This is a genomic window from Mycobacteroides sp. H001 (assembly GCF_001440005.1).
Classification (GTDB): domain Bacteria; phylum Actinomycetota; class Actinomycetes; order Mycobacteriales; family Mycobacteriaceae; genus Mycobacterium; species Mycobacterium gwanakae.
Genome location: NZ_LJYH01000024.1, coordinates 56,195 through 171,537, shown reverse-complemented (window position 1 = coordinate 171,537; position 115,343 = coordinate 56,195). Strand labels below are relative to the sequence as shown.

The following is a 115,343-nucleotide window of genomic DNA, read 5'->3' as shown; positions in this document are numbered from 1 at the left end:
CCAGCAGGCCAATGAGTCCAACCGCACAGGCCGCGGCGAGGATGGGTCCGGGCCACCTCACGATCGCCGTACCAACCCACCGCCAGCGGCGGACCATGATCTTCCTCTTGGGCTCGAATAGTCCAAAACGACTGCCGAGGGCTATGACGGCCGGTACCAACGTGACAGCCACCGCCACCGCGACGGCCATACCCACCGCGGCGGGAATGCCCATCGTCTGGAAATAGGGCAGCCGCGTGAAGCTGAGACAGAAGATCGCACCGGCGATCGTCAGTCCAGAGGCCACAACCACCTTGGCGACGCTGCTATAGGTGGTGTAGAACGCGGTCTCACGGTCCTCGCCGGACTGTCGGGCCTCCTGGTATCGCCCGGTGAAGAATATGCCGTAGTCCGTTCCCACGGCGATACCGAGAGACACCAAGAGATTCACGGAGAATGTCGAAAGCCCAATGACGGCATGGTCTCCCAGAAATGCAACGATTCCTCGGGCGGCCTGTACCTGTATTCCCACCATGATCAGCAGGAGAATGACGGTGATCAGCGAGCGGTATACAAAGAGCAGCATCGTCAGGATCACCACGAGCGTGACAACGGTGATCTTGACGATCGACGTGTTACCCGCATGGTTCATATCGGTCACCAACGGCGCCGGCCCCGTGACATAGACCTGGACCCCTATCGGCGGAGTCGACCGTGCCACAATGCCCCGGACAGCTTCCACCGATTGGTTCGCCAGGGCCTGGCCTTGGTTGCCTGCAAGGTTCACCTGGACGTAGACGCTCTTACCATCGGCACTCTCTACACCCATCGCGGTGAGTGGGTCGCCCCAATAGTCCTGGACGTGTTGCACATGGGCGGTGTCCGCTCTCAACTGGCGAATCAAGTTGTCGTAGTAGCCGTGTGCGTCATCACCGAGGGGTCGTTGTCCCTCCAGCACCACCATCGCCACGCTGTCGGAATTCGATTCTCCGAATACCTGACCCATCCGCTGCATCGCCTGGAACGACGGCGCGGCCTGGGGAACCAGGGATACCGAGCTTTCCCGCCCCACCTGTTCCAGTGACGGAACCCCAAAGGTCACCACGGCGATGACCGCCAACCAGCCAAGGACAATCGGCACCGACAGACGACGGATCAGCCCCGCCACGAAGGGTGGCCGGTTGGGCATCCGGTGAATACTCATGCGCTCTTTACCCATTGGTACACAAAAGAATTCATCGCGGTTAGCGCTCTTGCTTCTGCCACAAGAAGCTCACCAAAGGGCGTGGAGCGGTCGAGTGCCGTTGTGCTCTGGTTGGGCGGCGGAGCACTCGCTGCGGCCACCAGAACCACCTGCCCAACAGTGCGGCGATCGCTGGCGTCATGAACGCACGCACCACCAAGGTGTCGAACAACAGACCGATCGCGATCGTCGATCCCAGTTGGCCGATGGTGACAAGGTCGCTGACCACCATCGACAACATGGTGAACGCGAACACCAAACCCGCAGAGGTCACCACCTTGCCGGTGCCGCCCATGGCCCGAATAATCCCCGTGTTGATTCCCGCGCCCAGTTCCTCCTTCATTCGCGAGACCAACAACAGGTTGTAGTCAGAACCCACCGCCAGCAAGATGATCACGGACATCGCCAGCACCACCCAGTTCAACGGAATGCCGAGGATGCTCTGCCAGATGAGCACGGAGAGCCCGAATGCGGCGCCCAACGAAAGTGCCACTGTGCCAACGATTACCAGCGCCGCGACAAAGCTTCGCGTCATGATCAACATGATCCCGAAGATCAGACAAAGCGCCGCGGTTGCCGCGATCAGCAGATCGTACTTCGAACCGTCGACGATGTCCTTGACCGATGCGGCTGTACCCGTCATATAGATCTTGGCGTTTCGCAGCGGCGTGCCCTTGAGTGCCTCTGCCGCCGCCGTCTCAATCGGATCCACCAATGACATGCCCTCGCGCGTCGCGGGATCACCCCGCTGCGAAATGAGCATCCGCGCGGCCTTTCCGTCCGATGACAGGAAGATGTTCATCACACGTTTGAAGTCCTCGTTGTCGAACACTTCGGGAGGCAGATAGAAGGAGTCATCGTTCTGGGCGGCGTCGAAGGCCTTACCCATCGCAGTCGAGTTACTGGTCGACTGCTCCATCTGATCGAAGATCCCCGACATGGTGCTGTGCATGGAAAGCATCATTTTCCGTGTGGATTCCATGGTCTCGATCATCACGGGGAACTGTTCCGCCATCTGCGGAAGGAGTTCGTCCAACCGATCAAGATTGGCAACGAGGTCACCCAATTTGTCGGATACCTCGTCGACTCCGTCGAGAGTGTCGAAGACTGAACGGATGGCCTGACAAACGGGAATGTCGTAGCAGTGCTTTTCCCAGTAGAGGTAGTTACGGATCGGCCTGATGAAGTCATCGAAATCCATGACGTGGTCCCGCAACTCGTTCATGATCACTTCGAGTTCGTGCGTGGTTCCGACCATGTCGTGGGTGGTGCCCACCATCTGTTCGGTCAACGACTGCATCCGCTTCATGATGGCGATCGTCTTCAGCATGTCGTCCGCCTGGACCAGCAGATCGTCCATGCGATTTCTCTGAAACGGCATCAAATGCGATTGGCTCGCGCTGCTCATGCTGAGCATGAACGGGATGGTGGTGTGTTTGAGCGGCTCACCTCCGGGACGGGTCACCGCCTGCACCCTGGACACACCGGGCACAGCCTGGACTCCGCGGGCAAGCTTGTTCAGCACCAGAAAATCGACAGGATTGCGCATATCGTGATCGGCTTCGATCAACAGAACATCGGGTGCCATCATCAACGATTGCGGGAAATGACGTGAGGCTGCCGCGTAGCCCACATTGGCCGGAATGTCTTGTGGGATGTATTTCTGGTCGTTGTAGCTCGGCTGGTAAACGGGCAGTGTCAACAGCCCGATGAGCGCCACCGCGCACGTCGCTACCAGGATCGGCGTCGGCCAGCGCACGATCGCCGTGCCGATCTGCCGCCATCGACGGACCGTGACCTTTCGCTTGGGCTCAAACAGTCCAAAGCGGCTGCCTACCACGATAACTGCCGGAACGAGTGTGATCGCTACCGCCACTGCGACGACCATGCCCACGGCGGTGGCTACACCCAACGTCTGATAGACGGGTAACCGCGTGAAGTGCAGACAGAGGACCGCACCGGCAATCGTCAATCCCGAGCCCAGGACCACCTTGGCAACACTGCGGAAGGTGGTGTAGAACGCGCTCTCCCGATCCTCGCCGGCTTGGCGCGCCTCCTGGTATCGCCCGGTGAAGAATATGCCGTAGTCCGTACCTGCCGCGATGGCAAGTGCCACCAAAAGATTGACGACAAACGTGGTGATACCGATAAGACCGAGGTTGCCGAGTAGCGCCACGAATCCTCGTGCCACCGTCAACTCTATTCCGACGACAACGAGCATGAGAATGACGGAAACGACCGATCGATAGACCAAGAGCAGCATCGTGAAAATCACCGCGAGGCTCAGACCCGTGACCAGAAGAACAGTCCTGTTGCCGGCAGGACCCAAGTCCGCGGCGAACGCTGCCGGGCCGGTCACATAGGCCTTCACTCCCAACGGCGCCGGTGTCCGGTCCACAATGGCCCGTACCGCCTCGACGGATTGATTCGCCGACGCCCCCTCCCGGGGATCAGTAAGGGCTACTTGCACATATGTGGCCTTGCCATCAAGGCTTTGCGCAGCGGCCTGCGTCATTTGGTCGCCCCAGAAATCCTGGACGTGCTGCACATGCGCCGTGTCGGATTTCAATTGACGAATCAGTTCGTCGTAGTAGCGATGCGTATCGTCGCCCAGAGGTTGCTGCCCCTCCACGACGATCATCGCCACCACGCTGGAGTTGGACTCACCGAACAGCTGGCCCATCCGTTGCGTTGCCTGAAATGATGGCGCCACATCCGGATTCATCGCCACCGCGTGCTCCTTCTCGACCTGCTCGAGGGAGGGGACACTGATGCTCAAGATGACAGCTATCGCCAGCCAGCCGAGGATGATCGGAATCGAGAGGCGACGAATCATCCGCGCCAGGAACGGCGGGCGGTTGCTTAGCGGCAACGGCTCAGTCGGCGGGTCATTGAGGGTGCTCATGCGGCCTTCAACATGCAGAAGGTCAATGCGCTTACGCCGTATCGGATCTTCTCGTCCTTGACCTTGTCACCCACGAGAATGCGGCACCCGATGCTGTCTGCGTCGCCCTGCGCGGTGAGGTTACCCATGGCCGTCGCCTCGGTGATCGGGAATTCCACCGACCAGGGCAGCGGGGCCTCCCTGATGACCTGCGGCTCCGCGTCGGCATCGAAATAGCTGATCGTTGCCACCGCGCCCGGAGGGCCAAACACTTCGTAGATCAGGTACTTAGGGTCGTGTGGCCGCTTCTCTTCCCGCTCGGTGTTGGCGTACGCGGGACGACGCTCATTACCGAAGACACCGTGCAGCCGCGACACGGTGAATCCGCCCGCAACTCCCACCACCACGAGCACCAACGGAATCCACACACGCTTCAAGATCGTGAAAATCTCGAGTCCCTCCGACTGTCTTCCGCGCTCGGCAGCATGTCAGCTGCACAAACATGTATCTCCAGATCGGATGTGAACACAACGGATAACCGAACTTCGAATGCGGCGGCACCCAGGCTCGGTCATGTGCGAAGCACCGCCAACGTACGGCACGCCTCGTCGCGCGCGACCCGATTCCGACGAGTAAACCACGCTGACTCGCCACGAAGGACACAATCCGCGATCTCGGTCTGGAAACGTCTAATACCTTGATACCAAGCCTATTTGGGAATGAAATGCTCGTGCAGAAATCGCCGGACGTCCGAATGTGAGGCCTATCCGTAATCACATCACACGTAGATGAAAGCTTGAGATCTGCTGGGAGAGAATCGCATAGAAGGGTCCTACTGAATGCTGTGCAGCACGGCTATCCGTCAGCGTCGACAGAATCCGGGTCCATTTCCGGTTGAATCCAACGGAATCCGGACTTGCTGCGTTCCATGAACCGGCGCTCGTAGGTGCCCTCGATCCTCTTGCCCTCCACGACACCGTTGAGCAGCAGCCGGTCCCGACTGGGTTGATGCGCCTGAAGGACCAGCTGAGGTGGATCGGACTCACGCTTGCGCAACTCGAGCCGATTATCCTTGACCTGTAGCAGCCACGCCGAGGTACGTCCGTCCGGCGTCTGGGAAACGAACTTCATCACGCTGAACTCCGCCACCGTGTCGCGGTGAGAGATCGCGACGTTGGGCCAGGGCGCCGGCTGAATCTGGTTCAGCGTTGCCCCGTGCCCGTCAATGGTGAATGACGTTGCATGCCAAACGCCGTCAAGACTCGAGGTTGGTGTCTTGTACGTCGAGTACACCGCGATCGACTGCAGGATGATGAGCACGGTGAGAACCGATGCCACCCCGAACTTCAGCACGACACCGGTGGTGAGCACCCACTTCCGACTCGAGCCGAGGGCTCGCCAAAGCCGCACCGGTTGCGTGCTCACGCGATTCAAGACCACCCGGACGAGGTTTGGCCACAGGGGCGCGGTGACGACGACGGCTACCAGGAACAACTCTCCGGATACCTGCTTCACCGGAACGTCGTAGGTCATGTTGAGAAGGAACACCTGTGCCATGGCGAAGACAGACCCCAGGGCGCCCAGCACCCACGTGCGGTTCCACAGCAGCAGCAGTCCCGACACCAGTTCCACGAGCCCCGTGGCGATGGAGTAGGGCTCCGAGGCACCCATGAAACCCCAGAGCGTGTTGAACAAGCTTGTGTCACCGACTAATTGCAGCTGTCGATCGGGCAGAGCCATGAACCCCATCTGCGTGGGAATCGCTTTCGCGATTCCATACGTGATCATCGACATCGCGAGACCGAACCGAGCGAACACCCACAGCGAGGCTGCCAGGCCCCGATAGTTCGACCGGCGGCGGTCCAACACCGTCCATATCGCGGTGATCGCCACGGCGAGGACAATCCACCCCAGGTGGTAGCACCACAGCCACAGCAGGTCGCCGCCGGAGGAGACGGTGAGTTCGATACCGCGACCGCGAATAAGGAAGCTACCAATCTGGGCCGTCAGCCACAGCACCGGCTCAAACAAGCTGTAAAGACCCAGGTTGTCGTACACCGAAAGCAGGAGAATCCCGCCACCGATGGTGAACAGCAGACGGAATCCGAGCTTCCGCAACGGGGTCCACTGCGGCGCGGCACCGGCTACCTCATCTTCGGCGGTGCCAGATTGCTCGGGCGCAACGGTCGTCATGCCAGCGAGCGTAGCCGTCCGATAGTGCTCCCCGCCTCCGGGAAAACCCTGAGTCACATCCTAATTCGAGGACGCCTAATCCCCCAGTGCGCCGCGCATCCAACGCAACACGCTGGGCATCGCCCACCCCGCTGCGATCAGATGTTCGCCAGGCACGGGCAGGTAGTCCACCGTCGCTCCCTTGGACCGCCAACTCTCGATGAGCGCCTTCGCGCCTTGCTCCGGGACGAACTGATCACCGATGAACCGATCGCGTGATCCGTGGTAGAGCAGGATCGGCATCACGGGTGCCGCGGCGCCGGGCTTGTTCGCGGCGATCACATTCTGTGCAATCGTGGACTCAAAAGGCTCTGGAATTGCCGCTAATACGTCCAGATCAATACGTGCCACCCCGGCCACAGCCAGGGGCGGCTGGGGTAAGTCCTTGATCAAGGTCGTCATATAGAGAGCAAAGTCACCGAACAGCTCCAGCATATCCGGATACTCACGCGCCTGCCCGACCGTGGCCGCGGCGAAAAGCCCAGATCCCAAGGCACTGTTCATGCTGCGATACAACAGCGCGTAATCCGTCGGTGTCCCACCCGCGACGGCCCCTTTGAAACTCAGCTCCGGCGCGTAGACCGGCTGCTCCTGGGCGGCCCACACCGTTGCGATGGCACCACCGCTATACCCGTCCATCACCATGGGGGACTCGACGAGATCAGGGCATAGTCCGCGCATTCCGCGTACCGAATCTAGTACGGCGTGAGCAGCCATGACGCCCGCAGAGTAGGCCATCCGCGGGCCCTCATGATCGGGTACGAGCACCGCGTAGTTTCGTGCCAGCAGCAGCGGCGCGAACGGCGGCACGTCCACGTACATGCCGCGCTCGATCCGGTACGAGGGCGCCGCCTTGAGCCCGAGCGAGTTGATCGGCTGGTTGCGGACCACCACGGGCCGCGCACCCGGTCCCCGCCACGGGCGGTTCGGCTCGATCAGGGTCGCCGTCACGGGTACCGCATTGCCCGCCGTATCGGTGGAGCGCACCATAAATCGTTGAATGGTCAATCCCGGCAGCGGAATCCGCGGAAAGACTCGATGGGTACGAACGATTTCTCCGTTGGCACGGCTGGTCAGATCATCCGGTTCGGAATAGAAGCTGGGCCCCGGTATCGGCGTCGGCAGGATGGCGGCGAGCCGATCGGCCCGTTGCGCGTCGGTCAGCTTGCGTGCCGCCCAGTTGTTGAGCCGGCGCACCACCGCGGGACTGCGCAGTGCGGTCGCGGTGCCTGCTATCCCTGCCACCGCCGCTGCTGCCCCGGCCCATGCGGTGCCACCGAGAACAGCTTTGGGCTTCGTTGCCATGGGCGACCTCCTGTGTCCAGGACAGCGTAGACAACGCGTTTTCACAACGGACATAGTGGCTTTCACGACAGACGTAGTGGAAGGTCGACGATCCAGGCGCGCCCGGTATCGCTAGGCGCCCACATAGTCAGCGAGGTGCTTGCCTGTCAGCGTCGACCGTGCACCAACAAGATCTTCGGGCGTACCTTCGAAGACCACGCGGCCTCCGTCGTGACCGGCACCCGGGCCCAGGTCGATGATCCAGTCGGCATGTGCCATCACCGCCTGATGGTGCTCGATGACAATCACGGACTTCCCGGAATCCACCAGCCCGTCCAACAAGCCAAGGAGCTGCTCGACGTCGGCAAGATGTAGGCCCGTGGTCGGCTCGTCCAGAACATAGACACCCCCTGCCGCGCCCATGTGTGTGGCCAGCTTGAGGCGCTGCCGCTCTCCACCCGAGAGCGTGGTGAGCGGCTGACCAAGGCTGAGATAGCCCAGGCCGACCTCATTCAGGCTGGTCAAAATCTTGTGGGCTGCTGGAAGTTTGGCGTCGCCTTCCCCGAAGAACGTCTGTGCGTCCGCGACCGACAGTGCCAGCACCTGACTGATATCGCGGCCACCGAAGTGATAGTTCAGCACCGCGGTGTCAAACCGCTTGCCTTCGCACACATCGCATGTGGTCTCCACAGTCGCCATTACACCCAGATCGGTGTAGATGACACCCGCGCCGTTGCAATGGGGGCATGCCCCTTCCGAGTTCGCACTGAACAGGGCCGGCTTCACCCCGTTGGCTTTGGCGAATGCCTTACGGATCGGCTCCAGCAGGCCGGTGTAGGTCGCCGGGTTGCTGCGCCGTGAGCCCCGGATCGGTGTCTGGTCCACGGTGATCACTTCATCGAGCTTGGCCACCGATCCGTCGATCAGCGAGCTCTTGCCCGAGCCCGCGACGCCGGTGATGACCACCAGCACACCGAGAGGGATATCGAGGTCTATCTTCTGCAGGTTGTGGGTGCTGGCGCCTCGAATTTCCAAGCAGGAGTTCGGCCTCCGCACGGAGTCCTTCAGCGTGGCACGGTCATCGAGGTGTCTCCCGGTAATGGTGCCGCTGGTTCGCAGCTGCGCCACCGTGCCCTCGAAGCACACAGTCCCACCGCGGGCACCCGCACCGGGTCCCAAATCTACGACATGGTCCGCTATGTGGATGGTCTCAGGTTTATGCTCCACCACCAGCACGGTGTTGCCCTTGTCGCGCAACTGCAGCAGCAGACTGTTCATCCGCTGGATGTCATGCGGATGCAGGCCTATGGTCGGCTCGTCGAACACATAGGTGATGTCGGTAAGCGAGGAGCCGAGATGGCGAATCATCTTGGTGCGCTGAGCTTCTCCACCGGATAGCGTTCCGGCGGGCCGATCCAGGGATAGGTAGCCGAGACCGATCTGTACGAACGAGTCCAATGAATGCCTTAGTTTTTCCAGCAGCGAGGCAGCCGAAGGTTCTTCCAGAGCACTCACCCACTCGGCCAGGTCGCTGATCTGCATCGCGCACACCTCGGCGATGTTCTTGCCTTTGATCTTCGACGAGCGGGCCAGCACAGAAAGCCGGGTTCCGTCGCAGTCCGGACAGGTGGTGAAGGTGGCAATCCGCTCCACAAACGTGCGTACGTGCGGCTGCATGGACTCAATGTCCTTGGACAAGTACGACTTCTGGATCTGCGGAATCAATCCGAGATAGGTCAGGTTGACACCATCAACCTTGAGCTTGGTCGCCTCCTTGTGCAGCAGATCATGCAGTTCCTTTTTGGTGTACTTGCGAATCGGCTTGTCGGGGTCCAGGAACCCGCAACCGCGATAGATTCGCCCGTACCACCCGTCCATGCTGTAACCGGGAATGGTCAGTGCGCCCTCGTTGAGCGACTTGCTGTCGTCATAGAGTGCGGTGAGATCGATATCGTTGATCGAACCCCGCCCTTCGCATCGTGGGCACATACCTCCGGTGATGCTGAACTCTCGACGCTCCTTGGTGGGCTGTGAGCCACGTTGAACGGTTACCGCTCCCGCACCGCTTATCGAGGCAACGTTGAACGAGAATGCCTGTGCCGAACCGATATGCGGCTTGCCGAGCCGGCTGAAGAGGATACGTAGCATCGCGTTGGCATCGGTTGCGGTACCCACCGTGGATCGCGGGTCCGAGCCCATGCGTTCCTGATCGACGATGATCGCCGTCGTCAGCCCGTCGAGCACATCGACATCTGGTCGCGCGAGGGATGGCATGAATCCCTGCACGAACGCGCTGTAGGTCTCGTTGATCAGGCGTTGCGATTCGGCGGCCACGGTGCCGAATACCAACGAACTCTTCCCTGAGCCGGAGACACCGGTGAACACCGTGAGCCGGCGCTTGGGTAGCTCGACGCTGATGTCTTTCAGGTTGTTGACCCGTGCGCCGTGCACGCGGATCAGATCGTGACTATCGGCCGGATGGTGGTCGGTCGTTTTGGCGCTCTGGGCCATTCAGGGCAGCTCCTGGATGCGGACGGTGCAGCCGGCGGGATCACGGAAGGCACAGTCTCGGGAACCCCAGGGCTGATCGATGGGCTCCTGCATGACTTCGGCGCCGGTCGCCTGCACACGCTCGAAAAGCCCGGCCAGGTCATCGGTGGCCAGCATGATGCTCGCGTACGTGCCCTTGGCCATCATCTCGGAGACGGTCCGGCGCTCTTCCTCAGTGATTCCCGGGTCTGCAGCAGGGGGTGTCAACACGATGTTCATATCGGGACGCCCCACCGGACCGACGGTGATCCACCGCATGCCTTCATATCCGACGTCCTTGCGGACCTCGAACCCGAGCGCGTCACGATAGAAGGCCAGCGAGGCCTCCGGGTCGGTGTGTGGCAGGAAGCTCGCATTGATCGTGATGTCCATGCCGGTCACGCTAGCTGCGCCGCGCCGTGGTGGCTTCTTGATTCCTGATCGGTCTGGTGACGTGCTTGGCGACGCACGCCGGGATTCCTGCGACGTGCTCTGCAGAGCGCTCTCGGTACACACTGGGCGGAACCCCGACCAGTTCGGCGAAACGCGTGCTGAAAGTGCCGAGCGATGAGCCACCGACCGCGAAGCACACGTCGGTGACACTCATGTCTCCCCGCCGCAGCAGCATCATGGCCCGCTCGATCCGTCGGGTCATGAGGTAGGAGTATGGCGACTCCCCATAAGCGCTCTTGAACTGGCGGCTCAGGTGCCCTGCGGACATATGAGCATCGCGGGCCAGTTCTTCGACGTTCAGCGGCTGCGCGTACTCACGGTCGATCCGGTCGCGTACCCGGCGAAGACGCGCGAGGTCGCGCAGGCGCTGCTCCTCGCCTGCATGGGTCACAGGCGGGATTCTATCGGCTAGATCAGACCCAGCAGACTGATATCGTCGGCGTACTTGAGGATCAGCTCCTTGGTGACATGCGGGATCTCACCTGGTGTCTGGTCCAGGCCGCCGACCTTCGCCTCTCGCACTGCTCCGCTGAATTCGGCTGTCGGCAGTGCACTTCCGTCGATCGCCGACTGCGGATTCTGGTACATCTTGAGCAGCGGTAGCACGGACTGCTGGCGCTGTTGCTCGGGCAGCCCCTTGAGGGCCGTCTCGAACCGCGTCAGCCACTGGCCGTAGTCGTCAATGCGGGCGATCTTGTACCCGGCCTCGATGAGCCAATCCACGAAGGTATCCATCGAGACGCCGTCGTGGTGGGGGTTGAACACATCGAAGCTGTGGTAACCATCCGTCACATTCACACCGCCGATCGCAGTGATCGAAGCAGCCGTGAAATCACCTGGGACGCCGTCATAATGGGCGCGCTGACGATTGCCTTCGGCATCCAATTCGTAGAAGCTGCCCGGTGCGACGCCGGTGAGCAACAAACTCTGGATGGTTCGCGTGAACACGTCGGTGACATTGAGCTGACCGTGGTACTCGCTGTGGGCCAGGATCATGTCGGACCGGAACACTCGCACCGGCAGCCCCGCCAGGTCATGGGCCTCACGGAGCAGCACCTCGCCGGCCCATTTCGAATTGCCGTACCCGTTGGCGTAGCCATCGTTGATCTGCCGCTGCGCCGACATCTCCCTGACATCGGAGTCTTCCTCGAACTGCGTCACCGGGATCTGATCGGCGATGCCGACCGTCGACAGATAAGTGACCGGCTTGAGCCGTTCGGAGATCGCCAACTTGATGATCTCGGCGGTGCCCGCCACATTGGGGCCGAACAGCTGGCTGTACGGCAGCACATGGTTGACCAATGCACCGGAATGGACAATCAGATCGACATCTCCGGCCAGCTTCTGCCAAATATCCTGGGAAAGACCCAGGTTCTGGTCACCGAAGTCACCGGCGATCACTTCGAGGCCCTGCTCCGCGAGCTGACGGTAGTGCGCCGACAGCTTCGGGTCTCCCGACTCATAGACGGCATCGAGGCGCGCACGGGCGGCCGCGGCGTCGGTACCGCGGATGAGTGCGTATACCTTTCCTCCGGCGGGAACCAGCCGTTCGAGCCAGTCCAGTACCAGCCAGCGTCCTAGCCAGCCATTGCCGCCCGTCACCAATACGGTCTTCACGTCCGCAGTAGGTGGTTGAATTTCCTTGGCCGCCTTCAACACCGACTCGTCGATGAACTTTTCGAGGGTGAGTTCGGCTGCGTTGATAACCGTGGCATCTCTGCCGTGGACCGATGCGAACGTCGGCTGCGTCGCGCCGCCAGTGCGCTGTGCCTCGATGTGCCGGGCGATGGCAGCGAGATCATTGGCGACGCTGTTGATGACACCGACCGGAACGTCCACCTCGAAGATGTCGCGCAGCAATTCGGAGTACGACAGCGCCGAAAGCGAGTCACCGCCGAGGTCAATGAACCGGACATCGGGGCCCAGGTCTGCCGCTGACGCCCCCAACAGGGCCGCAGCGGCATCGGTCACGGTATCGAGCACCGGACGGCCCGCCGCCTCCCGCGCCAGCTCGCGTAGACGCTCGTTCTGACTTTCGGCCAGGTCGGCGTACAGCGCCTCCAGCCGTTCGCCGTAGTGCTCCTTCAGCTTGGGGCGCAACAGCTTGCGGGCATCCGATAGCAATCCGGACTCGACCGTGAACGGCACGGTCTCAACGATGAAGTCCCGGGGGATTTCATAGGACTGTAGCTCCGCACTCTTGGCGACCTGCTGCAGTGAATCCTGGATTAACGGCTTGAGCGCATCCGGCGAATCCGCATATCGTTCAAGGGCTTCCGGAGTGGGCACGACAACGGCCAGCAGGTACGAACGCTCGCTATTGCCGTACACGAAGATCTGCCGAACCAGCGGGCTACCGGTGTAGGCGGCCTCCAGCTTGGACACCGCGACAAACTCACCCTGAGCGAGCTTGAGCACGTTCTTGACGCGGTCGAGGTACTTGAGGTGGTCCGGCCCCAACTCGGCGACCACGTCGCCGGTCATGTAGAAGCCGTCTTCGTCGAAGACATCCGCCGTGGTTTCGGGGCGCTTGTAGTAGCCGGGGAACATGGTCTCCGACTTGATGCGCAGCTCACCCCGCGGATGCGGGGAATCCGTTGTGAAGTAACCAAGTTCGGGAACATCAACAAGCTTGTACTCGGTGACCGGAGGGCGCTGCAAGACACCGTCACGCCACACTGCGCCGGCCTCGGTGGAACCGTAGCCGTCGAGCATCGCTACCTGCAGCAGCGACTCCATGAAGTCATTCATCTCGGGAGACAGTGGCGCAGAACCAGATCCGGCGTTGAGCACACGCCCACCGAAATCTTCCTCGCGGATGCGCACCTTGATCTGTTCGGCGATTTCGGCATTGCTTTCGCCGGGTGCGAGCGAGCGATCCAGCTCGGCCTGGTACCGCTGGAAGACCATCTCCACCACCCGCGGCACAAACAGCACCTCGGTGGGACGGATGAGCGCGATGTCCTCGAAGAACGTCGACAGGTCGCTGGACGCGATGTAGTAGGCCGTACCGCCGCCGGAGAGGGTGCCCATCAGAGTAAGGCGGCCCGCGAGGTGGCTCATCGGCATGAAGTTGACACCGACGGATGGGATCACCGTTGTGGTGAGCCACTTCTTCTGCCACAGGTTGGCAACCAGCCACTGCGGGTACATCGCCCCCTTGGGGGTACCGGTGCTACCGGAGGTGTAGATAAGCAGGCGCAGCGCGTCGGGATCTTCGCTGGGCTGTGGCGCTGCGGGAAGCTCACGGCCACGGGCGATGGCATCACCCAACGAATCGATGGTGATCGTCCGCCCGGCCGTCTCCAGCCGGTCACGCACGGCGCTCAGTGCCGCACGATGGGCATCCGCCTCCGGGTGGTAGTCGAACACCGACAACAGTTGCACGGACGGCGTCGCGAGCACTGATTCCACCGCGGCTTCGAGGTACTCGACGCTGGCGGCGAACACCGTGGGCTGCGTCTCTTCGAGGATCGCGTTGCGCTGCTGCACGGATGCGCCGGTCTGCAACGGCACCGAGACGGTGCCCAGACGTAGCCCCGCGACATCCAATGAGGCGAAGTCCGTGCTGGTGAATCCGAGCTGTGCGACGAAGTCCCCGTCACGAATTCCCTGTGCGTACCAGGCGGCGGCGATGGCCTCGGCACGATTCCACAGCTCACGGTAGGAGGTCGTGACGAACTCGGTCTTCAGCGCCACGGTGGTCACACCGTGCTCGTCGGTCACCAATTCGACAGCGCGCTGCCCGAGAGCCGGGCGATCCCCATAGCCCTCCAGTAGCCGCCGGATCAGCTCGATGAGCGTCAGGCCGGGTTCGTTGACCGCGTCGGACACCGTGTCATCGGGCAGGAGGGCCTGTAGCTGCGGGTCGTTGGACACGACCTGCGCGACACGTCGTTCGAGCTCTTGCTGATCGGCGAGGTCGGGCGTCGTGGTTGCGGCGGGTGTGGAAATCGTTTCAGTCATGCCTAGACACCTCAGTAGTCGATGTAAGTACGTGGGGGCGGTTACGCCTACAGAAGAAAAGTACATACCTACGCTAACTATTCCCTGTGAGCGTGCGGCTCTCCCCTCCCGCCGAGCGGGCATTCATGCTGGTCCAGGCCGAGCGGTCCAGCACGGATGTCACCGCGGGGTGAGGAGCGTCACTCTCGCAACGCCTGTGGTGCATGCTCTCGCACCAAGGCCAGCAGCTGCCGCCGTGAGGGGTTCACCACGGCATGCCCCGCGACGTCGACAGTCGGCACCGTCTCGTTGCCGTTGGCGACGGAACGCACGTAGGCCGCCGCCTCCGCGGACTCCCAGATGTTGACCTGCGTGTAGCGAAGTCCGCTGAAGCGCAGCGCCGCCCGGAGTTTGATGCAGTAGGGGCAGCCCGGTCGCCAGTACAGGACAACCTCGTCAGAGGCTGAAATGGGCTTCGTCATGACCCATGTCTACACGCGCTTCCCCGCAGTGACACCTGGCTTGAGCGTGTAGATGTCGTCGATCGCGATGACGACGGCACAGCGCGGGTACTTCAGACCGCGCTCCTGCGCGAACGCGACGGCATCGTCGAACGCGGGCCCCGACTCGTGAACGTGGGCTGAACCGACGAACCGGTAGCCGTCCAACGCTTCGCGATCGATCACCGCGACCGAGACCTTCGATCCCGCATGAATATTGGCCAAAGTCTGCCCACCGGTGTTCTCGTTGAAAATCAGCGAATGCTCGTCCCGGACCCGCAGGGAGCGTTTGGGCCCGATGTTGGGGGTCGTGCCGTCGGTCACGGTCGCAAGAATCGCCAGCTGGGAACCGAGCATCCGCTTCATGTCATCGGTGAGCGTGGGCATAGTGGGCGTGACCTCCTGGAGTGGTTGTACTGGAACGAGATTCGGAATAGGCGGCGGTGGTGTGCAGGCCCGGGCGGTGTCGAGTAGTCGCCTCGTATCACCGACCGGAGCCGTGCGCATCAGCACCGAGAGCAGGTGCAGCAGACCCTCGGACACCACGAGCGGGCGCTGGCTGGTCCGTAAGATACCCGCCGCGGAAACCTTGTCTCCCTGAGCGATTGCTTGAGCTATCGCAACCGTCTCACACCAGGACGCGTGTCGGGGCCCCAGATCCATCTCATGGTTTCGGGTCACCTAACTATATTATTTGGAATGTCTAACTACGTCTAGTGCTCGCTTCCGCGGCGGCACCCCGCTCCGGTCGCGCCGTTCCCGTGGGGTGGTCGCTCCCCACACCCCGAAAGATTCGCCCGCCGCGATGGCGTACCTACCGCACGGGTCCCGCACCGGGCAATTCCGGCAGATCTGTTTGGCGCGTGCCTCCCGCAGGCTTCGGGCCCTTCCCCGTTCGTGATCCGGCGAGAAGAACAGATCGGTCGACATGCCACGGCAGCGCGCCCACTCAAGCCACTTCATTTCCGCTACCCCACGATCGTCTGCGCGACTTTGACACCGACCAGCACCACGGCCAGCACGAGGTAGCCACGGAGAGCCACCATTCCCGCGGTACGCAGCGGCGACCACGTTGGGCGTTCCAGCGTGTCCAGCGCTGGGGTGCGCCAGGTTTCACGCTCCTGCCGCAGGACTTCCCGCCGCAGTACCCGATCACGCGGCGCGGACTCGAGGTCCCAGATCTCCGCGGGATCCAGTCCCCCGAGATCGCTGGCCGTGACACGAGCGCCAGCACGCTCGGCCTGCTTCTGCATCGCGTAAATCACCAGTCCACCAACGACTCCGGCAGCGACTCCGGCCCCAAAGAACATCTTGAGCTGTTGGGTCGTCAGGTCCGGGAAGAATGTCACCGCGGTCAGCGACAACGACAGCAGTACCAATGACCAAACGATCACTCCCGCAACGATGTTCTGGCGCACGTTGTTGACCCACGGCCCCAGGACCGCCTTGTCGTTGCACAGCAGCACCAAGAACACCGTCGCCGAGGGCAGCAACACGCCGGCAAGTGCCTGCACCCCCTGGGTGAGGACACCCAGCACCGGATCCGGGCTGAACGACACCGCCGCGGCTACCGCGAGCAACGCGCCATAGCCTAGGTAGAAGGTGGGTGCCTCGCTGAGCTTCCAGTGCAGCGAGTGGCGCTTGCCGAAGGTATCGCCCAGCGCATAGGTGGTGGCCAAACCCACCGCGTTGGCGCCGATGAGCGAGGCATCCAGCAGCAAGAGGGCGAAGAGCGCACCCACCGTAGGGCTCACATGCTCGTGCAGCAGCCGCGCGACGGCACCCGCGTCGGTGAAATTCCCGACAGCGTCGGTACCCGCCAGGCCGAATGCGGCAGCTCCCATGATGCACATGGCGCCGACCATCACCACGACGATCCCGATCGCCAGATCGATTCGCTCGTAACGGATCCAGCGCGGTGTCAAACGCTTGTCCACGATGTTGGACTGCTGAAAGAACAGCTGCCACGGTGCCACCGTGGTACCCACGATCGCGACGATCAACATCAGCAGCTCGGCGTTCAGCCCACCCGGAAACGACGGAACGAATCCGGAGGCCGTTTCGGCCAGCGTGGGCCGAACCAAGACCACCATCGGAATCATCACCACATTGAGTGCGATGAGCGCGAACAGGAATCGCTCCCAGCGCCGGAACGATCCTCCGGCGATCACCGCGAACAACAACACGGCAGCCAGCGGCACCGAGATCCACCGGGGAAGTCCGAAGTAGCTCAACGCCATCGCCACCCCGATGAATTCGGTCACGATCGTCAGCGCGTTCACCACAAACAGGTCGCCGACGCTGAACGCACCCCAGAACCGTCCGAACCTGGTGAAGATAAGCCGCGCATGCCCCACCCCCGCGACCGCACCGAGCCGGACCACCATCTCCTGATTCACATAGAGAACGGGAATCAGCAGGGCCAACGTCCATATCAATGCCATGCCGTAGTTCTGTCCAGCCTGGGCGTACGTGGCGACGCCTCCCGCGTCGTTGTCGCCGACCATCACGATGAGGCCGGGGCCCAAGACTGCCAACAACATCCGGAATCGCTGCCGCCTACTGCGGCCCTCGGAGCTCTCATGCTGCCCGATGGTGCCCAGGGCGCCGACGATGTCGCCGACATGCGCGCTATCCATGACGGCGCTGGTGGGCGCTTGGGTGCCGTCGTCGTATCGGCGGGAAACGCCGTTGAAAAATGCCATAGCAGATGCCGCCCTTCTCAGGGTTCGGTCCACTGCGGACGATTCCCGCACACGGCAAATCAAGCCTGGCGCAGTGTTTTTCGCGACAGGTCAGGCGTGAGCGGTACCGCAGCGGAAGGCTGGGAACACGTGTATGTGCTGGTCTAGGCCAGGTTGCCGACCCGGACTGGGATACGGACTATCGCCGGACTGCATGTCGTCCCTCACCTCCTCGCTGCCAGAGCGGCTGTGCCGCAACATCTTCATGTCAACGCACGTCAAAGGCGCCCAGACAGGAGAGAGCGCCCGCCAATGAGCGGGCCGACCACCTCTCTCGTCAGAGCTTCGGCACTGCACGACGTAATCCCCAACGGGAAGCCACCTCGGATCACCCCTTAGGCCGGGGAGATCTGTCCTAACCCTGGGCGTCTCTCGACGTCGTCGGATCAGTGGCCTGTGTTCGTGCAGGAGCCTCGCCTAGCGAGGTGCTGACGCGCGTTACTGTATGCCCGAGTGCTGCTGTGCGTCAACGCAAACCCTAATACCCCACAATTTCTTGACGGTACGCGCCGCAATCAGCCGAGGTCCCCGTACTCGTCGAACCAGTACGCGAGCTTGCCGCGCCGACTCACCGCACGCAGTCGTGACTCGGTCAACGCTCGCGCCTTGCTGGTGGTAACGATCATCAATTCATCGTCCGATTCGATCCTGGTGTCCGGTAGCGGAACGAAGGTGTTGCCCTGCCTGATGATCAGGGTGACGACAGCCGGATCGGGTAATCGCAATTCGAGGATGGTGACATTGCGTAACCGGGAATCCGACTGCACCTTCATGGTGAGCAGCTCGGCGTCCAGCACATCCAAAGGTGCTGCCTCGACTTGGATTTCACGGGTGGCTTCCCGAGTGATCAGGCCGAGCAGACGCGCGACGGGCCGCAAGCTTGGCCCCTGCACCAGGGTGAAAACCACCACCAGAACGAACACGATATTCAGCAGACGGTAACTGTTCGGCACGCCCTCCACGATCGGGAAGGTGGCAAGAACGACGGGCACCGCACCGCGCAAACCTGCCCAGGACAGAAAGGCCTGCTCGCGCCAGGGGATTCCGAAACCGACAAGTGATCCCACCACAGACAGCGGCCGGGCCACCAGCAGCAGCACGAGCCCGACGACGATTGCCGGAACCAGGTCGCCCCACAACTCACTGGGATTGACCAGCAAGCCCAGCAGCACGAAAAGACCTATCTGAGCCAGCCAACCGAGCCCCTCTGCGAACGATCGGGTAGCAGACCGGTGCGGTAGACCGGAATTGGCCAGCACCACGGCGGCCAGATAGGCGGCGATGAATCCGCTGGCGTGCACGCTGCCAGAGGCCGCGAACGCGACCAGACCGATACCGAATGTCGCGATCGGGTACAAACCCGACGCGGGCAGCGCAACGCGGCGCAGTGCGATCGCCCCAACAAACCCACACACCAAACCGATCGCAGAACCGGCCAGGAGTTCATACACGATCTGAACAACGGCACTCTTCGGCTCGAATACGAAGGGCACGATGCTGAACATCAAGACCAGAATCACGGCGGGAGCGTCGTTGAATCCGGACTCCGCCTCCAGCAGACCCGCTAGCCGGCGCGGCAGCGGCAGCACCCTCAGAACGGAGAACACGGCCGCGGCATCGGTGGAGGACACGATGGCGCCCAACAGCAATGCCAACTGCCAATCCATACGCAACAACACGTGCGCACCGACGGCGGTTACCACCGTGCTGATCACCACCCCGACGGTGGCCAGCGCACCGGCGGGTGCGAGCACCTTACGAATGTCGGAAAACCGCGTGGTCAAACCACCCTCGACGAGAATGACCGCCAGTGCTGCGGTGCACACATTCCGGGCCAGTTCCACGTTGTCGAAGTCAAGCCCGAGCCCGTCTTCGCCGAGCACCACACCCACCAAAAGAAAGAACAAAAGGCTGGGGAACCCGATACGCGTAGCCACCCGAGTGCCGACAATGCTGGCGAGCAGCACAAGCCCACCGATAAGCAAGGCCAGGTACAGCTCGTGCAGGCTCACGTCATTCCCGTCGGTCGACTCTGATTAATAGGGCACGATAGCGGGATGGTGGAACGGAAGATGCGAGTCGCTGTTGCCGGCGCCGGCAAGGTCGGCCGTTCCGTTGCCCGCGAGCTGCTCGACTACGGCCACAAGATCCTGCTGATCGAACGCGAGCGCAGCAACTTCGATCCGCACGCGGTGCCCGGGGCCGACTGGCTCAACGCCGATGCCTGCGAGCTGGAGACTCTCGAAGAAGCAGGGATCGAGACCTGTGACGTGGTTGTCGCCGCCACCGGTGACGACAAGGCAAATCTGGTCGTGGGCCTGCTGGCCAAGACCGAGTTCGGTGTGCCCAGGGTCGTGGCCCGCATCAACGACATCCGCAATCAGTCGCTGTTCGGCGCGAACTGGGGCATCGATGTGGCAGTCTCCACGCCCGGCGCCATGGTGGCGAGTATCGAGGGCGCGATCGACATCGGCCATCTGGTCCGCCTCATGGGGTTGCGTGAGGGCAGCGCGGAACTGACAAAACTCACCCTGCCGGAAGACAATCCGTTGGTGGGACAGCGCGTAGCCAACCTGGACTTGCCGCCAAACACTGCACTGGTCACCGTGATTCGGAATGGAACCGTTGTTGTACCCAAACCAGAGGACATCTTGGAGGCCGGGGACGAGATGCTCTTTATCGCCAACAGTGCGGTCGAGGCCGCGGTTCGCGCAGCAATCCATGGAGCTGCGGTGTCACCCGACAGATAGGTGGCTACACGCTGAGCAGGGCCAGTTCCTCGCGCGCCCGCCGCTCCACCAGCAGTGGAACATAGTCACGCAGCGGGCTGTCATCGAAGCGGGAGTGCTCGGCCCTAACCACCGCCTCGACGATGTCGCGAGTCAGATTCGGATGCCGCCCATGAAGCTGTTCCACGAGCTCGCCGATCCCTACCTGCCTACCGAGTACCGCCACAGGGACAAAATTTGCACTACGTTTACAGTTTCGTCAACTGCCGAAATTGACGTCGACGACGGCCAGCCAAGGGCTCCGCAACCGAGTTTGTAGACTCGGATGACGGACCTTACGGAGGTGGATGTCACGGTGCAGGTCGTCTGTAATTCGTTGATCACCTGCGTATCTCGCAGTGTTTGGACCGACCTCCTGGTAGCTCGATGAGCACCGCGACCGTAGTCGGCAGCGGTCCCAATGGGCTAGCCGCAGCAATTACCCTCGCCCGCGCGGGGATCTCTGTCACTGTGTTGGAAGCCACTGATGAACCCGGGGGCGGGTGCCGCTCCTCGGAGATGCTCCACCCCGGGCTCATCCATGACCACTGTGCGGCCGTGCACCCGATGGCCATCGGGTCCCCGTTCTTAACCAGCCTGGATCTGGCTCGCCATGGTGTGCATTGGCTGCTGCCCGAGATCGACTGTGTTCACCCCCTCGATGACGGCTCGGCGGGCGTGCTGCTCCGGTCAGTCGAGGACACCGCCGCACAGATGGGGCGGGACGGCAACCGTTGGCGTGCGTTGTTCGGCTCTCCCTCGCGGCATTTCGGCACCCTCGTGGAAGACATCACCGCGCCATTGCTGCGGATGCCCAGCCACCCGGTCCAGATGGCGCGATTCGGAATACCCGCCGCCCTGCCCGCCTCAGCCATTGCACAACTGCTCCGCACTGAACCGGCTCGCGCACTGTACGGCGGCGTCGCCGCGCATGCCTTCCGGCCATTGCACTACCCCATGACTGCCGCGGTGGGTCTCGGAATCATGACGGCCGGCCACCACTACGGCTGGCCCGTCGTCTCCGGCGGCACCGGTTCTCTCGTCGACGCCATGATCACAACGCTCAGAGACCTGGGCGCACAGGTGCACACGGGCGTTCGCATCGATGACGCCGCGCAACTACCCGCCGCCGATCTCACGCTCTTCGACCTTGAACCACGCTCTGTAGCAATGATTCTCGGTGATCGGCTGCCCCGGCGAGCCGCCCGAGCGTTCACGCGTTTCCGGCACGGGCCCGGCGCCTTCAAGGTCGATTTCGCGATCGAGGGCGGCGTGCCGTGGACCGCACTCGCCGCCCGACGGGCAGGCACTGTGCACCTCGGCGGGAACTACGCCGAGGTAGCCTCAACCGAGCGGCAGATCCACGCAGGCGCCATGCCCAAGCGCCCCTTCGTCCTTGTCGGCCAACAGTATCTGGCCGACCCGCAGCGCTCCTCCGGCAATATCCACCCGTTGTGGACCTACGCGCACGTGCCATTCGGTTACACCGGAGACGCCACCGAGGCGATCATCGGGCAGATCGAACGATTCGCGCCCGGGTTTCGCGAACGGGTCGTAGGTCTGGCAGTGCGCTCCACCACGGAGATGTCGGTGTACAACGCCAACTACGTGGGCGGAGACATCATGACCGGCGCCAAGGACATTCGGCAGCTGGTATTCGGCCCCCGCGTCGGGCTCGCCCCATACAGCCTTGGCACATCGGGCATGTACCTCTGCTCGGCGGCCACACCGCCCGGCCCAGGCGCTCACGGCATGTGCGGTGTACATGCCGCGAAGACCGCGCTCAAACATCTCCCCCGATGAGGGGCGACGGCGTATGGTTGACACCGTAAACAAAATGTAGTGCGTGGGAACCCGCACGGAACGAGGTGAGCGCCATGATCGTCCTCGGGGCCATCCTGTTGGCTGCCGGTTTCTTTCTCGACATTGGATGGTTGTGGACCGGCGGGGTTGTGCTCATCGTCATCGGATTGATCCTGATGGTGGCGGGCCGCATGGGGCACGCCATCGGTGGCCGTCGCCACTACTACTAAGAGCCGCAAAGGAGTACACCATGCGGTACGCAGGATTGTTGCTCGCCGTCTGGCTGATCGTAGGGGCCATCGCCGTCGCTCAACGCGGATACTTCACCAACAGCCCGCAAACCTGTGCCAGCGCGGGAACCATCGCGCTGACTGTGCTCGCCGGTCCGCTCAACTACGCGGGACTCAATCCGACAGTCAGTCAGTGCAACATCCCGCAGCCAAGCCCGTGAACCACTCAGCCCGGCTCTGATCTGATCGCCGCACCCACCCGAACCAGCACGTCGAGCTGCGCCGGGTTGAACAGGTCCAACAGTGCCCGCGCCACCGTGCGTTCGGCAAATTGCTGCCCGCGCGGAGCGTCCGCGGTCGAATTCAGCATCCCCGGGTGATCGGCGTAGAGCTTCCGGGCATGTGAGGACATCCTGGCCGCGAGATCGGCGCGCGTCTGCTCGTCGGCGTCCGACGCCAGATTTTCCAGCTCGCGGTCGAGATCGCGGTCTTGCTGGTCCAAGAACATCCCGATGAAAGCCTGCAGCCCTTGCGGACCGAGCACCCGGGACATGACGAATGCCAGCGAGCGGTCGGTATCGGTGAGCTCCATAGCGACTGCCGCGGAGCCGAATTCGGGCGGCATGTCGGCCGGCACCTTGCTGGACAGTATTTGACCAAGCTCGTCGCGGATGCGTTGCAGCCGTTCGATGGTCGCGGCGAGTTCTGCGTCCAGTGCCCGTAACGCCTCTTGCGGATCCTCGTCGGCCTCATCCATCTCCGCGATCTGCTTCAAGGAGAGACCCAGCCCCGTAAGACGTTTGATTTGCAGCACCCTGACCAGGTGTGCGACTCCGTAGCTCTTGTAGCCGTTCGACCGACGTTTCGGCTCATCGAGCAGGCCGATGTCGTGGTAATGGCGCACAGCACGCAGGCTGGTGCCGGCGAGCTCGGCAAGCTCCCGCGTACTCCAGCCCACCGTTACTCCTTCTGCATCTGCCGACATACCGCCCACTGGACACTATGCCGCTGCGGCATGGTCAACATTCGAAACCCTCGGCTACCAGCAACTCCCGGGCCAACGCTCACGATCTGGTTTGCCACATTCTGATATTAGGGTACCCGAAGAATTCATAACGGTGCCTACTAGCTGCTAATTTTCCCATTTCAAGTGCATCACGCAGGGGTATCAATCTGTTGCTGAGCGCACGTGGCGGTGCTAACTTGGTCCCGTGCAGACCACCGCCAACGTGACCACCGTGCCCGGTGCGCTGCGCCGTCAGCTCCTGCGGTCGGTGTTCATCACGGCGTTGTTCATGGCGCCCGCACTGATCACTCGGATCGGTGGGTTGCATCCGAATCCGGTAGTAGCTCTCGTGATCTACGGCGCTGCGGTGGTAGCCGCCAGCTTCGTGTTGGCCTGGGCCGCGGAGGCCGCGCAGATCGACGTCTCCGGCGGCCTGGCCATCGCGGTACTGGCCCTGATCGCAGTACTGCCCGAATACGCCGTCGATCTCTACTACGCCTACATCTCCGGCCAGGTCCCCGAGTACGGCCAATACGCCGCGGCGAACATGACCGGCTCGAACAGGTTGTTGATGGGACTGGGCTGGCCCGTTGTCGTTCTCATCGCACTCGCGGTGGCGCGCAAGACATCCGGTCGCCCCACCAACCTGCTGTCGCTGGAGCCTTCTAACCGCATCGAGCTTGGATTCCTGCTCGTGGCCGGGGTCGTGGCGTTCGCGATACCGGCAAGCGGCCAGATTCACCTCGTGCTGGGCATCGCACTACTGGCCTGGTTCGGGTTCTACCTGTTCACGATCAGCCGCGGCGAAGCCGAGGAACCGCAGTTGGTGGGCACCGCCGCAGCCATCGGCATGCTGCCCAAACACATGCGCCGCAGCACCGTGGTCACGATGTTCATTCTTGCCGCGTCGATCATCCTGTTGTGCGCAGAACCCTTCGCCAACAGCCTGGTAAGCGCCGGAACGCAACTGGGCATCGACCAGTTCCTGCTGGTGCAGTGGTTGGCGCCGCTGGCATCCGAAGCGCCCGAGTTCATCATCGCCGCGATTTTCGCCGCGCGGGGCAAGGGAACCGCCGCCATCGCCACCTTGATCTCGTCCAAGGTCAATCAGTGGACGCTCCTGATCGGTTCGCTCCCGATCGCCCATCTGGCGGGCGGTGGCGGCTACTCCCTGGTGCTCGATGCCCGTCAGGTCGAAGAAACCCTGCTGACCGCCACACAAACCATGATGGGTGTGGCCCTGATCCTCGCGCTGCGATTCCACCGGGGCACCGCGTGGGCGCTACTGGCATTGTTCGTGATCCAGTTCCCTATCACCTCGACCCATGGCCGGCTGATCCTCTGCGGCGTGTACGCCGTCTTGGCGGTCGCCGGCTTGATCGTCAACCGCAGGCACGTCATCGCGACACTTCGCGCGCCATTCAGCAGGTCCGCGACCCCACAGTTGACTGTGCCGTAGCGGCATAGTTTCTCCTGGTGTTACTCCGCCACACCGAGAGGAACACCCACCGTGCTGCCCAAGCTCATCACCGTCGAGGAATTCTTCGATCCGCCGGTTCGCGCATCCGCATCGATCTCACCCGACGGCACCAAGATCGCGTACCTGGCACCGAGGAAGAACCGGCTCAACGTATGGGTCCAAACCCTCGATGACGACAACAACGCCGCCGCACGCTGTGTTACCTACGACGAAACACGCAGCGTCACAGGATTTCTCTGGGTCGATGACCCGCGCTGGCTGCTATATGTGCAGGACTCCGGTGGTGACGAGAACTGGCATCTATACCGGGTTGACCTGGACAGTCCCGGCACCCCGGCTCTCGATCTCACTCCGTACCCCGGCGTGCGTCTACTGGGCCTGGAGCAGCCCCACGGCCGTCCCGGAAAACTATTCGTTCAGCTGAACCACCGCAGGATCGACCAAATCGACCTGTACGAGCTCGATGTCGCATCCGGCGAACTGACCATGCTCGCTGAAAACCCCGGCAACGTCATGTCCTGGTTCTGCGGCCCTCATCATGAGGTGTTCACCCAATCGCTGACACCTGAAGGCGATATCGAGTTCTCCCGATACGAGTCCGGGGCGCTGGAGTCTCTCGTCATATACAACGGCGCGGACTACCCGGTCGGCATGCACCCGACACAGATAACCCCGGACGGTACCGGATTGTGGATGGGCTCAAGCCGCGATACCGATCGCACGCGTCTGGTCCGGCTCGACCTGGCCACCGGCGAGGAGTCGGTGATCGACAGCCACCCTTCGTTCGACCTCTCCGCTGCCCTAGGTCTGGCACCGGCGCTGATCCGGCATCGCAAGACCGGGGAGTTACTGGCCGTTCGCTATCTCGGTGAGCGGCAGGATATCCGGGTTCTGGATCCGGCCTTCGCTCCGGTGCTGGAAAAGCTTCAGGAGCTCTCCGACGGCGACCTCGCGGAGATCTCGTGCGACGAGAACGGCAACCGTTGGGTGGTCAGCTTCACCCACGACCGGGATCCCGGTGTCACCTACTTCTACGACCATGAGAAGGGCGAAAGCAGACAGCTGTTCCGTCCGTACCCGCATCTGGATCCGGCGACGCTGGCGCCCATGACGCCCGTGACGATCGCCTCGCGCGACGGCTTGAGTCTGCACTCCTACCTGACGCTGCCCGTGGGTGTGGAACCCGCAGGACTACCCCTGGTGCTGGTGGTCCACGGCGGTCCGTGGCACCGTGACAGCTGGGGATTCGATCCGTCGGTGCAGCTCCTGGCCAACCGTGGATATGCAGTGCTGCAGGTCAACTTCCGCGGATCCACCGGCTATGGAAAGGCATTCACGAAGGCGGCCATCGGCGAGTTCGCGGGCAAGATGCACGACGATCTGATCGACGCCGTTGACTGGGCGGTCAAGCAGGGCTACGCCGATCCGAGCCGGGTCGCGATCTTCGGTGGCTCGTACGGCGGTTACTCCGCACTGGTCGGAGTTACCTTCACTCCTGATGTCTTCGCGGCCGCCATCGATTACGTGGGCATCTCCAACCTGGCCAACTTCATGCGCACCCTTCCCGCGTTCGTCCGTCCGAACCTGACCAACAACTGGTATCGCTACGTCGGCGATCCCGCGGTGCCGGAGCAGGAAGCCGACATGCTCGCCCGCTCGCCCATCAGCCGGGTGGATCAGATCCGCACCCCGTTGCTGGTTGTGCAGGGCGCCAACGATGTTCGTGTGGTCCAAGCGGAGTCCGACAACATCGTGGCCGCACTGAGGGCCCGTGGCGTCGAGGTCGAATACATGGTGAAAGAGGACGAGGGGCACGGGTTCTTGAACCCTGAAAACCAGATCGACCTGTTTCTTGCGACGGAACGATTCCTGGCTCAGTACCTGGGCGGACGGCAGGTGTCGTGACCGAGGTTGTTGAGTTCTCAGACAAACCCCACAACAAGCCCACACTTCTCGAACAGGTCGGCGGACTATCCGGACTCATCTACGCCGGCCTACCGAGTGTGACTTTTGCACTGGGCAACAGTGCTTTTGGCTTGGCCGGTGCCATCTGGATATCCATGGCTACGGCGGGCACCGTCGCCGCGTGGCGGTGGTTACGCAACCAACCACTGCAGCCGGCAATCTCCGGGTTGTTGGGGGTGGCCATCTCGGTGGCCATCGCCTACCAAACCGGTTCGGCCAAGGGCTTCTTCCTGATGGGTATCTGGACCAACCTGATCGGCGCAGTCGTGTTCCTGGTCTCGGTCTTGGTGGGTTGGCCGCTAGCCGGAGTGATCTGGCACGGCTTCACCGGCACCGGGCACCGCTGGCGCAAAGACAAACCCTCGCGGTTCGCTTTCACACTGGCGACACTGACCATGGCGGCCGTTTTCGCCTCCAGATTTGTTGTGCAGGAATGGCTGTACGCCGCTGATTCGGTTGGCTGGCTGGCCATCGCACGCATCGCGATGGGCTATCCGCTCGCCGGAATAGCGCTTCTGGTGGTCATCTGGGCAGTGCGGCGTTCGAAGAGCCGTGCATCTCAGTTTGATTCAGCCAGCGCGGCAACCGATCACGACCAATGAGTTCACACTTGCTGGTCGCGGCCAGAGCCTGCGCCTGGCGGGTGAAATCCTGATTGCTGACCACCATGGTGCGGGTGCAGTCGTAATGCCGCGCCCCCGCAACGACCTCTTGAACGGCTCTGACACCCACTGTCTTCGAGTATCGCTTGCATTGGACGGCGACGACGTCACGCCGATTGGTGGCTATCAGATCTACGCCGTAGTCACTGGATGCCGACGTTGTCTCGATATGCCATCCGGCTCCGTGCATACGAGCCGCCACGAAGGTCTCGAAATCGACGCCGGACATCTCATCGATCTCGGAAAGCCCTGACATTGTCATATACCTGCGCAGCTGGGCTTCGTAACGACGCTGCGCCATGACATCGCCGAGCCCACGCAGGCCCCATCCCGCTCCACGCAGAATCAGATACACCGCATACGGCGAAGCCAGATAGCCGACCTGTGCCAGCGCGGCAAGCGCGGGGTCTGCCGTGCTCCGGTACACCAGGACACCGGGCCAGACAGCCAGCGCGATGATCGGCCCGGCAAGCACCACGATGATCAGCACGACCAGTGCACGCGAAAGACGGTGCCACCTACGAGCAGCCCTCCGTCTGAAACGCCGCAGCCTCATTGGATGGACTTTAAGCCAGCCCTCCGACACCCTGGGGGGAACTGGCGCCCGGGTACGCGGCTTCACGTCACCGCTGGCAATGGGGGCACCAATATGTCACGCGCGGCAGGGCCTGATCGCGCGTGATCCGGGTTCCGCAACGGCGGCACGGCCTTCCATGCCGACCGTAAACCCACAGTTCACGTCCGGGTCGCGGATCACCGGTCGTAGTCCTGCGATAGCTGTCCTTGTTCGCATGCAACAACGCATGGGCACGCTCGATGAATCGCTCGGGGTCGGTGAGGTCCCGTACCGGCGAGGTGGGCAGCATCCCAGCCAGAAAACACAGTTCGTTGGAATACACGTTGCCAATACCCGCCATGACTCTCTGATCGAGAAGCGTCGAACTCATCTCATCATCTGCTCGCGCCATCAATCCCTCCAAGGCGACGGACGGATCCCAATCTGCCCCAAGAAGATCCGGGCCCAGATGACCCACGATGTCGTTTTCCCGTCCCCGCTTGACCACATCCAGAACACCCAGGCTGACTCCGAGGGCCACCGAATCGTCCGTCCTCAGTAACGCTCTGATTCGATGGTCCCACGTGGGTACGGACTCCCGAGCGGACACGATTCGCCAGCTGCCATCCATTTTCAGATGCGAGTGAATGCTGGCCCAGCCGGCGCGAATGAACAGGTGCTTTCCGCGCGCAACCACGCCGTCCACGCGTTCTCCACTCAAATCGACGGTCGCGAAACGTGGGACACGGATATCGCAGCCCGTGAGCACCCGGCCGGTCAGCGCATCGCCCAGGCACCGCGCCGTTCGGAAAACCGTATCGCCTTCTGGCATTCCGAGGCCTCCTTGCGCTAGCCGTCACAGGCTACCCAACTCCGCACCGGCGTGATGGCGAAGCCGCTATACGCAAAGATCAGGCAGCAGAGACGGTCTCGTCTCCGACGGTTGCCGCATCGGAACTCTGGGCCCGTCCCCACCGTCCCGCTAGGGCCGCGCAGGTGATCAGTTGAATCTGGTGGAAGATCATCAGTGGCAGCACGATCAAGCCCACCGGGTGACCTGCGAACAACACGGTCGCCATGGGTAATCCGGTCGCCAAGCTCTTCTTGGAGCCGCAGAAGATCACGACAATGCGGTCTGCCCGATCGAACCGTAGTAGCCGTGCGGCCCCCGCTGTGACACCCAGTACCACCGCCAGCAGCACGATGCTGACCGCGAACACGGCCAACAAGCGGGAGATCTGCAGACCCTGCCACACATGCTCGACCATCCCGGCGCTGAAGGCCGCGTAGACCACCAAGTAGACAGATCCACGATCGACGACCTTGGTGAGCGTGGTGTGGGACAGGATTCGATACAGCTTGGGGCGCAGCAACTGGCCCGCGACGAAAGGCAACAGCAGTTGCACCACGATCTCCAGGATCGCGGTGGGCGAGACCGTCGCCTCCCCGGTGGTCTGCATCAGCAACATCACCAAGACCGGAGTCATGAAGACGCCCAACATATTCGACAACGAGGCGCTCACCACCGCGGCCGCGACGTTGCCGCGGGCGATGGATGTGAAGGCGATCGAGGATTGCACCGTCGAGGGCAACAGACACAGGTACAGCACACCGGTGTAGAGGTCGTTGGTCAGCACCGAGGGCACCAACAGCCGCATCGCCAGGCCCAGCAGGGGGAACAGGACATAGGTCGCGGCCAACACCGTGGTGTGCAGTTTCCAGTGCTTGAGGCCCTCGATCGCCTCGCGCGGTTCCAATCGGGTTCCGTAGAGGAAGAACAGCACCGCGATGGCGATCTTGGTTGCCCAGTCCAGGACATCGGCCGCGTCGCCGCGCGCGGGGAGCAGCAGCCCAATCCCCATGGCAGCGAACAGTCCGAGTAGGAATCCGTCAATGCGGAGTTTGGCCAGCCACGTCACTAGGCCACAGTACGAGCGCAGGAACTAATTATGAAAGCCGATAGAAGCGATATCTATGAACGCGTACCGTGATGGATGTGCTGGATCCTGAACTGCTGCGGACCTTCCTGACCGTCGAAAGAGCCGGGGGATTCACCGCTGCCGGACGTATTCTCGGGCTGCGCCAGTCGACCGTGAGCGGACATATCGCGCGGCTGGAGCAGTCCGTCGGCCGGGAGCTGTTTCGCCGCGATACCCGCAATCTGTCGTTGACCGCCGATGGTGCGGCGATGGTCGGCTTCGCCCGATCCATCCTGGACGCCCAGAGCCAGGCCGATCGCTACTTCGCGAGTTCGGAGCTGACCGGACTCATCCGGCTCGGCGCCTCCGATGACCTAGTGGCCCGTGAGCTGCCCGATGTCCTCGTCGAGTTTCAGGACTCCCACCCCGGTGTGGATCTGGAGCTGGTCGTGGGGCTCAGCGAGTACCTCAAGACACGCATGACCGCGGGCGAGCTGGATCTGATGGTGGCCAAGCGCCTGCCGGGTGAAAAGCATGGCGAATTGCTCTGGCGCGACAGGCTGGTGTGGGCTGGCCGGCCCAATACGCATGACGTGCGCGACCCGGTGCCCATCGTCACCTATCCCCCGCCGAGCCTGACGCGGCATGCGGCACTGCGCGCACTCGAGCGAGAAGGCCGCACCTGGCGCATCACCTGTGTGAGCGACAGTCAGCTGGGGCTGCGGGCAGCGGCCTTGGCAGGTATGGGTGTCATCTCACACGCCGAATCCCTTCTGCCCGAAGGCCTTGTCACGGTTCGCGATGACAGCCTGCCCGACCTTGGCGAGCTGGAGTTCGTGCTGGTGCGTCGACGCAGCGTGCTGTCCGAACCCGAACAGGCGTTGTGTGACGCGATCATCGCCAGCACGCACCGGCTACATCGGTGACCCCGCCCTCGGGCCCTAGACCGGTAGCGCGAAGTAGGCCAGCGACCCCACCGCAAGTGCCAGGAACACACCGGGGAAGGCGATATTGTGCAACACATTGCTGCGGATGTGTGCACCCACAGCGCCAATGAAGAACGCCACCAACCCGATTGCCGCGGCAAGGCCAATCGGGCGCACTCCGGCCAGCCCGATGATCAGGCCGGCCACCCCGGCTCCTTCGATCACCGCGAGATAGGGAATCCAGCGCGGGGCCAATCCCACTTCACCGGAGTTCTGCATCACGAACTGTGCCTTGGCGGCCTTGGCCACCACCTCGAATCCATTGGCGATAACGCAGATGACCGTAGTCACCCACAGCCCAGTACCGAGAACCGACATCAGCCCTCATACCTTCCCAGCACGGTGAAATGCTGGGGTGCAACAGCTTCAACCGCCCATCCGGCGACCCTGCTGCGGAAGTCGAGCGCATCCGGGATGCCCAGGAGTGGATTGTCGACCCCCTCGGCGAGCTGCAGCAGGAATACGAAGTCGGGGCCATCTCCGACTCTGCCTGCCGTGTAGGTCATGCCCGTGGGGGCCGCCGCGCTCACCGCCGTGAACAACGCCGCGATCGCATCCTCAACCTCGTGCACCCGTTCGGCATCTGTGCTGAAGCGGACCATCTGTACGCTCATCTGTGCCTCCTCTCTAGTCGGTTTCGTTGACCTCACCCCTCTTGACGACCGGCATGACGGAAAGGTGACCTCTCGTGGATCTCACGGAAAGATTCCAGGCCGCACGGCCACGGCTGCTGTCCGTGGCGCACCGGATCCTGGGTTCACACCACGATGCCGAGGACGCCGTACAGGCTGCGTGGATCCGGGCACAATCGGCCGACCTCAACGCGGTGGACAGTCTCGACGCGTGGCTCACCACGGTCACGGGCCGGCTCTGCCTCGATCAGCTACGGGTGCGCGAGCGGCATGGGGAGATTCCCCTGACTGCCGAACACCTCCCGGGCACGCAGCTCGGCGCGGACGAGGACTTCCTGAAGCGCGAGCAGGTTTCGCGTGCACTACTCGTGGTGCTCGGCGAATTGTCCCCCAAACAGCGCGTGGCCTACGTCTTACACGATCTGTTTTCCGTACCGTTCGAGGACATCGCCGCAGCGCTTGATACCACTGCCGCCTCTGCTAAGAAGCTCGCCAGCCGGGCGCGACTGCGCCTCGATAACGCGAACCCGGTGCAGACCCGCGACGTTCCAAACCAATCGGCGATCGTCGACGCCTTCCTGTCGGCCGCCCGCGGCGGCAACATCGAGCGCCTGATCACGCTGATGGCACCCGATGTGGTCCGCACGGTCGACCGCTCACTCATCCCCAGCGACGCAGCGACACTCGTGCAGGGCGCCCGAGCCGTCGCCGAGGAAACGCGCACCTTCGTCGACCGCATCGCCGTGGCGACAACGCTTTTCGTCGACGGCAGGCCGGGTGCCGTCATCGCGCCAGGCGGCCACCCCCTCGCCATCATCCGAATGGATATCCGCGACGGACTGATCACCCATATCGACATCGCGCCCTATGCGTGCAGCAGCGTTGAACTATCGATCTAATCTGGAATAGATCCAAATTAGACCAGGTTGCACCTGACATGCCGAACACAACCCGTACCCCCGAATCCGACGTCACCAACTTTCAGGCCTCCGCCACACTGAGCGCGAGTCTGCAACAGGTCCTGGTCGACCTGATCGAACTGCATCTGCAGGGTAAGCAGGCGCACTGGAACGTCGTGGGCAGCAATTTTCGCGATCTGCACCTGCAGCTCGACGAATTGGTCGACTTCGCCCGCGAATCGAGCGACACCGTCGCCGAGCGCATGCGCGCGCTCGATGCGCTGCCCGACGGCCGATCCGACACTGTCGCGGCGAGCACGACATTGCCGGAGTTTCCGCCCTATGAACGCAGCACCGGTGATGTCGTCGACCTGATCACCACCCGCATCTATGCCACGGTGAAGACGCTGCGCGCAGTACACGACGCGGTGGATGACGAGGACCCCACCACCGCCGACATCCTGCACCAGCTCATCGACGGCTTGGAGAAGCTGGCCTGGCTGATCAAGTCCGAGAACCGGAAGGTGTAGCCGGCTGAGCGATGATGGACCGATGCATGCAGTGAAGCGCTTCGCAACGATCATCGGTCTATTGACCGCGGTACTGGTCCTTGGCCCCAACGCCGGACTGGCACACGCGGCCGATGCATCGCCCGCCGGGGATGTGTTGTCCCTCGGCGACCCGGCTGCCCCGGGGCAGATCGATCTCTACCTAGACCCGTTGTGCCCGTACAGCGGGAAGATGGTTCAGAGTCAGGGCGAGGAGATCGGGCGGCGCATCGAGTCCGGCAAGCTGCACGTCAACCTCAGGTTTGTGGACTTCCTCGATAAGTACTCTGCCAGCGGCACATACGACAGCCGTGCGATCTATGCCAGCTTCGTGGTCGCCGATCAGTCCCGGTCAAGCGATATCACCTGGCGCTTCATCCGAGAGTTCTACGCCAAGGACCAGCAGCCCGAGGAGGAAGGTGACACGGACCTGAGCAACGACCAGCTGGCTGGGCTGGCCGCCCGAGTCGATGCGCCCCAGAGCGCACAGGATCTGATCAGGGTCGGGCTGCCAGTGCCCTTTGATGCCCGTGCCATCGCGTCGAACAATCTGCCGCTGCTGCGCGCCTTTCCCAAATCCGGTGTGCCCATGGTTGTCATCGACAATCAACCCGTTGATGGAGAATCGGCCTGGCTAGATCGCATCCCGCGGTAGCGGCGTCGCTCTGCGAAATACTGGTGAGGTGGCAGTGAACTCGAAGGTTTCACGCTCATGGCTTCTGGTCAATCCTTCCAGGGAGCCCGACCTCGGTGCTGCGGTCGCATCCACACATGCCGACGAGGTGATCTTGGACCTGGAGGACGCCGTCGCACCGAATGAGAAAGAGTCGGCACGCGCACGCGTGCTGGCATATCTCAACTCAGGCGGGCGCGCCTGGGTGCGCGTGAACGATGCTTCCAGTGATTTCTGGTCGGCCGACTGTCGAACACTCGCGGAGGCCCAGGGCCTCAAGGGTGTGGTGCTGGCCAAGACCGAGGGTGGCAATCACATGTGGGACACCGCCAACCGCCTCGGTGGCGAAACTCCTGTGATCGCTCTGATTGAGACCGCGCGGGGTCTGTCCCGCGTACACGACATCGCGGCGGCTCGCCCCTGCTTTCGTATCGCCTTCGGCGTCAATGACTACACGCTCGATATCGGTGTCGATCCAGACCCACTGGCCCTGGCGTACAGCAGATCCCAGCTTGTGGTGGCCTCGCGCGCCGCACACATTCCGGGACCGATCGACGGACCAACGCGCGACCCGGCCGAGCTGGCCGAGGGAGTCGCGCTGACTCGCCGCATGGGTATGACAGGAAAGCTGGCGCTGCACTCATCCGATGCCGACACCATCAACAGGGGTTTGAGCCCCTCCGATGACGACGTTTTGTGGGCTCAGGACTTCGTAGAGCAGTTCAACAGCCACGGGGGGAAGCCACAGGACGGCAGCGACCTGCCCCGGCTGAATCGCGCCCGGATCATTCTGGAGCGCGCACGGATGCTGGGCCTGATCACGCCGTAGCCGTCAACCGCGACAACGCCGCCACGGTGAGCGCCTCAACCCCGGTGCTCAGCGTCGGTTCCAGCACCGGGGCGAACTCCGGAGAATGGTTGGACGGCACAGGCTTTCCGGCCGCCGCGGCATCCTCGAAACGCTGTTGCTCGTACCCTCCCCAGAACCAGAACGCGGTGGGGACACCGGCCGCGGTACCGAAAGATCCGACATCCTCACTGCCTGCCAGCGGATTCGGAGACTCAATCACCCGTTCGGCACCGAAGTGCTCACGGAACACGGCGGCAATCGCCTGCATCGCCGCGTTGTCGACGACGGTGATCGGGAAGGTGTGCATCGACGTCACCGCCGGTTCCTTGTCGGCACCCGAAGCCGCTGACTCGGCCTGAGCGATCCGCGTGATGGACGTCAGCGTCTTGCGCCGCACCTCCTCATCGAAGGTGCGGACGTTGATACCGAGTTCGGCGTCATCGGGGATGATGTTGTCCTTCGCCCCCGCATGTAGATAGCCGACGGTGACCACGGCGGGTTCGAACGGGGACAGCTCGCGCGAGACGATGGTCTGCAGACGCTGCACCACATTCGAGGCCATCACCACCGGATCGACGGTCGATTCCGGTTGCGAGCCATGGCCGCCCCGCCCGAACAGTTGCATCTTGAGCGAATCCGAGGCGGCCAGCGCCGTGCCCGTCTTGTACGCGATCATCCCGGCAGGCAACGGACCGACGTGTTGACCGAGAACGACCTCAGGCTTGGGGAACCGATCCAGGATGCCGTCGGCGATCATCGCCTTCGCACCCCCGCCCACCTCCTCGGCGGGTTGGAAAACCGCGACCACCGTTCCCGACCACGCGGTCTTGAGTTCATTCAGCAGCCGAAGGGCGCCCACCAACGCGGTGACGTGCATATCGTGCCCGCACGCGTGCATGACAGGAACATCCCTGCCGTCCGGGTTGGTGGCGCGAACGGTGCTCGCGTAGGGAAGTCCGGTCTGCTCCTGTACCGGAAGTGCGTCGAAGTCGGCCCTGAGCCACACCACCGGACCGGATCCGTTGCGCAACACGGCCACAACTCCGGTTCCCCCGACGCCCGATGTCACCTCCAGCCCGAGTGGCGCAATCGCCTCCTGGATCTTCGCCGCGGTCCGGTGTTCCTGGAATGAGAGTTCCGGATGCTGATGCAGGTCGCGGTAAAAGGCGGCTAAGTCCCCCAAAGTGTCCGCCCAGTTGTCGGGCAGCGTGATCGTCATCCGGGCTCTCCCACTCTTTATGTTGCCACGTCTTAGACCGACCATACGGCGGTCGTGAGGACCTACCCTCGGACATGTGAGCCAGTCCACCGTTACCGAACTGTCCGTCGACACCATTGTCGTCGGAGGCGGGATGTCGGGCGCGTCGATTGCCTACGAGTTGGCCGAAAATCACACCGTCGCACTGCTGGAGCGCGAATCGACGCTGGCGTTTCACACCACCGGAAGATCTGCGGCCACCTTCATCGAGAACTACGGAAATCCCGTCATCCGGATGTTGACGGCGGCAAGCCGCGACTTCTTCACCGACCCCCGCGAGGGCTTCGATGCCCCGCTCGCCACATCGTTGCCGCTGCTGATCATCGCCGATGACGCGCATGCGGAGACGCTGCGCGAACTACATGGCCTGGCCTTGCTCCAGGGCTGTCATACGGAGCTGGTCGACGGCGCGGCGGCCGAGGAGATTAACCCGTACCTGCGCCCCGGACACACGCGACTAGCGACGATCGATCCGACTCCCATGGAGCTGGACGTCCACGGGCTGCACCAGGGCTATGTGCGCGGGCTGCGCCGCCGCGGCGGAAGCATCGTCAAGTCGGCGCCCATCGTAAGCAGCACCCGCCATCGGGGCAGGTGGGTTCTGAGGGACTCATCCGGACGGCAATTTGAAGCGGAAACCGTCGTGAACGCCGCTGGCGCCTGGTGCGATGAACTCGCGCAGGCCATGGGCGCGCAGCCGGTGGGGATCATGCCGCTTCGGCGTACCGCATTCATGGTGTCCGCGCCGCAGCAGAGGTCTGACGGCTCGATTCCTATGACACTGGACACGTCAGACACCTTCTATTTCAAACCCGACGGCACCCAGTTCCTGTGCTCGCCCGCCGACGAGACGCTCCAGGCGCCCGGCGACCCCCGACCGGACGAGCTGGAGATGGCGCGGGCGATCGGGATGATCAACGAGGCCACCACCCTCGGTATCCGGACCGTGAATTCCGCATGGGCGGGGTTGCGGTCCTTCACCCCCGATCGCACGCCGGTTGTCGGAGAAGACCCGGATATCGAGGGCTTTTTCTGGTACGCGGCTCAAGGTGGCTATGGCATCCAGATGGCCCCGGCGCTCGCGCGGGTTGGGGCCGCGCTGGCCGCACAGTGCCCGGTTCCACAAGATCTGGCCAGTCGCGGAGTGGACGCGGCCATGCTGTCGCCCGGTCGCGAGTCGCTGCGCACCAGCCGCTAGCAGCCGTCCCGCAGACCCGGACCGCGCCGAGCGAATCCTGTTATCGTCGGCGTCGATGGTGAATATGGATCGGCGCCGGATGATGGCGTTCTCAGGGCTTGGCATGTTGGCAGCAGCGGCTTCTATGCCGCAGGCGTGGGCGCAACCCGCACCACAGAACCCGCCCAACCGGCCGCCAGCGGCACCCCCCACCGGCAAGTACGTCTTCGTCGACGAGTTCGACGGCCCGGCCGGGTCGGCGCCCGACGGGTCCAAATGGGCTGTTTCGAAAGCTCGCGAGTCCATGAAGGACCCGACGTTTTGGGAGCTCCCCGAGAACGTCGGCCAGTACCGCGACGATCGCAAGAATGTCTACATCGACGGCAACTCGAATCTGGTCATCAAGGCCGCCAAGGAAGGCAACACCTACTACGGCGGCAAGATCTACAGCACCACCGAACTTGGTATCGGCTACACCTGGGAAGCGCGTATCAAGTTCAACTGCCTGACTCCGGGCGCGTGGCCCGCGTTCTGGCTCGGCAGCGACCAGGACGGTGAAATCGACATCGTCGAGTGGTACGGCAACGGCAGCTGGCCGGCCGCAACTACGGTGCACGCCAAGGCAAACGGCTCGGAATGGAAGACCCACAATCTGACCCTGGACAGCGGCTGGCACACCTGGCGCACCCAGTGGGACGACAAGGGGATTCGCTTCTGGCGGGACTACACCGATGGGGCGGCGCCGTACTTCGATGTCCCGGCCAACTCCCTGGCGGACTGGCCGTTCAACAATCCCGGACACAAGGCCTTCGCGGTGCTGAACCTGGCCGTGGCCGGATCCGGCGGTGGTGATCCGCGCGGCGGCACCTACCCCGCGGAGATGCTCGTCGACTGGATCAGGGTCTGGTAGCTCAGCTGCCGATCTCGTCTCATCATCGGCGCTCATCATGCGAGCGGCGGCGTTGCCACGGATACTCGATCCATGGCTGAGGTTACGGATCTTGCACCGATAGGCGCCGTCACCCGGACACAGGTGGGTCGCGAGGCCACCGAGCCGATGCGTGAAGACATCCGGCTACTGGGCACCATCTTGGGTCTTACGGTGCGTGAGCAGTGCGGCGACGAGGTCTTCGAGCTCGTGGAGCGAGCGCGAGTGGAGTCGTTCAGGGTGCGCCGATCGGAGATCGATCGCGCCGAACTGGCGCAGCTGTTCGACGGCGTCGACATCCACCGAGCCATCCCCGTCATCCGGGCTTTCACCCATTTCGCGCTGCTGGCCAATGTGGCCGAGGATATCCATCGAGAGCGCCGGCGGGCCGTGCACGTCGCCGCGGGCGCGCCACCACAGGACAGTAGCCTCGCCGCCACGTACCTCAAACTCGATGCCGCACAACTTACTTCGGATCGCGTAGCACACGCTCTCACCGGCGCGCTGGTGTCGCCGGTTATTACCGCTCACCCGACCGAGACCCGCCGACGTACCGTGTTCGATACCCAGCATCGCATCACCGAGCTCATGCGGCTGCGAATGCAGGGACTGTCGCAGACCGAAACCGGCCGGGATATCGAGCACGAACTTCAGCGGCACATTCTCACACTGTGGCAGACGGCATTGATCCGGTTGTCCCGGTTGAAGATTCAAGACGAAATCGCCGTGGGGCTGCGCTACTACCAGGCCTCGTTCTTCGAGGTGATACCTGAGATCAACGCCGAGATCCGCACGGCGCTACGCCGCCGGTGGCCGGATGCCGAGTTGCTCAGCGAGCCGATTCTGCGGCCCGGATCGTGGATCGGTGGTGACCGGGACGGAAATCCGAACGTCACCGCCGAGGTAGTGCATCTTGCGACAAGTAGTGCCGCACAGACGGCGATCGCCTACTACTTCGAACAATTGGTGGCACTGGAGCAGGAGTTATCCCTATCCGTCCGCCTGGTCACAGTCTCCGCCGATCTGATCGCATTGGCCGAGCAGGGCGGCGAAACCGACCGGGCAGACGAGCCCTACCGTCGAGCATTACGCGTCATCCACGCGCGCCTCACCGCGACGGCCGCGAACATCCTTGACCAGCTGCCCGAGCACGGTCTGGATCTCGACCTGATTCCGTACCGCACGCCGGACGAACTACTGCGAGATCTCGACATCGTGGACGCTTCGTTGCGCGCGCACGGCAGCGTGGTGCTGGCGGACGATCGACTGCGTACGCTGCGAGAGTCCGTTCATGTCTTCGGTTTTCATCTCAGTGGGCTGGACATGCGGCAGAATTCGGATGTCCACGAAGAGGTGGTTTCCGAGTTGCTTGCCTGGGCCGGTGTGCATTCCGACTACCGATCGCTCTCGGAGCCGCAGCGCATCGAGGTACTCGTCACCGAGCTACGTACCCGCCGCCCCTTGATCGGCGAAGGGGCCGAGCTCTCCGAGCTTGCCCGCAAAGAACTCGACATCGTCGCAGCCGCCGCGCGAGCGGTTCAGACCTATGGCCCCAGGGCGGTGCCTAACTACATCATCTCGATGTGCCAGTCGGTTTCGGACATGCTGGAAGCGGCAATCCTCCTGAAGGAAGCAGGATTGCTGGACGCGTCACGGCCACGACCGTTCTGTCCGGTGGGCATTGTGCCGCTGTTCGAGACCATTGACGACCTACAGCGTGGATCCGCCATTCTCGAAGCAGCCTTGGAGCTTCCGCTTTACCGGGCACTGGTGGCGGCTCGAGGCGAAAGCCAAGAGGTCATGCTCGGGTACTCGGACTCCAACAAGGACGGCGGCTACTTGGCTGCCAACTGGGCCCTGTACCGCGCCGAACTGGATCTGGTGGAATCTGCCCGCAGGAACGGAATCCGATTGCGGCTCTTCCACGGCCGCGGCGGCACTGTAGGACGCGGTGGCGGTCCGAGTTACGACGCCATTCTGGCCCAACCGCCCGGGGCGGTATCCGGATCACTTCGTATCACCGAGCAGGGCGAGGTGATCGCCGCCAAGTACGCCGAACCACGCGCGGCCCACCGCAACCTCGAGACGCTGTTGGCCGCAACCCTGGAGTCGACGCTGCTCGATGTCGAAGGATTGGGAGAGGCGGCGGGCGCGGCATACGAAATACTCGATGACCTTGCCGCGCGCGCCCAAAGCACCTACCGCGAGCTGGTGCACGAAACACCCGGCTTCGTCGAATATTTCAAGGCATCGACGCCGGTCAACGAAATCGGCGCGCTGAACATCGGCAGTCGCCCAACCTCCCGGAAGCCCACCACATCGATCGCCGACCTACGCGCCATCCCCTGGGTTTTGGCCTGGAGCCAGTCGCGGGTGATGCTGCCCGGCTGGTACGGCACGGGCGCGGCGATCGAACAGTGGATCGCCGAAGGCGACGGGCGGCTCGAGGTGCTGCAACAGCTCTACCGTCGGTGGCCGTTCTTTCAGACGGTCCTGTCCAATATGGCCCAGGTGCTGGCCAAGTCAGACATGGGATTAGCGGCCCGCTATGCCGAACTCGTCGACGATGAAGCACTGCGGCACCGGGTGTTCGACAAGATCGTGGCCGAGCACGACAGAACCATTGCCATGCATCAATTGATCACCGGGCATGAGGATCTGCTTGCCGACAACCCGGCGCTGGCACGTTCGGTGTTCAACCGCTTTCCCTACCTGGAGCCGCTCAACCACCTACAGGTGGAACTGCTGCGCCGGTACCGATCCGGCGATCAGGACGAGCTGGTGCAGCGCGGCATACTGCTCACGATGAGCGGCCTGGCCACCGCGCTGCGCAACAGCGGCTGAGATATCAAGCGCCGGAACATGACTCCCACATGTTGCGCCATTGCGCTTCCTCTTCTTGTTTGTCACGATGCTGACCGGCGGAAGGCTCGGTGAGGGTGATCTCCGGATGCGGCAGTGTGAAGAAGTCGCCTTTGCCTTGTGCCGCACGATGTTGCCCGGTATCGAGGTAGCAGTACCCCAGTCCCGAAAGTGCTGCGGTCCGGTCGGACCTCTCGAGATAGTGCAGCACATTTTGGGCAGCCGCTTTTGCACCGTTCTTGGCAAAGATGGCCGCCTTCGGCAGTGGCCTGCCGGAGGGGGATGTCACCGATACGGTGTCACCGATAGCCCAAATGCCCTCATAGGGCGTTTGCATGGTCTGCGCATCGACGCCGATCCATTCCGGCCCGTCGATGGTCACGGACGGCTCGTGAGGCGGTACGAACACCAACAGGTCGAAGCTCACTGTGGTGCCGTCGGCGAACACGACAACCTTTCCGTCCGGGTCAACGCGTTCTGCGGTGTGTTCACCGTGGAAGGTGATGCCGTTGTCCTTGAGTAACTGCACCAGCTGAGGTCCCGCGTAAGGGCCGGCCGAGGGCATCGGGTGCTTCTCCGGGGTGTACACGCTGATGTCGACATCCGATCGCATGTTCTTGTCGTTCAAGAAGTCCGAGGCCAGTAGGGCGCCCTCATACGGAGCCACCGGACAACGGTAAGGCTGTGAGGTCACCAGGAAGACGATCTTGCTCCCCGAGAAGCCTTCCATCGCGCGCCGGGCATCACCGGCCGCGTCGACGCCGTAGTAGTGCACCGCCTCACCTCGTGCTGCTGCTTCACTCAAGCCCGGAATCTTGTCGAGGGCGTTGCGCGCACCGGTGGCGATGATGAGCGCGTCAAAGTCCAGAGCCGATGCGTCGGAAAGGGTGACGGTGCGGGCAATGGGATCGATGCCGATGACGGAACCGGTGACCGTGGTTATCCCCGACAGCGCCTCGGAGCTGGGCCGTATCGGCACACTTGCCGCGTCGCGCCAGCCCCTCATGACCCACGGCAAGGTAAATCCCAGAAAGTGCGCGAAGTCCTCGTCCACGATGGTGATGTCGAGGTCGCCCAGTGGCACCTGCGACTGGCGGAATTCGTTGACCACGCTCAGACCGCCGATTCCCGCACCCAGGATGACAACCTTCTTCTTCATGTTCTGCGATCCCTCTTCCTGAACAGGCCCCTAAGCGGGCGCTTTGTTTTCACGGACGTAAGACGTGGCGACCACGCCTGGGCTTAATGCGCCGGGCGCGGGCGCTGCAACTGGGTGAACTCCGGCACACCCGCCAGCACGGTGACCGCGTCAAAAAGCGCACGCGCGTTGCCGTGCTCCGGCAATGCCGTCAACACAGGGCCGAAGAACGTGCGGCCGTTGATCTGCAACAGCGGGCTGCCGCCGACGTCTCCCAACGCCTGCTGCCCGGACTCATGCGAGGAACGGACCAGTGCATCGAGGGAACTGTCCGATAGCGATTCACGTGACACCCCGTGGGGTGCGACCGCCGCCAGTACCCGGTCCACCAGATATGCGTCGAAGGGCATCGACTCATCGAAATACAGTTCACCGAAGCTGAAGTACGCGGTGTGCAGGCCCTGCTGACCCAACTCACGATGGACGCCTGCCATCAGCCGACCCACCTGTCGCGAGTCCTCCATACGTGCTTGTTGTGCGGGCGGGAGCTCCCTGCCCTCATTCAAGACCGCGAGGTTCATCAGCTGCCAATCGATCGACAGGCCCGACTGGTCCGCGAGTGTGTTCAGCCATCGCGCGGTATTCCAGGAGAACGGGCACACCGGGTCGAGCCACACCCTCACGTCGAACGTGTCGGCTTGCGCAGAACCACTGCCTGTGGACATTCGGCGTCTCCCATCACGGCTCACAAACTCGTTCTCATTCCGTTATACCATACCCCCTACGGTATATAAGCCGGGATGAGATTCCGGGGGCTATATACCGTAGGGGGTATGGTATTTGTAGCGTCGACGCGAGCGAAGAGGTCACACGTTGGCGCCGAAAGCATTTGATCTACAACAGAAAGGTGGCCAGAAGGTGCGCACAGCAACAGTTGCCGTGATGCGGCGCGCGTGGGTTGCGGCGGTGGTTGCATGTGCGGTCGGTGTCGGCGCAATCGCCGTGAATCACCTGCGAGGAGCGTTCGGCTCCGAACCCATATTCTCGGCCACCGGCAGCAGCGCACAGCCACTCGCGCCCTCGGCGATCAAACACGTGCGATACGAGATCTACGGCCCCACCGACACCACGGGTGCGGTGAGCTACCTCGACAAGAACGCGCAACCACAGTCCGCCGATTTCACCACTTTGCCCTGGACCTACACAATCGAAACCACCGTGCCCGCGGTTATTGCCAGTGTTGTGGCGCAAGGCAATAGCGCCGCGATCGGGTGCCGGATCACAGTGAACGGCCGAATCGAAGACGATCAGTCTGCTGACGGGCACCACGCCCAGATCTCCTGTCTGGTGAAAGCAGCATGAACCCTCCTGCTCAAGAACTTCCTGCCTTCATGCGATTTGTTCGCAGATTCGCCATCCCCATTGTGCTGGCCTGGCTACTACTGACCGTGGCGGTGAACCTGCTTGTGCCACCCATTGAATCGGTGGCAAGAGATCACGCGGTGACGATGTCGCCGCGTGACGCGCCGGCGATGATGGCGGCTAGGCACATCGGTGAGAAGTACCACGAATCTGACTCCGACAGCATGGCCATGATCGTGCTGGAAAGCGACAATCCGCTCGACGCATCGGCACACCACTACTACGACAACCTGGTACGCGCACTGCGGACAGACACTGGCCACGTTCAGCACGTTCAGGACGTGTGGGGCGACCCGTTGACAGCTTCCGGTGTTCAGAGCCGCGACGGTCACGCCGCGTATGTACAGCTCAATCTGGCTGGCGACCAGGGCAGCACGCTCGGCAACAAGTCGGTGACAGCGGTCCGCACAATCGTGGACAGCTCCCCGCCACCGCCGGGCCTCAAGGTTTACGTCACCGGCCCGGCGGCGCTGACCACCGACATGAATGAGGCCGCCGACAAAAGCATGCTGATCATGATGGGCGTGACCGGCGCAGTCATCATGATCATGCTCCTCATCACGTACCGCTCCGTCAGCACGATGCTGCTGGTTCTGGTCATGGTTGGCTTCGAGATGGGCACCGCCAGAGGTGTTGTCGCGATTCTCGGTAACTACGACCTCCTGGGATTCTCGACATTCGTGGTGGCCATGTTGTCCTCGTTGGCGATTGCCGCGGGAACCGACTACGCCATCTTTCTCATCGGCCGCTATCAGGAAGCGCGCCAAGCCGGCCAGGATCAAGAAACCGCGTACTACACCATGTTCCGGGGAACCGCCCACATCATCCTGGGATCTGGTCTGACCATCGCCGGTGCAACGCTGTGTCTGCATCTCGCGCGACTGTCGTACTTCAAGGCCCTCGGCATCCCCTCTGCACTAGGGCTGCTGGTGGTTGTCGCAGGCGCCCTCACCGCGGCGCCCGCCGTCGTCGTCCTCGCAACCAGGTTCGGGCTGCTGGAACCCAAACGAGCCGTGAAAGTTCGGCGGTGGCGGCGTATCGGCACCGCCACCGTGCGCTGGCCCGGCGCGGTGCTCGCCGCCTCACTGGGCATAGCGATCATCGGTATCGCGATCATGCCGACCATGAAGGTCAGCTACAACGACCGGTTCTACATACCGGCCGACCTGCCTTCGAACGTCGGCTACGCGGCCGCTGAACGCCATTTCACCGCCGCCACAATGAATCCCGATATTCTGATGATCGAGAGCGATCACGATATGCGCAACTCCGGCGACATGATCATTCTTGACAAGATCGCCAAAGACGTGTTCCGTTCACCCGGAATCGCCATGGTACAAAGCATCACCCGCCCCTTGGGGGGCCCGATTGAGCACACCTCCATCCCTTTCCAGATCAGCGCCCAGTCGATTCCGATCCAGCAGAATCTTCAGTTCATGAGGGACCGCGCAGCCGACATGCTCACCATGAGTGAGGATCTCGGCTCCATGATCGGCTCCATGGAGCGCATGCGATCCCTGCTGAGCCAGATGAGCGACACAACGCACCGCATGAGCGCGGACATGACAGATGCGACAGCAACACTCAACGAGATTCGGGACCATCTGGCCGACTTCGACGACGTGATACGACCGCTGCGCAACTATCTCTACTGGGATCAGCACTGTTTCGATATCCCTGCATGCTCTGCCATACGTTCGGTGTTCGACGCCATCGATGGCGTCGACACGTTCAGCGACACGATGCGCACACTGACCGCAGACGTCGGAAACGCCGACGCAATCATTCCGCACATGGCGGCCCAATTTCCCCCGATCATCGCCGTGGCCAAGTCCATGCGCGCGAGCCTGCTGACCATGCACAGCAGCTTCTCGAACCTGGTGACACAGATGGCGCAGATGACCGACACCGCCAGCGCGATGGGACAGGCCTTCGACGCCTCCCGGAGCGGCGATTATTTCTATCTTCCACCAGAAGCATTCCAGAATAAGGACTTTCAGCGCGGGCTGAAGCTGTTCCTGTCCCCCGACGGCACAGCCGCGCGCTTCATCATCACCCACGACAAGGACCCGGCCACCCCCGCAGGAATCTCCTCAGTCATCTCCGAGCTGGAGGCCGCCCATCAAGCTGTCAAGGGAACCTCCCTGACCGGCGCCGAGTTCTACCTCACCGGCACCGCCGCGATCTACCGCGACATCCAATCTGGCTCTCGCTATGACCTATTGATCGTCGGAATCGCCGCCGTGACACTGATTTTCGCCGTGATGATGATCATCACACGGGCACTGGTCGCCTCACTGGTCATCGTCGGCACCGTACTGCTGTCGCTCGGCGCCGCGTTTGGGCTGTCGGTGCTGGTGTGGCAGCACATTTTCGGCCTCGAGCTCAACTGGATCGCGCCAGTCTTCGGATTGATCATCCTGCTAGCTGTCGGCTCCGACTACAACCTACTGCTCGTATCCCGATTCCAGGAGGAGATCGGCGCGGGACTCAAGACTGGCATCATCCGTTCAATGGGAGAAACCGGCGGAGTCGTCACGTCCGCGGGGCTGGTGTTCGCATTCACCATGATGTCCATGGCTGCAAGCGATTTGAGCTCGATCGGCCAGGCCGGAAGCACGATCGGCCTAGGCCTGCTGTTCGACACACTCATCGTGCGCTCACTGATGACCCCGTCCATAGCCGGGTTACTCGGCCCATGGTTCTGGTGGCCGCTGAGAATACGCACCTACCCTATACCCAGGAGGGTATACTGCCAGTAGCTAGGCGCCCCTGAAAGGTAGAGACATGATCGACGATCAAGACAGCATCACCGCGATCCTCAGCAGACTGCGCCGGGCACAAGGTCAGCTCAACGGCGTCATCAACATGATCGAGAACGGACGCGACTGCAAAGACGTGGTGACTCAGCTGGCTGCCGTATCGCGTGCCCTCGACCGCGCAGGATTCAAGATCGTCGCCACCGGGCTGCGAGAATGCATCACCGCCGATCGCAACGGAGACACCGCGCCCATGACCGAGGCCGAACTCGAGAAACTGTTCCTAGCCTTGGCGTGAGCGCGGCGCCTCGCGCCTACCTTTCGCGGCTCAGATATCGCCCGAGAAATCTGCGGTGAACCAGCGGTCGGGACGGATGGTGAACAGTACGTTCTCGCTGCCGTCGTAGCTGCGTACAAACTCCCGGCCGCCCTCCTCACCGAGGTAGCGGATGGCGATTTCCTCGCGCGCCGCCACCGGGGCCGGCTCAGCAGCCTCCACGACAGTGCCCTCGACGACGACGTACTGATAGGGCAGCTCTTCCTGCTGAACCGTCAGCGTCACCGCCCCGGCCTCCTGGATAAGCCGTGCCTTGCGATTTCCCGCACTCGTGCTGATACGGATGTTTCCACCGGGGACGTAGTCGTACCAGATCGGCACACTGGCCGGCGGGCGCTCGTTGGCGGCAACCGACAGCACAGCGATGTGCTTGGCCGCAAGAAAATCCTGACGCTCTACTTCGCTGAACTGACGTGACATGTTGCGTCAAACCCCCCGATCTGTCGGGCTTATTCCCGCACCTAGATTCATCTGGATTTGATCCCCCAAAGCACATTGGCGAGCAAGGCATCCACAAAGTCCGCCGTGAGCGGCTGATCCGGTACCAACAGCCGGTGGTAGCAAGCGCCCCACAGTTGGTCCACGACGACTTCCGGGTCCGTGGCCGCACCAAGCTGGCCGCGTTCCTGCGCGCGGCGCAGCGCCGCTACCGCAAGTGCGCGCCGCGGACCCGAATACCGTTGCAGAAAGGCCGCTTTCAGGTCAGGATCGAGCTGCGCCTGACCTATAAGCTCCCCGATGATTCCGCCCCCGACCGTGTCACGGATGACGCCGAGGAACGCGCGCAGCTGCACGCGGAGGTCGCGCTCGATCTCCCCGGTATCGGGGAACCCCAATTCCGGTTCAACCTTTCGGAAGTAGCCATCGAGCGCGAGGGCGCCCTTCGACGGCCACCACTTGTAGATCGTCATCTTGCTCGCACCCGAAAGAGCAGCGACTTTCTCGATGGTGAATCCGCTCATGCCATCGGCGAAGAGCAACTCACCCGCCGCCTGCAGCACTTCCTCGCGCACCTCGTCAGCCGGGCGACGCCCTCGTCGCGGCCGCCTCACCGCGTCCCGTTCCGCCTGGGCCACCATCGCCTCCGTACCCTTGCCAACTATGTGTACGTACCGTACATTATCGATATGTACGATACGTACACATAATCGATCGGAGGTCGCGCATGAAGATGACGGGCAATACCGTGTTCATCCCCGGAGCCACCAGTGGGATCGGCTTGGAACTGGCCATAGCCTTGCAGGCCAAAGGCAATACCGTGGTCGTCGGCGGCCGCCGCACCGAGCTGCTTGAGCGAATCCACGCCGAGCACCCCGGCATCTCGGCAGTGCAGATCGACATCTCCGATCCGGCGAGCATCCGCACCGCCGCCCAGCAGGTACTCACCGAGCATCCCGACGTGAACGTCCTCATTGCGATGGCGGGCATCATGCGCGTCGAGGACTGGCACCACCCTGAGTCTTTTCTTCAGTCGGCCGAGGAGATCATCACCACGAACGTGCTTGGCACGATTCGGTTGATCGCCAACTTCATCGAGCACCTACAGGCCCGACCGGAAGCCACCGTCATCACAGTGTCGTCCGGATTGGCCTTCGCACCGCTGAAGGTCACCCCCAGCTACAACGCATCCAAGGCTGCCATCCACATGCTCAGTGAGACGCTCCGGCTGCAGCTCGCGGATACCACCGTGTCGGTCAAGGAACTCCAGCCACCCGCGGTTCGCACAGATCTCATGCCGGGCCAGCAAGAGAGCGACTTCGCAATGCCCCTGAAGGACTTCGTCGACGAGGTGATCACCCTGCTGGAGACGCAGCCCGACGCCAACGAGATTCAGGTAGAGCGGGTGAAGTTCCTACGCTACGGCGAGGCACGCGGTGACTATGACCACGTCGTCGCGACGCTCAACGCCTCCGATCCACACGCTCGCCAATAGCGGGTGTCGCACACCTCACCTGGATACCTCGCTTCGCTCTTGCCAAGATTGAGTGGATGACTGACGAGGCGAGCACCGGCGCACCCGGCACCAAGATCGCGCTGGCGCTAGGCGCGGGCGGGGCCCGCGGTTACGCGCATATCGGTGTGATCCAGGAACTGCGCGAGCGTGGCTTCGAGATCTCCGGGATCTCGGGGTCATCGATGGGTGCGCTGGTCGGCGGGCTGGAAGCAGCCGGTGCGCTCGACGGATTCACCTCGTGGGCGACCTCGTTAACGCAGCGCGCGGTATTGCGGCTGTTGGATCCGACCTGGACCAGCCCCGGCTTCTTCCGTGCGGAGAAGATTCTGGACGTCGTGCGCGAACTACTCGGCGACGTCGCGATCGAAGACCTGCCTATCCCGTTCACCGCGGTCGCGACCGACTTGATCGCCGGAAAGTCGGTGTGGCTACAGCGCGGCTCATTGGCGTCGGCCATTCGCGCATCCATCGCGATTCCCGGAATGATCTCTCCACATGTACTCGACGGCAGAGTGCTGGCCGACGGCGGTGTTCTCGATCTGATGGCGGTGGCCCCGCTGGCCGGGGTGCACGCCGAGCTGCGAGTGGCGGTAAGCCTCAGCGGAGGCGAAGAAGTACGCGCCCCGGCGCCGCCGCTGGACCCCGAGCCCCGTGAGCCGCGCGTGACGACGGAGTGGTTGAACCGGCTGCTGCGCAGCACCTCGGCGCTGTTCGAAACCGATGGCACCGAGGCCGCTGGCCAACCGGATCCCGCCGCGAAACTGACGAGCTTCGAGGTGATGAACCGCACCATCGAGGTCATGCAGTCCTCCCTTGCCCGGATGCAGCTCGCGGCACACCCGCCTGATGTTCTCATCGAGGTGCCGCGCAGTGTCAGTCGCAGTCTGGACTTTCATCGCGCCTCCGAGGTCATCGAGGTCGGGCGCCGTTGCGCCGCTGAGGCTCTCGATACATACGCGAACACGAACTAGCCGTTGCCATCCCGTCCACCAGTCGAATGACTGATGGCCGACCATCGCGACCGCCGCTAGCATCCAATGAAGAGTGTCAACCGTCCCTGACCGTCCAGCACGCCTCATCCCCTTGGAGGGCACCATGGCCCGCACAGTCTCGCAACTCATCGTCGATACCGTGAAAGCCGCTGGTGTTCAACGTATTTATGGCCTTCCCGGCGACTCGTTGAATGGCTTCACCGAAGCTCTGCGCCGCGATGGCACCGTGGAGTGGGTTCACGTGCGCCACGAGGAGGCGGCAGCATTCGCCGCAGGAGCCGAGGCCGCACTGACCGGCGCTCTTGCGGTGTGTGCCGCCAGCTGTGGTCCGGGCAATCTGCATCTCATCAACGGGCTTTTTGACGCACACCGCAGCCGCGTTCCCGTCCTGGCAATCGCATCGCACATTCCCAGCGCCGAAATCGGCAGCGGCTACTTCCAGGAAACGCATCCACAGAATCTGTTCGCCGAATGCAGTGTGTACAGCGAGCTGGTGAGCAGCGTTGAACAGCTGCCCTACGTCTTGGACACCGCCATCCGGGCCGCGCTGGATCAGCGGGGTGTTGCCGTCCTGACGATCCCCGGAGACGTCCTCAGCGCCAAGACAGATGTGGCACCGCCCTCGGCGCCCATCGTCGCCGGCATCGGGACCCGTCTGCCGGACCCCGAGTCCCTAGAGCGAGCGGTGCGCGTACTGAACGGGTCCAGCACGGTCACGATCCTCGCCGGAGCCGGCTGTGAGGGCGCCCATGCCGAGCTGCTGGCGGTAGCCCGCACGCTGCAGGCCCCGATCGTGCACACGTTGCGCGGCAAGGAATTCGTCGAGTACGACAACCCGTTCGATGTCGGCATGACGGGCCTGTTGGGATTCCGTTCCGGGTACGACGCACTCGAGGACACCGACGTGCTACTGATGCTCGGGACGGATTTCCCGTATCGACAGTTCTACCCACCGAAGGCGACCGTGATTCAGGTCGATATCCGCGGTGAACACATCGGCCGTCGTGTCCGGGTGGATGTCCCACTCATCGGTTCGGTGAAAGACACTTTGCAGCAACTTAATTCGACACTTGTTCCGCATTCCGACAGCAAGCATCTAGAGCGCGCGAAAGAGAACTACACGCGTACGCGTGCTCAACTCGACCGGCTGGCGGTGGACGATCGCAATCAGACGCCCGTGCGGCCGGAGCTGGTAGCGCGCAGGATCGACGAGCTGGCTGCCGAAGACGCGGTATTCATCGCCGATGTCGGCACACCCGTCATCTGGGCCGCGCGCTACCTGTCCATGAATGGCAGACGACGCCTGCTCGGTTCGTTCAACCACGGAAGCATGGCCAATGCGGTACCCCAGGGAATCGGCGCCCAGGCGTCACATCGCAGCCGCCAAGTCGTCACGCTCTCTGGCGACGGCGGCCTCGCGATGATGCTGGGAGACCTCATCACATTGACCCAGTCTCAGCTGCCCATCAAGATGGTGGTGTTCAACAATGGCGCGCTCAGCTTCGTAGAGCTGGAAATGAAGGCCGCCGGAATCGTGAACTACGGCACGGCCCTGGACAACCCCGTCTTTGCCGACCTCGCAAGGGCACTCGGGATTCATGGTGTCCGCGTGGAGCGCCCGGACCAACTCGACGCCGCGTTGTCGGACGCCTTCAGTCACGACGGCCCGGCCCTCGTGGAAGTGCTCACCGCCCGCCAAGAGCTGTCGATTCCACCGACCATCACCGCCGCGCAGGTCGCAGGCTTCTCCCTGTGGGCAACGAGAACCCTGTTGTCGGGCCGCGGCGACGAGCTCATCGACCTGGCCAAGACGAACCTGGGCGCGCGTCTGCGCCGCCGGTAAGTCTCAGTCACTGCTGCCACGCGGTCGTGGCGCTACCATCGCAAACGCCATGACCGCTGCTCCTTCCCCTCCTACGTTCGTCGGGCGCGACGACCTGCGCGACGTGGTCAGGCGCGTCGCGACCACGACAGACAACGCGCCCAATGTGTTACTCCTGCTCGGAGACGCCGGGATTGGTAAGTCAGCGCTGCTGCGGGATGCCACCGCAGCTGCCGCGAACGCCGGAGTCCGGGTGCTCTTTGCCGCCGGGAGCCAACCCGATCTGTTGCATGCCTACACGTCCCTGGCCGAACTCATCTGCCCTTTGAACGAGCACGTCAACGCGCTGCCCAGGCTGCTGCGTGACACCCTCAGTGACATCCTCGGGATCAACAACACACCCTCATCGCCCAGTCCAGTCATCATCCGGCATGCGCTCCTTGCCCTACTGCAATCCGTAGCCCGTGAACGCCCGCTCCTTCTCGCGCTCGACGACGTCGACCTACTCGACCGCGATTCACGTGAAGTGCTGACCTCCGTGTCCCGCAGGCTCATCCACACTCCGGTGTCGGTGATCATGACGGGCCGACACCGAGATGGGCTGCCTGGCCTCGACTCGGCCATCACAGTTATCGACGTACCGGCACTGAGCGACCGCGAAGCGAGTGATCTCCTCGACACACAGATGCCGCCCCCCGAGCGTGGCGTTCGCGGTGAGATCATCCGGTGGGCGGATGGAAATCCGTTGGCGCTGATCGAAGGGGCACGCTTCTACGGTCTTTCCGGCGCCACGGTGTTCCGCGGAAACAACATGGCCGGATACCGCGGTGCGCATTTCATCTTCTCCATAGAGCTGGCGGCACTTGATAAGATCACCCGAAAACTGTTGTTGTACAGCGCATCCGGTTCGGGATACGAAACCGTGGACATCATCACCGATGTGGCCGGCCACGGTACCGACGTATCCGTCTGGAACGACGCCGAGAACGCTGGGCTACTGAGAATCACCCCGGATAGGTTGATCAAGTTCTGCCATCCACTGCTTCGGGCTCTCGCCTATACCGATTCAACCCTGACCGAACAACGGGAAGCCCATCTCGCCTTCGGGCGATCTCCGCTACTCGACAATGCCTGCCGTGCCTGGCATCTGGCTGAAGCAGCGGGCGGGCCAGATGAGGCCATCGCATCGGCACTGGAACAGTCCGCGCAACTGGCCCAGGAGCGCGGCGGCTACCTGGAGGTCACACGTGCGCTGCAGCGTGCCGCAGAGTTGAGTCCATGTGATGACGATGGTGCGCGCCGGTACGCCCGGGCCGCGGCGGCCGCGAACTTCGGTGGCGACACTGCCTGGGCACTCACACTCTGCGACAAGGCTTCTCAGTTAACCAATCAACCCGATATTCTCGGTTACGCCTCCCTCACCCGAGCTTCCATCAGGCTGCAATCAGCACAGGCGACCGAGGCCTTCGAACTGGTTCGCCGCTGTATGGAGGGAGCAACGCCTCCGGAGGGCCGGCTTGCCCTCACGCTGGCTCACCTGGGCGCCTCGGCCTCCTACTATTCCGGGGATATCGGACATCGCGAAGCGCTCCAGAAGTGGCTTCCCCGCCTTCCCTTCGATGACACCGAACAGGCGGAGACGCCGGCCGAATTCTTCACATTCCCGGAGGGTGCTGCCGCCCTGCAGCGCACCTACATCGGCATGTACGCAGATACCGCCTCTGCAGGGCACGCCAGGCCGACATCCTTCGACCGGTGCTGGCTGACACCGCAGGCGCCGATCCTGGAACCCTTTCGGCATCTCGTCGTGGGCCTCATGGCAGCCTCCACCGACGACTCCGGCCTTGCCGTTCGCCATCTCTCGGAGGCGGTTGAATCCCTCAAAGGCGGTAGCGGCATGCGGGGCTTCACCTATGCACTGGCACCCCTCGCCTGGGCACTGCTGGACACGGGCCGCTGGAATCAACTCGGCGAACTCCTTGCTGCCACCGCGGACCTGTACGAGCTCGACGATCTCGCACTGCTGCACAGCGAAACCGCCGTCTGTCGTGCGCAGCTACTCGCGTATCGCGGTGACGTCATCGCCGCGACAGCGGCGTTGCGCAGTATCGACACGTCCTCGTTGGATACGACGTCAGGAGCGACACGCACCGCGCTCGCGCGCGCATGGGGGTGGACGGCGATCCTCCACAACGACTTCGACGGTGCGTATCAATACTTCCGCGCGCAGTTTCATTCCGACGGGACGCCCACGCACTTCGTCGTATCGCACCGCGGGTTAGCCGAACTGGCCTGGGCGGCTGCGCGTAGCGGCCGCGCCGAGGAGGTTCGGCCGTTGATCGAAGCCATCGGAAGGCAACTGGACCCCGCGTCACCCACACGAATCCGGCTGCTGCATCACCAGGCAATGGCCCTGGTGTCCTCAACCGCGAACGCGGAGGACTACTTTCGGCTCGCGGTAGACGATTCCAGCGGAGATCAGTGGCCACTTGAAGGCGCTCGCGCCCGGCTGCACTACGGAGAGTGGTTGCGCCGAGCCCGTCGTCCCGCTGAGGCGCGTCCCCTCCTATCGACGGCGCTGGCGGTTTTCGAGCGCCAGGGTGCCGAGGCGCTGGCGGCACTCGCCCGTGCCGAATTGCGTGCCGCGGGCGTCGTCTCGAAATCTGCCCGCACCACCGCAGGCTTCGAATCGCTGACCGCGCAAGAACAGCAGATTGTCAGGCTTGTGGCGTCCGGCATGACCAACCGCCAGATCGGCGATCAGCTCAACCTCTCACCTCGCACCATCGCATCTCACCTGTATCACGTCTACCCCAAGCTGGGGATCAGCCGACGGCACGAGCTGCGTGACCTGATCACGTAGCTGGGCCCGCACCGCACCAGTCATATGACTGATGCGCCCATGTCCACGGTGACGCATAGTGCACCCATGACTACCCTGCCCACGGCGGCACTGCAGGTGGCAGAGTTGTCCGCGCTCCCCGAGGGGGCGCCGTACGCCACCCGAGTGAGCGGCGTGGACATCGTTCTGATTCGCCAGGACGAGGCTGTTTCGGCGCTGTACGGGCGCTGCGCACACCGCGGTGCCCTGATGGCCGACGGCCACCTCGAAGGTGACCTCCTGGTCTGCGGGGTCCACGGATGGCGTTACGAAGTGGACAGCGGTATCTCACCGGTCAATCCTTCGGTGGCGCTGACGAAATTTCCCGCCTGGGTCTCCAACGGCACTGTCTACGTGGATGAATCGGCTGTCTCGGCATTCGCGAAGGTACATCCGGTGTCGTACGAGGACGACGGATATCAGGGCGCGTGGATCAAACCTTCTGATACCGCGGAGGAGCCCTTCGTCACCCAGATCCACGAGCTCGCCGCGCACGGGCTCGACAGGGTCGGGCATCACGGGACGATGGCGGCGATGGGGGTTCCGCGCGACAAACTGCCCTCGTGGGATTCGATTCAGCTGGTGACCGGCCAGCTGGCTCGTCTGCCCCTGCTGGACGACGAACCCGTCGACACCCGCACGGTGATCGGCCCGGGCGCACGGCGCCCGCTGTCCCTCGACATCCCCTTGTTTGTCAGTGATATGAGCTTCGGGGCACTCTCGCAAGAGGCCAAGATCGCGCTGGCCGCAGGCGCCGAGCTCGCCGGAACGGGAATCTGTTCGGGTGAAGGAGGCATGCTCCCCGAAGAACAGCAACACAATTCGCGATACTTCTACGAGCTGGCCTCCGCCAGATTCGGATGGAGCTTCGAGCACATCAAGAAGGTGCAGGCTTTTCATTTCAAGGGCGGCCAGGGTGCCAAGACCGGTACCGGCGGGCATCTGCCCGGCAACAAGGTCGTCGGGAAGATCGCCGAGGTCCGTGGTCTCGCACCGGGCACTCCCGCGATCTCACCGTCTCGCTTTCCCGATTGGACATCCCTGGACCAGTTCCGTGACTGCGCGAACGAGGTGCGCGAGTTGTCGGGGGGAATCCCGGTCGGCTACAAGATGAGCGCACAGCACATCGAGCGCGATATCGACGCGGCGCTCACCATCGGCGTCGACTACATCATTCTCGACGGTCGCGGGGGTGGCACCGGCGCTGCACCAATTCTCTTTCGCGACAACATCTCCGTACCAACCATTCCGGCTCTGGCTCGCGCGCGTCGACATCTCGATCGCTCCGGTGCACGGGAGGTGACTTTGGCGGTGACCGGCGGCATCCGCACCCCGGCCGATATGGTCAAGGCGCTGGCGCTGGGCGCCCACGCCATTGGTTTGTCCAACGCTGCACTGCAAGCCATCGGCTGTGTCGGCATGCGCGCCTGCAACACCAACACCTGCCCTGTCGGCATTGCCACCCAGAATCCAGCGCTGCGTGATCGTCTGCCCATCGATCTTGCGGCCGCGCGATTGCAGCGATTCCTGCAGTCCACCGTCGAGCTGATGGCGATACTGGCCAGGGCATGCGGGCATCGCCGTCTCGCCGACCTGGAGCTCGACGATCTCGTCACATTCGACCGCGACTTCGCATACCTCAGCGCAGTCCCCTACGCAGGAGCGATACCACTGTGAGCGAACAGGAACTGGTCTGGCACAAGGCGGCTGATCAGGATGCGCTGGATGAGGGTGAGGTGACGGTCTGCCCGGTGGGCCTGAAGTCCGTGGCCTTGACCAAACTGCGCGGCCGTTTCGGTGCCATCGACAACCGGTGCCCCCACCAGGGCGGTCCGCTGGGCCAAGGCACCTTGGAGAACGACAAGATTCGTTGTCCCTGGCATGGATTCGACTTCGACCCGTTCACCGGCGAGGCAGCCGGTGGACCCGACTTCGATGTGCTGACCTATCCCGTGGACGTGCGCGAGGACGGCGTGTACGTGGGCACTGAGCCGCCGGCTCCTCATGTCCGCACGGTCAGCGACGTGCTGATTGAGACCATGACCAACTGGGGTGTCGACACCGTCTTCGGTATGGTCGGGCACTCGAATCTCGGTGTCGCCGAGGCGATGCACCGCGCCGAAGGCGACGGCAAATTGCGGTACTTCGGCATCAGGCACGAGGGCGCGGCGGCCTTCGCCGCCTCGGCATACGGGAAGCTGACCGGACGCCCCGCCGCGTGTTTCGGTATCGCCGGCCCAGGTTCGACGAATCTGTTGACGGGGCTGTACGACGCGAAGGCCGATCGCGCACCGGTGCTAGCCATCTCAGGCAACGTGGATTCATCGGTGGCCGGTAAGGGCGCCTTCCAGGACATCGACTTGCTGGCGGCCTTCGCCGACGTGTCCGTGTATTCGGCGATGGTGCGGGCGGGCTCCGACCACGCCGAACTGATGACGATGGCGCTCAAGCACGCCATCCTGGAGCGCGGTGTCGGCCATCTCGTGCTCCCCGACGAGGTCCAGGTACTCCCCGCGCCCGACGAACCGGCCACCGGGCCGCAGGGCCGCATGCCGGATCTGCGGGTGGGCCCACCCGCGGCGGCGCTCGACACGGCGCTGCGCCTCATCGAATCGGCCACGCGCCCAGTGATCGTGGTGGGCGCCGGTGCGAAATTCGACATGGCAGCCATCGCCGCGCTGGCCGAGCGGCTGAACGCCCCGATCCTCACCACCTTCAAGGCCAAGGGTCAGATCTCCGACCGTCATCCGCTCGCCGGCGGGGTACTGGGCCGCTCGGGTACACCGGTTGCGTCTTGGATGATGAACAAGACCGATCTGCTCTTGGTATTCGGCGCATCGTTCTCGAATCACACGGGCATCTCGCCCTACAAGCCGACCATTCAGGTCGACACCGACCCACTGGCGCTCGGCCGCTTTCGACCGGTCACGGCACCCGTGCTCGGTGACGTTGGTGTGACGGCCGCGGCGCTGTCCGATGCGCTCCGGACAAACCCGGCGCTAGTCGACCAACGCCCCGAGCTCGCGGAGCGCTGGTCGGTATGGCGCACCGAAAAGGCGCGCCGGGCCGCCGCCCCCGCACATGGACGGGTGTCTGCTGCCGCCGTCTTCCATGCGCTCAACGGTTTGGCGCCCGAAAATGCGGTGCTGACAGTCGATGTGGGCAATCACGCGTACTCGTTCGGCCGCTATTTCGAGCCCACCGCACAGGCGGTGCTCATGTCGGGGTATCTCGGCTCTATCGGCTTCGGTTTTCCCGCCGCCATGGGCGCCTGGGCAGCGGCCCCGGACCGGCCCATCGTCGCGGTGACCGGTGACGGCGGTTTCGGTCAGTACCTCGCCGACTTCACCACTGCCGTGAAGTACGACATGAATATCACCCATATCCTGCTCAACAACGGCGAGCTGGCCAAGATCAGCGAGGAACAACGCAGCTCCGAATACGCCGTGTGGCAGACGTCGCTACACAATCCGTCGTTCGCGGAGTTCGCCCGCGACTGCGGAGCGTATGGCAGGCGCGTGAGCGATGCGTCCGAGCTGAATTCGGCGATCGCCGAAGCGCTCAGTCATCCTGGGCCTGCCCTAGTCGAGATCCTGACGGACCCGCGGTCGCACTAGCGAATCCCTTGGGTTATCCACAATCCGCGGTTTGTCCACAACCAGGGCACAGCACGCGGTGCGGCTCAACAGATTCCCCTAAAATCGAAAATGTGTTCGATTCATTGGAAGACGCCGACCTGATCGATGTGATCACCTCGGCACAGCGTGCCGAGGCGCAGGCATGTGCCCGACGGTTACATGCCATCGGCGTGCTCGTCGACCGGCACGCTGACCTCGACAGGGCCGATGTGCGTGACCGTCACCCCCTGGATCGCTGGGACAGGGTTGCCGCCGAAGTTGCAGCGGCTCAGGGCATCACCCAGGCATTGGCTTCCAGCCAGATGCGGTACGCCCAGGTTCTGCGGCACCGCCTCACAGCAGTCGCTGAACGCTTCGCCGCCGGCGATCTTGACTTCAGGACCGTCGCACTGATCGTCAATCGGACCGAACTCGTCGACAACGACGCCGCGGTGACCCAGGTGGATGCCGCGATTGCGCGGGCCCTGCCCCGCTGGACGCGCTGGTCACACAAACGCATCACCGCGGCACTCGATGCGTTAGTGCTTCACTTCGATCAGGATGCCGTGCGGCGCACCAGATCCGCCAAGGAGGGCCGGCATATCGAAATCCGCCCAGCCGACACCGGGGAACCCGTCGCCGAGATCTGGGGCACACTGCAGGCCACCCACGCCGTCGCGCTGGACAGGCGACTCGATCTTCTGGCCGACACCGTGTGCCCAGCAGATCCACGCACGAAAGCCCAGCGCCGTGCCGATGCGGTCGGTGCGCTGACGCGGGGTCTTAATCAGATGCGTTGCACCTGTGGACGTCCCGACTGTGCTGGACGCGATATCGCCGATGTCGCGGTCGTCGTCAACGTGGTCGTCAACCAATCCACCCTCGACGGTCTAGACGATGTACCCGCCCATGTCCCAGGCTTCGGGATGCTTGCCGCCGAGCAGGCGCGCACCGTGGCCTCCGGCGCCCGCACTCGGACACTTGGCGATTCCCACAGCACCGGATACCGCCCATCCGAAGGGCTTGTGGCTTTCGTGCGATCCCGCGACCAGCTCTGCCGATTCCCCGGCTGCGAGTGCGCCGCCGACCGGACGGACACCGACCACACCGTGCCGTGGGCCACCGGTGGTCCCACCACCGGCACCAATCTGAAAGCGTTGTGCCGCAAGCACCATCTCCTCAAGACCTTCGGCGGCTGGACCGAGATGCAGGAGCCCGACGGCACCGTGCACTGGAAGGCCCCGACGGGGCACACCTATGTCACCACTCCTGCCAGCCGCTTCCTATTCCCCGCCCTTACCCGCCTGCGCACCCGAAAACAGGAACGCGACCGTCGGCGCCAGTTGGAGCGAAAGCTCAACTTCAAGGAACGATTACAACGCGAGGCAGCACTGGCCGCACTCACCGCTCAGGATCCGCCACCCTTCTAGAGCGCTTTACCTATTCCGGCCAGCTATTGGCCCGGATCAGCTCCACCAGATCCGCCCGCACGAAGGACGGATCGAAATGCGCGAGCACATCGGCATTCATGTTGCCGAACGTACTGTCCGGCCGGTGCCTATTGCCCTCGAAGAAGGCGTTCAGAATCCTGTTCTTGAAGTCGGGCCGCGGATGCGCGGCGGTTACCGCATCTAAATCTTTGGCAGACAGCGCATCCCGTGCTATACCGACCACGTCGGTTTCAACCCCAGCGGTAACGAGGGCCACCTCCGGGCTCAAGAACTCGGTAATCCCGGGCGTGGTGTGCAGCGCGATCGCCAGCCACACGTTCTGTGCCTCCTGGGCGCCTACCCCGCGTTCGGTCAGGAAGTCACGGGCCGCGTTCGCGCCGTCCACCTCGAAGCGCAGCTGCGAGTCCCGGAACCTCTCGGTAAGGCCGATGTCATGAAACATCGCACCGGCGTACAGCATCTCCGGATCGGGTTTCACACCGCGACGCTGACCCTGCAACGCACCCAGCAGATACACCCGGCGGGAGTGGTGAAACAGCAGATCGTCCTCGGTGTCGCGGATGTACTCGGTGATCTCGCGGACCAGCGGGGTATCCGGGATCTCGACTCCGGCAATCTCGGTCATGGCATCTCCTCATGTCTGGCGGAACTAGTCCGGCCGAACTCGGTCACCTACGAGTTTCTGGCGCAGACACTCGACAGTGGGAGATGCACAGCCGCCGTCGATCCCACAGATCCGGACATGTGCGCAGCCGCGCATCTGCCATCCTGTGGTCATGTCCGATGAGCGGCTCATCACCATCGTTGTGTTCGACGGCATGAAGCTGCTGGACCTGGCCGGTCCCGCCGAGGTGTTCGCCGAGGCCAACCGATTCGGCGCGAACTACCGGCTGGTGGTGGCCTCGGTCGACGGGCAGGACGTGGCGACATCCATCGGGTCACCGTTCTCGGTGACCGCGACAATCGACTCCATCGAGTCCACGGACACCGTATTGGTGGCGGGCGGGGATGTGCTGGTCGGGCGCCCAGTGGATCCCGCACTCGTGGATGCCCTGGCCCGAATGTCCGCGCGGTGCCGGCGTATCGCGTCCATCTGTACGGGCGCCTTCCTGCTCGCACCGGCCGGTGTCCTCGACCATCGTCGCGCCACCACGCATTGGCGTCATACCGGGTTGCTGCAGCGGGCGTTTCCGAACATCACCGTCGAGCCTGACGCGATCTTCGTCAGGGATGCACATGTTTACACCTCGGCCGGGGTGTCCGCGGGTATCGACCTGGCGCTGGCGCTCGTCGAGGACGACTACGGATCAGACATCGTGCGCGAGGTGGCGCGGTCACTGGTCGTCTATCTCAAACGCGCGGGCGGACAGTCCCAGTTCTCGGTCTTCGTGGAGTCGGCGCCGCCTGCAGGCTCGGCGCTGCGTCCGGTAACCGACGCTATCGCCGCCGACCCTGCCGACGATCACAGTGTCAACAAGTTGGCCGCGCGGGCGGCGCTGAGCACCCGCCAGCTCACCCGGCTCTTCCACACCGAATTAGGCACTACGCCAGCGCGATACGTGGAACTCGCCCGAATCGATGCGGCCCGCGGCGCCTTAGATGCAGGCAGCACCGTCGCCGAAGCCGCACGAATCGCTGGGTTCGGCAGCCCGGAGACGCTGCGGCGGGTATTCGTCAGCGAGCTGGGAGTCTCACCGAAGGCCTACCGCAACCGGTTCCTGACCACCGCACGCTAGTGCCCGCGCGCCACCCAATCGTCGTAGTGCACGATCTCGTCACCGATGGTGGTCGTATCGCCATGACCGGTGTAGACCACCGTATCGGCGGGAAGTGGACCAAGACGCCCAGAAATGGACCGCAAGATCGTCGGGAAATCGGAGAACGACCGCCCGGTGGCGCCCGGCCCGCCCTGGAACAGGGTGTCGCCCGAGAACACGGCCCGCAGCTCGGGCGAATACCAACATACCGAGCCCGGCGAATGACCCGGCGTGTGCAGGGCATGCAGTTCCAGTCCGCCGACGGCAAGCACCATGTCGTCCTCTACCGCACGGAAATCCTTGTCCGGATGAGTCATTCGCCACAGCACGTCGTCAGCCGGATGTAAAAGCACCGGCGCGTCCAGCGTGTGACTCAACTCAGGAGCGACGGTGATGTGGTCGTTGTGGCCATGGGTACACACCACCGCCACAACATTGCGCCCGGCGACCGCCTCGACGATCGGCTCCGCCGAATGGGCGGCGTCGAAGACCACCACATCGTCGCCCTCGCCAACGATCCAGATGTTGTTATCGACTTCCCAACTGCCACCATCGAGTTCGAAGGTTCCGCGGGTCACGACCCGCTCAATGCCACTCATCCGTCGACCTTTCGCATGGTTTCAGTATTGCGGATCGCCCCAGCACCGATCGATCGCACGCCATGGATCGGCGAAATGCCCACCCATCCCGCGGTACGGCGACTGGGATTTGAGCGCGGCCCACACTATGGGCGCTACCAATCGCAAGGGTGCGCGCCGCCACCCCACCGCGGCACTCGTCTGAGCATGCATCACGGGTAGCGAATGTCGCTGGAAGTCAAGGACTTGTTGAGAACGTTCGGTATCCATCCAATCGGTGACGAACCAGCTCCGATCATCGCCGGGATCGCCCGGGCGTCCCGCCGGAACGCCGCCGACAAGCCCCATCGCGGCCGCCGTTTCGGATGCAACGGCTGACTGCGTGGTGCGATGAGAGCTGTCGCCGCCGATCAGGAAGACCTCGCGTACCTGGCTCGTCGATACCGCGGCGCAAAAGGCCTGTGCAACATCGCGCACATCGACGGTCTGGATCCGGCCGTCCGACGGAAGCACCGCTTCAAACCGCAGCAAGTTGGGATCAATGCTCCACCGAGGCGCCGACGTCAAGACTCCGCCGAGCCGTAGCACAACCCATTCAAGTGCCGACGAAGTCACCAGCTTCTCGGCGGCAACCTTGTTGGCGCCGTAGAGATCACTCGGGTTGACCGGCGTCTGAGCGGTGAGCAGCCCCCTGTCACGATGCGGGTTTCGGGTGCCGTATACCGCGACGCTGGAGGCCAGAATGAAGCGCGGTGCCGATGCGAGCCCCGCGGCGGCGGCCACCAGATGCCCCGTCGCCTCGACGTTGACTGCCTGCGCCAACGCCCGATTCGCGTAACAGAACGGCGGAATCAGAGCCGCGAGGTGAACAACCGCCGCGGGCGCTACGGATTCGATCAATGCCGTGACCTCGGCGACGGATGTCAGGTCAGCCCAGTGCACCTGCACTCCGGATGGCAGACGCTCCGCGCTCCGCAGGTTCGCCGGTGTGCGCAGATCAGTGGCGGCCACGGCGTAACCCCGTGCCGCGAGGACATCCACAACAGCGGACCCCACCAGGCCGAACGCGCCGGTCACCAGAACACGATCACCGGTCACGCCAACCTCCAAATAGACAAGTGTCCAGCCCCTAAATGCTTGCGGCCGAGGCCATATATGCGACCTACCGCACCCACTATTGCCGAAAACCGGACACCTGTCCAGAATGGCCATGCGACGGCCCGGCGCTCCGGCGGATCGTTAGTGTTGGACCATGACAACAGCGTTTGTGTTGTCCGGTGGCGCCAGCCTCGGGTCGATACAAGTCGGCATGCTGCAGGCGCTGACGGAGGCGGGTGTCACTCCTGACCTGATCGTCGGCACGTCCGTGGGCGCCCTGAACGGCGGCTGGCTGGCCGCTCGCTCCGAGATGGCCGGCGTGAACGCACTCGCCGATCTGTGGCGTTCACTCTCACGCGGTGACGTCTTTCCCACCAACCTGTACACGGGGTTCCTGGGGTTTGTCGGTCGCCGGCGCAGCCTGGTTTCGGATTCGGGCCTGCGCCGGTTATTGCGAGAAAACCTGGAGTTTCACCGGCTCGAGGACGCGCCCATTCCCTTGCACGTAGTCGCGACGGACGTGCTCACCGGCAAAGACATTCTGCTGTCGCGCGGGAATCCGATCGACGCGATTGCCGCCAGTGCCGCTATCCCCGCCGTGCTGCCGCCGGTGACTATCGACGGGCGGGACTACATCGACGGCGGCGTCGTGAACAACACCCCTCTCTCCCACGCTGTTTCGCTAGGCGCCGACGAGATCTGGGTGCTACCCACCGGATACTCATGTGCTCTTCGCGAAGCTCCGAAAGGCGCGCTGGCCATGGCATTGCACGCCACCACGCTGGCCATCAACCAACGCCTGGCCGTGGACGTGGCCCGATTCGAGGGAACCGTCGACCTGCGGGTGGTTCCGCCGCTGTGTCCCGTCCGTATCTCACCGATTGACTTCTCGCATTCCGGTGAGCTCATCGACCGTGCACGCGCGCAGACCCTCCGATGGCTACTCATGCCGAGATTCAAGATCAATCAGGCGGATCTGCTGGAACATCAGCACGACTGAGCACACCGAGCTGCAATACTGACCGCGTGGTGCTCGACGACACCCCAGAGAAGGGCTCGCCCGCTTCCCGCAGCGGGCGTGAGCGGATCCAGAAACTGGCCCGCGCGGCACTCAACGCGGACGTCACCGTCGAGCAGCTCGACACCGTGCTCACCGACATGTCAGCCGTTCTCATCGACATGAACGACACACTTGGCGTCATCGGCGAGCTCACACCGCGCATGATGCTCGTCGTCGAGCGCATGGAGAACGTCATGACGCGCATCGAGCGAATCGTCGGGCTCGCGGAATCCGTGCTCACGCCGGTTACCGTCACCGAATCCGCCGTGCGCGGCGTCCTCGCGTCGTTCCAGAACGAGATCAAGCGGCGGCTGAGTCCGCCACGTTCCGGCGATTAACGACGTGCCCCCAGAAGCTCGGCGGTAGCGTCCCATAACCGGGTCTCACGAGCCCGGTCGACGGCCGAACCCGGAACCGAGGACGCCGAATGTCTTGCGCTGGCGATAGTGCTCGGCACGCAGTCGCTCGTCGAATAGCGGCGTCCTTAATCCAGAGTCTGCTCCCCGACCACGGCGAGCAGGCGCAGGCTCTCTAATGCCGACGACCCGGCGGGCGGGGTGAGTACCACTAACTGCTGGCCATCTGCCGTCGCGAGGACCTCACAGTCCAGCGTGATCGCGCCGACCCGGGTCAGAAATGTCTTGCGCTGCATGCGCCGTGCGGCTACCTCGTGCCGCTCCCACAGTCCGGCGAATTCGGGGCTGCGCTGCAGCAGGCTCTCGACAAGTTCACGCATGTCGGCGTCGGCGCGCCTGCGCCCCCAGGCCGCGCGTAAGTCGGCCACCAACGTGCGGCCATGCTCCTCGTGATCCTCCTCCGGCGCCAGCTCACGTATCCGGGGATCGGTAAACCACTGCCAGATCAGACTGGACTGCAACCCGGCCTCTCCGGTAACGAGGTCACCCGAGAGCAGCTTCGAAAGCTCGTTCTGCGCCAACATGATCCCTGTGTCCGAGCAGACCAACGCGGCGGCATCTCGCAACTGATCGAGCACGAAGAGCAGCGCCGGACGCACATGCAACGCGGCGCAGGCACGGTCCGGAGCCGTATGTCCGGCAAGCCGGTACAGATGATCGGTCTCGTCATCGGTGAGACGCAGGGTTCGCGCGAGAGCACGCAGCATCTGCTCGGACGGTTGGGCGCTGCGGGCCTGTTCCAGCCTGCCGTAGTAGTCGACCGACATCCCCGTAAGCTGCGCTACTTCCTCACGCCGCAAGCCCGCAGTCCGACGGCGTGAGCCGGCCGGCAACCCGACCTCCGCGGGTTGCACCGCCTCGCGGCGACGGCGCAGGAAGTCCGCCAGCGACTCTCGATCCATCGCCCTATTGTTGCCGGGTAACGGCGCGCCAGCCAGGGACTGGCAGTCCCTGGCTCGACGCACCGTGGTTGTTCTGCCTGATCCGGCCAACACTGGCAAGCATGATGACCAAGACAATCGGCACCCTGACCACTTCCGCGCTTGGCCTCGGCTGCATGGCCATGTCGGGCGCGTACGGGGTATCGGATCGCGACGAGGCCACTGCGACCGTGCACGCCGCTCTCGACGCCGGAATCACTCTGCTCGACACCGCCGACTTCTACGGCATGGGACACAACGAACTGCTGATCGCCGAGGCGCTGCGCTCAGTGCCCCGGGACCAGTACCAGCTCAGCGTGAAGTTCGGCGCACAACTCGGGCCCGATACCTCCTGGGCGGGGTTCGACGCGCGTCCCTGTGCAGTGAAGGCCGCCGTCGCCTACTCGCTGCAGCGCCTGGGCACTGACCACATCGACATCTACCGCCCCGCACGGCTGGATCCGGCCGTGCCTATCGAGGACACGATCGGTGCAATCGGTGAACTCGTCGATGCCGGATACGTGCGTCGAATCGGATTATCGGAAGTCGGCTCGGAGACCATCCGCCGAGCAGCCGCAGTCCGGCCCATCAACGACCTCCAGATCGAGTACTCCCTTGTATCCCGCGGTGTCGAGAACAACATCTTGAACACCTGCCGTGAGCTGGGAATCGGCGTCACCGCGTACGGTGTGTTGGCCCGCGGACTGATCAGCGGCCATTGGACTAAATCCAGTGGTGGGCAAGGCGATTTCCGAAAAGCGAGCCCCCGGTTCGCCGAGGACAACCTGGACCGCAACCTGGCATTGGTCGAGGCGTTGCGTTCGGTAGCGCAGGAACTTGACGTCACGGTGGCCCAAGCGGCGATCGCCTGGGTGGGGTCACGCGGCGCCGACATCGTGCCGCTGGTGGGCGCGCGTACCCGCACCCGGCTGGCCGAAGCCCTGGGAGCGGCAACTCTCGAGCTGACGGTCGATCAACTGGATCGGATCGAAGTCGCGGTGCCCGCAGCACAGGTAGCCGGCGACCGCTACCCCGCAGCACAGATGGCGGTGCTCGACTCCGAACGGTGAGCCGCCACGCGCTGACTAGAGTGACGCCATGGAGCTTTACGACGTCATGCGCACCACGTTCGCGGCACGTGAGTTCACCGGAGAACCTCTGTCCGACAAGGTATTAGACCGCATTCTGGAAAATGCCCGGTTCGCACCCAGCGGAGGAAACCGGCAGGCCGGTCACGTCATCGTGGTCCGGGACCAGCAGACCCGTGAAGGCCTCATCGCCGCGGCGCAGCCAGGAGCACGCCGCTACTTCGCGCAGATCATGGCCGGAGAATCGCCGTGGAATCCGGTAACCCCCACGCAGGTTGATCAGGAAACCATCGATGCGACCACCGTTCCCGCGTCGGTAGCCGAAACGCTGCGCACCGCGTCAGTCGTCCTCGTCGTGTGCGTAGACCTGCGGCTTGTCGCCGCGACGGATCAGGAGCTCAATCGCGTCGGAGTCATCAGCGGAGCATCGGTCTACCCGCTGGCATGGAACATCCTGCTGGCCGCGCGAGCAGAAGGCTTCGGCGGAACGCTCACCACCATGGCAGTCGCACAGGAGCCGAAAGTACGTGAGCTATTGGGTATTCCCGAAACGTATGCGGTGGCCGCGGTGTTACCCATCGGCAAGCCGATCAAGCAGCTGACCAGGCTGCGACGCAACGCCATCGAGGAATTCGTCACCCTCGAACGGTTCGACGGCGATCCCTATCGCCCCGAGCACAGCTGATCGGGTAGCCCGCAGGAGCCCGCGAATGTCACTCACGGCCACACGAATATTCGAGATCACACTGATTTCCCCGGGCAACCTGATGTTTGATCGAATGGACGTGCCAGTCAGCGATCTGAAACGAGCAACCCGTGAACGCACAGGACGAGCCGGACACCACATCGGATGAATCGGATACCGCGCTACCCGAGGAGCCGGGAGAGGACGCTCCCCCGGAGAGTGCTTCGGCCCTGATCACCACCAAGGGACTGGGCGTGGACGGTGAACATGGACCGCTCTTCTCCGATATCGACCTGGAACTCACCTCGGGGTTCCACGCCATTCAGATGCCCGGTGGACCCGGACAGCACACACTGCTACTGGCGCTGGCCGGGCGACTCAAGCCCAGCCACGGCACGGTCACCGTGATGGGTGACAGCGATCCGCGGGCGATCCGCCGACACTGTGCCATCGCTGCTTTCGCCGATATCGATGAGCTCGAAGAGACCGTGACGGTGCAGACTGTTCTCGCCGAGCAGGTGCGCTGGCTGGCACCGTGGTTCTCGCGGGTCCCTGCCGACACCGGACGCGACAAACTGGCCGAAGTATTCGGTGAGCTTCCCACCCCTTCGGCGGGCACGTACATCGTCGAACTCTCCGACCTCGACCTGTTCCTGCTGCGGATCACGCTGGCATTGCTCTCCGACCGGCCCATCCTGGTCATCGGCGACCTGGAACAGGTCCGCGACAACTCCCGCCGGGCCACGGCCGTCGAACGACTCGGTGCGCTCGCCGCGAACCGCACCATCGTTGTCGGGGTGACCAACCCCCTGGGTATCGACGCGCCCATCCACGACTTGCACGACCATCGCATCCTCACCGGGAGGGACTAGCCCATGCTCGCTGGACTCGCATTTGGTTCAGAAATAAAGCGTTTCGGCCGCAGCCGAATGACCCGCGCCGCGATCGTGGTCCTCATGCTGCTGCCGCTGGTATACGGCGCGCTGTATCTGTGGGCCTACTGGGACCCCTTCGGTCACGTCAACAAGATGCCCGTGGCCCTCGTCAACGCCGACAAGGGCGCCACTGTTTCCGGCCAGCAGGTGAACATCGGCGAGGAGATCTCCAAGAGCCTCACCGCTGACGGGAGCATGGACTGGCATGTCCTGAATCTCGATGAGGCGCGTGCCGGAGTTGACCACGGCAAGTACTACTTCATGTTGGAGCTACCGCCCGATTTCAGTGAGGCCATCGCCTCGCCACTGACCGGTCAGCCCAAGCAGGCCAATCTGGTCGCCGTTTACAACGATGCCAACAATTACATCTCCTCGAGCATCGGCCGCACCGCAATCGACCAGGTGCTCAATGCCGTCTCGACCCGCATATCCGGCCAGGCCGTCAATCAGGTTCTGTCCGTCGTGGTCTCCTCCGGCGCGGGTATCCAGCAGGCCGCCGACGGCGCCCAGAAACTCGCAGACGGCGCGGCCAAGGTCGACGACGGTGCCGGGCAGCTCGCCAACGGGCTGCACACGGCCCGACCCGGATCAGCACAACTGGCCACCGGCGCCAAGCAGCTCTCCGACGGCATCAACCAGGCAACCGATCCCCTGCTGACCGTCAGCAAGGCGGTCGCGAACATCGGCGGCAGCACCGACAAGCTTCAGCAGGGCACCGACGCGCTCCGGCAGGCCAATGATCAGATCGACGGCATCGCCAAGGCGCAGGACAGCGCCGCCAACGCACTCACCCCGGTGATCGACCAGCTGGCCGGACGCCAGGACCCGGCGGCGAACACGTTGCGCGGGATACAGGATCAGTTACGCGAGCATCAGTTCACACCCCAGGTTCGCCAGCAGCTGACCGACGCGGAGAACGCCTCGATCGCAATGACCGAGACGCTGCGCGGACCCGGCAGCCCGCTGAAGTCTGCGCTCGATCAGGTCGGCGGCAAGGGCCAGGAACTCACCAACAAGCTCACCCAGCTGCGTAACGGCGCGCAGCAGCTGGCCACCGGGAACGCGCAACTGTCCAGTGGTATCGCCCAAATGGACGACGGTGCGCAACAACTGAAATCGGGTACCGCACAGCTGCGTTCCGGCTCGGCCGAACTGGCGACCAAGCTCGCCGAAGGCGCCAAGCAGGTGCCCAACTGGAGTGCCCAGCAGAAGGACGCCATCGCCGACACCATCGGCGGTCCGGTGCATCTGGAGACCTCGCATGAGAACGCCGCACCCAACTTCGGGACCGGCATGGCGCCGTTCTTCGTCACGCTGGCGTTGTTCTTCGGCGCATTGGTGCTGTGGATGATATTGCGGCCCTTGCAGACTCGTGCGATTGCGGCGGAGGTTCTGCCGATTCGGGTGGCCCTCTCCAGCTATCTGCCCGCCGCCACCATCGGAATCTTCCAGGCGATCATCCTGTACTGCGTGGTGCGATTCGCGCTCGGAATGCACGCCGCGCACCCCGTCGCGATGCTCGCGTTTATGGTGCTGGTCTCATTCGCGTTCGTTGCCGCTACCCAGGCTATCAACGCGCTGGTGGGTCCGGCTGTCGGGCGGGTGCTGCTCATGGCCCTACTCATGTTGCAGCTGGTCAGCGCGGGCGGCATGTATCCGGTGGAGACCACCTCGAGACCCTTCCAAGTGCTGCACAAATACGATCCGATGACCTACGGCGTCGACGGACTACGTCAACTGATTCTGGGCGGCATCGATGGCAGGTTGTGGCAGTCGGTGATCACACTGCTCTGTATCGCACTGGGCGGGCTCCTGATCACCAGCCTGTCGGCCCGGCGTAATCAACTCTGGAATCTGACGCGGCTGCTGCCGTCGATCAAGATGTAGCACGCTCCACCGTGGTGGCCTTGCGTCGCGAACGTGACATGGCCACTCGGCGCTCTCGCGTTGTCATCGCACCCCAAACACCGTGTGGTTCATCGGTTCTCATGGCGTATGCCGCGCACGGCCTGCGTACCGGACACTCGTTGCAGATCTGTTTCGCCTGCACCTCGTATTGCTTTCGCAAGGCTCCACGCTGAGTTTCGGCGTAGTAGAAGATATCCGTCGACATTCCACGACAGACCGCTTTGACCTGCCACTCCAATTCATCCAAACCCGGTTCCAGGCCGCGAAACTTTGGTCGTGTCACGGCCGTGCCCCAAACCGCCCGAAAGCATTCCGGCGCGTCGATGCCATCCGCATCCACCGAGTCTGGAGCCCCTGACCGCCGGAATGCGATAGCCAGTTTGGACAATGTGCGCCGCGGAATTGTCCCGACTGGCTCTAGGATTCGCCGGCGCCAATCGCTACTGTGCGCGTCCGCTGCGCCAATCCATCTCGGCGGGCAGGTGTGGCGACAGTCCAGGCGGCGATTGTGCTCGCCGCCGCGGTGCCCAAACAAATCGCGGCATACCAAAGACTGCCGATCGGATCGCCGGCGCCGGTCACGCCATGGTCCGCCCCGAAGTAGCCGGGCAGCGCCGTCACCCACAGCACCGTCATCACCACCAGGTAGAACCCCGCATAGATCAGGATGGCCGGATGCGTGGTGTAACCGTCCGCGCCGGCGCGCCGAACACCGCGCCACTGTCTGATCAGCACAGGCACCGCCACTGCCACGACGGCGATCAGCTCCAGGACATAGATGACACCCACCACGGTGGTGCTGCCCGATACCGCACCGGCGATGGTTGCCGGCAGCGGTAAGACCGCGGTACCGATCGATGCCAGCACGCCGATAACCACCGTGCGCCAGATGATCTGACCGCCCGTGAAGGATCGTCCGGCGTCCACATGCCGACCCACGAACAACTGGGCGCAGAACGCCAGCGACATCGGCCACAGTGCGGCAAAGACGACCACGCTGCCCATCGGGACCGAGTCGAAGAATGGCTTGTTCAGCGGATTGTCCAGAGTCCATTCCCACCAGCGCAATTGCGGGCCGAGGTGGTCGAATACCTCATAGAACGCGTGGTGCACCGTACCGACGCAAGCTGCTCCGATCAGGACGCCGTAGCGGCGGAAGACGCCCAGTGTCCTGACGATCTCGAAGGCTACGGTGGCCATCATCGGGTAGATGGCGATGATGTACAGGGGCAACCGGCCCCACAAGAAGTCGACAGTAAAAACGTTGTGCGCGAACATCGTGTCCACGTGCTCGCTGATACCGAACGGCCCGGGGAAGTACAGCGGCGGTTCGATGATCAGCAGGTATGCGATCGCTCCGAACCACACGACGATGTTTGTTGGATCGTTGTGGCGGCGGAGCCGAATGATCGCGTAGACCAGCGCCAACACCGCCCCAGCGATTACGGTCAGCTCCAGGATCGGCAGCGTCCAGTTCTCCAGTGAGAACGGACTGCGGAAGGCGACGATCCCTCCCGCGGTGTCGCACGAGAATCCCAGGCGCGCTGCCAGATCGGCGAATGTGGGGGCACACAGATCAGACACGTTCAGACTCCCACCTGTGCCGCCGGATCAGCCGTGTACCACTGTGTGACTTCATAGCCGGCCTCATATCGCGCGAACCACTCGTCGGCCAGGGCCGGCAACTTCTCGTGCGCTGGATTGTGCCCCGGGATCTGACTGCGCACCGCGCCCGACATCGCAACCATCACCTCACGCACCGGCAAGCTACTGAACGCGTTCTCGATGGGGCCGTCATACGGTGCGTTTACAAACGGAAGCCGTTGCAGCAGAGACTTCTTCCGCGCCTGCATGCCGAACATCGACAGCGCGTCCACCTTACGATCCTCGAGAGGGACATGCTTGTTGAAGCCCTCGCAGGCGATGCGCAACACCGACCAGACATGCCTGAAGATCGACGGCGCCACGCGCATGCGGTACCAGGGATCGTCGGCCACCGCGTCATAGATGATCAGCGCCGAGCTGCGATGTTCCACCTCTTCGACGAAGTGCCACAGGAACAGCGAGGCGACGCGATCATCGCCCGGCGCGAACAGGGTGTCGTCGTGATCCAGCATCAGTTTGAAGACCGGGGTGAACGTCGCCTCCAGGTCGGCGGTGTACGCCAACCGATACTTCAGCGGCTTGTTCGCGGTCAGTTCGTCGAAGGCGGCGACTACCTCATCCAGGGTCTCCTTGAGGCCCGGGTAGCTCTTGATCAGACCCTTGGCGTGCTGGCGATGACCCATGGAGTGCTGTCCCTCTTGCCGAACGAAGGCCTCGGCCTCCTCGGCGATCGCCGGATCGGCGATCAGCGGCATGGCCTCGGGAATCATCTGCCCGATCATCTTCTCGAATGCGATCGCGAGGAAGGAGACCGCGTTGGCCATGCTCGAAAAGGCCGGGTTGGACTCGTTCCACAGGAACGGAACGTGATGGTCGGCGAACGCAAACCGCAACTTGCGCACGATGAGTTCCGTCATGACAGGCACCTCGCTTAGAACATACAATCAGACACTTATTTGTTGTTCTGTATGATTACTGGATCGAGCGGGCGGTGTCAACGGTCGATATGCTGCGTAGATGCGGGCGGCCAGGGGACTTCACGATGGCGCGTAGACGGGGATGGGACGGTCAACCACCGAACAGCGACGTCGAGGCATCCGATCGGATAGTGGCCGCAGCCGTGAAGCTGATCGGCGAGACAGGTTCAGCGGTAAGCCTGGCCGATGTCGCGGCTGAGCTCGGCGTCATCCGGCAGACGGTCTACCGGTACTTCCCGACGGCTGACGCACTCATGCACGCGGCCTCCATCGCGTCGGTGGACAGCTTCCTGGACCGGCTGACGGGGGTCGTGCGCGGCATCACCGATCCCGCCGAAGCACTCACCGAGGGTGTGCTCTACACCTTGGAAGAGGTCACTCGCACACCACATTTGGCCATCATGATGTCCGAACCGTACGCACACTCACACACCAGCGATATGACCTCGGACGAGGCACAGGCGTTCGGCCTGCGCATGCTCGGCCGATTCGACGTCGAATGGGATCAGTATGGGTACGACGACGATGCCAAACGCGGACTCGTCGAGTTCGCCCTACGAATCATGTTGTCGTTCTTCGTCTCCCCCAATGAAGCCACGCGTTCCCGCGACGAACTGCGCAGCTTTCTCAGGCGCTGGCTCGGCGGAGCCATCTTGGCCCAGCGCCCCAATTAATCACCAATTCCGTTTGAATTAATCGCTTCTATCGCCTTTCATAATTAGTCGAGTGGTCCTACCTTGACGTTATGAAGCCGATCAATCGACGCACCGTCCTCGGCGGTGCCGGAGTGGCGGGGGTCGCAGCCGTCGCCGGCGCAGGGGCCGACCGGGCTCTGTCTTCTCCCCGCTCCCGTGACGACGTAAAGGATCAGACCGTGACCGATGACGCCGCCCGCTTCGGCGATCCCCGCCTCCCCGCCGAGCTGAACACCGCACAACCACACCTGTTTCACCTTGGCGCGCTGGCGCCGCAGACCTTCGACGGGGGCGATCTGCGGCAGGCTCACGAGGGCAATTTCCCTATCCTCACCGGGCAGCAGGCCAGCATCGTCATGGTGACCTTGCAGCCCGGCGGAATACGGGAACCCCACTGGCATCCCAGTGCCTGGGAGATCAACGTCATCACCAGCGGTGTGGCCAAGTGGACATTGCTGGACCCGGAGGGACACAGTGAAACCTTCGACGCGCACGTCGGCGATGTCGTCTTCGCGCCTCAAGGATCGCTGCACTATTTCGAGAACAAGGGCACCGAGGACCTCAAGCTGCTGATCGTGTTCAACGCCAGCACCGCGGAAGGCAAGGATGACATTGGCATTGGCGCGTCGATCAGCAAGCTGCCGCCTGATGTCCTCGCCGCGATATTCGGTGTACCGACGGAAACCTTCGCATCATTCAAAAAGATCGATGAGTCCGTCACCATCCTGCGCAGGCCTAACCGGTGATGTGCGCGCGGAATCGGCGCTCCAACCCGCGATTCACCACGAGTCCGAGAATCGCACCATAGGGCCGGCGCAAAATCCCGGAAGCACCTGGGCCCCGCTATCCTGTGGCCCAGCTGATGTCAACGACTCCCCGAACTCGTCTTTCCGTGGCAGCCCGCCGCGACGAACTGCTGCGGGTGGGCTCGGTACTCTTCGCCACCCGCCCCTATGACGAGGTCTGGATCGAGCACGTCGCCCGAGAAGCGGGCGTATCGTCCGCCCTGATCTACCACTACTTCGGCAACAAGAAGACCTTCGTCGGCGAGATTGTCCGCCGCGATTCCGAGTCATTTCTGCGGGCGATCACGGTCGACACCGCACTGCCGCCGTACGAGCAGTTCCTTACCTCGCTCGACGCCTACCTCGACCACATCGAGCAGCATCCGCACGCGTACATCGCGATGACCCGCGGACTGGCCAGCACCGACCCGGAGGTCCGGGAGATCCTCGACAGCAACCGCGCGGTGGTAACGGAACACACGCTCAAGAGGATCGTTTCGGGAACGCCCACGCCCGCCCAACGCATGATCGCGCGCGCCTGGGTCGTCTACATCGTCGACATGTGCATGGCGTGGCTGTTCGACAGCATCGTCGACCGCGCCGAGCTACGCGATCTGCTGATCCGTTCCTACGACGCGCTCAGCGGCGTCATCACGGACATCGGAAGCGCTTAGCGCACAATGTGGTTCGCTTGCCGGTAAGGTAGAGCCCCATTGCTCGTTCACTACCACTAGCCTTACTTCCCGGACAGCGGTCGGTGCGCGTTATGGAGGAGAAGGTGGCCACACCCCGACGCCGGCGTGTGTCCCTGAAGTTCCGGCGCGCCTTGGTTCTCACTCACCGCTGGATCGGCCTCATCGGTGGACTCCTCGTGGTGATCATCAGCACCAGCGGCGCCATACTCGTGTACCAGCCGGAGCTGGTCCGGGCACTGCACCCCGAGATCTTCCGCACCACATCCGCAGCCGAACCGGTCGGATTCACGCGGGCGATCACCGAGGTCCAATCGCACTACCCCGAAATCCAGCTTGCGAGTGCTTCTCTCAAGGACGGTGTGTATCTACTAAACGCCTCCGGCACACATGACACATTCTTCGTCGACGCGGGCACCGGCCTCCTCAACGGCCGAATCGATCTCGGCGCGGGAGTGCTGGGATTCCTGGTCAACATGCACGACTGCGGATTCACCTGCGAGGGCTACAGCGGCTATCTGCCCATCCTGACTCAGCCTTCCCCGCTCGCGCAGCTCAACGCCTTCGCCGGAATGTCCTGGGGGTCCGCACTACTCGCCCTGGCGGCCCTTATCCTGCTCCTCCTGGTGGTTCCCGCGCCGTACATCTGGTGGAAGGCAATTCGTAAGTTACGCAACGCCTTACGTGTGCGATGGGCCTCCGGGCGGTTCGCCCGTGATTTCGACCTGCACGCCATGATCGGCATCGTCGCCACGGCGCCGTTGATCGTATGGGGGCTGACCGGAATGCAATTCGAGGCCCCCGGGCTGACCACCCTCTGGTACTCCCTCACTGGAGGGCACGCCTCCGAGCGCACGTTCACGGGAGGCACCGGCGGCCAGAACATCACCGTGGAACGCGCCATGGACGCCGCCGCGAGCCAGTTCCCGGGGTCCGAGGTGACCTGGATCGGGCTCCCGGATGACGACAATGCGTTCTACACCGTGGATCTCCTGGATCCCGGCGAACCGGATTTGCGGGCGCACAGCCTCAACTACCACGGCAACCGCTCTGTCGGGGTAGACGCCCACGACGCCGGCCACGTGCAGATCCTCCGCGACAAACCTGCCACCGCGTCGAACGCCATCGCCGACGAATGGGCCGGGCCCGCAGCACATTTTGGACTTGCCGTAAACGGCTACTGGCGCTCAATCTGGTTCGTTCTCGGCATGGCTCCACTACTGCTCGGACTCACCGGCCTGAGCACCTGGCATTGGCGGCGCCGGGCCCGCTTGCGTGCGCGACTCAGGAACGCACCGGCTCCCGGCGGGGACGCGAAAGCACCCGCGTTGGCCACCAGAACCACGTCCCCAGTAGCCGAACGAGGGCCGGGACGATGAAGGAGCGCACGATCAGCGTGTCGAGCAGCAGCCCGATGCACACGGTGGTGCCCACCTGGCCGATGGTTCGCAGATCACTGGAAAGCATCGCCAGCATCGTGAAGGCGAACACCAAACCCGCGGAGGTGACAACGCCTCCCGTACTTCCCAGCGCACGGATGAGTCCGGTGTTCAATCCGGCATGGGTCTCTTCTTTGAGCCGGGCGATCAGCAGCAGGTTGTAGTCCGATCCCACTGCCACCAAGATGATGAACGTCAGCGGCAGGATCAACCAGTGCAAGGGCAGACCGACGAGATGCTGCCAAATGAGTACCGAAAGCCCGAACGCGCCCGCGAACGAGAAGGCCACCGTGCCGATGATGACGAACGGCGCCACCAGACTTCGGGTGATGACCATCATGATCAAGAAAATCAGCGTGAAGGCCGCGATCGCCGCGATGAGCAGATCCGATGCGGCGTACTCCTTGATGTCCTTGTTATTCGACCCCGCTCCGCCGATATAGACCTTTGACCCCGCCAACGAGGTTTCCTTCAGCGCCGTCGTAATGGCATCGGGGAACTCATTGACGTGTTCAATTCCTTCCGGCCCCATGGCATTGCCCATGTGCGTGACGATGAACCGGGCCGCTTTGCCATCCGGTGACATCATCAGCGCCATACCGGTTTTGATGTCCTCATTGTCGAAGGCTTCGTGCGGTATGTAGAAGAAGTCGTCGCTACGGGACGCGTCGAAGTCGTTACCGACATTGATCATGTCGTCGAATGTCTGGTCCGTGGCGGTGGACTGCAGATTCGTCTGGCCGTAGGTGTTGACGATGAGGGCTTGTAGCGCTTCCTGGTCGTTGGCCGTGAGCTTCAACAGCGAAACCATCTGCGGCAACAACTGGTCGACGACCTCAAGGGAGCCCACCGCATCCTTGATGTCGGCGGCCAACTTGTCGATGCTGTCCAGCATGTCGAACAGCGATCGGAACGACAGGCACACCGGGATGTCGAAACAGTGCGGTTCCCAATAGAAGTAGTTGCGCAGCGGCCGCATGAAGTCGTCGAGGTTCGAGACCTTCTCGTTCATATCCTTGGTGACTTGCTGCATGTCCTCCATCGTCACGACGGTGTTGTGCATTTCATCCGCGAGCTTTTGCGTCAGGTCGATGGTCTGTCGCAAGACCGCCACCGAGTGCGCCATGATCTGGGCCTGCTTGTCGGTGTTGGCGTTCTGAGCCTTCGTGAAGGGCAGTTGCTGGCCGTTCCCGCTCCCCTGAGTGGTGAACAGGTACGGCAAAGAAGCATGTTCGAGCGCTCGTCCCATCGGCCTGGTGATGCTCTGCACCATGGCGACGCCGGGAAGCCGCACCAGGCTCTTGGAGACCCGGTCCAACGAGATGAAATCGGCCGAGTTACGCATGTCGTGATCCGATTCGACCATGAGCATCTCGGTGAACAACTTGCTCGGCGGGAAATGCCGGTCTGCCGCCGCAAAACCTTCCTTCGCGGGGGCATCGGACGGCTGATAGGCCCGATCGTCATAGCTCACCTGATAGGTGGGCACGAAGACCGCGCCCACGAGAACCGCTGCCGCACTTGCCACAAGGATCGGCTTGGGCCAACGCACCACACTGGCCCCGATACGCCGATACAGATGCGCCTTGGCCTTCTGCTTGGGATCGAAGAGCCCGAACAGGCTGCCCAGATGCAGCATGGCCGGCCCGAGGGTGAGCGCTGCTGCGATGGTCAAGAGCATGCCGATGGCGACCGCCGGGCCCATCGTGTGGAAGTAGTTGAGACGAGCGAAGCTCAGGCATAGACCAGCGCCCGCGATCGTCAGACCCGAGCCGATGATGACATGAGAAACGCCGCGGTACGCCGCATAGAAAGCGTCCTCCCGGCTCAATCCCGCGTTGCGCGCTTCGTGATAGCGCCCCAGCAAGAAGATGCCGTAGTCGGTGCCCGCGCCCAGCGTCAGCGAAATGACGATATTGACGGCGAATGAGGACAGCTCGATATATCCGAAATGTCCGAGGGTCGCGACAACTCCTCTGGCGACCAGCATCTCGACCAGAACTCCGAACAACGGCACCAGCATCGTGGTGACCGACCGGTACACCATGAGCAGCATGAAGATGATGAGGAAGATCGTGACGATCGTGATGTTGTTCAGGCTCGAGTTCGCGACGCTCAACGTGTCCGAGGCCAGCGGTGCCGCACCACTGACATAGACCTTGAGTCCCGGTGGCGGAGTGTCCTTATCGATCAGGTCCTTGACCGCGTCAACGGACTTGTTCGCCTGCATCTGGCCGATATCGCCGGCCAGACGTAGCAATACGAACGCAGACTTGCCATCGAGACTCTGAGCCCCGGCTGCCGTGATCGGCTTTCCCCAGGTGTCCATCACGTACTGCACATGCTCGGTGTCGTTCTTGAGCCGGCGCACCAACTCGTCGTAATAGTCGTGATCAGCGGCGCCGAGTGGCCGATCGGCCTCCAGCACAAGCATGGTCAGGCTGGTGGACGTCGACTCGTGAAACTTCTCCCCGATTTGCAGCATCGCCCGCTGCGACGGCGCGTAGTGCGGGATCATCGGACCGGCGAGCTCGGCGGCAACGTCTTCCACGTGCGGCACGAACGTATTCGTCGTCACCGCGACAATGGCCCAGAAGACGATGATCGGCACCGCCAGGATGCGAACCATCCTGGGAACGAAGGGCCTCTTCACCCGGTGCTCGCTCATGCGGACTTCACCCTGCACATGACGTTCGCGTCGGCATGGTCATCGGACATCTCGTCGCGGACAACGTCATTCACCCGTATCCGGCAACCGACCTGCCCCCCACGCACCTGCACCGAAATGCTGCCCGAAACCACGGTGAGAGTCGTCGTCTCCGTGTGTGACCACGGCAGCGCGGTCACGTCCACCTGGTGCGGATGACCATCGATATCGACATAACTCAGCATCCCGCCATTCCCGACCGTGCCGAAGACCTCGTAAGTGAGCGTCTTGGGCGTGAACTCCGGTGGCGCCTGCGGCGGATTGACGGTGAGCACCGGTCCGGGAGCGGACAGTTCGTGCACCTTCAGCATCGAGCCACCGGCCACTCCCAGCGCGATGACGGCGACGAGCGGCATCCAGGCGCGTGCCAGGACCGTCCTGCCAACCGAACGTCGGCTCACCCGACCACCCTCCCGGACCTCGCGCCGCGTGCATGTCAATGAAGCTGACATAAGTACGGTCGGAAATGTTATCAGCCAAACCTGGGAATGCGAGCGGCAACTTTCGCCGGCCCCGGCAATCCGTCAGATCGGTATCACGACGCGCGCGGCAGCCGCCCCTTCAGCCGCCGCATCCGCAGCACCTGCGCCGTGATGTTGATCGACGAGATCATCGGAATGACCCCGAGGAACGTCCGCTCGGAGGGAGTGGCTCCATGTAGCTGCTCCAGGCTGCCGAGCACATAGAAGCAGCCCAGGCTGAAGATGGTGGCCGGAATGGAGAACGCCCACAACGATCCGCGATCGGCGATGGCCTGCCGTGCAAAGGTGAGCTCATCGGGCGACATCGGCTCCCGTTTGCGCACCTTCCTCAAGACCGATGGATAGCCACCGATCCGGTCCGCCAGCGGTGACGAGACCTGCTTCCTCAAGCGCGTGGTGTACACGAACATGCACGTCGCGAAGATCAGCAGGGCCACAAAAGCGAGAATCGCCAGGTACCCGAAGAGGTGCCAGTTGTGCCCCAAGAAGTTCCAGTTCATCGCACCGTCCCTTTGCCCCGCCATCGAGGAATCTCCCTGGAGATACTCGGGGTTTCTTTGAATCAAGTCAAGGTTCCTGACACTGCCTGCGGCTCACAGGGTTCTGCCGCCACCGGGTTGTAGGTGTGTTGTACTGGCGAGATGGCCGAGTCTCGCGAGCTCAACGAGGTGGTGGACGCCGCGATCGAGCAGTCGCTCCTCGGTGGCCCCCGCAAGTACACCCGGTCTCAGGTGTGCGAGCTGTCCGGCGTCCCGGTCGAACGCGCCCGCAAGCTATGGGTGGCACTGGGCTTCGCCGCGGCGGAAAGCGACGACGAGGTCGTGTTCACCGATGCCGACGTCGCCGCGATCCGTACCTTCGCCGCATTGGGAGCGGCTACCGCGGCCAACGAGCAGAGCCAGGTCACCGCGGCCCGCACCCTCGGCCAGGCCATGGCGCGGCTGGCCGAATGGCAGGCAGACCTACTGACCCGCGAGGTCGAAGATCGCATTGCCAACGATGGCGACGCGTTCACAACCGGCTCAAGCGTCGACGCGGTTACAAGCACAATCTCCACACTGACAGACTTGCAGGACTATGCCTGGCAGCGACATTTGGCTGCAGCACTCACCCGGTCGAATGAATCCGGCAGCACCACAAGACAATTGCTTGTTGGCTTCGCCGACATGGTTGGCTACACCCGCCTCTCCCGCCATCTGGACCTCGACGAACTGACCAACCTGCTCGAGACCTTCGAGACCGCACTCACCGAGGCAGTCACCACCCACGGCGGCTGGGTGATCAAGAACGTCGGCGACGAAGTCATGTTCGCCGCCAACAACGCCGGGGCCGGCGCGCGCATCGCCGTTGCCATGAATGCAGCGATTACCGCGGCAGCACAGGATATTCCGGATATGCCGCAGATCCGGGTGGGCCTGGCCTACGGACAAGTGCTCGTACGCTTCGGCGATCTCTACGGCACCGTGGTCAACGTCGCAGCACGACTGACCGGCGTGGCCCGGCCCGGAACGATCCTTCTCGACGACGCGGCCGCGGCGGCACTGGGAGACGACGACGAGTTCGTTCTCCATCACCTGCGCGGCGTGCGCGTTAAGGGGTTCTCCCGGTTGGGTTCGCATGTCTTGCGAACCCGCAAACGCTCATAACGACCCAATGATTTTGACGGACAGGAAAGGACATCACATGGCGCAGTACATCGAGGAAACAATCTTCGAGGCACCCCGAAAGACTGTGTATGAATTGTTCGCGGACCGCGAAGGGTACAACGAATTTCTGCCCTTCACAGTCAAGCTGGTCCGGCCTGGCACCACCGAACGGCAGGGTGTGGGGGCGATTCACCGAATCGGTGTGGGCCCGGTCGGCGTCAAGGAAGAGATCCTCGAACTTGTTGCCGGGGAACGTATTCAGTATCGCGTCGTCGGTGGACTGCCGGTGCGCTCACACATCGGAACCATCACCCTCACCGACCACCCGCGGGGAACGGCCGTGCGCTATTCCATGGAGTCCACTCCACTGATCCCAGTACCCGATACCGCGATGGTGTGGGTCCTGCGTAAATCAATGTCGAGCCTCGTCGACGGCGCACGCCGGGAAGCGGCGCGCCGGGGTGCTGCCGGGAAAGCATAGAAAGCCAAGACTATTTGAGTCACGAACGTATTTTGAATTCCAGAGTAGAAATTTGCATTTCTGGTTCAGTTCGTGCGCCATTCTTAGGCATTGCTAATTAATCACATTCGCCCCCTATAGACCGAGTGATCTTCATTTATTCAGACACCTGCGCTTTTACGTGACTACCGACTCATATCGAATACCATTCCGTCACAGTTCCATCTCGCCTGAAAATACCCTCGGTCTCATCGGTATGCGCCTTCTGACATGGCGATTAGCCGGACATCTGGGCGGCATCTGATTACCGCCGTGCGCCCGTTAGGTCACAGCCACAGTTCACATTCCGCATCAACTTCATAACCAACCTGAACGTCAGCTGGACGTCAATTTTGGGGCGTTATAAAGTTCAGCCATCGAATTTCACCAGCGTGATTTACACGCTCAAGCTAGGGAGTCGGGTCGGTGGCGATCATCATCTTTGATCGAATGGCTATTCAGGTAATTGCCAGCGCTGGTTTATGTGCGGCCGCGTTCGTATGGGCGCCATCCGCAGTCGCAGAGTCATCCGGGAGCGCGCACCACGCGGTTGAAGACGGCCCCGGAGGCTCCGGCAAGGGTGCGTTAGTCGGCGCCCCCGCCGCAGGCGCCGCGCCCGTGGCCGGGGTGCCGATACTGCCGGGGCCTGTTGCGGCACCTGTCGTACCGGCAGCGCCCATCATCCCGGCCGCACCGATTGTTCCTGCGGCGCCAGTGGTTCCGGCCGCACCGGTAGTTCCGGCCGCACCTGCCGTGGTTCCTGCGGCCGCGCCCCTTGACGGTGCCCTGGCCGCAGGCCCCGTGGCCGGAAAGGGCGTCCCGGTCGGTTCCACGGTCCCGGGCGCGCCGACGCCGGGTGTTCCGACCCCCGCCGGTCCGCAAGGCTGAGCGCTCGGGCTTACCAGCAATCGCCCGTATTCCTTTACCAGTAAGGGAATACGGGCTTTTTCATGTCGTGAGGAAGGCGGCGCCAAGGTCATCGCGCGCACTACATCGGTTGTACTGCGGCAGATTCCACAAGAGCAAGCTGCTACTCCTGCACGACCACCGGATCGCCGACATTGACATTGTCGAAGTACCACTCGGCGGCCGCCGGGCTCAGGCTGATGCAGCCGTGGCTGACATTCTCGTAGCCCATTGCCGGTACGGCCCACGGAGCCGCGTGCACGAACAGACCGCGACTGGTAAAGCGGACGGCGTACTCCACATCGATCTTGTAGCCATCGGCGGCGGTGACCGGGATTCCGACACTACTGGAATCCATCAGCACGGAGCGCTCCTTTCCCAGGACCGCGTAGGTGCCGATGGGCGTCGGATACTCCGGGCGGCCCATTGAAGCCGGGAACACCCCTTCTTCCCCCAGGCGCGGAAGATGATGCGGCGCAGGCAATCCCGATATCCCGTCCGATGGCCTTCTCCACACTCCCTCATAGGACACGGTGAACGTGTGCCGAGAGATACTGGCGATACCGATAAGGGCAGGGCCTGTCGAGATCTCCGCAGGCCTACCGCCCACCATGAGCTTCACGGTGCTGTGCGACGGCCAGAAACGATCGGGGATCCATTGCACGACATTGCTATCGAGCCATTCGTACTTTCCCGTCATGGCCGGCGTCGATGTGATACTCAGACTTCGCTCGGCTGCCGGGCGATCGGCAATCGGACCATTGAAGGTCACCACCACGGGGTGCGCGATGCCTACTGCCTTATCCGGCGCGGGCGCGATCGACCTGATATCCCATTCGAGCGGCCGGCTGACAGCTGTGGTGTCAACACCATCCGGGTGCCCGGCCAGTGTCGCGCCGACGACGGACACCGCTACAACAATGTGAAGAATTGCCCTCATCGACCGACCCCTCTGGGATGACCACTTCGTCATGAACGATGTGATCGTAAGGACGTGTCAACGGCCGAAGTAGCGGGCGCGCTTGCCGTTTCGATAACGCGTTCCCCACGGTTTGATAACGAAAACAGCAGCAGATCTGGCCCGCTAACTGATCTCATGCGCACCCCAAATATCCGCACTTCGGGAGGTGTTTTCGGGGGAGATAAGCTCCCTCAAAACGAGGTCGTCCGCGCGAGAATCTCGTCGTCGCTGGCGGCCACCGCAACAAGCATGTGCGGTAGATAGCGCTGGCTAGCGACACCCCTCAGTACAACGCTCATCAGTGCCACCCACAGCCGTGCGTCAGGTTCATCGATGCCGCCGACACCGAACTCACCGCATGGCTCAGTTGCCCACTCCTGCAACATTTCTAACGCGTTTTCGCTGGTCCAGCAGTTGCCCAGCAGAACCTCATCCCGCCATTCAGCTGTGGAACCCCTCCCAAGAGCGACCCGCACAAGTAGTTCGTCCGGATCGCCGCCAGATCCCGCACGCGTTACTCATCCACCGGCATGCGCCACCGGAGCCGCACACGGAAGAGGTTGCTCTTGCCCACGCGGTACTGGATGACTGTGGATTTTGTCGATACGGGCCACTGCTCTTGTTAGGCAAAGAAAGGAAATACGCCCGCTGAGCAGCAAAATCTAGCAGCAGCCGTCACCACTTCTCGTTGAGTGCCTGCTCGAGTATCCGTTCCAGCTCTCCTTGCACTCGCTCCAATGGCGCGGTGTCGCGATTGGAGCGCGCCAGGATCAGGCCACCCTCGATCGAGGTGACGATCAGTGTGGCCAGTGCCCCCGCGCGGGCCTGCGTGATACCGATGCCAACCAGGCCCGACGTAATGAGTTCTTGCTAGGCACGAAAGACGGTGTCGGCTTGTGGGATAAGGCTGCTGTCAATCTCTCCGCCGCCGATCGCCGCCTACGCGATGGGACAACCGGCACCGAAATCTTTGTGCTGCACTATCAGCCCCGCAACGCCGCAATCAGATTCGTGAGATCAAGCGGGGTGCTTTATCGATCACAGCTGCGCCTGCAAGCGCATTTCGTCGATGACGCCCCGGAGGGCGACCCGCCCGATCTCGATGGCGCTCGCGATAGCGGCAAGGTCCCGGGATAGCCCCGACACATCATGCGCGCCAACAGGGGGACGCACCTGAACAAACTCCACGCCTCGCGTCCGGGCGTTGTCAGCGCGCCGGTACGCGAGGTGCCGACTGAGGTGGCTCCGACCGGCACCGCGCGCGTGCCGCAGGTAGTACGGCATCAACGCGAGAAGTTCGAGCCCGGCCACGGATGCCGCCTGGTCCTTGCGCAGGGTGCGTAACACCAGTACATGCGTGGCACCCTGAGCGACAGCCGAGGGCCAGGGAATTGCCTCGGCAACGCCCCCATCGACGAATGCACGACCTGCGAGTTGCACTGGCGGGCCTGCTAACAGCGGCAGGCACGCACTCGCCCGTAACGCTGTCTGCAACGACGCCCGGCCTACGATGTATGGAGCCAAGTCACATGCCGCACCGGTCCGCGCATCGGTGGCGATCGGGTGAAACGTGATCGAATTGCCAAGTATTGCATCGAAATTCATCGGTGTGATTGAGGTGTAAACGTTACCGACCAGTGCCTTGAGATCAACTACCGGGCCGCCGCGCAGCAGCCGCGCCGGATCATTCACCTTCGCAGCGGCCACTTCTGGCCACGCCCACGACGGCAGCCACCGCTGCGCCTCCCCCGTCAGCAGCCAAGCCCCGTTCAGGGCGCCGCCCGACGTGCCGTAGACCGAGTCGAAACAACTGGTCAGGCCGAGCTCATCGAGTGCGATGCACATACCGGCGGAGTAGGCCGATCGGTTACCACCACCTTCGATCGCCAACGCGACACGGTGGCCGTCCTGGCGATTACCGGGGCGACTACCGGTAGCCAACCGGGCGGCCAACACTTCGATAAGCGAAAGCTGCCCGTCCGTCACTCGAGCGCCTCCCATACGTCGATAGTGCGCGACCCCTACCGGCCGGCGTTGCGCGCCAGGTCGATCGCGAACTGATTGACGAAGGTGCCGGCCCGAGGATCCCCGCGGTCACATGAACCGTCAGATTCCCCGGGACGCTTGACCCACAGGTAGGCATCGACGTTCGGGCTCGCGGTGGCCGTCGTGGGCGGAGTGCCCAATGCGCGGCCGCTGGGATTACACCAGTAGAGGGCATCCGCGGTGGGGCCCGCTCCATTACGCGAGGTATCGATCACGTAATGCGCGCCGTTCGTCATTCCCGAAATCGCGTCGCCGTAACCGATTTCCTCATCCGTGGTGAAGAAGTTCGCGGTATTGAGGCTGAAGCCTCGGGCCTTTCCGACGCCGACATCGTTGAGTCTGGCCGCCATCACGTCGGCACTCACCCACCGCGAGTGGCCGCCGTCGACATAGAGAGCCGTGGCCGGGTTACGGGTCAACGTGTCGACGGCATAGCGCATCAGCTCGAAGCGTTCCTGGCGTTGACCGGGCGACAGGCAGTCCGCCATGGCCAGGGCGTCCGGTTCGAGGATGATTACTGCCGGTCCCGAGCCTACGGCCGAGGCGACGCCATCGATCCATCCCCGATAGGCATCGGCGGATCCGAAACCGCCGGCGGCGAAGCTGCCGCAGTCGCGGTGGGGGATGGCGTACAGGGCCAGCACCGGGGTGGCGCCGGAGGCCTGCGCCGCGCTGATGTACTTCGCGTCCACGCTGGGGGTCGACACATTGTCCATCCAGTACGCCTGCGGCGTGTTGGCGATGGCCGTCAACTCGGGGCTCCCGGCGCCCTGCGCGGCACGCATCGCCGCCGAGTTCGGGTTGACGTAGAACCCTTGACCGTCCAAGGGGTTGTCCGCCCGCGCCACCGGACCCACGAAGAGTCCCAGACACATCACGGCCAGCAGGGGAGCCATCCGTCGCGCGAGGACACCAGCAGCTGAGGAAATCACCTCAGAAAAATAGCCTCAGCACCACAACAAGCGCCATTCGGCCCAGTGGCGATCTGCGCTATCTGTCCATCGTGTGCGGAGGGTCGTCGACTTCCTGCTTGTCTTCACAGGCGCCCAACGCGTTGACCAGTACACAGTTGTCTCCGCTGTCCTGCTGGTTGGGAGGGAGTTCCTCGCAATCGCCGACTTCGTTGACCCTCTCGCACATCACCCGAGTGCTGGGCGCCGCGTATGCCGCGGGGGCCGAGATCTGAAAAGCACCCGCGATCATCGCGGCAAAGGCCGCGGTCACGACACCTCTCATGATGGCTGCCACCGTGCCCTCCCTTCTTTGTACGGGCACAACCCCCGATCACCGTTTCAGAGCGAGAACAACGGTGAATACGGGCGGTGACCACCCATTTTACAAACTAATAATCACCGCAACGAGGGTTTCGGATATGGATCGGCGACCAACTACCCAGAACCTGCGCGCTAGGGTGCTTCCGTCGGCCTCAGCGAACAGGCCGGTAGAAAAGTTGGACACCTCATGACTGCACCCGCAGAAGCGTCGGCACTCGAAGCACGCGTCGGCCATTACTACCAGATGGACGGCCCCTACCTGGTGGGCCGCGAAAAGGTGCGCGAGTACGCCCGCGCGGTGCAGGACTACCACCCCGCGCACTGGGACGAGGCCGCCGCCGCGGGGCTCGGCTATTCCGGTCTGGTGGCGCCGTTGACGTTCACGTCGACCCCGGCCATGGCCTGTAACCGGCGCATGTTCGAATCCGTGGTCGTCGGGTACGACACCTACCTGCAGACCGAAGAGGTCTTTGAACAGCACCGCCCGATCGTGGCCGGTGACGAGCTGCACATCGACGTGGAACTGACCTCGGTGCGCCGGGTTGCGGGCAGAGACCTGATCACCGTGACCAACACCTTCACCGACACAGCCGGCGCCCGCGTGCACACGCTGCACACCACCGTCGTCGGGATCACCGCAGATGAAATCAGTCCAGGGACGATGGCGGCCGTGCAGAGGGCGATGATGCACGACGTCGACTTCTCTGGCATCGGCACAGCCGCCGACGCCTACGAGAAGACCGTCCGGCCCGAGGGCGAGGTTCGGATCGCCGCGGACAGCCGCGCACCGGGCACGCCGTCCTTCGACGATGTGCGGGCAGGCGACGAGCTACCGGTGCACCACACCCGACTATCCCGAGGCGATCTGGTCAACTACGCCGGTGTGGCCGGCGATGCCAACCCGATTCACTGGGACGAAGACATCGCCAAACTGGCCGGACTGCCCGATGTGATCGCGCACGGCATGTTGACCATGGGATTGGGTGCCGGATTCTTCTCGCTCTGGTCGGGCGACCCGGGTGCGGTGACGCGTTACGCGGTGCGACTGTCCGCACCGGCCATCGTGTCCTCCGCCGAAGGCGCGGACATCGAGTTCGGTGGCAAGATCAAATCGCTGGATCCGGAAACGCGCACCGGCGTCATCGTCGTCACCGCGAAGTCCAGCGGTAAGAAGATCTTTGGCCTGGCGACGCTGAACGTCCGCTTCAGCTGATCTGACAGCGCTAGAGCTCTGTCACGCGTCCGTTGTCGACCCTCCAGGATCGATCCAGCCGAACGTTCTGCAGCATCCGGCGATCATGTGTCACGAGCAGCAGCGCACCGTCATAGGCCTCGAGCGCCTGCTCGAGCTGCTCGATGGCGGCGAGGTCGAGGTGATTGGTCGGCTCGTCCAGAACCAACACATTGGTGCCGCATGCCTGCAGCAGTGCCAGACCCGCACGGGTGCGCTCACCAGGTGAGAGCTCGTCAACCGGGCGCTCGACGTGGTCGGCGCGCAGCCCGAACTTGGCGAGCAGGGTGCGTATATCGGCTGTCGACCATGACGGTAACCGCTGCTCGAAGCGGTCCACGAGCCGGTCCGGGCCGGTGAAATCGCCACGCGCCTGGTCGATTTCGCCGATCGAGACATTTACTCCCAGGCTCGCACGTCCCTCATCGGGTTGCAGACGCCCCAACAGCACCCGCAGCAGTGTGGACTTTCCTGCCCCGTTAGGCCCCGTAATCCCAATGCGTTCACCGGCATCAACCTGCAAGGAGACCGGCCCAAGAACAAAATCGCCTTGCCGCACAACAGCATTGGCCAGAGTCGCAACAACCGAACTCGAACGCGGTGCGGCGCCGATGGTGAACTCGAGCACCCATTCCTTGCGGGGCTCGGCCACCTCTTCCAGGCGCGCGATCCGGCTCTCCATCTGGCGAACCTTCTGCGCCTGCTTCTCGCTGGATTCGGAGGCCGCGCGGCGCCGGATCTTGTCGTTGTCGGGAGCCTTGCGCATGGCGTTGCGCACACCCTGGCTCGACCATTCCCGCTGAGTGCGAGCGCGCGCCACCAGGTCTGCCTTCTCTTCGGCGAACTCTTCGTATTGTTCGCGCCGGTGGCGCCTGCCAACCTCACGCTCTTCCAGATAGCTTTCGTAACCACCACCGAACACGGTGGTGGTGTTCTGGGCCAGGTCCAGTTCGAGGACGTGGGTGACGCTGCGGGCCAGAAACTCGCGGTCGTGACTCACCAACACCACGCCACCACGAAGATCGCGGACGAAGTCCTCGAGCCGGGCCAGTCCGTCCAGGTCAAGATCGTTTGTCGGCTCATCGAGCAAGACGATGTCGAACCGAGATAGCACCAGGGCCGCCAGTCCAACACGTGCCGCCTGCCCACCCGACAAGGACGTCATCAAGGTCGACTCCGGTCGCACCGCATCCAGACCGAGGCCCAGATCAGCCAGCGCCGCCGGCAACCGCTCGTCAAGGTCCGCCGCCCCGGAGGCGAGCCAACGATCAAACGCCGCAGAGTAGGCCTCGGCCAGATCAGCCTCCGCTAGCCCCTGCCCCGGGTCGGCCAGCGCCGCGGCCGCAGCCTCCATGGCCTGGGTGGCATCGGTACACCCCGTGCGGCGGGCAATGTAGGCCGCGACGGTTTCCCCGGGGAGGCGCTCATGCTCCTGCGGTAACCAGCCGATGAATGCGTCGGCCGGGGCAACACTGACCACACCCTCGAGTGGTTCCAGATCCCCGGCGAGGATTCGCAGAAGGGTGCTCTTGCCGGCGCCGTTGGCGCCCACGACTCCGATCACGTCCCCCGGCGCAACGGTTACATCGAGCCCCTCGAAGAGGGTGCGGTGAGCGAATCCGCCGGCCACATTTTTCGCGACAAGCGTTGCCGTCATGGCTTCATCGTCGCATCATCACGGCGCAAGAGAACCCCCCGCGCCCGTACCGGACCGATACCATCGCGCCATGCACCGGCCGGTTTCGAGACGCGATGCCCTTCGATACACCTTGGCCGCACCGATCCTCGCGGGTCTTCCGATGGTCCTCGCACCGAGTGCCTCCGCGGACGGGCCAAAGCTGATCGACTTCACCGAGCGGCTGGTGACCCCCGAACAGATCAAATCCGCCGGCTACGCGGGTGCCCTCGTCTATGTATCCGAGTTGCGGCCGGGAGCTACCTTTGACTTCAAACCCGTCACGCGTGACTACACCGCCGGGTTACGCGCCGCCGGACTGCACATCGTCAGCTGCTACCAGTACGGCAAGCCCGGATGGCCCACTCCGTCCGACTTCACCCGCGGCTACGACGGCGGCGTTGCCGACGCCCAGACCGCCTTGCGACTACACGGGGCCTCGGATGGGCCCGATACCGCGCCGATCTTCTTCAGCGTCGACGAGGACATCGACCAGAACACCTGGAAAACACTTGCAGTCCAATGGTTCCGGGGCATCAATTCGGTACTCGGAGTTCGCCGTACCGGCATCTATGGTCACGCCCGGGCGTGCGGGTGGGCGATCGGCGACGGCGTCATCGGGCATTCCACGACCGGCGGTTACCGCTGGGCCTGGCAGACACGAGCGTGGTCAGGCGGGGCACGTGAGCCAGCCGCCGTGCTGTACCAGAGCGCAGTAAACACGGCGTCGAACCCCGGCCCACTGATCGGTGACGTCCACGTGGATGTCGACGATGTACTGGCAACCGATTTCGGCCAGTGGGACTTGAGCCGCTAGCGATCTCGCACCGCGGCCGAACCAGATTTGCCACGGAGGGACGCCCCCACATCGAAGGAAGGTTACGCTAACCTTCATTGGCTGGCCCGATCTCGCAGGCGGTCAGCAGCACTGGAGAGGAGACGCCAGGCTGCCCGCGTGTGGCCCTGGAAATCGGTCAGATGATGCGTTGTGAAACTGATTCCCCCACAGTCGGTCCGGTCGACGGCGCAGGCAACAGGTCATGACGGCTCCGGTATGGATGGCGGCACCTCCCGAAGTGCATTCGGCCCTACTCAGCAGCGGCCCCGGCCCAGGGTCTCTACTCGCCGCGGCATATGCCTGGCGCTCCTTGAGCACTGAATACTCTGCAGCGGCAACCGAACTCACCACGACGTTGGGCACGGTACAAAGCGGTCCCTGGAACGGGCCCAGCGCAGATCAGTACCAGGCGGCGCATGTGCCATACCTCAGCTGGTTGCAGCAGACCAGTACCGTCAGCGCCGGGGTGGCCGCCCAGACCGAGACGGCGGCCACGGCCTATTCCGAGGCGCTGGCCACCATGCCCACCCTTGCCGAGCTCGCCGCGAATCATGCGGCGCATGGGGCACTTACCGCCACCAATTTCTTTGGTATCAACACCATTCCGATCGCACTCAATGAGGCCGACTACATCCGGATGTGGATACAGGCCGCGACCGTGATGAGCACCTACCAGGCTGTCTCCGAAACTTCGGTGACCACAGCACCGCCGACCCTCCCGTCACCGGTGGTTCTCTCGCCAGAAAGTGGTCGCACCACGCGGGCCGCGGCTCAGGACGCCACCAAGCCACCCCCCATCGTGCCTGATCCGAACGATCCCATCGAGATGTTGCTGGCGAACTCCCAACACTTTCTGGGTATGTATCGCGCGCTGAAGGGACTGATTACCGACCCGGTCGGCACCATCATCCAGATCATCATCGACTTCTCCACTAATCCGGCCGCAGCCCTGGTTACCTGGCAACCGCTGTTCTTCGTATTCGCCTATGCCGCAACGTTTGGTGTGATGGGAACGCCGATCTACGCCGCAATCTTGGGCCCCGCGGCAGGTATCTCACTGCCGCTCGCCATCACCTTGGGCAGCCTCTCTCAGATGCCTGCGGCGCCACCTGCCGATGTCGCCGCGGAGGTCGTCCATCCCCGTGCCGACCAGCCGAATGCGGTCGCGATGAGCGGTGGCACGGTGACCACGGCGAGCTCGGCCGCACCTCCCCCACCATCCACCTCTACGGTGACCCCTACCTCTGCCCCGGCTCCCACCACCCCACCACCCGCGGGCGCAGAAGGACTCGGATACGCCGTTCGGGGGGACGGGCCCGGATTCGGGTTCGGGCCAACCATGGGCCAGAGCACTGGCGCCGCAGCTCATGCCCCGAGCAGTGCCGTGGCGGCCGCGGCCGCACTGGCCTGCAACCCTGGAAAGTCCAAGAGCCGCAGGCGCCGTCGCGGAACCGCCGAGGACCGCGGGTACCGTCACGAATACGCCACCCTGGACAACGACATCTCTGCCGACACCGCCGCCGCCGATCCGCTGACGGTGAGCGCTTCACGTACCGGCGCGGGGAAGCTCGGCTTCGCCGGTGTGCGCACCACATCGGCACCCGCCGAGGCCGCCGGACTCACCACCCTCGCTGGCGACTCCCCCGAAAGCCGGGTTACCCCCATGCTCCCGGGAACGTGGAACACCGCGGAAGACGGCGGCGAAACTCGCTGATCTGGGCACCAGCTGCCGCACATACGTGCCGTTCGAAACATTTGCCATTGTTCGTGTTTGGGAATCACATCGAGCGGGTATATCCCGGTCGTGAGGCCGAAGTGGCCGCTACGAACCTTGAGCAAGGAGAGCCGCATCATGATTATCTTGGGTGTTCTGCTAGCAGTCCTGGGGTACGTCTTGGCCGTCCCGATTCTCCAGACGGTGGGGATAATCCTGGTAGTAGCCGGTGCGGTCCTGTGGATCTTAGGGGCGGTGGGCAGGCCCGTCGCGGGTCGCAAGGTGTGGTTCTGAGTGTTGGTGCGCCGCATTGCCCGTCCCATGCTCGGGTCCATATTCATCGCTGCGGGCACCGATGGCCTCCGCCATCCGGAGGCATCGGCTGCCGTTGCCGAACCCCTGGTCAACGATCTTTTGGAGAACGCACCCAGCTCAGCCACCCGATACCTGCCACGAGACCCGACGACCTACGTCCAAATACACGGGGCCGCACAGCTTGCCGCTGGATTGGCCTTGGCCAGTGGGCGGCTCCCCCGGATATCGGCCTGGGTACTGGCAGGCACCCTGGTCCCGGTGACCCTGGGCAGCAAGGCATTCTGGCGCGAGGCCGATCCAGCCCTCAAATTGCAGCAGAAGACCGACTTCTGGAAGAACGTCTCCATCTTGGGCGGTCTGATCATTGCCGGCATCGACACTGAGGGGCGGCCCGGCTTATCGTGGCGTGCGCGCAGGGCAGCTAGCGACGCTGTCGCCGTGGTTACCTCGGCGCTCCCCGGGGCCGAAGACACTTCGCAGTCGCTCCGCGCTAAGACGGTAGAGCTGGGAGAAGCGGCGCGCGAGAAGGTTCCCGTGATCGCCGAACACGCCCGCGAACGGGGTGCGGAGATCGCCGAGGCCGCGCAACGCCGGGGCGGCCAGCTGGCGGATATCGCGTCACGGCGGGGAAGTGAACTTGCGGAACGCATCTCAGAGCACAGCGCCGAACTGGCCAGCGCGGCAGATAAAGGCCGGAAACAGATCGAGGCACTTGCCGCCGATCCGCCACCGAGACTCCGCAGGTTCGCCCGCACCTTCGGTCGCCACTAAGACACGGCGAAGCCCATTCCACGCATGACGGTGTCCACGTGATCGTCGTAGAGCGCATCGCTGTCAGTCACGAGATCCCGAAGACTCCCGAAGATCTCGCCGGCGAGATACCCGGTGATGGATGTCCACGCCGAGATACCGATCCCGATGATCGCGGTGTCAGCCGCTGCGTCCGTAGTCGTTCCCAGCAGCGCAGCAAGTAGTGGCCCCGGAGCCAACGGGCGGAATGCAGTGCGTTGCGGCACCGCCTCACCCGCCGCGACGGCGTTGAGATACGCGCCCATGAAGGAGACGATGACTTGCACTGCAGCAGGACCGGTCTCGGAGGGTTGCGCACGATATCCCGGGATGGGCGTACCGCTAAGCAAGGCGAAATCTCCCGGATTCGCGAGCGCCCAGCGACGGGCGGCGACGAACGCGGCGCGTACCCGCCCCCTCGCACTGCCCTGCTCCGCGGCTTCTTGCCCCTCGCTCATCGCTTCGGCAAGGGCGACATTGGCGTCAACGCACAATGCGGTAATCAGCGCTGCCTGCGTATCGAAGTAGCGGAACAGTGCCGCAGGTGCCATACCCATTTCTCGGGAGATCGCTCGTAGAGACAGGGCACCGGTACCGCCGTCGGCGAGCTGCCTTCTGGCGTGGGACTTGATCTCATCCGTTGTCTGCGCACGCTGTCTTGCCCGCCTCGTGGCGGGGACATCCGCGGCATTCGTCGGGGTGGGCACGTGGCCAGTCTATGAATGCCGTGTGCTCAGCTGTTGCCGAGCCTGGGCCGAAGTAGATCCACACCCGGGCCGGTGAGCTCGGACAGCGCGCTGGGACGGGCACCGACCGCCATCACGATTGCCTCTCCTGGGCCTCGAATCTCCGGGCCGTCACCGTAGGTCCAGTCCACATCGGTTGCCGTCCAACGCAACCCCTTGAGTCTGCGTTTCGAGTGAATAAAAGGGTCAGGATTCTCCAGTACGGTTCGCAGCGTGTCAGCGGGCACCTTCCGGAACCGCTTTAGCGGGCGCCGGATGTCCTGGTGATGAATGAGCAGATCAGCGAGAACCAGCTTCGGCTGGATCTTCGCCGAATAGCTTCTGTCGATGGTGGATTCGAAGGCCGCGAGCAGCTCGTCGGTCGACCATCCTTCTGCTCGGTCGACATAGAGCTGGTTCAATTTATCGGCCGATCCGCGCACCCGGACGACCTCGTAGAGGTACCTGGGGAACGAAGTTCCGTCATACAGCACGTGGGCCACCACATCACGCACCCTCCACCCCGCACACAGTGACGGCGAGTCCCATTCCTGCGGAGCGAGCGCGTGCAGCAGTGCGGCGAGGTCGCGCTTCTCCTGCTGAACCATCGCGTACACATCGGCTCGAGACATCTTTAGCTCCCTTGGCTCGGTGTTCCCTCGGCGCATTCAGTGAAATCGCAGCCGGATGAAGTTGCCCAGGCCGTTCCTTCGCCAGCTCGACAGCATTTTTGGCGTCGGCAGCCAAAATGGATCGGGCACATGGAATCCGAGCCGCGTGGCCCGGGTGAGGCCCATCTGCCGCATTTGTCGTGCCATCGTCAGCAGCGGCAGACTGGGTTGATAGGAGTAGTCGTGTCGCCCTCGCGCGATCGAACCGGAAATCAGGCGCGCCATCTCGGCGGGCGATCGAGTAACTCCGGCGATCCCGGGATGCTCTGCTCTCCACTGATTCACGGCGTCTTCCGATGCAAAGAAGCTGTTGTAATCGCACCAGCCGACGACCCGATGGGGCATCTCACGAACCGGATATCCGAGGTGTACCCGCAGTGTCTTGGGTGAGTAGTCGACCAGCAGGCCGTCCCGCCCGACGAGGCGCACCGGCTGCTTGGTCTGCCGGCACACAGAGTCCACGATCACCTCCGCACCGGGGAACTGCCCGGATATCGCGCACGCCTCGACAGCACATTCCGCGAACCACTTCTGCTGACCATCAACGGTAATCGCGTAGTGGTTCGCGAAGGTCGCAAACGGGCGCGCGTAGACCAGCTCGCCCAGCGGCGGCTGCGGGGCACTGAGCACTTCGTCTTGGAAAGTCTCGCTGTCCGCATGCTCCTGGTCCTGGCGGGCAACACAGATCGCGCCCTCCAGGGCACGCAGGAGCAGAGCGACCTCCCCGTCCGACAGCGCGAATTCGCTGCGTAGTTGCGCAACCGTCGGCACGGTTCCGTCGGTCAGCATCTGCGCCATGATGCGCCCTCGGAGCGCACGCGCCTCATCGGTCAATATCGCCATCGACGCCTCCACTAGTGATCACTGCTCACTTTCCGATCACTGTACACATGCCGTTGGGCGTCCTCAATGCGCAACAACCCCCGTCCAGGCGGCGCCTGCGGGGCCCGGTAATATGACCGTGTGGTCATATCGGTAATGGCCGCCACCGATGTGAAGGGGATTCCGTGTCCGTACGCCGCACCGTCCAAAACCTTGCTCAGCGCCGCACCCTGCTGCCTGCGCCGATCGATTCACTGCTGGCAGGCCCGGGACGTGACGTCAGCCAACTGACGGTGGTCGTTACGGGTGCGTCGGCCGGAATCGGCCGACAGGCCGTCATCCAACTACGCGCCCGGGGAGCTCGCGTGATCGGTGTGGCCCGGCGGGCCGATGAGCTGAAGGCTCTCGCGGAGGAAACCGGTTGCGAGTGGCGCACCTGCGATCTGAACGACGAGGCGGAGATCACCCGGCTGCTGGAGGACCTCTGCGATCAGCGCGTGGATGTGTTGGTGAACAACGCCGGTCGCTCCATCCGCCGTCGCATCATCGACGCGACCGACCGGCTGCACGACTACCAGCGGACCATGGCGCTGAACTACTTCGCGCCCGTGCAGCTGAGCCTGGGTTTACTGCCCGGAATGATCGAGCGGGGCCGCGGCCAAATCGTCAATGTCTGCACGTGGGCCCTGCACGCCAACACTTTTCCGCGCTTCTCCGCCTATGCGGCGTCCAAGAGCGCACTGGCGATCTTCGGCCGCACCCTGAACGCCGAACAGCCACACCCCGGTGTCCGCGCGACCAATGTGTACTTCCCACTGGTGCGCACCGAAATGATCGCACCCACAGCTGAATACGAGGCCGCCGTAGCACTGTCCGCACCGGAAGCCGGTCGCTGGATCATGCGCGCCGTGACTCACCAGCCGGTGGAGGTCAACGCCGCCGTGCTGCGCGCATTGCTACCGGCGATCGACTTGTTCTCACCGGCAGCAGCGGACACCACCATCGCGTCGATCACATAGGTCCGGTTACCGTACGGATTTGATCGGAAGCACTGCCAGCGCGCCGAGGACCGACAGCACCATGGACGCCAGATACAGGATGCTGAAGTCCCCTTGAGTGTGATGTAGCCCGAATAGCGCTGTTGCCAACATGGGCACAAGCAACTGCGGCAACAGGTACGCCATAGCCACCACGCCAAGGTCTTTCCCCGACGACTCCGTCTCGGGGAGCACCTCCGTCATCAGTGCCAAATCCACGGCGGCGTAGGCGCCCTGCCCTGCTCCGATCACAGCCGCGCCGAGCAACAGCGAATGAAAGTCTTTGAACAGCAGTAAGATCACCAGGCCGACCGCAGTGATCAGGCATGAGGTCCAGACGATGCCCTTGCGCCGACCGGTGCGATCTGACCACCACGCCGATATCGCTGCGGTGATCGTATTGGTGATCAGGAAGGCACCGATGATGATGCCGTACTTGGCGGCTGCCTCATGCTCCGACAATCCCAAGGTGCCCGCCACGATGTACAGCATGTAGACCGTCACCAACAGCACCGACATCGTGACGAAAAGGCGGCAGATCCATGCCCACGCGAAATCCTGGTGTTTCCTTGGATTTATCCAATAGCTCGCGAGGATCGCTTGCCAACTTCGGGGGACCCGCTGCGTGCGGACGGTGTCACGCAGAATTAGTGCGGCGGCGCCATTGAACATCAGCGCCAGCACCGCCGGGAGTCCGAACCACCAGCGCGGATCGTTCGGTAGGACGTTGATGAACACGCTGCCGACCACAGGCGCAAGGCTGGTCGAGATGCCAAACACCGCCGCCACACGTGCCCGGATCGCGACCGATATCTGATCTGCCAACAACGCATTAAAGACCACCAGAGTCGCGGCGAAACCAATCTGGGTGATGCACCAACCCGCGACTACTCCACCGACCGTCGGTGCCGTGGCCAAAGTCGTCAAACCCACCGCACCGACAAGGGTGCCGCCTACCAGGAACGGCCTGCGAATACCGAACCGCGAGATCGAGGTGTCACTGAGATGGCCTAAGGGGGGCGTCACCACGATGATCGCAATGCCACCGAGAGCCATCGTCAGCGACAGCACCTGCGTCTTGTGCGCCGGGTCAAGCTCGGCCAGCCGCAGCGGGATGCTCACCGCACCGGCGGCGAGCAGCGCGACCGCGGAGGCGAAGTAGGCCAGCAGAAAGACCGGCAGGAAGGCGCGCGGCTGCACAACCCGGACATCCGCCTCAAGGCGTGTAGCAGGCGTTTCCGTAGACATACGGTCCTCTCGATGTTCTTCGAACAACCACTGTAGGTGCTCACGCGCTAGGGCCGCTGGGCACGAGATCGGGGCACAATCGTTGCGGCACCCTGAAACCGACAACTGAGGCGGATACTCATGGCACGCATCGACACCCACCATCACTGCATCCCGGCCCTGTATCGCAAGGTCCTACAAACCGCCGGAATCGATGAGGCCGGCGGGCGGGCGCTACCGGACTGGAGCCCCGAGGCATCCCTGGAGACCATGGATGCCCTGGACATCGCCACTGCAATCCTGTCGGTGTCGACACCGGGCACTACCTTCTTGTCCTCCGCCTCTGATGCCGCGGCGCTGGCCCGCGACCTGAACGACTACACCGCGTCCGTCGTCGACGGACGTCCGAATCGGTTCGGCTTCTTCGCCACCGTCCCGATGCCCCATATCGATGCGTCTATCGCCGAAACCGTTCGTGCACTGGATGTCTTACGCGCAGATGGCGTGATCCTGCTGGCCAACAACGACGGCGTCTACCTCGGCCAGGACGGGCAGGACGATCTGTTCGCCGCTCTGGACGCCCGCTCAGCGGTGGTCTTCATCCATCCCGCCGATCTGCCCGGACCGGCCATAACCGGGGTGTTGCCCTTTGCCGCCGACTTCCTTCTCGATACCACCCGTGCCGCATACCTTTTGGTCCGCAACGGAATCCGCCGCAAGTACCCGAACATCAAGTTCATCCTCAGCCACGCGGGTGGCTTCGTGCCGTACGCCAGCCACCGCATGGCCGTCGCCATCACCAGCGACACGGGGGCCAGCCCCGCGGACAATCTGGACGACTTCGCAAGCTTCTACTTCGATACCGCACTGTCCTCCAGCCCTGCCGCACTGCCCTCGTTGCTGGCATTCGCCAAACCCGGTCACGTCTTGTTCGGATCGGACTGGCCGTTCGCGCCGCTGGCAGCCTCACAGCTGTTCGCCGCCGGTCTGGAGAACTACCCTCTGGACAATTCGGCTCGCGCCGCGATCGACCATGCCAATGCCCTGAGGCTCTTTCCCCGTCTCGGCACGGCACCTACTCCCCCGACGCGGTCGCTCGCGGACAACGCACGGAACCTGGCGCGTCGCACCGTGATGCGTGGCGTCGCGCATTTGATGGCTTCGCGGTGAACTTCGTCGTGAAGCACCAACGAGGTCATCCGGACGTTGTCTACGACATCGCCGGTGTGCTGCGCATCTGCATGCTGTCACCTTGCTTGAAGGGATAGGCCACGGGTCGCGTCAAGGAAGGGTGTCTGCGGGCGTTATGCCGGTAGCCCCATGCTTCTGGTCCGGCTATAGGGAGGAAGTCATCGATGACCTGGTGCCGATGGGCCATGGTGAGTGCCCGGTGCACGACCGCATTGTTGGCGGCCCATAAGCGCTGATGACGTTGCACCCCAATAAGTTCCAACCATTCATCCGGCAAGGTCGAAACCGCCGCGTGGGCGGCCATCCGCAGGAACGGGTTGATGGGTAGGAGCGGAAAGGCTGGTGCGGCTGGGGGTTTCAGGAAGAACGAAACGAGCTTGCGCATTTCAGCGGTGGGCCTGATGATCTTCTTGGCGTCGACGGCGAGGTAGTCGGCGACATCTTCCGGGGTGGCGGGCACGTAGCGCGGCGGGATGCCCAGCAGGTCGGCCGTGATGAGGCTTTCCCGGTAGAACCGGCGGATCTCCTCGTCGGTCAGCTGTTGCCCGGGCGGGCAGAAGCGCTGGTAGCACTCGAGCAGCCCATGCCAACCGGTCACATAGACGAACAGCAGCGTCTCAGGGACATTCGCGACATAGGGCTGTTGGGTATCGGGCACCACACCATTGACCGCACTGTGCCGCTTGAACAGCCACTGGCCAATCTTCTCCGCGGCCTCGGTGTCGCCGAAGACCGCTTGGGTGAAGAACATTTTGGAACGCCGGACTCGGCCAAGAGGATCCGCGGCATAGGTGGAGTGTTGATCGACTCCGGCGGCGCCGGCCGGATCGAACACGGCGACGATGGAGCCCCGGATGCCCGCGAGCGAGATGACGGGATGTCCCCACACTTTCCAACTCACCGATTCCGGGCCGAAGTAGCCCGCGTTGCGACGCGGCCCGTTGGCGATCTGCAAGGCACGGCGGCCCGATTTACCTAATGCGTCGACGAGAAGATCCATCCCTGGGCCTCTTTCCTGTATTCCCTGACGGGCAGTGCGATTTCAGCGCGATTGGCGAGGTTGGGGTACCGGCAGGCCCGGTGTTGTCATCCCGTTGAAAAAGACACCGAGCACCGTGAGGACCTCGCCGAACACGTCGTGAGGGTCCTCCGCTTGGCAGATCAGCGTGTTGCCCGAACACAGCACCCGTAAAAGCAATTGCGCGGTCGTGACCACGGGCATGGCTGAGATCAGCTCGCCCCGCTGGACCATGTGCGTCAACAGCGCGACGAGCGCCGGCAACACGTACTGGTCATCGATCTGCTGGTAACGGTCCGGGCCCAGCGCCTGGGGTGCCTGACGCAGCAGCTCGCGATGTATGGGATCGCTCAGTGAGAGGCCTACGAACTCCGTCGCAGCCCGGCCCGCGATGGGCAATCCGGCTCCCACTGGCCGATCCCGCATCCGGGTATTCGCTGCTTCGATTCCCGCTGCCGCGACGACCAGCCGTTCGCTGAACACCGCCTCAAACACGGCCTTCTTGTCCGGGAAATGCCGATAGAAGCCGCCCTTGCTCACCCCGGCATGTGCGGTCAACGTCGCGACACTGGTCGCGTCGTATCCGACTGTCGCGAAGCACTCTTTGGCGCTGTCCAGCAGCGCACGCCGCGTTCCCTCGGCGCTGACCTGTCGGCGCGACAGCTTCGGTGCCAACTCGACTGCCATGAGTCCCTCCTTTCAGCGACCGGCGGTCGCTGAACGACCGATGGTCACCATACCCACTGCGGGCCAGGAAGCCAAGCGGCGTAGCCCACAAACCCCAAGGACGCTCGTGAGCTGCAGCTGGTCCAACCAGGCAATCTGCTTCCACACCGCATCGCCCAGGGGATGCACCAACCCGTATCCGAGCCTCTACCGTTGGTCCGGTGAAGCTGCCGGGTGCTCGGGTCTGTGCCGTCGCCGCAGTACTCCTTGCCCTCGCGGGCGTGCCTTCTTGCGGGCACGCGACAAACCCGACCGCCCCCGCGCCGAGCGTGGAGCCCCAAGGTCCTTTCGCGCCCGTCATCCGCCTCATGAACGATGCGGTTGCGGAGCCTCGGCTACCGGGCGCGGTGGTGCAGATCGGGCACGCCGGCACGGTCGTGTTCCGGCAGGCCTTCGGGTGGCGCAAACTCCCCGATGAACCGGGACTGGACGGGTCGCCCGCACCGGCCGAACCGATGACCGACGACACGATTTTCGACCTGGCGTCGCTGACCAAACCGCTCGCGACGAGTGTGGCCCTTCTTCAGCTGTACGAAAAGAGCCTGGTTCGGATCGACGAACCCGTACAGACATACCTGCCGGATTTCAACCCCGACAACGACCCGCGACGGGCACAGGTCACACTTCGCATGCTGTTGACGCATACCTCGGGCATCGGAGGCGACCTGAGCCATCAGGGGCCTTGGGGAGTGACGGAGGCGGACAAGGCGGACGGTGTACATCGGGCACTCACCGCCCCGTTGGCATTGGACCCCGGTAAGACATTCCACTACTCCGATATCAACTTCATCATCCTCGGCGTGCTCATCGAGAAGCTCACCGGCGAGTCTCTGGATGTCTACGTGCAGGACAACGTTTTTGCGCCGCTGGGCATGTCCGACACGCGTTACCTACCCCCGGCCAAGGCATGTGGACCGCACCAAACCATCGGTACAGCAGTTTCTTTCGACAAATTGATGACCGCGAACGTTCCCTGTCCGGTGGGCACCTGGAACACCGATCTGTTGACACGCATCGCACCGACGGCACGCGACGAGGACGCCCCGGCTATCAATCCCAACTACGACAATCTGCTTCGCGGGACCGTGCACGACCCCACCGCGCGCCGGATGGGCGGCGCGGTCGGCAGTGCGGGTGTGTTCTCGACGGCCGATGACGTCGGCCGGTACTCCCAGGCACTTCTCGATCGGCTCGCCGGACGACCGAGCCTGTTCCCGCTGAAGCAATCCACCCTGGAACTGATGACGACACCGCAGCAGCCAGGCCACACCACCGCACAACTCCAAGCGGCCAACAACGCCAGCCGCCAGGCAATCCAGAAGAGTCCGAACACCACCGATCCCCTACTTGCACCGCACTATCCGGCCATAGCGGCACAGAGCCTGCGCGGTTTCGGCTGGGATATCGATACGGAACTGTCCAAGCCGCGTGGAATGCTCTTTCCCATCGGCAGCGTCGGCCACTCAGGCTTCACCGGGGTGACGGTGTGGATCGACGCAGCGTCGGACACGTATGTAGTGGTCCTGGCGAACGTTATCCATCAGCGCGGCGGTCCACCCATTGTGGGGCTGAGCGGCGATATCGCCACCACGGCAGCCCGGGTTCTGCATCTCTACAGCAATTAACCGGCCCGGTGGACGAGAACCACTGCGCCCCTGCCGATCACGAGATTCTTCACCCTGATGCCAGAACGTTATCGGACGTCTCGGCGAGGCAACTTCTTTAACAACAGTCACATTGTTAACTTCCTGCGATGCACGATTCGTCGGGGACCAACGACCCTCTGCGCTCTTCACGATCGGTGACGCGACGTGACGCACTGCGCTACGCCACAGCCCTGTCCGCATTGGCCGGGCTCGGTGCGGCATCGGCCGCTGCCAGCGCACCGACGGCGTCCGCCGCCGCGCCCACGTTGATCGACTTCGCCATGCGCCAGATTCCGGCAGAGGACATCAAGGCCGCGGGACACTCGGGAGTGATCAACTACGTCTCCACCTCACGCCCCGGTTCGTCCATGGGCGCCAAGCCGATCACCCGGCCGTATGCCCAGGCGCTCACCGCGGCCGGGCTGGTCATCGTAAGCAATTTCCAATACGGAAAGCCCGGCGGGACAGCGCCATCGGACTTCACACGAGGATTCGCCGGTGGCGTCGAGGACGCTCGCACCGCCTGGCAGCTGCACACTGCCGCCGGCGGCGGCCAGAGCGCGCCGGTCTTCTTCTCCGTCGACGACGACATCAACCGCGATACCTGGAACAACGTTGCACTGCAATGGTTTAAGGGCATCAACTCGGTGCTCGGCGTACAGCGCACCGGCATCTACGGCGGCGTCAATCCGTGTCAGTGGGCCGCTGCCGATGGCGTGATCGGCAATTCGCGCTCACCCGGCCACGTGTGGGCCTGGCAGACCCGGTCATGGTCACGCGGCCAGGTCTTCCCCGGTGCGGTCCTCTACCAGCGCATTGTGAGCACCGCATCGAATCCTGGCCCGGTAGTCGGTGGGCTCGAGGTCGACGTCAGCGATGCCCTGGCCCAGGATGTGGGCCAGTGGAACTTTCACCAGTGAGAGACACGCGAAGCTCGGCGTAGGCGTCGACGAGTGCATCGAGCGCGAACCGCCGGTTGAGACCGCTGGGATTCGGCAGCACCCACGTCGTCACCCCCGCGAAGCGGAATGGCTGTAGTCCGAATGCGATGTGCGGGGATTTGAGCATGGACACCACTGCACGCTTTCCGAGAAATGCCAGCGCCCCCGGGTTCAAACGACGCATCTTATCCTCGAAATCTGGCCGCCCCGCACGGAATTCGCTAGCCGTGATGTCGTCGGCCCGCGGTGTCGCGCGGCTGACAGCAGCAGTGATGCCGCACCCGTACGTCAACAGTTGACGCTCGTTCTCCGGGCGCAGGCGAATGTCGGTGAAGCCGGCCCGGTAAAGCACTTCCCAGAAACGGTTGCTCCGGTTTGAGAAGTTGTGTCCATCGGCCACTGCCGTGGCGGCAGGATTGATTCCACAGAAAATTACATCGAGCCCATGCGCGAGAATATCGGGAGAGTACTGACCCACAGCATGTAGGTTCTCATGACTCACCGGCCTGGCGGTACCGAACTATCCTGGGGGGCTGGAGGGTTCGGGCCTTGCCCAACGATGCGCTCCTGAAGCCGATACAAGGTGTACTTGAAGCTACCGACAAAGTAGGCCCAGTCGGCCTGCTTGGGTCCGTGGTAATCGCTGGACCCCTTGTAGCCCGCGTCGTCGATGTTGCCCAATGCCAGCTTGGCGATGTTGACGTCATGCGCTTGCGCACTACCGGCGTTCGCCTTAATGAGCATTGGTATCAGCCGGTTGAGTGCGACCAGGCTGGTGTCGGGACTCACCGCGATGTCGTTGAAACCGCGCGAGATCGAGTTGAGGTCGGCGAGTGTGCTGCGGCCGTCAGTGCCCTGGATCGACGGGAATTTCGCGAGTTGGTCGCTGATCTGCCCGCTCTTGTTGGCCAGGTCGCCGATCTGGTTAGCATCGATAGCTTGCACGCCCGGGCCCGATGCCGCGATCAGATCATTGATCGTCTTCTCCCGCGACGAAATCGAGGCGGCCAGTTCGGACGTCTTGTCCAATGAGTTTTGAATCTGTGCCGAACGCTTATTGAGGGTGTCCAGCAGCTGATTCGATTGCCCCACAATGTCGCCCAGGGTTTGACCATTGTCAGCCGAAGCCTTGCCCAGCCCGTTGACCAGGTGGGTTAAATTGCGGACCACACCACCGTTGACCAATACCGCGGCTGAACTGAGCACACCTTCCACGGAGGCAGCCGATGACGTGGTTTGTAAATCGAGAACGTCGCCGTCCTTGAGGAGTTCCGCAGATGGCTGAATCGGGGGTTCGAGGGCTACGAACACGTCACCCAACGGGGTCGCACTGCGCAGCTGGGCAGTGGATCCGACCGGCAGGCGCACACCCCTGAGTATCCGAAGTTTGACGACGGCCACATCGTCGATTGCCTCAATGGATTCGACCTCGCCGATATCGGCGCCCTTGAGGCGTACCTTTGCCATATCCGGCAGATTCAGAGCGTTAGCAAATTTTGCCGTCACCGCATAGGCATCGGAACCGATGCTCGGCGCCGGCAGGTCAAGGCTCTCCAGGGTCGGCGGATCACAGGCCGATACTGTCATTGCCAATAGAGCTGCGGCGGCGGCTTGAACGACCGGACGAGCGCACCGCGACGACCCTGCGGCCGTTGAGCGGATGGGCACAACCGTACCAGAATTTATCTGGGAATGCGCGTCCCATGCCATCGCGCAACCGTATCAAGCGGAATTGGGCCAAACACCCTCGCTATCTCGTCAAAGCCAGTGATTTCCACTACATGATGGTGCCTCAAATGAGCCTCGTCACGAGCCTGCGCCGGGCGACAGATTTGACTCGACGCGTTCAACGAACGAATCGGGACCGGGTGCTCGCTGAGGGCAGGGGCGCGCGGGCGTACAGGCCGCGAAGGGCGGTCCAGAGTTTGCTATACGGATGCATTCTCCGGTTCCGCGAGGCACCAAACTCTCGTCACCACATTAATCGCCTGGTTTCGGGCGCCCCATCCAAGCAATGCTGATTGTTCAGGCAATGAATTTGCCATCGCTTAGAGGAGGTCCGTGGGCGGTTGTCGGTACGCCTTCGGCAAGCTGGATCGACACCGTGAACCGAAGGTGGATCCACGGGAGTTTGGCCGCCCGGTCTCCGCCGTGAATCGATATGCGGGGCAACACATAAGCGCCGCTAGGGCGACCGTTTGTTCGTGAAGAATGTGTCCACGCTCACATGCGCTGCATACGATACCCCCGTAATGCACAATGCGCATATGACAGCTGATCCGAAGTCCGCCTGGAAGGCACTCAAAGAGGGCAATGAGCGTTTTGTGGGTGGCTTTCCGCAGCATCCGAGTCAGAGCATCGCGCGTCGTACTGAACTGGCCAATGGCCAGAGCCCTGACGTGCTGTTGTTCGGGTGTTCGGATAGCCGGGTGGCCGCGGAGATCATTTTCGATCAGGGCCTGGGCGATATGTTCATCGTGCGTACCGCCGGTCAGGTGATCGACTCCGCCGTCCTGGGCTCGATCGAGTACGCGGTGGCAGTGCTGGGTGTGCCGCTGATCGCGATCCTGGGCCACGACTCCTGCGGCGCGGTGGGGGCCACGGTGGCCGCCCTGGATAGCGGCGAGGTGCCCGGCGGGCATATCCGGGACTTGGTGGTGCGGGTGATGCCCTCAATTCTGGGCGGCCGCAAAGACGGGCTGTCGCGCATCGACGAGTTCGAGGCCCGCCACGTCGAAGAGACCGGCATCAAACTGCTTCAGCGCTCGCAGGTGGTCGCCGATGCGGTCAAGGCCAACAAGCTCGCCATCGTGTACCTGACCTACAAACTGGCCGACGGACGCATCGTCCTGCACGGCCACGTCGGCGACATCGAGTAGGCAGCAGCCTGGCGCTTCCTATCCGAGCAACGGGCGCATCTCGACGCCAACGGGCGGTCGATGAAGTGCACGTCATCGACCGCCCGTTACGCATACGATCCGGCATTCCAGTACGGCAGCACTACTGTCCTCGGTGGAAGTCAAATCGTCAGCCGCACAACGGATTAAAGCGTTGGTACAGTCCGTCGGTCCGTGACCGCTCTGTGGCGCAGGCGGTACTGACCCACGTCGGCGCCGGTTGTTGAGCGCGCCTGGCTAGTCGTTTCCGGTTAGCTTGTCCTTGACGGCCTCAACACCCTCTTTGACCTTATCGGCAGCGTCAGCGATCTTCTGCTTGGCAGAGGCGATCCCCTGCTCGGCCTGTCCTTCAGCTTTCAGATCGTCGTCGTTGGTGACGGACCCGGCGGCTTCCTTAGCGCGGCCCTTAAGATCATCGAACTTGTTCTGGGCGTCATCAGTAATTCCCATGTTTCCCAACCTTTCTCATGATGTCGTGCAGCGAGACAAGCGTCTCGCTTTTAGAATGGCCAACTCCGCTGTTGTCGGCAGCACGGGTCGTCTACGGCGTTTTGAGGGCCACCGACGACCCGTGCCCGTGCTGACGTTTCTACTGGTTGCTCAGTTTGTCAGTGAGACTTTCGCATCGGCATCGCCGACTTTGAAAGTGATCGTTCCGTGCTCGAAGGTGGACTTGAACGAGCCGTCGGACTCGGTCACCTCATCGGCCGTGGGATAGCCGAGTTTGCCTTGTGAGGCTTGGTTTTCGTTCCAGGTGTCTCGGATCTTGCCCCACACGAAATAGACCGGCTCTCCATTGCGGTAGATCAGCACGCCGCCGTCAAACTGCTGGTAGACGCCGCTGCGGTCCAGGGTCTCCTTCTGATTGTCATACGGTGCGCCCAGATCCTTCTTCTGAACATCGTTCAGGGTGTTCCACTTGGCCAGGATCGGCCCCTCCACGGTGTAAGGCGTGCCGTTTTTGCCCGGAATCTGTGTGGTGCTGGGCTTTTCGGAGGGCGAAGCGGTGATGGACGAGATCGCCGACGAAGCGGCCGAGCTAGCCGAACTGAGCGAAGGCGCGTCACCAGTCTTGTGTGAGCAGCCCACCGCAACTGAGGCAATGACGCCTACTGCGACGGGCAACGCGGTGACATGCAGATTCTTGATGCGCATCTACTTCTCTCCCTTGGTGTGTGATCGATCTTCCGCGAAAAACGCGTACTGCACTCCTGCCGATCGTGCGCCGGCAAGAGACATCTATGAACCAACCTCGGATGTCCGACGATGCTAGCAATTGTTTACAGAATAAACTAGGGTTATGGCTATGACGGGTAAGCCTTCAAACCGCCACCGGATGTTGGGACGAGCGCTGGTGGTGTGCGGGGTCGTGGCTTTGTTCGGCGGCGCCGTCGCCACCAATCACGGCAGCCACGCTGGCGTCCTTTCCACGGTGATGGCACTCCCCGGCAATTCCGAGGTGGCCGATCCCGACAGCGATTCTTCCGGGGGTTCGGACGTGACCGGTCCCATCGGAAACTCTGACCGTTCCGACGTGACGGGCCCGATCGGTGGTTCACCTAGCGGTCCCGCTGGCAATTCCGCCAACTCGAACGTCCCCCCCATCGGTGGCCCCGGCGGCGGTTCCGCAGGCGGTTCCTCCAACGGTCCCGCGGGCGTGAACGGTGCCGCGGGTGGGGTCCCCAGCGGCCCCGCCGACATGAACGGCACCGTCGGCGGCGGTCCCGGCACCTAGTGATTTCGTCAGGGTTGTCGCACCCCCGGTGACGACAGTGCAAAGGCGACCACAATCAGCCAGCTAAACGCGGCGCAATATCTATCGCGCTGCTTCATGACGGCCAGCGTCGGTACTGACTCATGCAGTAGCCACCAAACCCGGGCGCTTCAAGTTGATAACGATATGAAACCTCAGTGGTTGCAATGCGATACGTGAGCCCTGAGTACCTGCTGGGCGCCACTATGTTCACTGGGTGCACCGTCGAACGGCCCTGAAGATTCCGCTGGTGCTGGCAGCAGCGACTCTCCCCCAGATACTGGCTCCTCTTTCGGTGATCCCGCGGGCGACGGCCGCGCCAGGCCAATGGCCGGTTGAACGCGCCAACGCGTGGTACCAGGCCCAGGGTTGGCTGGTCGGCACCAACTTCATCACCTCGAACGCGATCAACCAGCTCGAGATGTTCGCACCGGGCACCTACGACGCGCGGCGCATCGACAGCGAGCTGGGGGCATGCCGGCTACTGGGGTTCAACACCGTACGGGTGTTCTTGCACGATCTGCTGTGGGCCCAGGACCGCGCCGGGTTCCAGAACCGGCTCTCGCAATTCGTCGGGATCGCCGCGCGCCAGAGCATTAAGCCACTGTTCGTCTTCTTCGACTCGTGCTGGGATCCAAATCCTCAGCTAGGAGCCCAGCGGGCGCCGACTCCGGGCGTGCACAACTCGGGCTGGGTACAGAGCCCGGGGGCGCACCGCATCGACGATCCGAGCTACCGCGGGGCGCTGAAAGATTACGTGGTGGGCGTCATGAGCCAGTTCCGCAATGACAACCGGATCCTGGGCTGGGACATGTGGAATGAGCCAGACAACCCGGCCAAGCAGTACCGCAAGGTGGAGCGCAAAGACAAGATCGACGCCGTCAGTGGGCTGCTTCCGCAGGTATTCAGCTGGGCACGTTCGGTCAATCCAGTGCAGCCGTTGACCAGCGGTGTGTGGCAAGGCAGCTGGGATCGCGGAAGCCGTAGTGAGATGGCCGGTTTCCAACTCGACAACTCCGACGTTATCTCGTTCCACTCGTATGCAGGCCCCACCGAGTTCGAGGCCCGCATCAACGAGCTCGCCCCGCTGGGCCGACCGATCCTGTGCACCGAGTACCTGGCCCGCGACCAGGGCAGCACCGTCGAGGGCGTGCTCCCAGTTGCGAAGCGGCACAACGTCGGTGCGTACAGCTGGGGGTTGGTGGCAGGCAAGACCCAGACCTACTTCCCGTGGGATTCCTGGGACAAGCCTTACACCAAGATCCCGGACGTGTGGTTCAGCGATCTACTACAGCCAGACGGGCGGCCGTATCGCGACGCCGAGTATCAGACGCTGCGAAAGCTGACTACGCGCGTGTAAAGCATGTCTGCCAACTTTGTTCATGAGGCGGTAGGCAACCTATCGGAGTGCCACGCCATCAGCAGTGGCGGCCAGTCAGCGCTCGGGCATCGAAAATGCCGGCCGGGATGCGGCCGAAAGTGCGACCCTACAACCGATGTGGCTTCTCAATCTTCATGTCCACTTACGATCCCTCGACCTGCCTGAAACTCGGCGTTCTCACTCGATGTCCACACCGCCAATTCTCACTTTCATGTCCACTTGACCCAGGAGCACTGCGAGCATGACGGCGCACTCAGCGCCAAGACGGCAGCCCTGCGGCAAGTTTCGTCACAGTGACACACTGCGCGGCGAGCGTGTCGCCGTAAAATACGTTCCATGACAGCGCATTTCGTGCACAAGGGCCGCCGCTCAATGCATCTCTGCGGGGACAGGCCCACCCGTGGGCTATTGAACGGCGACGATGGCGCGGCCCTGACGGGCGCGAACCGGCTGGCGGGCTGAGCTGCCTACGGGACAGCTGCGGCTCACGGGTTCACACCAGGTCGAGCGCTCGCAAATCGGTCACGTACTTGCCGATGAGTGCGGCGTCGATGTGCGGAATGTCCTGCTCGGCACCGATCTCCATCGCTTGGACGGCGGCGCGAAAGACCGCCGTCGGTGCAATGGCGCCACGCAGCGGCGTCTCCGGAATGCGGTAGGCGTCGAGGAGTGCCAGCGCTGATCTCGACCGTTGAGGTTCGGGCAGTCCGCGCAGCGCCGCCTCGAAGCGTGCCACCCATTCCGCGTGACCATCGATCCGTCTGATCGCAGCGCCGTCGTCGATGAGCCAGTCCACGATCACGTCGAGCGACACCCCGTCGTCGTGGGGGTTCATCACGTCGTAGGACGTGAAGCCCTCGCGGTGGTCGGCACCGATCGTGGTGATCGCCTCGGCGACGAAGTCGGCGGGTAGCCCGTCGTAGTGCGCCCGCGGCCGCTGCCCCGCCTCGTCACCGGCGTAGAAGCTGCTCGGCGCTATTCCCGTCGTCAGCAAGCTGATCAGCAGCCGTGTGAAAGCGTCGGGCACGTTGAGCTGACCGGCGAATCGACTGTGCGCCAGGATCATGTCCGAGCGGAACACGCTCACCGGCAGGTCACACAGGTCGTGGGCTTCACGCAAGAGGACCTCACCGGCCCACTTGCTGTTGGCGTACCCGTTGGCGTAGCCGTCACCGATCGGCCGGCGGGGGCTGACCTCACGAATGTCGCCGTCCTCGACGAACTCCGACACACCCATGGCGACGGCGACGGTCGACAGATAGGTCACCGGCTTGATCCGACTGCTGATCGCAAGACGGATGACCTCCGCGGTGCCGACAACGTTGGGACCGAAGAGCTGTCCGTAGGGCAGGAGGTGATTGACCAGCGCCGCGGGGTGCACGATGGCATCGACCCGTTCCGACAGTCCCGTCCAGGTGCCCTCGTCCAGGCCGAAGTTCGGTTCGCCGATGTCCCCGGGGAGGACCTCCAGGTGATCGGCCGCCAGCGAACGGAACTCGGAGAGGAGAGCATCGTCGCCGGTGTCGAAGGCCTTCTCGAGCCTGCGGTACGCCGCTTCCGGGCCGTCGCCGCGTACCAAGGCGACCAAGCGGCCACCCGTCTTGGCCATGCGCTGCAGCCACTCCAGAGTCAGGAACCGACCAAGGTACCCGTTGGCGCCAGTCAGTAGCACGGTGGTGGGATCGGCAGTGACAGTCGGCAGATCGGCCGCTGCTGCCAGCGTGGCCTGATCGATGAAGCGGTCGAGGGTGAGTTCGGAGGCAGCGATCTCCGTCGCGCCCGCTCCATGCACGTTGACCGCGGTCGGCCTGCTGCCCTCGGAGGATCGCTCGGACTCGACGTAAGCGGCCAGCGCCGCGAGGTCGGTCGAGGGCCCGATGATCACGCCGACCGGAACGTCGACGCCGAACACTTCCGTGAGCAGGTTCGAGAAGGTGAGCGCCGACAACGAATCGCCGCCCAGGTCGATGAAGTGGACGTCGGGTGATGGCGCCGCCCCGGGTAGCCCGAGCAGCGCTTGGGCTGCCCGTACGACGGTGTCGACGACGGGTTGATCGGCAGCGGCTTCGCGCAGGGCCCGCAGGTCATCGGTCCGCGCCTCGGCGATGTCGGAGTACAGCTGCTCGAGTCGTTCGCCGTATTGAGCTTTGAGATTGGGACGCAACAACTTTCCCACGCCGGAGAGCAGTCCGTTGTCGGTGGTGAACGGCTCGGTCTCGACGAAGAAGTCCGCGGGCACTTCGTAGGGTTGCAGTTCGGCTGCCCTCGCGGTGCTCTGCAACGCCCCCCGCAGCGCCGATCGCAAACCGTCGCCATCGCCGGCGAACCGGGTCAGCGCGTCGTCGGTGGGCACGATGACGGCTAGCAGCGATGAGCGTTCGCTGTTGCCGTAGACGAAGATCTGCCGCACCAGTGCCGCGCCCGCGAAGACGGCCTCGAGATTGGCGATTGCGACGAATTCGCCTTGGGCGAGCTTGAGCACGTTGTTGCGCCGGTCGACGTACACGAGGTGGTCTGGCGCTACCTCGGCCATCACGTCGCCGGTGCGGTAGTAGCCGTCGGCATCGAAGACCTCGGCGGTGATCTCGGGGCGCTTGTAATACCCGGGTGTTGCGGTCGCCGTTTTGACGAGCAACTCGCCGCGGGGATGGGGACGGTCGGTGGTGAAGTAGCCCAGTTCGGGCACGTCGACGAGCTTGTAGTCGATCACCGGCGGGCGCCCGATGACGCCGTCGCGCATGACACCGCCGAGTTCGGTCAATCCGTACGCGTCGACCAGGTGGATGTCGAGGGTGGACTCCACGAACGCCTTCATGTCGGCTGCGAGTGGTGCGGTGCTGGTGAAGCCGCCCAGGATGCGGCCGCCGAGCACCTCTCCGCGGATTTCGGTCTTCGCCATGACGTCAGCCTCGGCGTGGCCGAGGCCGTCGGCGACCAATCGATCGACACGGGTCTGGTGGCGTTGGAACAGCATGTCGACGACGCGGGGCACCAGTGCCAGCTGGGTCGGGCGGACGAGCGACAGATCCTCGAACAGGGTCGACAGATCACTCTCGGGGACGAAGTAGCTGGTTCCGCCTGTCTGGAATGACGCCGACAGTGGGATGCGACCACCGAGGTGGTTGAGCGGCATGAAGTTGACGTTGATGACGGGCAAGTCGGTGTCGGAGATGAACTCGGTGGTCCACAGCGTCGTGACCATGCGCTCGGTCCACATCGCGCCCTTCGGAGCGCCAGTGCTTCCCGAGGTGTAGAGGATCATCGCGAGCCTGTCATCGGAGCCACCGTCGTACGCGGGCGGTATTGGGAGCGCGCGGCCGCGTTCGGTCACGTCGGTCAGCGTCTCGATGGTCACGGCCTCGCCGGTCAGTCGCACGCGTGCGCGTTGCAGCGCCTCCCTGTGGTCGTCGATCTCGGCGTCGAAATCGAACACGATGAGGTTGCGTACCGATGGCGTTCGTTGGACTGCCGCTGCGGCAAGGTCGAGGTAGTTGGCGCTCACCGTCAACACCCGTGGCTGGGCTTCGGCGAGGATCGGGACTAGCCGCGCCAGGGGTGAGTTGTGTTGCAGCGGAATGGCTACCAGACCGAGATAGCCGGAGACGATGTCAACGGTCAGGTAGTCCGCGCTCGCGAAGCCGATGGTCGCTACGAAGTCACCCGCACGGATGTCGTCGGCGGTAAACGCCGCCGCGATCGCCTGCACGTCGGCCCACAGTTCGCCATAGGTGACGGTCTCGAATTCCGGGAGCAGGCGGCGTTCCGCACGGCCAGTTTCGGCATTGGGCAGGACCGTCGTCGAGCGCCGCCCCAGCGCGGGACGGTCGGCGTAACCCGCAGTCAGGGTTTCCAACACCGAGGGCAGCCTCAGACCGGGCGTCCGCGCAGCATCGACGACCGAGCGACGCGGCTCGGCGTCTCGATGCTGCGCATCGTTGGTCTGCAATGTGGCGCGTCCCGAACTGGTGTCGACGCCGCCCGCATTCTTGTGCGTTGCCATGGAAAGCCTTCCGTCGTGTGCCGTTTAGGACAAGCAACCCAGACCCCGGCCGCTTCCCCGCGAGACGGTGACCTTCGCCACTCTGGGTTCAGAACACAATACTCAGCGATAGCTCCCACGCTAGGCGGGTGCTGCCAGAGGGACGCCAGCCGGCGACCAGCCCGCAGGCATTCGGCACCCGGCCAGGTAGCTGGGGGACACCGCAGCCGCTTCGCCATCCGAGACGATCTGTTCAGAAGGCATGGGCGCTGGGCGCTGGGCCCGTGATATCTGGGACTGCTCTGGCGGTCTCCGGTTCTGAGTGAGCGGTGGTGGGTGCATAAGTTTCACCGGTCTGCATGGACGGCGCCTGCGCCGTCCTGCTGCACGGCGCCCTGGGCTGTGGACCTGCTGGCGCCGAGCACATCCCAAGGCGAGCAACGCTTCTGCGCTCATCACGGCCGTGCCGAGTTTCGTTGCCATTGACAGGTCGTGGGCGGCGGTGCCGGCCTTATTCATCGTGAGCTGCTTCCCCATTCTTGGTTGGGCGGTCGGTGTGGCTGACCTATCTTCCAGCGGCTCGCGTGTGTGGTCTATCGCTTGCAAAGATGCTGCAAAACAACTATTTCGAGTAGACGGGCGCCGACGGGTACCAATCCGTCGGCATGTAGTGCGCGGAGCCGTGGCTGCGTCATGCTCCCTCCGCGTCAACGAAGCAGGAGGACCGGCAAGGCGGGGCCGCGCCCGCCTTGTCAAGCGAGCGACGCCCGAGGAACGACGACGCAGGGCGACGCGCCGCCGTCGTGTCCGTGCACGGGTCGGCCTCACGTTGTCTACCCCGTCCTTTTATCCCACAAGTTCGGAGAGCCAGAGCTGCAACGCAACCGAGATTTGGTCGGGTGAGTCTTCCTGGATGAAGTGGATTCCGTTGACGGACACTTCCCGTTGGTTCGGCCATGCTCGGCACAGTTCGCGCATGCGGCCGGTCAGCAGGGCACCGGGTTCTGCATTGATGAAGAGTTTGGGAATCTGGCTTCCCGACAGCCAGTTTGAGTAGTCGTCGACGATCTGGGTGACGTCGTGGGGCTGCCCGTCGAGGGGAATCTGGCGGGGCCAGGTGAGTGTGGGGCGGCGATCCTCACCGGGACGCAAGAACGGTCGCCGGAATTCGCCCATTTCCTCGTCGGTGAGGTCTCGCTGAATGCTGCGCGGGAAGATCTTCTCGACGAAGACGTTGTCTCGCAGCACCATGTCATCACCGGCTGGGGAGCGCACTTCGGTGAAGACCTCGCGTGCGTGGAACTCCTCCGCGCTCATCGGTGCCACGATGGCCTCCATGTAGGCCAGTCCGCGGACGGCGCCCGGGTGCCGCCGGGACCAGTCGAATCCCAGGGCCGATCCCCAATCGTGGACGACGAAGACGACCCTGTCGTCTACTCCGAGCTGTTCGAGGAGTCTGTCGAGATAGCGCCGGTGTTCGATGAAGCGGTAGGAATCGGGGCCGCTGTCGGGGAGTTTGTCGGAGTCACCCATGCCGATCAGGTCGGGCACGATGCAGCGTCCGTGGTCGGCGACCGCGGGTGCGATGTTGCGCCACAGGTAGGACGAGGTGGGGTTGCCGTGCAGGAAGACGATGGGGTCGCCTTGACCAAGTTCGACGTAAGACATCGTGAGCCCGTGGACGTTTTCGGTCTTCTTGACCCAGGCGGGTCGCTGGTTGGTCATGTAAGTGCTTCCGGTGGTTGGGAATGGTCAGTGGGCGTGGGAGTGTTGGGGCGGTGATGGCGTTGAGGTCTGACGGCGAGCAGGTGCTCGGGGATCGGCGTTGGTCACCCGTCGAGCCGTAAAACCCCTGCGGACGTGGAGACTGCGATTGAGGTGCTGCGGTCACCACCTCCCGCTCGCGCCATAATCCGTTTGGGACCGCCCTGTCGTGGGCGTCAGCCGCGTCGGCATCGCAAACTGCGTCGAGCGTGGGTTCCCTACCCAATCAGCGTGCCAACGCCGGGCCTCGACCAGAGAAGGTCGGGCTTTAGATGCCCCGGGCGGTGCGCCCACTGCCGGTGCGCCCCGCCACGGGTCATGTACAGGTTGTGGATCGTTCATTCAGCATCCGTGTGGGCTGGCGCTCGCCCGCAGACGCCGACTGGGGCCAGCAGGTCCCTGGTCGCACGGCGGCATTCCAAGAAGACCGTGCGGCCACCCAACTCCTTTTCAGCCCCGGGCCTCGGGCACCGACC

General features: G+C 63.3%; 106 protein-coding genes and 1 riboswitch (2 of these 107 running past the window's edge). Of the genes, 52 read left to right on the top strand and 54 right to left on the bottom strand.

What is annotated here, in order from left to right; genetic code table 11:
• The 14 genes from AOT83_RS07260 to AOT83_RS07200 form a co-directional block, all read right to left on the bottom strand.
• Positions 1-1,183 carry the beginning of an RND family transporter gene (locus AOT83_RS07260; RefSeq protein ID WP_057964634.1) on the bottom strand. The gene continues 1,679 nt to the left of window position 1, outside the view, so only the first 1,183 of its 2,862 coding nucleotides appear in the window; its start codon is at positions 1,181-1,183; its stop codon lies beyond the left edge, outside the window.
• A 40-nt stretch (positions 1,184-1,223) separates the two neighbouring features.
• Positions 1,224-4,127, bottom strand: coding sequence for an RND family transporter (locus AOT83_RS07255; RefSeq protein WP_081343836.1), 2,904 nt, complete (start codon positions 4,125-4,127; stop codon positions 1,224-1,226).
• Positions 4,124-4,534, bottom strand: coding sequence for an MmpS family transport accessory protein (locus AOT83_RS07250; RefSeq protein WP_030097537.1), 411 nt, complete (start codon positions 4,532-4,534; stop codon positions 4,124-4,126). The genes AOT83_RS07255 and AOT83_RS07250 overlap by 4 nt, the downstream gene beginning before the upstream one ends.
• 427 nt (positions 4,535-4,961) lie before the next feature.
• Complete coding sequence (locus AOT83_RS07245) at positions 4,962-6,299, bottom strand: hypothetical protein (protein WP_057964633.1); 1,338 nt, start codon at positions 6,297-6,299, stop codon at positions 4,962-4,964.
• Between the two features lie 75 nt (positions 6,300-6,374).
• Positions 6,375-7,643: a lipase family protein gene (locus AOT83_RS07240; protein ID WP_057964632.1), complete on the bottom strand. Its 1,269-nt coding sequence runs from the start codon at positions 7,641-7,643 to the stop codon at positions 6,375-6,377.
• Between the two features lie 111 nt (positions 7,644-7,754).
• A complete protein-coding gene (locus tag AOT83_RS07235; RefSeq protein WP_057964631.1) occupies positions 7,755-10,133 on the bottom strand; it encodes an excinuclease ABC subunit UvrA in 2,379 nt (792 codons plus the stop codon).
• Positions 10,134-10,544, bottom strand: a complete 411-nt coding sequence (locus tag AOT83_RS07230; RefSeq protein WP_030097540.1) for a VOC family protein — start codon at positions 10,542-10,544, stop codon at positions 10,134-10,136. It abuts the gene before it with no gap.
• A 10-nt stretch (positions 10,545-10,554) separates the two neighbouring features.
• Complete coding sequence (locus AOT83_RS07225) at positions 10,555-10,995, bottom strand: helix-turn-helix transcriptional regulator (protein ID WP_030097541.1); 441 nt, start codon at positions 10,993-10,995, stop codon at positions 10,555-10,557.
• A gap of 17 nt (positions 10,996-11,012) precedes the next feature.
• The gene (car, locus tag AOT83_RS07220) at positions 11,013-14,570 is read right to left on the bottom strand and encodes a carboxylic acid reductase (RefSeq protein ID WP_057964630.1); all 3,558 of its coding nucleotides are present in this window, start codon (positions 14,568-14,570) and stop codon (positions 11,013-11,015) included.
• 179 nt (positions 14,571-14,749) lie between these two features.
• Complete coding sequence (locus AOT83_RS07215) at positions 14,750-15,031, bottom strand: glutaredoxin domain-containing protein (protein ID WP_030097543.1); 282 nt, start codon at positions 15,029-15,031, stop codon at positions 14,750-14,752.
• Between the two features lie 9 nt (positions 15,032-15,040).
• The gene (locus AOT83_RS27810) at positions 15,041-15,436 is read right to left on the bottom strand and encodes a pyridoxamine 5'-phosphate oxidase family protein (RefSeq protein ID WP_030097544.1); all 396 of its coding nucleotides are present in this window, start codon (positions 15,434-15,436) and stop codon (positions 15,041-15,043) included.
• Positions 15,437-15,739: 303 nt separating this feature from the next.
• Positions 15,740-15,979: a WhiB family transcriptional regulator gene (locus tag AOT83_RS26715; RefSeq protein WP_234797747.1), complete on the bottom strand. Its 240-nt coding sequence runs from the start codon at positions 15,977-15,979 to the stop codon at positions 15,740-15,742.
• A gap of 38 nt (positions 15,980-16,017) precedes the next feature.
• On the bottom strand, positions 16,018-17,754 hold the full coding sequence (locus AOT83_RS07205) for an NRAMP family divalent metal transporter (RefSeq protein WP_057964629.1): 1,737 nt from the start codon (positions 17,752-17,754) through the stop codon (positions 16,018-16,020).
• Positions 17,755-18,055: 301 nt separating this feature from the next.
• A riboswitch (M-box (ykoK) riboswitch) is annotated at positions 18,056-18,225 on the bottom strand.
• Positions 18,226-18,308: 83 nt separating this feature from the next.
• A complete protein-coding gene (locus tag AOT83_RS07200; protein WP_030097547.1) occupies positions 18,309-19,805 on the bottom strand; it encodes a potassium/proton antiporter in 1,497 nt (498 codons plus the stop codon).
• A 60-nt stretch (positions 19,806-19,865) separates the two neighbouring features.
• On the opposite strand from AOT83_RS07200, the gene AOT83_RS07195 reads away from it, so the two are divergent.
• Positions 19,866-20,543 carry a TrkA family potassium uptake protein gene (locus AOT83_RS07195; RefSeq protein ID WP_057964652.1) on the top strand — a complete coding sequence of 226 codons (678 nt, stop codon included), beginning with the start codon at positions 19,866-19,868 and terminating at the stop codon, positions 20,541-20,543.
• Between the two features lie 4 nt (positions 20,544-20,547).
• Here AOT83_RS07195 and AOT83_RS07190 read toward each other — a convergent pair whose 3' ends face one another.
• Positions 20,548-20,748: a hypothetical protein gene (locus tag AOT83_RS07190; protein WP_057964628.1), complete on the bottom strand. Its 201-nt coding sequence runs from the start codon at positions 20,746-20,748 to the stop codon at positions 20,548-20,550.
• Positions 20,749-20,948: 200 nt separating this feature from the next.
• Between AOT83_RS07190 and AOT83_RS07185 the strand changes: the two genes are divergently transcribed.
• The 3 genes from AOT83_RS07185 to AOT83_RS07180 all read left to right on the top strand — a co-directional run bounded on the left by AOT83_RS07185 (position 20,949) and on the right by AOT83_RS07180 (position 22,815).
• Positions 20,949-22,364, top strand: coding sequence for an NAD(P)/FAD-dependent oxidoreductase (locus AOT83_RS07185; protein WP_057964627.1), 1,416 nt, complete (start codon positions 20,949-20,951; stop codon positions 22,362-22,364).
• A 74-nt stretch (positions 22,365-22,438) separates the two neighbouring features.
• Positions 22,439-22,594: a DUF6131 family protein gene (locus AOT83_RS27305; RefSeq protein WP_044105428.1), complete on the top strand. Its 156-nt coding sequence runs from the start codon at positions 22,439-22,441 to the stop codon at positions 22,592-22,594.
• A gap of 20 nt (positions 22,595-22,614) precedes the next feature.
• Entirely contained in the window at positions 22,615-22,815 is a 201-nt protein-coding gene (locus AOT83_RS07180; RefSeq protein WP_030097550.1) for a hypothetical protein, read from the top strand.
• Between the two features lie 5 nt (positions 22,816-22,820).
• Here AOT83_RS07180 and AOT83_RS07175 read toward each other — a convergent pair whose 3' ends face one another.
• On the bottom strand, positions 22,821-23,579 hold the full coding sequence (locus AOT83_RS07175) for a MerR family transcriptional regulator (protein ID WP_057964626.1): 759 nt from the start codon (positions 23,577-23,579) through the stop codon (positions 22,821-22,823).
• Between the two features lie 310 nt (positions 23,580-23,889).
• On the opposite strand from AOT83_RS07175, the gene AOT83_RS07170 reads away from it, so the two are divergent.
• Genes AOT83_RS07170 through AOT83_RS07160 form a run of 3 tightly spaced genes read left to right on the top strand, consistent with a single transcriptional unit; the run spans position 23,890 to position 27,647 of the window.
• Positions 23,890-25,059, top strand: coding sequence for a sodium:proton exchanger (locus tag AOT83_RS07170; RefSeq protein ID WP_232783273.1), 1,170 nt, complete (start codon positions 23,890-23,892; stop codon positions 25,057-25,059).
• Positions 25,060-25,110: 51 nt separating this feature from the next.
• Positions 25,111-26,985 carry a S9 family peptidase gene (locus tag AOT83_RS07165; protein ID WP_057964625.1) on the top strand — a complete coding sequence of 625 codons (1,875 nt, stop codon included), beginning with the start codon at positions 25,111-25,113 and terminating at the stop codon, positions 26,983-26,985.
• The gene (locus tag AOT83_RS07160) at positions 26,982-27,647 is read left to right on the top strand and encodes a DUF3159 domain-containing protein (protein WP_057964624.1); all 666 of its coding nucleotides are present in this window, start codon (positions 26,982-26,984) and stop codon (positions 27,645-27,647) included. The genes AOT83_RS07165 and AOT83_RS07160 overlap by 4 nt, the downstream gene beginning before the upstream one ends.
• On the opposite strand, the gene AOT83_RS07155 is transcribed toward AOT83_RS07160, so the two are convergent.
• The 3 genes from AOT83_RS07155 to AOT83_RS07145 form a co-directional block, all read right to left on the bottom strand.
• Positions 27,568-28,263, bottom strand: a complete 696-nt coding sequence (locus AOT83_RS07155) for a restriction endonuclease (protein WP_030097555.1) — start codon at positions 28,261-28,263, stop codon at positions 27,568-27,570. The genes AOT83_RS07160 and AOT83_RS07155 overlap by 80 nt on opposite strands.
• Positions 28,264-28,330: 67 nt before the next feature.
• Positions 28,331-29,095, bottom strand: coding sequence for an endonuclease VIII Nei2 (gene nei2, locus AOT83_RS07150; protein ID WP_057964623.1), 765 nt, complete (start codon positions 29,093-29,095; stop codon positions 28,331-28,333).
• A 79-nt stretch (positions 29,096-29,174) separates the two neighbouring features.
• Positions 29,175-30,182, bottom strand: a complete 1,008-nt coding sequence (locus AOT83_RS07145; protein ID WP_030097557.1) for a bile acid:sodium symporter family protein — start codon at positions 30,180-30,182, stop codon at positions 29,175-29,177.
• Between the two features lie 71 nt (positions 30,183-30,253).
• On the opposite strand from AOT83_RS07145, the gene AOT83_RS07140 reads away from it, so the two are divergent.
• Positions 30,254-31,108 carry a LysR substrate-binding domain-containing protein gene (locus tag AOT83_RS07140; RefSeq protein WP_057964622.1) on the top strand — a complete coding sequence of 285 codons (855 nt, stop codon included), beginning with the start codon at positions 30,254-30,256 and terminating at the stop codon, positions 31,106-31,108.
• Positions 31,109-31,123: 15 nt separating this feature from the next.
• On the opposite strand, the gene AOT83_RS07135 is transcribed toward AOT83_RS07140, so the two are convergent.
• Complete coding sequence (locus AOT83_RS07135) at positions 31,124-31,486, bottom strand: DoxX family protein (RefSeq protein WP_057964621.1); 363 nt, start codon at positions 31,484-31,486, stop codon at positions 31,124-31,126.
• Positions 31,486-31,782: a hypothetical protein gene (locus tag AOT83_RS07130; protein WP_057964620.1), complete on the bottom strand. Its 297-nt coding sequence runs from the start codon at positions 31,780-31,782 to the stop codon at positions 31,486-31,488. Before AOT83_RS07130 ends, AOT83_RS07135 begins: the two co-directional genes overlap by 1 nt.
• Positions 31,783-31,856: 74 nt before the next feature.
• Between AOT83_RS07130 and AOT83_RS07125 the strand changes: the two genes are divergently transcribed.
• Genes AOT83_RS07125 through AOT83_RS07110 form a run of 4 tightly spaced genes read left to right on the top strand, consistent with a single transcriptional unit; the run spans position 31,857 to position 34,749 of the window.
• Positions 31,857-32,699: a sigma-70 family RNA polymerase sigma factor gene (locus AOT83_RS07125; RefSeq protein WP_057964619.1), complete on the top strand. Its 843-nt coding sequence runs from the start codon at positions 31,857-31,859 to the stop codon at positions 32,697-32,699.
• A 38-nt stretch (positions 32,700-32,737) separates the two neighbouring features.
• The gene (locus AOT83_RS07120) at positions 32,738-33,229 is read left to right on the top strand and encodes a DNA starvation/stationary phase protection protein (RefSeq protein WP_030097566.1); all 492 of its coding nucleotides are present in this window, start codon (positions 32,738-32,740) and stop codon (positions 33,227-33,229) included.
• 22 nt (positions 33,230-33,251) lie between these two features.
• A complete protein-coding gene (locus AOT83_RS07115; RefSeq protein ID WP_030097567.1) occupies positions 33,252-33,902 on the top strand; it encodes a thioredoxin domain-containing protein in 651 nt (216 codons plus the stop codon).
• 34 nt (positions 33,903-33,936) lie between these two features.
• Positions 33,937-34,749, top strand: a complete 813-nt coding sequence (locus tag AOT83_RS07110; RefSeq protein WP_030097568.1) for a CoA ester lyase — start codon at positions 33,937-33,939, stop codon at positions 34,747-34,749.
• Here AOT83_RS07110 and AOT83_RS07105 read toward each other — a convergent pair.
• Entirely contained in the window at positions 34,739-35,989 is a 1,251-nt protein-coding gene (locus tag AOT83_RS07105) for a M20 family metallopeptidase (protein WP_030097569.1), read from the bottom strand. The two genes, AOT83_RS07110 and AOT83_RS07105, sit on opposite strands and share 11 nt — an antisense overlap.
• 76 nt (positions 35,990-36,065) lie before the next feature.
• Here AOT83_RS07105 and AOT83_RS07100 point away from each other — a divergent pair, with 76 nt between their 5' ends.
• The 3 genes from AOT83_RS07100 to ppc all read left to right on the top strand — a co-directional run bounded on the left by AOT83_RS07100 (position 36,066) and on the right by ppc (position 40,977).
• A complete protein-coding gene (locus AOT83_RS07100) occupies positions 36,066-37,226 on the top strand; it encodes an FAD-dependent oxidoreductase (protein WP_057964618.1) in 1,161 nt (386 codons plus the stop codon).
• Between the two features lie 55 nt (positions 37,227-37,281).
• Entirely contained in the window at positions 37,282-38,115 is an 834-nt protein-coding gene (locus tag AOT83_RS07095; protein ID WP_030097571.1) for a glycoside hydrolase family 16 protein, read from the top strand.
• A 72-nt stretch (positions 38,116-38,187) separates the two neighbouring features.
• Positions 38,188-40,977, top strand: coding sequence for a phosphoenolpyruvate carboxylase (gene ppc / locus AOT83_RS07090; RefSeq protein WP_030097572.1), 2,790 nt, complete (start codon positions 38,188-38,190; stop codon positions 40,975-40,977).
• A gap of 4 nt (positions 40,978-40,981) precedes the next feature.
• Here ppc and AOT83_RS07085 read toward each other — a convergent pair whose 3' ends face one another.
• Together AOT83_RS07085 and AOT83_RS07080 are read right to left on the bottom strand one after the other, a co-directional pair.
• Positions 40,982-42,154 (bottom strand): FAD-dependent oxidoreductase, encoded by a 1,173-nt coding sequence (locus AOT83_RS07085; protein ID WP_057964617.1) that lies wholly within the window; start codon positions 42,152-42,154, stop codon positions 40,982-40,984.
• A gap of 83 nt (positions 42,155-42,237) precedes the next feature.
• Positions 42,238-42,858 (bottom strand): hypothetical protein, encoded by a 621-nt coding sequence (locus tag AOT83_RS07080; RefSeq protein ID WP_057964616.1) that lies wholly within the window; start codon positions 42,856-42,858, stop codon positions 42,238-42,240.
• 217 nt (positions 42,859-43,075) lie between these two features.
• On the opposite strand from AOT83_RS07080, the gene AOT83_RS07075 reads away from it, so the two are divergent.
• The 3 genes from AOT83_RS07075 to AOT83_RS07065 are packed head-to-tail and all read left to right on the top strand — an operon-like array spanning position 43,076 to position 46,612.
• Positions 43,076-43,495, top strand: a complete 420-nt coding sequence (locus AOT83_RS07075) for an MmpS family transport accessory protein (RefSeq protein WP_057964651.1) — start codon at positions 43,076-43,078, stop codon at positions 43,493-43,495.
• 29 nt (positions 43,496-43,524) lie between these two features.
• A complete protein-coding gene (locus AOT83_RS07070; RefSeq protein WP_198528408.1) occupies positions 43,525-46,317 on the top strand; it encodes an MMPL family transporter in 2,793 nt (930 codons plus the stop codon).
• Positions 46,318-46,342: 25 nt separating this feature from the next.
• Positions 46,343-46,612 carry a metal-sensitive transcriptional regulator gene (locus AOT83_RS07065; protein WP_030097577.1) on the top strand — a complete coding sequence of 90 codons (270 nt, stop codon included), beginning with the start codon at positions 46,343-46,345 and terminating at the stop codon, positions 46,610-46,612.
• Positions 46,613-46,642: 30 nt separating this feature from the next.
• Here AOT83_RS07065 and AOT83_RS07060 read toward each other — a convergent pair whose 3' ends face one another.
• Positions 46,643-47,071: a pyridoxamine 5'-phosphate oxidase family protein gene (locus AOT83_RS07060; RefSeq protein ID WP_030097578.1), complete on the bottom strand. Its 429-nt coding sequence runs from the start codon at positions 47,069-47,071 to the stop codon at positions 46,643-46,645.
• Positions 47,072-47,118: 47 nt separating this feature from the next.
• On the bottom strand, positions 47,119-47,664 hold the full coding sequence (locus AOT83_RS07055) for a TetR/AcrR family transcriptional regulator (RefSeq protein WP_030097579.1): 546 nt from the start codon (positions 47,662-47,664) through the stop codon (positions 47,119-47,121).
• A 152-nt stretch (positions 47,665-47,816) separates the two neighbouring features.
• Between AOT83_RS07055 and AOT83_RS07050 the strand changes: the two genes are divergently transcribed.
• The 7 genes from AOT83_RS07050 (at position 47,817) to AOT83_RS07020 (ending at position 59,347) form a co-directional block, all read left to right on the top strand.
• A complete protein-coding gene (locus tag AOT83_RS07050) occupies positions 47,817-48,584 on the top strand; it encodes an SDR family NAD(P)-dependent oxidoreductase (RefSeq protein WP_057964614.1) in 768 nt (255 codons plus the stop codon).
• A 56-nt stretch (positions 48,585-48,640) separates the two neighbouring features.
• Positions 48,641-49,576 (top strand): patatin-like phospholipase family protein, encoded by a 936-nt coding sequence (locus AOT83_RS07045; RefSeq protein ID WP_030097581.1) that lies wholly within the window; start codon positions 48,641-48,643, stop codon positions 49,574-49,576.
• Positions 49,577-49,700: 124 nt separating this feature from the next.
• Complete coding sequence (gene poxB / locus AOT83_RS07040; protein ID WP_057964613.1) at positions 49,701-51,440, top strand: ubiquinone-dependent pyruvate dehydrogenase; 1,740 nt, start codon at positions 49,701-49,703, stop codon at positions 51,438-51,440.
• Positions 51,441-51,489: 49 nt separating this feature from the next.
• The gene (locus AOT83_RS07035; protein ID WP_057964612.1) at positions 51,490-54,282 is read left to right on the top strand and encodes an AAA family ATPase; all 2,793 of its coding nucleotides are present in this window, start codon (positions 51,490-51,492) and stop codon (positions 54,280-54,282) included.
• A gap of 66 nt (positions 54,283-54,348) precedes the next feature.
• Entirely contained in the window at positions 54,349-55,977 is a 1,629-nt protein-coding gene (locus AOT83_RS07030; protein ID WP_057964611.1) for a glutamate synthase-related protein, read from the top strand.
• Entirely contained in the window at positions 55,974-57,917 is a 1,944-nt protein-coding gene (locus tag AOT83_RS07025; protein WP_057964610.1) for a thiamine pyrophosphate-binding protein, read from the top strand. The genes AOT83_RS07030 and AOT83_RS07025 overlap by 4 nt, the downstream gene beginning before the upstream one ends.
• Positions 57,918-58,009: 92 nt before the next feature.
• On the top strand, positions 58,010-59,347 hold the full coding sequence (locus AOT83_RS07020) for an HNH endonuclease signature motif containing protein (RefSeq protein WP_057964609.1): 1,338 nt from the start codon (positions 58,010-58,012) through the stop codon (positions 59,345-59,347).
• 10 nt (positions 59,348-59,357) lie between these two features.
• Here the strand turns inward: AOT83_RS07020 and AOT83_RS07015 are convergent, their stop codons facing one another.
• Positions 59,358-59,993: an HD domain-containing protein gene (locus AOT83_RS07015; protein ID WP_057964608.1), complete on the bottom strand. Its 636-nt coding sequence runs from the start codon at positions 59,991-59,993 to the stop codon at positions 59,358-59,360.
• Between the two features lie 151 nt (positions 59,994-60,144).
• Between AOT83_RS07015 and AOT83_RS07010 the strand changes: the two genes are divergently transcribed.
• A complete protein-coding gene (locus AOT83_RS07010) occupies positions 60,145-61,104 on the top strand; it encodes a DJ-1/PfpI family protein (protein WP_057964607.1) in 960 nt (319 codons plus the stop codon).
• On the opposite strand, the gene AOT83_RS07005 is transcribed toward AOT83_RS07010, so the two are convergent.
• Positions 61,101-61,724, bottom strand: coding sequence for an MBL fold metallo-hydrolase (locus tag AOT83_RS07005; protein ID WP_057964606.1), 624 nt, complete (start codon positions 61,722-61,724; stop codon positions 61,101-61,103). The genes AOT83_RS07010 and AOT83_RS07005 overlap by 4 nt on opposite strands.
• Positions 61,725-61,745: 21 nt before the next feature.
• Complete coding sequence (locus AOT83_RS07000; RefSeq protein WP_057964605.1) at positions 61,746-62,801, bottom strand: NAD(P)-dependent oxidoreductase; 1,056 nt, start codon at positions 62,799-62,801, stop codon at positions 61,746-61,748.
• Positions 62,802-62,955: 154 nt separating this feature from the next.
• Here AOT83_RS07000 and AOT83_RS06995 point away from each other — a divergent pair, with 154 nt between their 5' ends.
• Positions 62,956-63,801: a patatin-like phospholipase family protein gene (locus AOT83_RS06995; RefSeq protein WP_057964604.1), complete on the top strand. Its 846-nt coding sequence runs from the start codon at positions 62,956-62,958 to the stop codon at positions 63,799-63,801.
• Positions 63,802-63,827: 26 nt separating this feature from the next.
• Positions 63,828-64,199: an ATPase gene (locus tag AOT83_RS06990; protein WP_232783271.1), complete on the top strand. Its 372-nt coding sequence runs from the start codon at positions 63,828-63,830 to the stop codon at positions 64,197-64,199.
• A 146-nt stretch (positions 64,200-64,345) separates the two neighbouring features.
• Here the strand turns inward: AOT83_RS06990 and AOT83_RS06985 are convergent, their stop codons facing one another.
• Complete coding sequence (locus AOT83_RS06985; RefSeq protein WP_057964603.1) at positions 64,346-65,179, bottom strand: helix-turn-helix transcriptional regulator; 834 nt, start codon at positions 65,177-65,179, stop codon at positions 64,346-64,348.
• Positions 65,180-65,280: 101 nt separating this feature from the next.
• Between AOT83_RS06985 and AOT83_RS06980 the strand changes: the two genes are divergently transcribed.
• The 4 genes from AOT83_RS06980 (at position 65,281) to AOT83_RS06965 (ending at position 69,792) form a co-directional block, all read left to right on the top strand.
• A complete protein-coding gene (locus AOT83_RS06980; protein ID WP_057964602.1) occupies positions 65,281-66,267 on the top strand; it encodes an aldo/keto reductase in 987 nt (328 codons plus the stop codon).
• 28 nt (positions 66,268-66,295) lie between these two features.
• Positions 66,296-66,970, top strand: coding sequence for a nitroreductase family protein (locus AOT83_RS06975; RefSeq protein WP_030097593.1), 675 nt, complete (start codon positions 66,296-66,298; stop codon positions 66,968-66,970).
• 131 nt (positions 66,971-67,101) lie between these two features.
• On the top strand, positions 67,102-67,842 hold the full coding sequence (locus tag AOT83_RS06970; RefSeq protein ID WP_030097594.1) for a hypothetical protein: 741 nt from the start codon (positions 67,102-67,104) through the stop codon (positions 67,840-67,842).
• Between the two features lie 3 nt (positions 67,843-67,845).
• Positions 67,846-69,792 (top strand): YhgE/Pip domain-containing protein, encoded by a 1,947-nt coding sequence (locus tag AOT83_RS06965; protein ID WP_057964601.1) that lies wholly within the window; start codon positions 67,846-67,848, stop codon positions 69,790-69,792.
• On the opposite strand, the gene AOT83_RS28415 is transcribed toward AOT83_RS06965, so the two are convergent.
• Genes AOT83_RS28415 through AOT83_RS06955 form a run of 3 tightly spaced genes read right to left on the bottom strand, consistent with a single transcriptional unit; the run spans position 69,782 to position 72,335 of the window.
• A complete protein-coding gene (locus AOT83_RS28415; RefSeq protein ID WP_078284751.1) occupies positions 69,782-70,192 on the bottom strand; it encodes a WhiB family transcriptional regulator in 411 nt (136 codons plus the stop codon). The two genes, AOT83_RS06965 and AOT83_RS28415, sit on opposite strands and share 11 nt — an antisense overlap.
• Before the next feature lie 38 nt (positions 70,193-70,230).
• On the bottom strand, positions 70,231-71,397 hold the full coding sequence (locus AOT83_RS06960; protein WP_057964600.1) for a hypothetical protein: 1,167 nt from the start codon (positions 71,395-71,397) through the stop codon (positions 70,231-70,233).
• Between the two features lie 2 nt (positions 71,398-71,399).
• Positions 71,400-72,335, bottom strand: a complete 936-nt coding sequence (locus AOT83_RS06955; RefSeq protein ID WP_057964599.1) for a metal-dependent hydrolase — start codon at positions 72,333-72,335, stop codon at positions 71,400-71,402.
• 125 nt (positions 72,336-72,460) lie between these two features.
• Between AOT83_RS06955 and AOT83_RS06950 the strand changes: the two genes are divergently transcribed.
• The 4 genes from AOT83_RS06950 (at position 72,461) to AOT83_RS06935 (ending at position 75,946) form a co-directional block, all read left to right on the top strand.
• Positions 72,461-73,069: a TetR/AcrR family transcriptional regulator gene (locus AOT83_RS06950; RefSeq protein WP_030097597.1), complete on the top strand. Its 609-nt coding sequence runs from the start codon at positions 72,461-72,463 to the stop codon at positions 73,067-73,069.
• Between the two features lie 71 nt (positions 73,070-73,140).
• Positions 73,141-73,836, top strand: a complete 696-nt coding sequence (locus AOT83_RS06945) for a cupin domain-containing protein (protein ID WP_030097598.1) — start codon at positions 73,141-73,143, stop codon at positions 73,834-73,836.
• A 116-nt stretch (positions 73,837-73,952) separates the two neighbouring features.
• Positions 73,953-74,549, top strand: coding sequence for a TetR/AcrR family transcriptional regulator (locus tag AOT83_RS06940; protein WP_070943293.1), 597 nt, complete (start codon positions 73,953-73,955; stop codon positions 74,547-74,549).
• A 128-nt stretch (positions 74,550-74,677) separates the two neighbouring features.
• Complete coding sequence (locus AOT83_RS06935) at positions 74,678-75,946, top strand: PepSY-associated TM helix domain-containing protein (protein WP_057964649.1); 1,269 nt, start codon at positions 74,678-74,680, stop codon at positions 75,944-75,946.
• Here AOT83_RS06935 and AOT83_RS06930 read toward each other — a convergent pair.
• The 3 genes from AOT83_RS06930 to AOT83_RS06920 all read right to left on the bottom strand — a co-directional run bounded on the left by AOT83_RS06930 (position 75,852) and on the right by AOT83_RS06920 (position 79,695).
• The gene (locus AOT83_RS06930; protein ID WP_046255324.1) at positions 75,852-78,635 is read right to left on the bottom strand and encodes an RND family transporter; all 2,784 of its coding nucleotides are present in this window, start codon (positions 78,633-78,635) and stop codon (positions 75,852-75,854) included. The genes AOT83_RS06935 and AOT83_RS06930 overlap by 95 nt on opposite strands.
• A 35-nt stretch (positions 78,636-78,670) precedes the next feature.
• Positions 78,671-79,069, bottom strand: coding sequence for an MmpS family transport accessory protein (locus tag AOT83_RS06925; protein WP_030097602.1), 399 nt, complete (start codon positions 79,067-79,069; stop codon positions 78,671-78,673).
• A 179-nt stretch (positions 79,070-79,248) separates the two neighbouring features.
• Positions 79,249-79,695 (bottom strand): hypothetical protein, encoded by a 447-nt coding sequence (locus AOT83_RS06920; protein WP_030097603.1) that lies wholly within the window; start codon positions 79,693-79,695, stop codon positions 79,249-79,251.
• 141 nt (positions 79,696-79,836) lie between these two features.
• On the opposite strand from AOT83_RS06920, the gene AOT83_RS06915 reads away from it, so the two are divergent.
• The 3 genes from AOT83_RS06915 (at position 79,837) to AOT83_RS06905 (ending at position 82,228) form a co-directional block, all read left to right on the top strand.
• Positions 79,837-80,841: an adenylate/guanylate cyclase domain-containing protein gene (locus AOT83_RS06915; protein WP_057964597.1), complete on the top strand. Its 1,005-nt coding sequence runs from the start codon at positions 79,837-79,839 to the stop codon at positions 80,839-80,841.
• A 37-nt stretch (positions 80,842-80,878) separates the two neighbouring features.
• The gene (locus tag AOT83_RS06910; protein ID WP_030097605.1) at positions 80,879-81,322 is read left to right on the top strand and encodes an SRPBCC family protein; all 444 of its coding nucleotides are present in this window, start codon (positions 80,879-80,881) and stop codon (positions 81,320-81,322) included.
• Between the two features lie 468 nt (positions 81,323-81,790).
• Positions 81,791-82,228, top strand: coding sequence for a hypothetical protein (locus AOT83_RS06905; RefSeq protein ID WP_030097606.1), 438 nt, complete (start codon positions 81,791-81,793; stop codon positions 82,226-82,228).
• A 142-nt stretch (positions 82,229-82,370) separates the two neighbouring features.
• Here AOT83_RS06905 and AOT83_RS06900 read toward each other — a convergent pair whose 3' ends face one another.
• From AOT83_RS06900 to AOT83_RS06880, 4 genes are all read right to left on the bottom strand, one after another.
• Positions 82,371-83,168, bottom strand: coding sequence for a L,D-transpeptidase (locus AOT83_RS06900; protein ID WP_030097607.1), 798 nt, complete (start codon positions 83,166-83,168; stop codon positions 82,371-82,373).
• Positions 83,169-84,245: 1,077 nt separating this feature from the next.
• Complete coding sequence (locus AOT83_RS06890) at positions 84,246-85,208, bottom strand: patatin-like phospholipase family protein (RefSeq protein ID WP_057964595.1); 963 nt, start codon at positions 85,206-85,208, stop codon at positions 84,246-84,248.
• A gap of 20 nt (positions 85,209-85,228) precedes the next feature.
• Positions 85,229-86,182 (bottom strand): glycoside hydrolase family 6 protein, encoded by a 954-nt coding sequence (locus tag AOT83_RS06885; RefSeq protein WP_234797746.1) that lies wholly within the window; start codon positions 86,180-86,182, stop codon positions 85,229-85,231.
• Positions 86,183-86,243: 61 nt separating this feature from the next.
• Positions 86,244-86,501 carry a hypothetical protein gene (locus tag AOT83_RS06880; RefSeq protein ID WP_232783270.1) on the bottom strand — a complete coding sequence of 86 codons (258 nt, stop codon included), beginning with the start codon at positions 86,499-86,501 and terminating at the stop codon, positions 86,244-86,246.
• Between the two features lie 213 nt (positions 86,502-86,714).
• Here AOT83_RS06880 and AOT83_RS06875 point away from each other — a divergent pair, with 213 nt between their 5' ends.
• Positions 86,715-87,740, top strand: coding sequence for a fused (3R)-hydroxyacyl-ACP dehydratase subunits HadA/HadB (locus AOT83_RS06875; RefSeq protein ID WP_030097611.1), 1,026 nt, complete (start codon positions 86,715-86,717; stop codon positions 87,738-87,740).
• A 10-nt stretch (positions 87,741-87,750) separates the two neighbouring features.
• On the opposite strand, the gene AOT83_RS06870 is transcribed toward AOT83_RS06875, so the two are convergent.
• Positions 87,751-89,415: an ABC-F family ATP-binding cassette domain-containing protein gene (locus AOT83_RS06870; RefSeq protein ID WP_057964593.1), complete on the bottom strand. Its 1,665-nt coding sequence runs from the start codon at positions 89,413-89,415 to the stop codon at positions 87,751-87,753.
• Between the two features lie 70 nt (positions 89,416-89,485).
• On the opposite strand from AOT83_RS06870, the gene AOT83_RS06865 reads away from it, so the two are divergent.
• The 4 genes from AOT83_RS06865 to AOT83_RS06850 all read left to right on the top strand — a co-directional run bounded on the left by AOT83_RS06865 (position 89,486) and on the right by AOT83_RS06850 (position 93,071).
• A complete protein-coding gene (locus tag AOT83_RS06865) occupies positions 89,486-90,250 on the top strand; it encodes a DUF1906 domain-containing protein (RefSeq protein ID WP_057964592.1) in 765 nt (254 codons plus the stop codon).
• 223 nt (positions 90,251-90,473) lie between these two features.
• Positions 90,474-91,985, top strand: coding sequence for a PPE domain-containing protein (locus tag AOT83_RS06860; protein ID WP_057964591.1), 1,512 nt, complete (start codon positions 90,474-90,476; stop codon positions 91,983-91,985).
• A 138-nt stretch (positions 91,986-92,123) separates the two neighbouring features.
• On the top strand, positions 92,124-92,279 hold the full coding sequence (locus AOT83_RS06855) for a hypothetical protein (RefSeq protein ID WP_044105576.1): 156 nt from the start codon (positions 92,124-92,126) through the stop codon (positions 92,277-92,279).
• Positions 92,280-93,071, top strand: a complete 792-nt coding sequence (locus AOT83_RS06850; RefSeq protein WP_057964589.1) for a DoxX family protein — start codon at positions 92,280-92,282, stop codon at positions 93,069-93,071.
• Here AOT83_RS06850 and AOT83_RS06845 read toward each other — a convergent pair.
• The 3 genes from AOT83_RS06845 to merB are packed head-to-tail and all read right to left on the bottom strand — an operon-like array spanning position 93,068 to position 95,328.
• Positions 93,068-93,796, bottom strand: a complete 729-nt coding sequence (locus AOT83_RS06845; protein WP_030097616.1) for a TetR/AcrR family transcriptional regulator — start codon at positions 93,794-93,796, stop codon at positions 93,068-93,070. The two genes, AOT83_RS06850 and AOT83_RS06845, sit on opposite strands and share 4 nt — an antisense overlap.
• A gap of 26 nt (positions 93,797-93,822) precedes the next feature.
• A complete protein-coding gene (locus tag AOT83_RS06840; protein WP_030097617.1) occupies positions 93,823-94,446 on the bottom strand; it encodes a maleylpyruvate isomerase family mycothiol-dependent enzyme in 624 nt (207 codons plus the stop codon).
• Positions 94,447-94,482: 36 nt separating this feature from the next.
• Positions 94,483-95,328: an alkylmercury lyase family protein gene (gene merB, locus AOT83_RS06835; protein ID WP_057964648.1), complete on the bottom strand. Its 846-nt coding sequence runs from the start codon at positions 95,326-95,328 to the stop codon at positions 94,483-94,485.
• A gap of 164 nt (positions 95,329-95,492) precedes the next feature.
• Between merB and AOT83_RS06830 the strand changes: the two genes are divergently transcribed.
• The gene (locus AOT83_RS06830; protein ID WP_057964588.1) at positions 95,493-96,326 is read left to right on the top strand and encodes an SDR family NAD(P)-dependent oxidoreductase; all 834 of its coding nucleotides are present in this window, start codon (positions 95,493-95,495) and stop codon (positions 96,324-96,326) included.
• 6 nt (positions 96,327-96,332) lie between these two features.
• Here AOT83_RS06830 and AOT83_RS06825 read toward each other — a convergent pair whose 3' ends face one another.
• Positions 96,333-97,592, bottom strand: a complete 1,260-nt coding sequence (locus AOT83_RS06825) for an MFS transporter (RefSeq protein ID WP_057964587.1) — start codon at positions 97,590-97,592, stop codon at positions 96,333-96,335.
• Between the two features lie 120 nt (positions 97,593-97,712).
• On the opposite strand from AOT83_RS06825, the gene AOT83_RS06820 reads away from it, so the two are divergent.
• A complete protein-coding gene (locus AOT83_RS06820) occupies positions 97,713-98,741 on the top strand; it encodes an amidohydrolase family protein (protein ID WP_057964586.1) in 1,029 nt (342 codons plus the stop codon).
• Positions 98,742-98,781: 40 nt separating this feature from the next.
• Here AOT83_RS06820 and AOT83_RS06815 read toward each other — a convergent pair whose 3' ends face one another.
• Both AOT83_RS06815 and AOT83_RS06810 read right to left on the bottom strand, forming a co-directional pair.
• A complete protein-coding gene (locus AOT83_RS06815) occupies positions 98,782-99,762 on the bottom strand; it encodes an oxygenase MpaB family protein (protein WP_057964585.1) in 981 nt (326 codons plus the stop codon).
• 42 nt (positions 99,763-99,804) lie between these two features.
• Positions 99,805-100,467: a TetR/AcrR family transcriptional regulator gene (locus tag AOT83_RS06810; RefSeq protein WP_030097623.1), complete on the bottom strand. Its 663-nt coding sequence runs from the start codon at positions 100,465-100,467 to the stop codon at positions 99,805-99,807.
• A gap of 200 nt (positions 100,468-100,667) precedes the next feature.
• On the opposite strand from AOT83_RS06810, the gene AOT83_RS06805 reads away from it, so the two are divergent.
• Positions 100,668-102,131, top strand: coding sequence for a serine hydrolase domain-containing protein (locus AOT83_RS06805; RefSeq protein WP_078284734.1), 1,464 nt, complete (start codon positions 100,668-100,670; stop codon positions 102,129-102,131).
• Between the two features lie 128 nt (positions 102,132-102,259).
• Positions 102,260-103,072, top strand: a complete 813-nt coding sequence (locus AOT83_RS06800) for a DUF1906 domain-containing protein (RefSeq protein WP_057964584.1) — start codon at positions 102,260-102,262, stop codon at positions 103,070-103,072.
• Here the strand turns inward: AOT83_RS06800 and mug are convergent.
• Positions 103,023-103,571: a G/U mismatch-specific DNA glycosylase gene (gene mug, locus AOT83_RS06795; protein ID WP_057964583.1), complete on the bottom strand. Its 549-nt coding sequence runs from the start codon at positions 103,569-103,571 to the stop codon at positions 103,023-103,025. The two genes, AOT83_RS06800 and mug, sit on opposite strands and share 50 nt — an antisense overlap.
• 20 nt (positions 103,572-103,591) lie before the next feature.
• Positions 103,592-104,680 (bottom strand): MlaD family protein, encoded by a 1,089-nt coding sequence (locus AOT83_RS06790; RefSeq protein WP_044105449.1) that lies wholly within the window; start codon positions 104,678-104,680, stop codon positions 103,592-103,594.
• A 680-nt stretch (positions 104,681-105,360) separates the two neighbouring features.
• Between AOT83_RS06790 and AOT83_RS06785 the strand changes: the two genes are divergently transcribed.
• Positions 105,361-105,972, top strand: a complete 612-nt coding sequence (locus tag AOT83_RS06785; RefSeq protein WP_057964646.1) for a carbonic anhydrase — start codon at positions 105,361-105,363, stop codon at positions 105,970-105,972.
• A 255-nt stretch (positions 105,973-106,227) separates the two neighbouring features.
• On the opposite strand, the gene AOT83_RS06780 is transcribed toward AOT83_RS06785, so the two are convergent.
• Complete coding sequence (locus tag AOT83_RS06780; RefSeq protein WP_030097629.1) at positions 106,228-106,440, bottom strand: CsbD family protein; 213 nt, start codon at positions 106,438-106,440, stop codon at positions 106,228-106,230.
• A gap of 150 nt (positions 106,441-106,590) precedes the next feature.
• On the bottom strand, positions 106,591-107,145 hold the full coding sequence (locus AOT83_RS28020) for a hypothetical protein (RefSeq protein WP_078353854.1): 555 nt from the start codon (positions 107,143-107,145) through the stop codon (positions 106,591-106,593).
• A gap of 151 nt (positions 107,146-107,296) precedes the next feature.
• On the opposite strand from AOT83_RS28020, the gene AOT83_RS06770 reads away from it, so the two are divergent.
• From AOT83_RS06770 to AOT83_RS28335, 3 genes are all read left to right on the top strand, one after another.
• Entirely contained in the window at positions 107,297-107,725 is a 429-nt protein-coding gene (locus AOT83_RS06770; RefSeq protein ID WP_131726964.1) for a hypothetical protein, read from the top strand.
• A gap of 235 nt (positions 107,726-107,960) precedes the next feature.
• Positions 107,961-109,103 carry a cellulase family glycosylhydrolase gene (locus tag AOT83_RS06765; RefSeq protein ID WP_057964581.1) on the top strand — a complete coding sequence of 381 codons (1,143 nt, stop codon included), beginning with the start codon at positions 107,961-107,963 and terminating at the stop codon, positions 109,101-109,103.
• 357 nt (positions 109,104-109,460) lie between these two features.
• Complete coding sequence (locus tag AOT83_RS28335) at positions 109,461-109,586, top strand: hypothetical protein (RefSeq protein WP_276203387.1); 126 nt, start codon at positions 109,461-109,463, stop codon at positions 109,584-109,586.
• Between the two features lie 31 nt (positions 109,587-109,617).
• Here the strand turns inward: AOT83_RS28335 and car (AOT83_RS06760) are convergent, their stop codons facing one another.
• From car (AOT83_RS06760) to AOT83_RS06750, 3 genes are all read right to left on the bottom strand, one after another.
• Positions 109,618-113,124, bottom strand: a complete 3,507-nt coding sequence (gene car, locus AOT83_RS06760; RefSeq protein ID WP_057964580.1) for a carboxylic acid reductase — start codon at positions 113,122-113,124, stop codon at positions 109,618-109,620.
• Between the two features lie 825 nt (positions 113,125-113,949).
• Positions 113,950-114,828, bottom strand: a complete 879-nt coding sequence (locus AOT83_RS06755; protein WP_057964579.1) for a haloalkane dehalogenase — start codon at positions 114,826-114,828, stop codon at positions 113,950-113,952.
• A 489-nt stretch (positions 114,829-115,317) separates the two neighbouring features.
• Positions 115,318-115,343, bottom strand: partial view of an alpha/beta fold hydrolase gene (locus tag AOT83_RS06750; protein WP_057964578.1) — the 3' portion only. 799 nt of this gene lie beyond the right edge of the window; 26 of the gene's 825 nt are visible here — the last part of the coding sequence; its start codon lies off the right edge, out of view; it ends in the stop codon at positions 115,318-115,320.

Excerpts from the sequence above, each read along its gene's own strand:
- AOT83_RS07015 (WP_057964608.1), bottom strand. The coding sequence starts at position 59,993 with ATGACCGAGATTGCCGGAGTCGAGATCCCGGATACCCCGCTGGTCCGC.
- AOT83_RS06780 (WP_030097629.1), bottom strand. The coding sequence starts at position 106,440 with ATGGGAATTACTGATGACGCCCAGAACAAGTTCGATGATCTTAAGGGC.
- AOT83_RS07155 (WP_030097555.1), bottom strand. The coding sequence starts at position 28,263 with ATGAGGCTGCGGCGTTTCAGACGGAGGGCTGCTCGTAGGTGGCACCGT.
- AOT83_RS06980 (WP_057964602.1), top strand. The coding sequence starts at position 65,281 with ATGATGACCAAGACAATCGGCACCCTGACCACTTCCGCGCTTGGCCTC.
- AOT83_RS06860 (WP_057964591.1), top strand. The coding sequence starts at position 90,474 with ATGACGGCTCCGGTATGGATGGCGGCACCTCCCGAAGTGCATTCGGCC.
- AOT83_RS07105 (WP_030097569.1), bottom strand. The coding sequence starts at position 35,989 with ATGACGATCACGCTGCCCGACAACTGGGCGGACACTTTGGGGGACTTA.
- AOT83_RS07010 (WP_057964607.1), top strand. The coding sequence starts at position 60,145 with ATGTCCGATGAGCGGCTCATCACCATCGTTGTGTTCGACGGCATGAAG.
- AOT83_RS27305 (WP_044105428.1), top strand. The coding sequence starts at position 22,439 with ATGATCGTCCTCGGGGCCATCCTGTTGGCTGCCGGTTTCTTTCTCGAC.
- AOT83_RS07115 (WP_030097567.1), top strand. The coding sequence starts at position 33,252 with ATGCATGCAGTGAAGCGCTTCGCAACGATCATCGGTCTATTGACCGCG.
- AOT83_RS07070 (WP_198528408.1), top strand. The coding sequence starts at position 43,525 with ATGCGATTTGTTCGCAGATTCGCCATCCCCATTGTGCTGGCCTGGCTA.
- ppc (WP_030097572.1), top strand. The coding sequence starts at position 38,188 with ATGGCTGAGGTTACGGATCTTGCACCGATAGGCGCCGTCACCCGGACA.
- AOT83_RS07175 (WP_057964626.1), bottom strand. The coding sequence starts at position 23,579 with ATGTCGGCAGATGCAGAAGGAGTAACGGTGGGCTGGAGTACGCGGGAG.
- AOT83_RS06810 (WP_030097623.1), bottom strand. The coding sequence starts at position 100,467 with ATGGCAGTCGAGTTGGCACCGAAGCTGTCGCGCCGACAGGTCAGCGCC.
- AOT83_RS07080 (WP_057964616.1), bottom strand. The coding sequence starts at position 42,858 with ATGTCCACAGGCAGTGGTTCTGCGCAAGCCGACACGTTCGACGTGAGG.
- AOT83_RS07195 (WP_057964652.1), top strand. The coding sequence starts at position 19,866 with ATGCGAGTCGCTGTTGCCGGCGCCGGCAAGGTCGGCCGTTCCGTTGCC.
- AOT83_RS07235 (WP_057964631.1), bottom strand. The coding sequence starts at position 10,133 with ATGGCCCAGAGCGCCAAAACGACCGACCACCATCCGGCCGATAGTCAC.
- AOT83_RS07050 (WP_057964614.1), top strand. The coding sequence starts at position 47,817 with ATGAAGATGACGGGCAATACCGTGTTCATCCCCGGAGCCACCAGTGGG.
- AOT83_RS06995 (WP_057964604.1), top strand. The coding sequence starts at position 62,956 with ATGACAACAGCGTTTGTGTTGTCCGGTGGCGCCAGCCTCGGGTCGATA.
- AOT83_RS06770 (WP_131726964.1), top strand. The coding sequence starts at position 107,297 with ATGACGGGTAAGCCTTCAAACCGCCACCGGATGTTGGGACGAGCGCTG.
- AOT83_RS06790 (WP_044105449.1), bottom strand. The coding sequence starts at position 104,680 with ATGACAGTATCGGCCTGTGATCCGCCGACCCTGGAGAGCCTTGACCTG.
- AOT83_RS07180 (WP_030097550.1), top strand. The coding sequence starts at position 22,615 with ATGCGGTACGCAGGATTGTTGCTCGCCGTCTGGCTGATCGTAGGGGCC.
- AOT83_RS28020 (WP_078353854.1), bottom strand. The coding sequence starts at position 107,145 with ATGCGCATCAAGAATCTGCATGTCACCGCGTTGCCCGTCGCAGTAGGC.
- nei2 (WP_057964623.1), bottom strand. The coding sequence starts at position 29,095 with ATGCCAGAAGGCGATACGGTTTTCCGAACGGCGCGGTGCCTGGGCGAT.
- AOT83_RS07135 (WP_057964621.1), bottom strand. The coding sequence starts at position 31,486 with ATGTCGGTTCTCGGTACTGGGCTGTGGGTGACTACGGTCATCTGCGTT.
- AOT83_RS06905 (WP_030097606.1), top strand. The coding sequence starts at position 81,791 with ATGGCTATTCAGGTAATTGCCAGCGCTGGTTTATGTGCGGCCGCGTTC.
- AOT83_RS06865 (WP_057964592.1), top strand. The coding sequence starts at position 89,486 with ATGCACCGGCCGGTTTCGAGACGCGATGCCCTTCGATACACCTTGGCC.
- car (WP_057964630.1), bottom strand. The coding sequence starts at position 14,570 with ATGACTGAAACGATTTCCACACCCGCCGCAACCACGACGCCCGACCTC.
- AOT83_RS07075 (WP_057964651.1), top strand. The coding sequence starts at position 43,076 with ATGCGGCGCGCGTGGGTTGCGGCGGTGGTTGCATGTGCGGTCGGTGTC.
- AOT83_RS07060 (WP_030097578.1), bottom strand. The coding sequence starts at position 47,071 with ATGTCACGTCAGTTCAGCGAAGTAGAGCGTCAGGATTTTCTTGCGGCC.
- AOT83_RS07185 (WP_057964627.1), top strand. The coding sequence starts at position 20,949 with ATGAGCACCGCGACCGTAGTCGGCAGCGGTCCCAATGGGCTAGCCGCA.
- AOT83_RS07215 (WP_030097543.1), bottom strand. The coding sequence starts at position 15,031 with ATGACGAAGCCCATTTCAGCCTCTGACGAGGTTGTCCTGTACTGGCGA.
- AOT83_RS07030 (WP_057964611.1), top strand. The coding sequence starts at position 54,349 with ATGACTACCCTGCCCACGGCGGCACTGCAGGTGGCAGAGTTGTCCGCG.
- AOT83_RS06910 (WP_030097605.1), top strand. The coding sequence starts at position 80,879 with ATGGCGCAGTACATCGAGGAAACAATCTTCGAGGCACCCCGAAAGACT.
- AOT83_RS06800 (WP_057964584.1), top strand. The coding sequence starts at position 102,260 with ATGCACGATTCGTCGGGGACCAACGACCCTCTGCGCTCTTCACGATCG.
- AOT83_RS26715 (WP_234797747.1), bottom strand. The coding sequence starts at position 15,979 with ATGTCGACCGATCTGTTCTTCTCGCCGGATCACGAACGGGGAAGGGCC.
- AOT83_RS07085 (WP_057964617.1), bottom strand. The coding sequence starts at position 42,154 with ATGAAGAAGAAGGTTGTCATCCTGGGTGCGGGAATCGGCGGTCTGAGC.
- AOT83_RS06855 (WP_044105576.1), top strand. The coding sequence starts at position 92,124 with ATGATTATCTTGGGTGTTCTGCTAGCAGTCCTGGGGTACGTCTTGGCC.
- AOT83_RS06965 (WP_057964601.1), top strand. The coding sequence starts at position 67,846 with ATGCTCGCTGGACTCGCATTTGGTTCAGAAATAAAGCGTTTCGGCCGC.
- AOT83_RS07205 (WP_057964629.1), bottom strand. The coding sequence starts at position 17,754 with ATGGCATTTTTCAACGGCGTTTCCCGCCGATACGACGACGGCACCCAA.
- AOT83_RS06985 (WP_057964603.1), bottom strand. The coding sequence starts at position 65,179 with ATGGATCGAGAGTCGCTGGCGGACTTCCTGCGCCGTCGCCGCGAGGCG.
- AOT83_RS06825 (WP_057964587.1), bottom strand. The coding sequence starts at position 97,592 with ATGTCTACGGAAACGCCTGCTACACGCCTTGAGGCGGATGTCCGGGTT.
- AOT83_RS06955 (WP_057964599.1), bottom strand. The coding sequence starts at position 72,335 with ATGACGGAACTCATCGTGCGCAAGTTGCGGTTTGCGTTCGCCGACCAT.
- AOT83_RS27810 (WP_030097544.1), bottom strand. The coding sequence starts at position 15,436 with ATGCCCACGCTCACCGATGACATGAAGCGGATGCTCGGTTCCCAGCTG.
- AOT83_RS06975 (WP_030097593.1), top strand. The coding sequence starts at position 66,296 with ATGGAGCTTTACGACGTCATGCGCACCACGTTCGCGGCACGTGAGTTC.
- AOT83_RS06890 (WP_057964595.1), bottom strand. The coding sequence starts at position 85,208 with ATGGGAGGCGCTCGAGTGACGGACGGGCAGCTTTCGCTTATCGAAGTG.
- AOT83_RS07005 (WP_057964606.1), bottom strand. The coding sequence starts at position 61,724 with ATGAGTGGCATTGAGCGGGTCGTGACCCGCGGAACCTTCGAACTCGAT.
- AOT83_RS06925 (WP_030097602.1), bottom strand. The coding sequence starts at position 79,069 with ATGCCGCTCGTCGCCGTCATCGCGCTGGGAGTGGCCGGTGGCTCGATG.
- AOT83_RS06940 (WP_070943293.1), top strand. The coding sequence starts at position 73,953 with ATGTCAACGACTCCCCGAACTCGTCTTTCCGTGGCAGCCCGCCGCGAC.
- merB (WP_057964648.1), bottom strand. The coding sequence starts at position 95,328 with ATGGCGATATTGACCGATGAGGCGCGTGCGCTCCGAGGGCGCATCATG.
- poxB (WP_057964613.1), top strand. The coding sequence starts at position 49,701 with ATGGCCCGCACAGTCTCGCAACTCATCGTCGATACCGTGAAAGCCGCT.
- AOT83_RS07140 (WP_057964622.1), top strand. The coding sequence starts at position 30,254 with ATGGATGTGCTGGATCCTGAACTGCTGCGGACCTTCCTGACCGTCGAA.
- AOT83_RS06920 (WP_030097603.1), bottom strand. The coding sequence starts at position 79,695 with ATGAACTGGAACTTCTTGGGGCACAACTGGCACCTCTTCGGGTACCTG.
- AOT83_RS28335 (WP_276203387.1), top strand. The coding sequence starts at position 109,461 with ATGACAGCGCATTTCGTGCACAAGGGCCGCCGCTCAATGCATCTCTGC.
- AOT83_RS07065 (WP_030097577.1), top strand. The coding sequence starts at position 46,343 with ATGATCGACGATCAAGACAGCATCACCGCGATCCTCAGCAGACTGCGC.
- AOT83_RS06945 (WP_030097598.1), top strand. The coding sequence starts at position 73,141 with ATGAAGCCGATCAATCGACGCACCGTCCTCGGCGGTGCCGGAGTGGCG.
- AOT83_RS06755 (WP_057964579.1), bottom strand. The coding sequence starts at position 114,828 with ATGACCAACCAGCGACCCGCCTGGGTCAAGAAGACCGAAAACGTCCAC.
- AOT83_RS07035 (WP_057964612.1), top strand. The coding sequence starts at position 51,490 with ATGACCGCTGCTCCTTCCCCTCCTACGTTCGTCGGGCGCGACGACCTG.
- AOT83_RS07095 (WP_030097571.1), top strand. The coding sequence starts at position 37,282 with ATGGTGAATATGGATCGGCGCCGGATGATGGCGTTCTCAGGGCTTGGC.
- AOT83_RS06950 (WP_030097597.1), top strand. The coding sequence starts at position 72,461 with ATGGCGCGTAGACGGGGATGGGACGGTCAACCACCGAACAGCGACGTC.
- AOT83_RS07245 (WP_057964633.1), bottom strand. The coding sequence starts at position 6,299 with ATGACGACCGTTGCGCCCGAGCAATCTGGCACCGCCGAAGATGAGGTA.
- AOT83_RS07170 (WP_232783273.1), top strand. The coding sequence starts at position 23,890 with ATGGCGCCCGCACTGATCACTCGGATCGGTGGGTTGCATCCGAATCCG.
- AOT83_RS07045 (WP_030097581.1), top strand. The coding sequence starts at position 48,641 with ATGACTGACGAGGCGAGCACCGGCGCACCCGGCACCAAGATCGCGCTG.
- AOT83_RS06840 (WP_030097617.1), bottom strand. The coding sequence starts at position 94,446 with ATGTCTCGAGCCGATGTGTACGCGATGGTTCAGCAGGAGAAGCGCGAC.
- AOT83_RS07240 (WP_057964632.1), bottom strand. The coding sequence starts at position 7,643 with ATGGCAACGAAGCCCAAAGCTGTTCTCGGTGGCACCGCATGGGCCGGG.
- AOT83_RS06915 (WP_057964597.1), top strand. The coding sequence starts at position 79,837 with ATGGCCGAGTCTCGCGAGCTCAACGAGGTGGTGGACGCCGCGATCGAG.
- AOT83_RS07120 (WP_030097566.1), top strand. The coding sequence starts at position 32,738 with ATGCCGAACACAACCCGTACCCCCGAATCCGACGTCACCAACTTTCAG.
- car (WP_057964580.1), bottom strand. The coding sequence starts at position 113,124 with ATGGCAACGCACAAGAATGCGGGCGGCGTCGACACCAGTTCGGGACGC.
- AOT83_RS06785 (WP_057964646.1), top strand. The coding sequence starts at position 105,361 with ATGACAGCTGATCCGAAGTCCGCCTGGAAGGCACTCAAAGAGGGCAAT.
- AOT83_RS07230 (WP_030097540.1), bottom strand. The coding sequence starts at position 10,544 with ATGGACATCACGATCAATGCGAGCTTCCTGCCACACACCGACCCGGAG.
- AOT83_RS07255 (WP_081343836.1), bottom strand. The coding sequence starts at position 4,127 with ATGAGCACCCTCAATGACCCGCCGACTGAGCCGTTGCCGCTAAGCAAC.
- AOT83_RS06875 (WP_030097611.1), top strand. The coding sequence starts at position 86,715 with ATGACTGCACCCGCAGAAGCGTCGGCACTCGAAGCACGCGTCGGCCAT.
- AOT83_RS07130 (WP_057964620.1), bottom strand. The coding sequence starts at position 31,782 with ATGAGCGTACAGATGGTCCGCTTCAGCACAGATGCCGAACGGGTGCAC.
- AOT83_RS06820 (WP_057964586.1), top strand. The coding sequence starts at position 97,713 with ATGGCACGCATCGACACCCACCATCACTGCATCCCGGCCCTGTATCGC.
- AOT83_RS06930 (WP_046255324.1), bottom strand. The coding sequence starts at position 78,635 with ATGGTTCGCATCCTGGCGGTGCCGATCATCGTCTTCTGGGCCATTGTC.
- AOT83_RS06870 (WP_057964593.1), bottom strand. The coding sequence starts at position 89,415 with ATGACGGCAACGCTTGTCGCGAAAAATGTGGCCGGCGGATTCGCTCAC.
- AOT83_RS06815 (WP_057964585.1), bottom strand. The coding sequence starts at position 99,762 with ATGGATCTTCTCGTCGACGCATTAGGTAAATCGGGCCGCCGTGCCTTG.